The organism is Caulobacter endophyticus (assembly GCF_029543245.1).
In the GTDB taxonomy this organism is placed as follows: domain Bacteria; phylum Pseudomonadota; class Alphaproteobacteria; order Caulobacterales; family Caulobacteraceae; genus Caulobacter; species Caulobacter endophyticus_A.
In genome coordinates this window covers 57,672-173,014 of record NZ_JARQWV010000003.1, presented here as the reverse complement: position 1 = coordinate 173,014, position 115,343 = coordinate 57,672, and the positions used below count along the sequence as shown (strand labels likewise).

Annotated in this window: 82 protein-coding genes and 1 riboswitch (1 of these 83 only partly in view); of the genes, 38 read left to right on the top strand and 44 right to left on the bottom strand. The window is 69.3% G+C overall.

Annotated elements, in window-relative coordinates; all coding sequences use genetic code 11:
- The 5 genes in view from P7A99_RS04110 to P7A99_RS04090 are tightly spaced (at most 20 nt apart) and all read right to left on the bottom strand, a layout consistent with a single transcriptional unit that may run on beyond the window.
- Positions 1–645: the 5' portion of an ABC transporter ATP-binding protein gene (locus P7A99_RS04110; RefSeq protein ID WP_277792670.1), read on the bottom strand. It extends 126 nt beyond the left edge of the window; 645 of the gene's 771 nt are visible here — the first part of the coding sequence; its start codon is at positions 643–645; its stop codon lies beyond the left edge, outside the window.
- The gene (locus tag P7A99_RS04105) at positions 642–1,724 is read right to left on the bottom strand and encodes a FecCD family ABC transporter permease (protein WP_277792669.1); all 1,083 of its coding nucleotides are present in this window, start codon (positions 1,722–1,724) and stop codon (positions 642–644) included. The genes P7A99_RS04110 and P7A99_RS04105 overlap by 4 nt, the downstream gene beginning before the upstream one ends.
- Positions 1,721–2,842 carry an ABC transporter substrate-binding protein gene (locus tag P7A99_RS04100; protein WP_277792668.1) on the bottom strand — a complete coding sequence of 374 codons (1,122 nt, stop codon included), beginning with the start codon at positions 2,840–2,842 and terminating at the stop codon, positions 1,721–1,723. The genes P7A99_RS04105 and P7A99_RS04100 overlap by 4 nt, the downstream gene beginning before the upstream one ends.
- Entirely contained in the window at positions 2,829–3,566 is a 738-nt protein-coding gene (locus tag P7A99_RS04095; protein WP_277792667.1) for a CbtA family protein, read from the bottom strand. The genes P7A99_RS04100 and P7A99_RS04095 overlap by 14 nt, the downstream gene beginning before the upstream one ends.
- Positions 3,567–3,586: 20 nt before the next feature.
- On the bottom strand, positions 3,587–3,814 hold the full coding sequence (locus tag P7A99_RS04090; RefSeq protein ID WP_277792666.1) for a CbtB domain-containing protein: 228 nt from the start codon (positions 3,812–3,814) through the stop codon (positions 3,587–3,589).
- Positions 3,815–4,010: 196 nt separating this feature from the next.
- Here P7A99_RS04090 and P7A99_RS04085 point away from each other — a divergent pair, with 196 nt between their 5' ends.
- The 6 genes from P7A99_RS04085 to P7A99_RS04060 all read left to right on the top strand — a co-directional run bounded on the left by P7A99_RS04085 (position 4,011) and on the right by P7A99_RS04060 (position 11,625).
- Positions 4,011–4,583, top strand: a complete 573-nt coding sequence (locus P7A99_RS04085) for a histidine phosphatase family protein (protein ID WP_347276678.1) — start codon at positions 4,011–4,013, stop codon at positions 4,581–4,583.
- Between the two features lie 27 nt (positions 4,584–4,610).
- A riboswitch (cobalamin riboswitch) is annotated at positions 4,611–4,825 on the top strand.
- A 115-nt stretch (positions 4,826–4,940) separates the two neighbouring features.
- Positions 4,941–5,975 (top strand): cobalamin biosynthesis protein CobW, encoded by a 1,035-nt coding sequence (gene cobW / locus P7A99_RS04080; RefSeq protein WP_277792665.1) that lies wholly within the window; start codon positions 4,941–4,943, stop codon positions 5,973–5,975.
- Positions 5,975–9,688, top strand: coding sequence for a cobaltochelatase subunit CobN (gene cobN, locus P7A99_RS04075; protein WP_277792664.1), 3,714 nt, complete (start codon positions 5,975–5,977; stop codon positions 9,686–9,688). Before cobW ends, cobN begins: the two co-directional genes overlap by 1 nt.
- On the top strand, positions 9,685–10,320 hold the full coding sequence (gene cobO, locus P7A99_RS04070; RefSeq protein ID WP_277792663.1) for a cob(I)yrinic acid a,c-diamide adenosyltransferase: 636 nt from the start codon (positions 9,685–9,687) through the stop codon (positions 10,318–10,320). The genes cobN and cobO overlap by 4 nt, the downstream gene beginning before the upstream one ends.
- Positions 10,317–10,733 carry a DUF1636 domain-containing protein gene (locus P7A99_RS04065; protein WP_277792662.1) on the top strand — a complete coding sequence of 139 codons (417 nt, stop codon included), beginning with the start codon at positions 10,317–10,319 and terminating at the stop codon, positions 10,731–10,733. The genes cobO and P7A99_RS04065 overlap by 4 nt, the downstream gene beginning before the upstream one ends.
- A complete protein-coding gene (locus tag P7A99_RS04060; RefSeq protein WP_277792661.1) occupies positions 10,726–11,625 on the top strand; it encodes an ABC transporter substrate-binding protein in 900 nt (299 codons plus the stop codon). Before P7A99_RS04065 ends, P7A99_RS04060 begins: the two co-directional genes overlap by 8 nt.
- On the opposite strand, the gene P7A99_RS04055 is transcribed toward P7A99_RS04060, so the two are convergent.
- Together P7A99_RS04055 and P7A99_RS04050 are read right to left on the bottom strand one after the other, a co-directional pair.
- The gene (locus P7A99_RS04055; RefSeq protein ID WP_277792660.1) at positions 11,622–17,798 is read right to left on the bottom strand and encodes an MBG domain-containing protein; all 6,177 of its coding nucleotides are present in this window, start codon (positions 17,796–17,798) and stop codon (positions 11,622–11,624) included. The two genes, P7A99_RS04060 and P7A99_RS04055, sit on opposite strands and share 4 nt — an antisense overlap.
- Before the next feature lie 27 nt (positions 17,799–17,825).
- Positions 17,826–19,544, bottom strand: a complete 1,719-nt coding sequence (locus tag P7A99_RS04050; protein WP_277792659.1) for a ShlB/FhaC/HecB family hemolysin secretion/activation protein — start codon at positions 19,542–19,544, stop codon at positions 17,826–17,828.
- A gap of 240 nt (positions 19,545–19,784) precedes the next feature.
- Between P7A99_RS04050 and P7A99_RS04045 the strand changes: the two genes are divergently transcribed.
- Complete coding sequence (locus P7A99_RS04045; RefSeq protein WP_277792658.1) at positions 19,785–20,231, top strand: hypothetical protein; 447 nt, start codon at positions 19,785–19,787, stop codon at positions 20,229–20,231.
- A gap of 22 nt (positions 20,232–20,253) precedes the next feature.
- Here P7A99_RS04045 and P7A99_RS04040 read toward each other — a convergent pair whose 3' ends face one another.
- The 6 genes from P7A99_RS04040 to P7A99_RS04015 form a co-directional block, all read right to left on the bottom strand.
- Entirely contained in the window at positions 20,254–20,820 is a 567-nt protein-coding gene (locus P7A99_RS04040; RefSeq protein WP_277792657.1) for a helix-turn-helix domain-containing protein, read from the bottom strand.
- Between the two features lie 120 nt (positions 20,821–20,940).
- Complete coding sequence (locus tag P7A99_RS04035; protein ID WP_277792656.1) at positions 20,941–21,360, bottom strand: helix-turn-helix transcriptional regulator; 420 nt, start codon at positions 21,358–21,360, stop codon at positions 20,941–20,943.
- Between the two features lie 22 nt (positions 21,361–21,382).
- On the bottom strand, positions 21,383–21,853 hold the full coding sequence (locus tag P7A99_RS04030; RefSeq protein WP_277792655.1) for a nuclear transport factor 2 family protein: 471 nt from the start codon (positions 21,851–21,853) through the stop codon (positions 21,383–21,385).
- Positions 21,854–21,956: 103 nt separating this feature from the next.
- Positions 21,957–22,772, bottom strand: a complete 816-nt coding sequence (locus tag P7A99_RS04025) for an SDR family oxidoreductase (protein WP_277792654.1) — start codon at positions 22,770–22,772, stop codon at positions 21,957–21,959.
- Between the two features lie 37 nt (positions 22,773–22,809).
- Positions 22,810–23,259, bottom strand: coding sequence for a GlcG/HbpS family heme-binding protein (locus tag P7A99_RS04020; RefSeq protein WP_277792653.1), 450 nt, complete (start codon positions 23,257–23,259; stop codon positions 22,810–22,812).
- Positions 23,260–23,412: 153 nt separating this feature from the next.
- Complete coding sequence (locus P7A99_RS04015) at positions 23,413–23,838, bottom strand: nuclear transport factor 2 family protein (protein ID WP_277792652.1); 426 nt, start codon at positions 23,836–23,838, stop codon at positions 23,413–23,415.
- 305 nt (positions 23,839–24,143) lie between these two features.
- On the opposite strand from P7A99_RS04015, the gene P7A99_RS04010 reads away from it, so the two are divergent.
- The 8 genes from P7A99_RS04010 to P7A99_RS03975 all read left to right on the top strand — a co-directional run bounded on the left by P7A99_RS04010 (position 24,144) and on the right by P7A99_RS03975 (position 32,755).
- Positions 24,144–24,755, top strand: coding sequence for an RNA polymerase sigma factor (locus P7A99_RS04010; protein ID WP_277792651.1), 612 nt, complete (start codon positions 24,144–24,146; stop codon positions 24,753–24,755).
- Positions 24,755–25,795 carry a FecR family protein gene (locus tag P7A99_RS04005; RefSeq protein WP_277792650.1) on the top strand — a complete coding sequence of 347 codons (1,041 nt, stop codon included), beginning with the start codon at positions 24,755–24,757 and terminating at the stop codon, positions 25,793–25,795. Before P7A99_RS04010 ends, P7A99_RS04005 begins: the two co-directional genes overlap by 1 nt.
- A gap of 75 nt (positions 25,796–25,870) precedes the next feature.
- Positions 25,871–26,374, top strand: a complete 504-nt coding sequence (locus P7A99_RS04000; protein ID WP_277792649.1) for a winged helix-turn-helix domain-containing protein — start codon at positions 25,871–25,873, stop codon at positions 26,372–26,374.
- Positions 26,375–26,738: 364 nt separating this feature from the next.
- Complete coding sequence (locus P7A99_RS03995) at positions 26,739–28,559, top strand: ABC transporter ATP-binding protein (RefSeq protein WP_277792648.1); 1,821 nt, start codon at positions 26,739–26,741, stop codon at positions 28,557–28,559.
- A 55-nt stretch (positions 28,560–28,614) separates the two neighbouring features.
- Entirely contained in the window at positions 28,615–30,426 is a 1,812-nt protein-coding gene (locus P7A99_RS03990) for an ABC transporter ATP-binding protein (protein WP_277792647.1), read from the top strand.
- A gap of 36 nt (positions 30,427–30,462) precedes the next feature.
- Positions 30,463–31,146 carry a hypothetical protein gene (locus P7A99_RS03985; RefSeq protein WP_277792646.1) on the top strand — a complete coding sequence of 228 codons (684 nt, stop codon included), beginning with the start codon at positions 30,463–30,465 and terminating at the stop codon, positions 31,144–31,146.
- Positions 31,139–31,981: a glycosyltransferase family 2 protein gene (locus P7A99_RS03980; protein ID WP_277792645.1), complete on the top strand. Its 843-nt coding sequence runs from the start codon at positions 31,139–31,141 to the stop codon at positions 31,979–31,981. Before P7A99_RS03985 ends, P7A99_RS03980 begins: the two co-directional genes overlap by 8 nt.
- Positions 31,982–32,110: 129 nt before the next feature.
- On the top strand, positions 32,111–32,755 hold the full coding sequence (locus P7A99_RS03975; RefSeq protein WP_277792644.1) for a hypothetical protein: 645 nt from the start codon (positions 32,111–32,113) through the stop codon (positions 32,753–32,755).
- Between the two features lie 218 nt (positions 32,756–32,973).
- Here the strand turns inward: P7A99_RS03975 and P7A99_RS03970 are convergent, their stop codons facing one another.
- The 19 genes from P7A99_RS03970 to P7A99_RS03880 are packed head-to-tail and all read right to left on the bottom strand — an operon-like array spanning position 32,974 to position 64,061.
- Complete coding sequence (locus tag P7A99_RS03970) at positions 32,974–36,438, bottom strand: DUF6519 domain-containing protein (RefSeq protein ID WP_277792643.1); 3,465 nt, start codon at positions 36,436–36,438, stop codon at positions 32,974–32,976.
- Positions 36,439–36,448: 10 nt separating this feature from the next.
- Entirely contained in the window at positions 36,449–38,674 is a 2,226-nt protein-coding gene (locus P7A99_RS03965; protein WP_277792642.1) for a hypothetical protein, read from the bottom strand.
- Positions 38,671–41,370 (bottom strand): hypothetical protein, encoded by a 2,700-nt coding sequence (locus tag P7A99_RS03960; RefSeq protein ID WP_277792641.1) that lies wholly within the window; start codon positions 41,368–41,370, stop codon positions 38,671–38,673. The genes P7A99_RS03965 and P7A99_RS03960 overlap by 4 nt, the downstream gene beginning before the upstream one ends.
- Positions 41,367–43,781 carry a hypothetical protein gene (locus P7A99_RS03955; protein WP_277792640.1) on the bottom strand — a complete coding sequence of 805 codons (2,415 nt, stop codon included), beginning with the start codon at positions 43,779–43,781 and terminating at the stop codon, positions 41,367–41,369. Before P7A99_RS03955 ends, P7A99_RS03960 begins: the two co-directional genes overlap by 4 nt.
- The gene (locus P7A99_RS03950) at positions 43,778–44,140 is read right to left on the bottom strand and encodes a GPW/gp25 family protein (RefSeq protein ID WP_277792639.1); all 363 of its coding nucleotides are present in this window, start codon (positions 44,138–44,140) and stop codon (positions 43,778–43,780) included. The genes P7A99_RS03955 and P7A99_RS03950 overlap by 4 nt, the downstream gene beginning before the upstream one ends.
- Entirely contained in the window at positions 44,137–44,481 is a 345-nt protein-coding gene (locus P7A99_RS03945; protein WP_277792638.1) for a hypothetical protein, read from the bottom strand. Before P7A99_RS03945 ends, P7A99_RS03950 begins: the two co-directional genes overlap by 4 nt.
- Positions 44,482–44,503: 22 nt before the next feature.
- Positions 44,504–45,019 (bottom strand): phage baseplate assembly protein V, encoded by a 516-nt coding sequence (locus tag P7A99_RS03940; protein WP_277792637.1) that lies wholly within the window; start codon positions 45,017–45,019, stop codon positions 44,504–44,506.
- On the bottom strand, positions 45,019–46,191 hold the full coding sequence (locus P7A99_RS03935) for a hypothetical protein (RefSeq protein WP_277792636.1): 1,173 nt from the start codon (positions 46,189–46,191) through the stop codon (positions 45,019–45,021). The genes P7A99_RS03940 and P7A99_RS03935 overlap by 1 nt, the downstream gene beginning before the upstream one ends.
- Complete coding sequence (locus tag P7A99_RS03930; protein ID WP_277792635.1) at positions 46,184–46,549, bottom strand: hypothetical protein; 366 nt, start codon at positions 46,547–46,549, stop codon at positions 46,184–46,186. The genes P7A99_RS03935 and P7A99_RS03930 overlap by 8 nt, the downstream gene beginning before the upstream one ends.
- Positions 46,546–47,202, bottom strand: a complete 657-nt coding sequence (locus tag P7A99_RS03925) for a hypothetical protein (protein WP_277792634.1) — start codon at positions 47,200–47,202, stop codon at positions 46,546–46,548. Before P7A99_RS03925 ends, P7A99_RS03930 begins: the two co-directional genes overlap by 4 nt.
- 11 nt (positions 47,203–47,213) lie before the next feature.
- Positions 47,214–48,683 carry an eCIS core domain-containing protein gene (locus P7A99_RS03920; RefSeq protein WP_277792633.1) on the bottom strand — a complete coding sequence of 490 codons (1,470 nt, stop codon included), beginning with the start codon at positions 48,681–48,683 and terminating at the stop codon, positions 47,214–47,216.
- The gene (locus tag P7A99_RS03915; RefSeq protein ID WP_277792632.1) at positions 48,680–56,527 is read right to left on the bottom strand and encodes a DUF4157 domain-containing protein; all 7,848 of its coding nucleotides are present in this window, start codon (positions 56,525–56,527) and stop codon (positions 48,680–48,682) included. The genes P7A99_RS03920 and P7A99_RS03915 overlap by 4 nt, the downstream gene beginning before the upstream one ends.
- The gene (locus tag P7A99_RS03910) at positions 56,524–56,760 is read right to left on the bottom strand and encodes a hypothetical protein (RefSeq protein ID WP_277792631.1); all 237 of its coding nucleotides are present in this window, start codon (positions 56,758–56,760) and stop codon (positions 56,524–56,526) included. The genes P7A99_RS03915 and P7A99_RS03910 overlap by 4 nt, the downstream gene beginning before the upstream one ends.
- Entirely contained in the window at positions 56,757–58,691 is a 1,935-nt protein-coding gene (locus P7A99_RS03905) for an ATP-binding protein (protein ID WP_277792630.1), read from the bottom strand. Before P7A99_RS03905 ends, P7A99_RS03910 begins: the two co-directional genes overlap by 4 nt.
- Complete coding sequence (locus tag P7A99_RS03900; RefSeq protein WP_277792629.1) at positions 58,691–59,992, bottom strand: DUF4255 domain-containing protein; 1,302 nt, start codon at positions 59,990–59,992, stop codon at positions 58,691–58,693. The genes P7A99_RS03905 and P7A99_RS03900 overlap by 1 nt, the downstream gene beginning before the upstream one ends.
- Positions 59,989–60,834, bottom strand: a complete 846-nt coding sequence (locus P7A99_RS03895; RefSeq protein ID WP_277792628.1) for a hypothetical protein — start codon at positions 60,832–60,834, stop codon at positions 59,989–59,991. The genes P7A99_RS03900 and P7A99_RS03895 overlap by 4 nt, the downstream gene beginning before the upstream one ends.
- On the bottom strand, positions 60,831–61,526 hold the full coding sequence (locus tag P7A99_RS03890; RefSeq protein ID WP_277792627.1) for a hypothetical protein: 696 nt from the start codon (positions 61,524–61,526) through the stop codon (positions 60,831–60,833). The genes P7A99_RS03895 and P7A99_RS03890 overlap by 4 nt, the downstream gene beginning before the upstream one ends.
- A 5-nt stretch (positions 61,527–61,531) precedes the next feature.
- The gene (locus P7A99_RS03885) at positions 61,532–62,056 is read right to left on the bottom strand and encodes a phage tail protein (protein ID WP_277792626.1); all 525 of its coding nucleotides are present in this window, start codon (positions 62,054–62,056) and stop codon (positions 61,532–61,534) included.
- Between the two features lie 13 nt (positions 62,057–62,069).
- Positions 62,070–64,061, bottom strand: coding sequence for a phage tail sheath family protein (locus P7A99_RS03880; protein WP_277792625.1), 1,992 nt, complete (start codon positions 64,059–64,061; stop codon positions 62,070–62,072).
- A gap of 681 nt (positions 64,062–64,742) precedes the next feature.
- Between P7A99_RS03880 and P7A99_RS03875 the strand changes: the two genes are divergently transcribed.
- The gene (locus P7A99_RS03875; protein WP_277792624.1) at positions 64,743–66,692 is read left to right on the top strand and encodes a glycoside hydrolase family 97 protein; all 1,950 of its coding nucleotides are present in this window, start codon (positions 64,743–64,745) and stop codon (positions 66,690–66,692) included.
- Between the two features lie 170 nt (positions 66,693–66,862).
- Here the strand turns inward: P7A99_RS03875 and P7A99_RS03870 are convergent, their stop codons facing one another.
- Positions 66,863–68,566: a glycoside hydrolase family 43 protein gene (locus P7A99_RS03870; RefSeq protein WP_277792623.1), complete on the bottom strand. Its 1,704-nt coding sequence runs from the start codon at positions 68,564–68,566 to the stop codon at positions 66,863–66,865.
- Positions 68,567–68,668: 102 nt separating this feature from the next.
- Positions 68,669–69,691 carry a LacI family DNA-binding transcriptional regulator gene (locus tag P7A99_RS03865; RefSeq protein WP_277792622.1) on the bottom strand — a complete coding sequence of 341 codons (1,023 nt, stop codon included), beginning with the start codon at positions 69,689–69,691 and terminating at the stop codon, positions 68,669–68,671.
- A gap of 251 nt (positions 69,692–69,942) precedes the next feature.
- On the opposite strand from P7A99_RS03865, the gene P7A99_RS03860 reads away from it, so the two are divergent.
- Positions 69,943–70,980: a LacI family DNA-binding transcriptional regulator gene (locus P7A99_RS03860; RefSeq protein WP_277792621.1), complete on the top strand. Its 1,038-nt coding sequence runs from the start codon at positions 69,943–69,945 to the stop codon at positions 70,978–70,980.
- On the opposite strand, the gene P7A99_RS03855 is transcribed toward P7A99_RS03860, so the two are convergent.
- From P7A99_RS03855 to P7A99_RS03845, 3 genes are read right to left on the bottom strand one after another with little or no spacing between them, the layout of a single operon-like run.
- Positions 70,977–71,909 (bottom strand): ROK family protein, encoded by a 933-nt coding sequence (locus P7A99_RS03855; RefSeq protein ID WP_277792620.1) that lies wholly within the window; start codon positions 71,907–71,909, stop codon positions 70,977–70,979. The genes P7A99_RS03860 and P7A99_RS03855 overlap by 4 nt on opposite strands.
- Positions 71,906–73,093, bottom strand: coding sequence for a glycoside hydrolase family 88 protein (locus tag P7A99_RS03850; RefSeq protein ID WP_277792619.1), 1,188 nt, complete (start codon positions 73,091–73,093; stop codon positions 71,906–71,908). The genes P7A99_RS03855 and P7A99_RS03850 overlap by 4 nt, the downstream gene beginning before the upstream one ends.
- A gap of 2 nt (positions 73,094–73,095) precedes the next feature.
- Positions 73,096–74,373 carry an oligosaccharide MFS transporter gene (locus P7A99_RS03845; protein WP_277792618.1) on the bottom strand — a complete coding sequence of 426 codons (1,278 nt, stop codon included), beginning with the start codon at positions 74,371–74,373 and terminating at the stop codon, positions 73,096–73,098.
- Positions 74,374–74,666: 293 nt separating this feature from the next.
- Here P7A99_RS03845 and P7A99_RS03840 point away from each other — a divergent pair, with 293 nt between their 5' ends.
- From P7A99_RS03840 to P7A99_RS03810, 7 genes are all read left to right on the top strand, one after another.
- The gene (locus P7A99_RS03840; RefSeq protein WP_277792617.1) at positions 74,667–76,070 is read left to right on the top strand and encodes a glycosyl hydrolase family 28 protein; all 1,404 of its coding nucleotides are present in this window, start codon (positions 74,667–74,669) and stop codon (positions 76,068–76,070) included.
- An 18-nt stretch (positions 76,071–76,088) separates the two neighbouring features.
- Positions 76,089–76,379, top strand: coding sequence for a GntR family transcriptional regulator (locus P7A99_RS03835; protein WP_277792616.1), 291 nt, complete (start codon positions 76,089–76,091; stop codon positions 76,377–76,379).
- A gap of 341 nt (positions 76,380–76,720) precedes the next feature.
- Positions 76,721–79,579: a TonB-dependent receptor plug domain-containing protein gene (locus P7A99_RS03830; protein WP_277792615.1), complete on the top strand. Its 2,859-nt coding sequence runs from the start codon at positions 76,721–76,723 to the stop codon at positions 79,577–79,579.
- A gap of 91 nt (positions 79,580–79,670) precedes the next feature.
- The gene (locus P7A99_RS03825) at positions 79,671–82,016 is read left to right on the top strand and encodes a hypothetical protein (protein ID WP_277792614.1); all 2,346 of its coding nucleotides are present in this window, start codon (positions 79,671–79,673) and stop codon (positions 82,014–82,016) included.
- 13 nt (positions 82,017–82,029) lie between these two features.
- Positions 82,030–82,692 (top strand): putative 2OG-Fe(II) oxygenase, encoded by a 663-nt coding sequence (locus P7A99_RS03820; RefSeq protein ID WP_277792613.1) that lies wholly within the window; start codon positions 82,030–82,032, stop codon positions 82,690–82,692.
- Between the two features lie 84 nt (positions 82,693–82,776).
- Positions 82,777–85,089: a heparinase II/III domain-containing protein gene (locus tag P7A99_RS03815; protein ID WP_277792612.1), complete on the top strand. Its 2,313-nt coding sequence runs from the start codon at positions 82,777–82,779 to the stop codon at positions 85,087–85,089.
- A 225-nt stretch (positions 85,090–85,314) separates the two neighbouring features.
- Positions 85,315–88,224 carry a TonB-dependent receptor gene (locus P7A99_RS03810; RefSeq protein ID WP_277792611.1) on the top strand — a complete coding sequence of 970 codons (2,910 nt, stop codon included), beginning with the start codon at positions 85,315–85,317 and terminating at the stop codon, positions 88,222–88,224.
- Positions 88,225–88,286: 62 nt separating this feature from the next.
- Here P7A99_RS03810 and P7A99_RS03805 read toward each other — a convergent pair whose 3' ends face one another.
- On the bottom strand, positions 88,287–89,765 hold the full coding sequence (locus tag P7A99_RS03805; protein WP_277792610.1) for a glycosyl hydrolase family 28 protein: 1,479 nt from the start codon (positions 89,763–89,765) through the stop codon (positions 88,287–88,289).
- A gap of 194 nt (positions 89,766–89,959) precedes the next feature.
- On the opposite strand from P7A99_RS03805, the gene P7A99_RS03800 reads away from it, so the two are divergent.
- The 7 genes from P7A99_RS03800 (at position 89,960) to P7A99_RS03770 (ending at position 96,753) form a co-directional block, all read left to right on the top strand.
- Positions 89,960–92,887 (top strand): monovalent cation/H+ antiporter subunit A, encoded by a 2,928-nt coding sequence (locus tag P7A99_RS03800; RefSeq protein WP_277792609.1) that lies wholly within the window; start codon positions 89,960–89,962, stop codon positions 92,885–92,887.
- On the top strand, positions 92,884–93,228 hold the full coding sequence (locus P7A99_RS03795; RefSeq protein WP_277792608.1) for a Na+/H+ antiporter subunit C: 345 nt from the start codon (positions 92,884–92,886) through the stop codon (positions 93,226–93,228). Before P7A99_RS03800 ends, P7A99_RS03795 begins: the two co-directional genes overlap by 4 nt.
- A complete protein-coding gene (locus tag P7A99_RS03790; RefSeq protein WP_277792607.1) occupies positions 93,225–94,817 on the top strand; it encodes a monovalent cation/H+ antiporter subunit D in 1,593 nt (530 codons plus the stop codon). Before P7A99_RS03795 ends, P7A99_RS03790 begins: the two co-directional genes overlap by 4 nt.
- The gene (locus P7A99_RS03785) at positions 94,814–95,305 is read left to right on the top strand and encodes a Na+/H+ antiporter subunit E (RefSeq protein WP_277792606.1); all 492 of its coding nucleotides are present in this window, start codon (positions 94,814–94,816) and stop codon (positions 95,303–95,305) included. The genes P7A99_RS03790 and P7A99_RS03785 overlap by 4 nt, the downstream gene beginning before the upstream one ends.
- Positions 95,302–95,583: a K+/H+ antiporter subunit F gene (locus tag P7A99_RS03780; RefSeq protein ID WP_277792605.1), complete on the top strand. Its 282-nt coding sequence runs from the start codon at positions 95,302–95,304 to the stop codon at positions 95,581–95,583. Before P7A99_RS03785 ends, P7A99_RS03780 begins: the two co-directional genes overlap by 4 nt.
- Complete coding sequence (mnhG, locus tag P7A99_RS03775; RefSeq protein WP_277792604.1) at positions 95,580–95,924, top strand: monovalent cation/H(+) antiporter subunit G; 345 nt, start codon at positions 95,580–95,582, stop codon at positions 95,922–95,924. The genes P7A99_RS03780 and mnhG overlap by 4 nt, the downstream gene beginning before the upstream one ends.
- A gap of 71 nt (positions 95,925–95,995) precedes the next feature.
- Positions 95,996–96,753, top strand: a protein-coding gene (locus P7A99_RS03770) for an IS5 family transposase (RefSeq protein WP_408608603.1) whose coding sequence is annotated in 2 segments (ribosomal slippage) — positions 95,996–96,331 and positions 96,334–96,753 — 756 coding nt in all. Because the reading frame shifts where the segments join, the coding sequence is not laid out codon by codon here.
- Between the two features lie 68 nt (positions 96,754–96,821).
- Here the strand turns inward: P7A99_RS03770 and P7A99_RS03765 are convergent.
- Positions 96,822–97,622 carry a universal stress protein gene (locus tag P7A99_RS03765; RefSeq protein WP_277792603.1) on the bottom strand — a complete coding sequence of 267 codons (801 nt, stop codon included), beginning with the start codon at positions 97,620–97,622 and terminating at the stop codon, positions 96,822–96,824.
- A 239-nt stretch (positions 97,623–97,861) separates the two neighbouring features.
- Between P7A99_RS03765 and P7A99_RS03760 the strand changes: the two genes are divergently transcribed.
- From P7A99_RS03760 to P7A99_RS03745, 4 genes are all read left to right on the top strand, one after another.
- On the top strand, positions 97,862–98,335 hold the full coding sequence (locus tag P7A99_RS03760; RefSeq protein ID WP_277792602.1) for an RNA polymerase sigma factor: 474 nt from the start codon (positions 97,862–97,864) through the stop codon (positions 98,333–98,335).
- Positions 98,329–99,279, top strand: coding sequence for a FecR family protein (locus P7A99_RS03755; RefSeq protein WP_277792601.1), 951 nt, complete (start codon positions 98,329–98,331; stop codon positions 99,277–99,279). The genes P7A99_RS03760 and P7A99_RS03755 overlap by 7 nt, the downstream gene beginning before the upstream one ends.
- 105 nt (positions 99,280–99,384) lie before the next feature.
- Complete coding sequence (locus P7A99_RS03750; protein ID WP_277792600.1) at positions 99,385–102,498, top strand: TonB-dependent receptor; 3,114 nt, start codon at positions 99,385–99,387, stop codon at positions 102,496–102,498.
- A gap of 54 nt (positions 102,499–102,552) precedes the next feature.
- A complete protein-coding gene (locus P7A99_RS03745) occupies positions 102,553–104,574 on the top strand; it encodes a S9 family peptidase (protein WP_277792599.1) in 2,022 nt (673 codons plus the stop codon).
- Between the two features lie 15 nt (positions 104,575–104,589).
- On the opposite strand, the gene P7A99_RS03740 is transcribed toward P7A99_RS03745, so the two are convergent.
- From P7A99_RS03740 to rhaT, 4 genes are all read right to left on the bottom strand, one after another.
- A complete protein-coding gene (locus P7A99_RS03740) occupies positions 104,590–104,772 on the bottom strand; it encodes a hypothetical protein (protein WP_277792598.1) in 183 nt (60 codons plus the stop codon).
- A 45-nt stretch (positions 104,773–104,817) separates the two neighbouring features.
- Entirely contained in the window at positions 104,818–105,048 is a 231-nt protein-coding gene (locus P7A99_RS03735) for a DUF5961 family protein (RefSeq protein WP_277792597.1), read from the bottom strand.
- A 93-nt stretch (positions 105,049–105,141) separates the two neighbouring features.
- Positions 105,142–106,653, bottom strand: a complete 1,512-nt coding sequence (locus P7A99_RS03730) for a DHA2 family efflux MFS transporter permease subunit (protein WP_277792596.1) — start codon at positions 106,651–106,653, stop codon at positions 105,142–105,144.
- A gap of 167 nt (positions 106,654–106,820) precedes the next feature.
- On the bottom strand, positions 106,821–107,888 hold the full coding sequence (rhaT, locus tag P7A99_RS03725; RefSeq protein WP_277792595.1) for an L-rhamnose/proton symporter RhaT: 1,068 nt from the start codon (positions 107,886–107,888) through the stop codon (positions 106,821–106,823).
- Positions 107,889–108,157: 269 nt separating this feature from the next.
- Between rhaT and P7A99_RS03720 the strand changes: the two genes are divergently transcribed.
- Entirely contained in the window at positions 108,158–110,950 is a 2,793-nt protein-coding gene (locus P7A99_RS03720) for a TonB-dependent receptor (RefSeq protein WP_277792594.1), read from the top strand.
- A 12-nt stretch (positions 110,951–110,962) separates the two neighbouring features.
- On the opposite strand, the gene P7A99_RS03715 is transcribed toward P7A99_RS03720, so the two are convergent.
- A complete protein-coding gene (locus P7A99_RS03715) occupies positions 110,963–111,859 on the bottom strand; it encodes a LysR substrate-binding domain-containing protein (RefSeq protein WP_277792593.1) in 897 nt (298 codons plus the stop codon).
- Between the two features lie 96 nt (positions 111,860–111,955).
- Between P7A99_RS03715 and ilvD the strand changes: the two genes are divergently transcribed.
- Positions 111,956–113,812 carry a dihydroxy-acid dehydratase gene (gene ilvD, locus P7A99_RS03710; RefSeq protein ID WP_277792592.1) on the top strand — a complete coding sequence of 619 codons (1,857 nt, stop codon included), beginning with the start codon at positions 111,956–111,958 and terminating at the stop codon, positions 113,810–113,812.
- 146 nt (positions 113,813–113,958) lie between these two features.
- On the top strand, positions 113,959–115,275 hold the full coding sequence (locus tag P7A99_RS03705) for an O-acetylhomoserine aminocarboxypropyltransferase/cysteine synthase family protein (RefSeq protein ID WP_277792591.1): 1,317 nt from the start codon (positions 113,959–113,961) through the stop codon (positions 115,273–115,275).
- The last annotated feature ends 68 nt before the right edge of the window (positions 115,276–115,343 follow it).

Here is a 115,343-nt window from a genome sequence, read left to right as displayed (position 1 = left end):
CACGCGCCCCTGCGAAAGCATGATCACCTGGTCGGAGAAGCGGCTGGCCAGGGCCAGGTCGTGGATGGCGACCAGGATAGCCACCCGGTGCTCGTCGGCCAGCCGGCGCAGCGCGGTCATGATCTCCAGCTGGAAGCGCAGGTCCAGGTCGCTGGTGGGCTCGTCCAGCAGCATCACCTTGCCTTCCTGGGCCAGGGCGCGGGCGATCAGCACGCGATGGCGTTCACCGCCGCTGAGTTCGCCGTACTGGCGCATGGCGAGGGGCTCAAGCCGCAGGCGCTGTATCGCGTCCATGACGACGGCGCGGTCATGCGCGGCCGTGCCCAGGCCCCGGTGCGGCGCGCGTCCCAGGCCGACCATCTCGATCACCGGCAGCGACATGGCCTGTCCCGCCTGTTGGGGCACGTAGGCGACGGCCTGGGCCAGCGCGCGGCGGCCAAAGGCCGAGACCGGTCGTTCGTCCAGCAGCACCTCGCCCTTGCTCGGCGCGAGGATACGGTTGACGCATTTGAGCACGGTGCTCTTGCCCGCTCCGTTAGGGCCCACGAGGCAGGCGATCTCGCCCGGGGCGACATCGAAGTCGACGCCGCGAAGAACGTCGGCTTCGCCATAGCGGCGCCAGAGGTTCCGGACGCTCAGCTTCACAGCAGCATCTCGCGACGGCGCGCCAGGAGCAGGTGCAGGAACAGCGGCACGCCCAGATAGGCGACGACGATGCCCACGGGGATGATGACCGGCGCGAACGCCAGGCGGCCGATGAGGTCGGCGGTCACCACCAGCACCGCGCCGGTGACCGCCGCGAACGGCAGGAAGGCCCGGTGGTCGCCGCCGATCAGCAGTCGGGCGATGTGCGGGGCGACCAGGCCCACGAAGCCGATGACGCCGGCGAAGCTGACGATGCCGGCCGTCAGCAGCACCGCGCCCACCGTGACGACGGCCCGGGTACGGGTTACCGAGAACCCCAGAGAGGCCGCGACCTCGTCGCCGCCGGCGGCGAAGGCGTTCAGCGCCCAGGCGTGCGCCAGCAGGATCGGGGCGACGACCAGCAGGATGGTCCCGACGATGATCACCTCGATCCAGGCCGCGCCGTTCAGCGAGCCGAACGACCACTGGATGATGGCGGCCAGCTGCTGTTCGGTAGCCACGAACTGGACCGTGGTGGTGGCCGCGCTGAAGAGGTAGTTCAAGCCGACGCCGCCGAGGATCAGCATCATGGCGGTGACCCCCCGCATGGCGGAGAAGCCGAGCACCAGCGCCGCGCAGGCGAGGGCGCAGGAAAAGGCGGCCACGACGGTCCAATAGGGGCCGGAGCGGGCCAGCTCGCCCCAGCCGGCCAGGATCGCCAGCGATGCGCCGAACGCGGCCGCCGACGAGACGCCCAGCGTGAAGGGGCTGACCAGTGGGTTGCGGGTGACCCCTTGCAGCGCGCCGCCGGCTAGGGCCAGGCTGGCGCCGCCTATGGCCGCCAGCAGGGTGCGCGGCGCCCTCAGCTTCTGCACGACGTCGATCTGCAGCGTCGTAAGATCTCCCAGCCAGGCCGAAGGGAGGATCGGGGCGAGCAGGGCGCGGAGGCTCTGGCCGAAGGTCAGCGACTGCACGCCCAGGCCGGTCGACGCGGCGATCGCGATGGCTAGCACGCAAAGGCCGCCGGCCAGGACCAGCCAGCGCTTCAGTCGATGGCGCTTGAAGGCCTGTTCCAGCGCGGCGCGGGCTTCGACGCTCATGGTTTCGCGCCGTGCAGGATCGGCAGAGAGGTCCAGTACCGCCCCGTGCTGGGGTAGGGCACGCCCTGGAACTGCTCGAGCCACGTCTTCATCGCCGCCTCCGGTTCGACATCGGCGAAGCGATCCGGATAGAGCCACTTGGCGATCTGCAGGGCGCCGACGATCTTCGAGCTGGCGCTCGCGTGGTAATAGCTCAGGTGATAGACGCGCCCGTCGCGCACGGCGGGCAGCTGAGCGAAGCCGGGGCGGGCCACGAGCCGTTCCAGTATGTCCCGCGAGGCGGCTTCCGCGTGCGGTTCGTACTGGCCCTTCTGAAGCTTGATGATGACCTCCGGCCGCCGGGCCAGGATTTCCTCGGGATCGACCTGAAAGCCCTGTACCGTGCCCCGCGCGGCCGGCTGGCCGAGGATGCTGACGTCGCCGAACACGTTCAGGCCGCCGCCCTGTTCGATCATGTCGTGCCAGCCCGAGCCCTTGAGCAGGGTCTTGTAGTCGCCGACCTCCTCCAGATAGACCCGCTTGCGCGTCACGCCTTCGAGCCGTTCGGCGAGCAGGTTCCGATAGTTTCGATAGAAGGCGCCGAGCTTCTCGGCCCTGGCCGGCTGTTCGAAGATGCGGCCGATCAGGGCGGCGTTCTCTTCGTGCTTGAGCACGTCCCAGCAGGTCAGCACCACCACGGGAATGCCGAAGGGGGCGAGGGTGTCGGCCGCGCCCCGCCAGTCGCTGTTGCGGGGAAAGAACACCACGTCGGGCCTTAGCGCGACGATAGCCTCGAAATTGGGGTTGGTCTGGCCCTGTCCGGCGAACATCTGCGGCGTGATCGTGGGCCAGTAGGCAGAGCCCGCCTTGATGTCGACGCCGACCAGCACGTCCGTGCCCGCGACGGCGCGGACGAACTCGGTGGTGTAGCGGTTGAACACGACCGCCCGGCGGACGGGCAGCTTCAGCGTCACCTCGCGCCGGACGTCGTCGGTGAAGCTCAGGGTTCGCGCCGAGGTCTGGGAGGCTGTCCGTTCGCGTGGTGAGCAGCCGGCGAGCCCCGCGGCCGCGAGCGGCAGGAGGGCCAGTCCAGTCAGAAGCGAGCGGCGGCCCAGCCGGTCCGGATCAGGCCCGGCCATGAGACAGGGTCCGTTTGGCCAGGCTTCCGAACACCAGGCCGACCACCAGCCAAAGGACGGCCTGCATGCCGATCGAGGCGACGCGATAGTTCCACAGCACCACGGCCGGGAAGTCGGCGGGCGTCTCGTTAATCGCCGGCAGCAGGACCTGGGCGAGCGCGATCAGCACGAGATAGGCGGCCGCTCCGATCAGGGCGGCGTTGAGGGCGCCCAGGCGGGGCCTCAACCGGCGTCCCAGGCTGTGGGCGACAAGGGCGCCGATCACCGAGAGGGCGATCATCAGAAAGAAGGCGATGGTGCGCAGGACCACGGTCTCGTGCTGGCCGACCGCCGGTGGGGTAGGCGGATATTTCAGCGCCGGAACCAGCGCGATGACCACGAACGCCGCGCCAGCCAAGACCAGGGCCAGCGCCCTGGGGCTGAGCTTGGCCCAGCGTCCGTAGGCGTAGGCGAAAACCAGGGCGAAGATCCCGCCGGTCGCGGCGCCGTAGAGGGCGAGAGCGGTCAGCAAGCCCAGACCCTTCTGGGTGGCGCGGCTGACCAGCTCAGGCTCGGGTGCGTGGGCCATGCCCGGGTGAGCGGGCGCCCCGGCCCGGGCGTGCGCGGCCTCGTAGGCGATGGCCAGATCGATCTGGGGCTCGGCCAGGAAGCGGGCGAAGACGAAGGCGAGCAGGGCGGCGATGACGCCGGCCAGCATGCCGCGCCAGAGAAGACGGGGAGTCATGGGGCGAGCGGTCCTGCCGTCTAGTGGCAGGGAAAGCCCGTCAGGTGGCGGCCGTCGTGCACGAACTCGTGGACGTACATGCCCTTGAACAGCGACAGGGCGCCTTGTTCGGTGCTGACGAAATAGAGGCAGATCAGGGCCAGCAGCAGGCCGAACGCCGCCCAGGGCGCGATATCCTTGACCGGAATGACGGCTTCACCCTCGACCGGAATGAAGACGTCGTCGGAAACGCCGTAGGCGATAGCCATTGCTTGCTCCTCTCGGGATGTCCGCGTCCCGAAGTCCACTGTGTCGGCCTGGAAAGGGTCTGGCTCTCGACAGCGTAAAACCGCCCGTCGATAACAGTGGCGCGACCGCGCCGGGTTCTCACCGGCTTCCTTTCCAAGTCGCCCGGAGCTAGGGGCCGGCGTCCCGCCTCGTCAAGGCCTAGTTGGAGCTTTCGTCCTGGCCACGCGTCTTGTTTTACTGTGTCACGCCGCCACGCGAGCCATGCGCGAGGGGGCGTTTTCCCGCCTCTCGGAAGAGATCGACGAGGCCGGCCGGAGCAAGGCTGGGGCGGTTTCCCTGCGACCGGCGCCGCAGCGCGTCTACATCGGTCCGGGTCCGGCCGCGGGCCAGACGGCCCAAGCTCTCGGCTTGTCCGGAAGCATTGAGCCGTCGCTCGCCGACATGGACTGGGGCGGTTGGCGAGGTCGGGGGCTGATGGACATTCAGGAGGAGGATCCGGCGGCTCTGGCGGCGTGGATGAAGAACCCAGCGGCTGGCGTTCCGGGCGGGGAACCCTTCGAGGCCGTCCGACGGCGGGTTTCCGCGTGGATGGATGATCTGGCCGCCAGCGATGCGCGGATCCTGGCGGTGACCTATCCCAGCGTCCTGCGCGCGGCCCTGGCCCACGTCCTGGGCGGGCCGGACGCCACAGCGTTTCGAATTGACGTCGCGCCCCTGGCGAGGCTGACCTTGTCGTTCAACGGGGTCTGGCGGTTGCAGGGCCTGGAGGCCGGCGCGCCCGACGCCTGATCGCTTGACCCGGAACGGGGCGCGGCCTACGCCACGTCCTGTGAAGGCATGGAGGCGAAAGCCTCCGGGAATGTGGTGAAGCGGCCCTGGTCGCCCAATCCACGGCTGCCCCCGCAACTGTGATCGTCCGGCGATCATCGCGGCCTGACGCCACTGGGAGGTCCTCGACAAGGGGACGGCCTGGGAAGGCGCTGCGATGGGAGGGCGTAAGCCAGGAGACCGGCCTTCGCGAGACATTGATGCAGGCCGGGCGGGGTGCACCGGTGCGGCTGAGCACGATCTGGACGGCTCGCCGCCCCAGCTCTGCGCGCCGTCACGTTCCCCGCCCGGTCCTCGAACCGAGGCAGGGACGACAAGATGGCCAGAATTCCGACGACCGTGGTGACCGGCTTCCTTGGAGCGGGCAAGACCACCCTGATCCGCCACCTTCTGGAGAACGCCGGCGGACGGCGCCTCGCCGTGGTCGTCAATGAGTTCGGCGACGTCGGCATCGACGGCGAGATCCTGCGCGGCTGCGGCGTCGAGGGCTGCGCCGACGAGGACATCCTGGAGCTGGCCAACGGCTGCATCTGCTGCACCGTGGCCGACGACTTCCTGCCCACGCTGCAGAAGCTGATCGACCGCCCCAACCCGCCCGAGCACATCCTCATCGAGACCTCGGGCCTGGCCTTGCCCAAGCCGCTGGTGAAGGCCTTCACCTGGCCGGAGGTGCGCACCCGCGCCACGGTCGACGGGGTGATCGCCATGATCGACGCCGACGCGGTGGCCGCCGGCCGCTTCGCTCACGACGAGGCCGCCCTGGCCAAGGCCCGCGAGGCCGATCCGACGCTGGACCACGACACGCCGCTGGAAGAGCTGTTCGAAGACCAGCTGGGCTGCGCCGACCTGGTGATCCTCAACAAGACCGACCTCGTCGATGCGCCGGCCCTGGCGCGGGTCGAGAGCGAGCTGCGCGAGCACCTGCGCCCGGGCGTCAAGATCGTCCACGCGGCCCAGGGCGCGCTGGACCCGGCCATTCTGCTGGGCCTGGGCGTCGCCGCAGAGGATGATCTCGACAGCCGCGTCTCGCATCACGACGGCGAGGACGACCACGATCACGACGACTTCGACAGCTTCGTCGTGCGCGGCGGCCCGGTCGGCGACGTCGACGCCCTGGCGGCGGGCCTGACCACCGCCCTGGTCAGCCACGACATCCTGCGCCTGAAGGGCGTGGTCGCCGTCGAGGGCAAGCCGGCGCGCCTGATCGTCCAGGCGGTCGGCCCGCGCATCCAGACCTATTTCGACCGGCCCTGGCGCGAGGGCGAGGCTCGGGCCTCGTCGCTGGTGGTCATCGGCGAGAAGGGCATCGATCGCGACGCCATCACCCCGATGGTCGAGGCGGCGCTGGCCTGATGCATCTGCTTGCGGTCCAGCCGGGGCAGGTCCTCGACGGCGAGGAGGCGGTCGACCTGGGGCAGAGCCCCGGCGAGATCGTCGTCCTGTCGGCCGCCGACAGCGACCTGGCATGCCTGTCCCAGGCCCTGGCCGGACTGCCCGACGACTTCCCGACCGTCCGCCTGGCCAACCTGCTACGCCTCAAGCATCCGCTGTCGGTCGACCTCTATGTGGAGAGCGTGGTCGAAAAAGCGCGGATCGTGGTCGCGCGTCTGGTCGGCGGACGGGCCTACTGGCCCTACGGCCTGGATGAGATCGCCGCCGCGTGCCGCCGACGCGGAACGCTCTTCGTGGCCCTGCTCGACGAGGAAGCGCCCGGAGCGGCGGGCGGCGAGGGGCGGGCGGCCTCGGTCGCGCCGCCGGAGGTGTGCGAGCGGATCTTCGCCTATCTGCGCCAGGGCGGCGTGGTCAACGCCCGCAACCTGCTGCTCTACGCCGCCGATATGATCGGACGGCCGCACGGGGCCTGGAGCGAGCCCGCGCCGCTGCTGGACGCCGGCTTCTACTGGCCGGGCCGAAGAGTGACGGATCTGGCGGGCCTTCGCGCGGACTGGTCGCCGCAGCGGCCCAAGGCCGCTCTGGTCTTCTATCGAGCCCTGGTGGCGGCGGGCACGACCCAGACCGTCGACGCCCATATCGAGGCCCTGGTCGCCCGCGGCTTCGACGTGGCCCCGATCTTCGTCCAGAGCCTGAAGAACGCCTTCGCGGCGGGTCTGGTCGGCGAGACCTTCGCGGCGATCGCGCCTGACGTGGTGCTGAACGCCACGGCCTTCGCGGTGTCCAATCCCGGCGACGACCGCCGGGCCAGCCCGCTGGAGACCGGACAGGCGGTCGTTCTGCAACTGGTGTTCGCCGGCCTCGATCGCGCGGCCTGGGAGGACAGCCCGCGTGGCCTGGGCGCGCGGGACCTGGCCATGAATGTCGCGCTGCCGGAGCTGGACGGCCGAGTCCTGGCCGGCGCCACGGCCTTCAAGGCGGCCCTGCGCCACGACCCCCGCACCGAGTGCGACGTGGTCAGTCACGCGCCAGCGCACGATCGCATCGCTTTCGCCGCCGACCTGGCGCGAGGCTGGGCCGACCTGCGCCGGGCGCCGACCAGCGAGCGACGCGTCGCCCTGGTGATGGCCAACTATCCCAACCGGGACTCGCGCCTGGGCAACGGCGTGGGCCTGGACACGCCCGCCAGCGTCACGGCGATCCTGGAGGCCATGGCGGCGGCGGGCTATGGCCTGGAGGGGGCGCCAGAGACGAGCGCGGCGCTGATGGACCGGCTGCGGGCCGGGGTCACCAACGCCGCCGTCGCCGGTCGGACCGCCGGGCCGAAGCTGTCGCTGACCCAGTACGCCGCCTTCTTCTCGACCTTGCCGGAGACGGTCCGTGCGGCGGTCACGGCGCGTTGGGGCGGCCCCGAGCAGGACCCGGCCTTTGTCGACGGTGGTTTCGAGCTGCCGCTGCACGTGTTCGGCCAGGTCGTGGTCGGGGTGCAGCCGGCGCGCGGCTACAACATCGATCCGAAGTCGACCTATCACGACCCCGACCTTGTTCCGCCGCACAACTATCTGGCCTTCTACGCTTGGCTGCGGACCGTGTTCGCCGCCCACGCGGTGGTTCATGTCGGCAAGCACGGCAATCTCGAATGGCTGCCCGGCAAGGCTTTGGCTCTGTCTGAGGCCTGTTTCCCCCAGGCGATCGCCGGGCCGGTCCCTCAGCTCTATCCGTTCATCGTCAACGATCCGGGCGAGGGCACGCAGGCCAAGCGCCGGATCGGCGCGGTGATCGTCGACCACCTGACCCCGCCGCTGACCCGGGCCGAGAGCTATGGCCCGCTGAAGGCGCTCGAAGCGCTGGTCGACGAGTACTACGAGGCCGCGGGCCTGGATCCGCGCCGCCTCAAGCCCTTGCGGGAGGAGATCCTGGCGCTGGCGGCCAGCCAGGGGCTGGACGTCGACTGCGGCATGGATCTGGCCGACGCCGACCAGGCCCTGTCCGCGCTCGACAACTATCTGTGCGACCTGAAGGAGATGCAGATCCGCGACGGCCTGCACGTCTTCGGTATCTCTCCCGGCGGGCGTCTGCGCGATGATCTGATCGTGGCGCTGGCCCGTACGCCGCGCGGGCTGGGCAAGGGGCGCGAGGGCTCGCTGCTGCGGGCGCTGGCCGACGACCTGGGTCTGGCCTTCGATCCGCTGGACGCCCGGCTGGGCGAGGCCTGGACGGGAAGCAGGCCCCAGGCCCTGGCGAGCCTGTCGTCCGACGCCTGGCGAACGACAGGCGACACGGTGGAGCGCCTGGAGCTGCTGGCTTCGAGCCTGGTCGCCGGGGACGACGCCGATCCGGCATGGGTCCGCGCCGCCGCGGTGCTGGAAGAAGTTCGCGAGCGCCTGGGGCCGCGCGTCGACGCCTGCGGCGAAGCCGAGATGGCGGCGCTGCTGACGGGCCTTGCCGGCCGCTTCGTCGCACCGGGGCCGTCGGGCGCGCCCACGCGCGGCCGTCCCGACGTATTGCCGACCGGGCGCAACTTCTACTCGGTCGACACGCGCGCCGTGCCGACCCCCACGGCCTGGCGCCTGGGATGGGCCTCGGCCCAGCTGCTGGTCGAGGACCATCTGCAGCAGGTGGGCGACTATCCCAAGGCCGTCGCCTTGTCGGCCTGGGGCACGGCCAACATGAGAACGGGCGGCGACGACGTCGCCCAGGCCCTGGCCCTGATGGGCTGCCGCCCGACCTGGGAGGCGTCGACGGGACGGGTGACGGGCTTCGAAATCCTGCCGCTGGCGGTGCTGGGACGTCCTCGCGTCGACGTCACCCTGCGGATCTCGGGCTTCTTCCGCGACGCCTTCGGCCAGCAGATCGATCTGCTGGACAGCGCGGCCCGCGCGGTGATGGCGCTGGACGAAAGCGCCAAGGACAATCCCGCCGCCGCCCGCTTCCAGGCCGAGGGCGGCGACGCGGCGGCCGGGGCGCGGGTGTTCGGCTCGAAGCCCGGCGCCTATGGCGCGGGGTTGCAGGCGATGTTCGACGAAAAGCTCTGGAAGGACCGGGCCGACCTGGCCGAGGCCTTCCTGGTCTGGGGCGGCTACGCCTACGGCGCGGGCGGGGAAGGGCAGGCGGCCCGGCCGCTGTTGGAGCGGCGGCTGGCGGGAGTCGACGCGGTGATCCACAATCAGGACAACCGCGAGCACGACCTGCTGGACAGTGACGACTACTACCAGTTCGAAGGCGGGCTCGCCGCGACGGTCACGCACCTGAAGGGCGAGGGGCCGCGCATCTATCACAATGACCATTCCCGTCCCGAACGGCCCGTCGTGCGCACGCTGGAGGACGAGATCGCCCGCGTCGTGCGCGCGCGCCTCGTGAACCCCAAGTGGATCGCCGGGGTCATGCGGCATGGCTACAAGGGCGCGTTCGAGATCGCCGCCAGCCTCGACTACCTGTTCGCCTTCGCGGCCACGACGGGCGCCGTGCGCGACCACCATTTCGACCTCGCCTACGAGGCCCTGCTCGCCGACGAGCAGGTCGCCGACTTCATGCGCGACGCCAATCCCGACGCCTTGCGCGAAGCCGCCGAACGCCTGCTGGAGGCCGTCGAGCGCGGCCTCTGGCGTCCCAGGTCCAACAGCGCCGCCGTGCGCCTGGCCTACCTCGCAAAGATCCAGGAGACCGCCGCATGAGCGACGCGATTTCAGACGGCGCCACCGCCGAGCACGACGTCAACGCCCGCCACAACGCCAAGATGGCCAAGATCCAGACCGCCCGCGCCAAGATGATGGCCGAACGCCAGATCGAGAAGGGCCTGCTGATCGTCAACACCGGGACCGGCAAGGGCAAGACCACGGCCGCCTTGGGCATGGTCTGCCGCGCCGTCGGGCACGGCCAGAAGGTCGCGGTCATCCAGTTCGTCAAGGGCGCGCTGAAGACCGGTGAGAAGGTGGTCTTCGACGCCTTCCCCGACCAGGTCGAGTTCAGGCCGATGGGCGAGGGGTTCACTTGGGACACCCAGGACCGCGCCCGCGACATCATGGTGGCCCGCGAGGCCTGGGACGTGGTCAAGGCGCGGATCGCCGATCCCGAGGTCGACATGGTCGTGGCCGACGAGCTCAACATCGTCCTGCGCTACGAGTACCTGCCGGTCGAGGAGGTGGTCGAGGCGATCGTCAACCGGCCCGAGGGCAAGCACGTGATCGTCACCGGCCGCAATGCGCCCCAGGCGCTGATCGACGCCGCCGACCTCGTCACCGAGATGACGCTGGTCAAGCACCCATTCCGTTCCGGCGTGAAGGCCCAGGCGGGGATCGAATTTTGACCCTGCTGCGCGACGCCGCCGACGGACCCTGTCTCGTCGTCTGCAACACCTGCCGGTTCTCGGCCGAGGAGCGGGAGGACGCCGAGGGCGTGCGCGGCGGCGCGCGCCTGGCCCAGGCGCTGCTGGCGGAAAAGGCGGCGGACGCCCGGCTGGACGGTCTGTCCATCGAAGAGATGCCGTGCCTGTTCAACTGCGGCCAGCACTGCTCGATCCACCTGCGGGCTGCCGACAAGATCGGTTACGTGCTGGGCCGGTTCGAGCCGACGGGCGAGGCGGCGCGGGCCATTCTCGACTATGCGATCGCCTACATGGCCAGCGAGGAGGGCGTCGTGCCCTACCGTCAGTGGCCCGAGGGCGTGAAGGGCCATTTCATCGTCCGCGTGCCGCCGGCCGGCAAGGTCGTCCGTGACTGACGCGATCACCCGCCGCGCCGCGACCGCCGGTCTGCTGTCGCTGACCGCAGCCGCCTTGCCGGTGCGACCGTCGCTGGACGGAGCCGCGCAACGGGTGGTCTCGATCGGCTCATGCCTCGACCTGATCCTCATGGAGGTGGCCGATCGCCGCCAGGTCGCCGCGCTGAGCCACTTTTCCCGCGATCCCGACGTCTCGATCATGGCGGCGCGGGCCCGCACCTTCCCGTTCACCCGCGAGGGCGCCGAGGAGGTCGTGGCGCTGGATCCCGACCTGGTGCTGGCCAGCAAGCGCTCGGGGCTCTACACGCGCACCGCGCTGAAGGCCCGGGGCCTGCGGGTCGAGGAGTTCGACGTTCCCAACAAGGTCGAGGACAGCCTCGACCAGATCCATCAGATCGCCGCCCTGGTCGGCCGGCCTGATCGCGGAGAAGCCGTCGTCGCCCGGGTGCGGGCCGCCATCGCCGCCGCCGCGCCCAGGCCCGACCAGCCGCGCCTGAGCGCCCTGATCTACCAGCCGGGCGGGCTGGTGGCCGGACGCGGCACCCTGGTGGGCGACATGCTGGAGCGCTGCGGCTTCGACAATTACGCCAGCCACTACGGGCTCAAGAAGTGGGGCAACGTCTCGCTGGAGGCGCTGCTGGCCGATCCGCCGACCGTGCTGCTGGCCGGATCGCGGTGGGAGGGCGCGCCCAGCTGGGCCGATCGCGTGATCTCGCATCCGGCGCTGAAAAGCCTGGAGCCGAACACCTTCCGAGGCGTCTTCCATCAGCGCCTGCTCTATTGCGGCGGGCCGGTTCTGGTGCAGACCGCCGCGGCGCTGGCCAAGGCGCGTGAGGACGCCCTGGCCTGGAACGCCGGCCGGCCCCAGGTGCTCGCCGCGTCCAGGCGCTAGGGCAGGGCGGCGACGACCTTGCCGCTTGCGGTCGAGCCGCTCTGCGCCGGACATCCCTCGCCGATGCAGGGCTGGCCCTGGGTTTCCAGGTTGAACTCCGGATCCCAGTCGAGCGTGAAGTCCGGCGACTGCGTGACGTGCTTGAGCATGACCGAGCCTTCCTGCTCGATCGACGGCACGCCCTGGATCGTGAACACTGCGCCGGCGAAGGTCAGCTCGTAGTTCGCCGACAGCGCAAGGGTTCCCCGCGTGATCGCATAGCCACCGGGCGTTTCTCCGCTGGCGCGGGTGAGCGCTCCGGTGAACGCGTCGCCGGCGACCAGCGCGCCCGCCGTGATGCGATAGCCGAAGATGGGGTCAGGCTGACCGAACGGCTTGGAGCCAAGGTCGGCCGTGACGGTCACCTGCCGGGGATCGATGCGCAGCGAACCTGAGCTGTAGGCGAAGCGGTAGTTGAGGTCCGAGGTCAGGTTCCCGCTCGCGGACAGCGCGTAGGTCCCGGCGTTGGCGCTGGTGGCGCCCGAGGCCAGCGCCGAGCCCGACCAGGCGTCGGCGGCGGCGTCGCCGTTGATCAGGCCGGTGATCGCCGTCGAGATCGACGGAACGCCGCCGTTATAGGTCACGACCAGGCTGACCGGCGTCACCGACAGGGTCGGCTGATAGGCGTAGACGAAGCGGTTTCCGGCGTTGGGCGCCAGGGCGAAGGTTCCGGTCGAGAAGTCGTAGGCCGAACCGTAGTAGGACTTGCCTGCCAGGCCGTTGAAGCTGTTGCCGGCCGTCGAGGCCGTCGGGGAGCCCTGCGCCTGGGTGTAGATCAGCCAGCGGCCGGCGGTGTTGGTTGCGCTGACGGCGTCGGCACCGCGGGCGTTGGTGAACACCCCGTCCGAGGCCAGGATCACCGCGTCGCCCGCGCCGTCGGCCACGACCCTGCCATTGGCCGTGAAGCTCATGCCGCCGTGGGAGGCCAGGGAGACGGTTCCGGTGCTTCGGACCAGGCCGTCGATCGCCAGGGCGCGATTGTCGACCAGCTTGAACAGGCCGCCCGTGTTGGTGAAGTCGCCGAGCTGGGCCACCTGGTTCGCCGCGCCGAAGTCCGCGCCGCCGACCGACGAGCCGGTCAGTCGTCCAGCGGTGATGACCCCCGCCGAGGTCTGGGCGATGGCGCCGCCGGACCGCAGGTCTACCGTCTGGCCGGTGGCGGTGACGGGGCCGCGGATATCGAAGCCGCGGATGTCGTTGAACGCGAAGCCGCCGGCGGCGACGCTGACCGTGTCCAGATGGGCCACGTCGTTGGCGCCGAGCAGGACGACGCCCGCGCCCGAAACGACGCCCAGGGTGTTGCCGCGCAGCACGCCCTGCTGTGTGATCCCCGCGGCGGCGTTCAGGGACAGCGCGCCAGTGGCGCTGATCACCCGGCCGGGCGTGGCGTCGCCCAGGCGCAGGGCGCCGGACGTCGAACCGACCCACAGGTCGCCGCTGACATCGGCCGACACCAGTCGCGTTTCGCCGCCGCCCTTGACCGTGGACGGGGCGCCCGCCGTCAACTGGCCGATCGTCAGAGCGCCGCTGGCGACCGTCACCCTGGCCGCGTTCCGAGCCGTGACGGTCGTGAGGGCCGTATCGGTGCGGTCCAGGTTGACGTCGACGTCGCCGGTCGTGCTCCCGACCTCGACGATGGTGCTCGAGCCTGCCGAGGCGACGAGATTGGCCGAGGTGGCGGCGCCGGGTGTCGTCGCGCCGAGGCTGGCGTCGCCGCCCGTGGACCGCACAAGCAGGCTGTTGGCGCCGGTTCCGGTCAGGACTGCCGCACCCAGCCTTGCCGCGCCCGTCGTGGCCGTGACCTCGATCAGGTCGGCCGCCTTGGCCGAGGCGACGTTCATGCCGCCGGCGCTGGCGTTCGCCCGGACCTGGCCGGAAGCGGCGTTCAGGGCGCCCAACTGGCCGCTGGCGGCGGTGACGCGAATGTCGCCGCTGTCGCTGGTGATGTCGCCGCCGGTGACGTCGCCCACGGCCGTGATGGTGATGTCGCCGCCGTAGGCGAGGGGCGTGCCGGTGAAATCGAAGGCGCCGGCCTTGTCGTCGATCGTCCAGGCGCCGGCCTTGGCGCCCAGCGGCGTCAGAGCCGCGGCCGAGAAACCGCCGCCGCTGAGAACGTAGTCGCCGCCGACCGTGACGCTGGTGGCCACGTTCACCAGACCGGTTCCGCCGTCCAGGGTCACCGAGCCGTCGCCGACGACCGTGTCGAGGGCGATGGCCTGGCCGATCACGCTGATGTCGCCGTCGCCCAGGCCAGCGCCGGCGCTGAGTTGGGCCTGGCCGAGCACCGCGCCGTCCTGGGCGGCGATGGTCAGCTTGCGATCGGCGTGGATCGCTGCCACGCCCAGGTCGAGGTCGCCGAGCGTGTCGGTGATCGTCACATCGCGGATCACGCCGTTGAACAGGGTCGGGGTCAGGGCGTCGCCCAGGAAACCCTGGGCGGTGATCGTGTAGTCGCCGCCGCTGGTGACCGTGGAACCGGTTTCCAGTGTGCCGCCCATGGCTTCGATCGAGATGTTGTAGGCGGCGATCTCGCCGATCTTCAGGTCGCCGGTCTTCTGCACGACGGTGGCGCTGCCGTCGATCGCCGCGCCGACGAGTGCGACGCCATTGGTGGCCGAGTTGATGTTCACCACGGCGTCGCCGTCGTAGGAAATGACATTCAGCCCACCCAGGCCGCCGCTGGCGGCGTTGGTGTCGACATAGTTGGCGGTGGTGATCGAGGCCTTGTCGTCGGCCCCGAAGGTGGCGGTCCCTGCGCCGGCGGCGACAACGGCGACGCCGTCGGGGGCCTCGGCGCCGCGCAGGGCGGCGTCGCCGTAGAGCGAGATCACCTGCACGGTCGATCCAGCCTTGGCCAATCGCACCGTCGCGTCGCCGTTGAGCGCGCCAACGGTGAGGGCCTGGGCGGCTGTGAGCTCGCCTACATTCACCGCGTCGCCGATCAGGTCGAGATCACCGTCGCTTGAGATCAGGCTGGCCAGACTGCCGTCCAACAGGCCGTCGGTCTGGATGGTGACCCCGCTTGCGCCGTGCGCGGAGCCGGTGATCGTCAGGTCGCCGCCTTCGCCGTAGAGGTCCAGATAGCCGTTGGCGGCGGTGGCTGTTCCGATGGTCATCGCGCCGCCAAGCACCTCGATGGTCGCATCGCCCGTTCGGGCCGTGATCGTACCGAAGGTTGCCGGGCCGCTCATGATCCGCGCGGACGCGGACTCGCCTTCGAGAAGGTCGATCGCGGCGCTCGCATCGAGATGAGCCATGGCTTCGCCGTTGATCGACTTGATCTGGGCCGTCCCCGTGCCGCCGCCCGAGCGGGTGAATAGGTTGTCGCTGGTGATCGCAAGATAGTCGGGGTCACCCAGCACGGCGTCGCCGGCGGCGGTGATGCTGAGGTCGCGGCCCGAACCCACGCCGGTCAGGTCGGCCTTGCGCAGGATGGCCTGGCCGCCGGAGGATTGCATGGTGATGTCGTCGCCGGCCGCCGCCGAGGCGAGATCGATGTCGCCCGCCGCCATTACCGTGACGTCGCCGCCGGCGGTCAGGTCGTAGGCGCTGGTCAGGATGTCGTAGGACTCCAGCCGCAGATTGCCCGTGGCGGTGAGGGCGCTGCCCAGCACCAGGCCGCCGTCGGTGTCGATGATCGTCAGGTTGCGGATCGTTCCGCTGGGGTTCAGCGCCGCGCCCGCCCAGTCTCGCGCCTGAGCGGTGTAGTCGCCGCCGCCCAGGGTGACGTTGGTGGCGTTGATCGTGCCGTTCGTCGCGTCGAGGTAGGCGCTGAAGCCCTCGATGACGCCGACGTCGAAGCCGCCATCGACGCGGATCCAGGCCGTGCCGACCGTGTTGCTGGCGGTCACCGAGGTCAGGCCGCCGCCGGTCAGGCTATCCAGGAACACCACGGCGTCGCCGCCCGATGAGGCGACGTTGATTGTCCCGACGCCGCCCGTGCGGCTGACGCGATCGGAAGCGCCGATGCTCAACGGGGTGTCGGCGCCCAGGATCGCCGCTCCCGTGGCCGAGATCGTGAGGTCTCCGCCGCCCGTCATCGAGGCGCTGCGCAGGGTCGCTCTGCCGGACAGCGCCTGGACGAGGGCCGATCCGCCGGACGACAGGGAAATGGCCGCGACGTCGCCCGTGGTCGCCGTCAGGGTGGCGTCGCCGCCGGCGGAGAGGAGCCCGCCAGCGCCGGTGTTGGCGATCAGGCCGGTCTCGCCTGTCAGAACAAGGTTGCGCGTCGCGACGACTTGGGTCGAGGCGTTCACGGTCAAGTCGCCGGCCGTGGTGGTGACGGTGATGTCCCGCCCAGCGACATCGCCGGCGACGGTCAGGGCCTTGGCGTTGTTCAGCAACACGTCGCCGGTGAGCGTCTGAACGTTGCCGGCCTGGTCGATCATGTTGTCGCCGCCCAGGCTGACGCCCATGGCGGCGTTGGCGGTCAGCGAGCTGGCGGTGACCACGCCGGCGGTCTGGTTCACCTCGCCGGTGGCCGACGTCAGTGAAGCCGCGCCGGCAGCGCTGTAGTTCCCGGTCAGCGCCAGATCGCCGCCGCCCGTCCAGGTGAGGTTCCGGGTCGAGGAAGCCGAGCCCAGCGTCGCGCCGGTGCTTCCCTCGATCAGGATGTCGCCGGCCGTGCCGCCCCCGCCCTGGGTGACGGCCGAGCCGACAGTTACCGCGCCGGTCGTCGATCTGGCCGTGACATGGGCGTCATCTGCGGCGCCCACGCCGGTCGATTTCAAGGTGGCGGCCGAAGCCAGCACGTCGCCGCCGGTGGCGGTGACTTCCAGGTCGTCGCCTGCCGTGGCCGAGGTGGTGATCGTGGCCGAGCCGTTGGAGGCCGTCAGGGTGATGTCGCGGGCGGCGGTCGCGTTGTTCACGCCGATGCTCGCGCCGCTCATCGTCAGGTCGCGACTGGAGACGCCGGTGGTCAGGGTCGCCGAGGTCGCGCCGCTGACCGTGATGTCGCCGGCCTTGGAGCCGGTCCCCTGGGTCAGCAGCGTGCCGCCCGAAGCCGAGCCGTTGGTCGAGCGGATCAGGATGTGGCTGTCGTCGGCGCCCGTGCCGCTGGTCTTGATGTAGGCCCCGCCGGCCGTGACGTTGCCGTCGGCGGTGATCTCGACGTCGTCGCCGGCGAAGATCCGGTTGGTCACATAGGCCTGGGTCGTGCCGGTGACGTAGACGCTGCCGATCGCGTCGACGGTGCTCAGGAACACCTGCGGCGCGCTCAGCGTGAGGTCGCCCGCCGAATCGCCGAGCGTCAGCGAGGCCGATCCGTTGCTGGTGATCAGGATGTCGCCGGAGGTCGTGGTGGTGGCCGCGCCGACCGAACTGTTGTTTGCCGAAGAGACCGTGACGCCGGTCGCGCCGGTGATCTGGGTCACGGTCGCGCCGGGGCCGCCGGCGGTGACCGTAGCCGCGCCGCTGGTGGTGGTTACCTCAGAGGCGGTGATCGAGCCGGACGTCGTGCTCACCAGAGCCGTCGCGCCATACACCGTCTGCACGCTGAGGGCGCCGCTGCTTGCGCTGAGCAGGACGTTGCCGGCCGCATCGATCGAGGCGCTGGTCGCAGAACTCAGCGTGTTCATTCGGATCATGGCGTTCGACGCGGCGCGCAGGACGGCGGTCGGATCTGCGGCGTTGACGAAGTTGGCGTCGATCAGGCCTGTGCCGCCGGCGAATACGAACCCGCCGGCGCTCATGGTGGCGCCCGGCGAGACGATCACGCCCTGCGGTGAATAGAACCAGATGTTCCCGCCGGTCGCCGCGCCGACCTTGCCGGTCACCGTGCCGCCGTTGTCGATGGCGATCTGGCTGGTGGTCTTGTTCAGCACGATGTCGCTGGCGGCGTTGAACAGGAAGTCCATCGTGTCGCCGTTGCTGACGTGCAGGCTGGACCAGTTGATCACCGTCCGGGACGCATTCAGCTGAATCTGCAGGGTGATGGCGTCGGGATAGCTGATCACCGGCTGCGAGCCGCCCGAGGAGACCGTGATGTCACCGGCCCCGGGAATGGTCGGCAGGGTCTGGGCGAGAGCTGGCTCGACCAGCATGGCGGCGACGCCGCACAGGGCCGAGGCCGCCAGCAGTTTCGTCCGACGCTGGGGACGCGAGGCGGTGCGGGGAAGGGTCGGGGACTGGGTCATGGAGAACGCTCCGGAGACTTCAGCGAACTAGAAAAGGGCGGCGGACAGCGAGACGAGCACGCGCGAGGACGGCGCATCGCCGACGCCGAAGGGGCTGTCGAACGGCTTGGCCCAGGTGAGGTCGACCGCAACGCGCGAGGTCAGCTGGGCGCGGACCCCGACCCCGGCCGAGGTCAGGTCGAGCTTGCCGGCGCCGATCCCCAGATTGGTCAGCTCGGCGAGATCGTAGAAGGCGTAGGGACGCCAGGCCGCGCGGCCGCCCCGGATAGGCAGGGGGACCGTGCTGAGCTCCAGCGAGGCCGCCAGGGCCCGGTCGCCGGCCGCCGCCGACGGGTCGTAGCCGCGTCCGATCGTAAGGTTGCCGATACCGTATTCTTCGTAGGACAGCAGCGGGTCGTCCGTGTGTTGCCACAGGACGTTCAGCTTGCCGATCACAGGTCCGGCCAGGCGTCCGCCGATCTCGCCCTCGGTGCGCATCACGGTGGCTTTCGGCTTGCCCAGGAAGCGTGAGGCCGATAGGTCGCCATAGCGGCTGGCGCCCAGGCCGTTGCTGCCTTGGCGCAGTTCGAAAACGCCGGTCATGGCCACCGAATGAGCGGCCAGGCTGGCCGGCGCGTAGTGGCCGTCCAGGCGCAGGAAGAACACCCGCAGGTGGTCCTCGGTCAGGGTGGCCAGGCCGCCGCCGAACTCCACCTTCTGATCGATCCAGTCGAGGCCGACGCCGATGTTGAGGTTGCGGTTGCGGTGGCGAACCAGCGGATAGGTCAGGCGGACGTTGCCGGCGAAGGATTCGCCTTCCAGGTCCAGCGGCTTGAGGATGTCGCCCGGCTTGGTCCAGCCCCAGGCGCCCGACAGGTCGGCCGTCAGGCCGTCGCCGCCGATGAAGAACCGCTCGGCCACCTGGATGACCCGCTGCTCGTCGCTCGACAGCGTGCCGTAGCCGAGGATCGACGTGCGCTCGCCCAGCGGCGTGAAGCCGTTGAGGTCCAGACGGGCCAGGGTCAGGTCGCGTCCCACGGTCTTGGAGCCGTAGTTCTGGGAGGCCACCGACCCGTCGACGGCGTCGCGACTGATGGCGACCTCCAGGTCCATCGCGCCCTGGCCGTGCGGCGAGGGCTTGAGCGCCGACTGGATACGCACGCCCGGCACGTCCGACGCCAGCAGCAGGTAGCGCTGGGCGACGTCGAGGTCGAACGGCGCCATGCCGCGCAGATGGTCGAGGAACCGTACGACCTGCTTTTGGGCCGGGCCCGCGTCGCCGTGATAGTTGACCGAAACGATCCGCGCCTCGACCACGGCCAGGGTCAGGCGGCCGTCGGCTATCCGCTGTTCGGGAATGACCACGTTGGCCAGCACGCCGCGCCGCAGATACAGGGCCGCGACGCGGTCGCGGATGTCGCAGGCTACGCTGAGCGGGGCTTCGCGGCCGATGAACTCGGCGTAGGTCGAGGCCAGGGCCTGGTCCGACAGCGCCAGCGGCGTGGTGGTCCCACCCTGGAAATCCACGGCCTTGAGCGTGATCTTGATGGGGCTGTCGCGGAAGGCGCAGGGGCCGGCCTGTACGCCCTTGAACAGGTCGCCGCGCGGCGCGGCCGCGATCGGCGCCGCGTTGGCCGGGTCGAGCTGTTGACGGGAGGGCAGGGCGACCTGGGCGGCCGCAGGGGACGGCGCCAGCAGCGCCGCGCTCAGACATGCAGCCGCGCTCGCGCCCATGACGGCGCGCGGCATCGTAACCAGGATTTTCAAGCCCCACCCCTCCGGCCTGCGAGCGCGACACCGCTCACTCAACCCAACATTATTACGCTCTAAAAACGGGTAATGTAACGCTGGTCTGCGATAGGGTAGCTTTTTGTGTCGGCCGCCTCACCGATCGCAGATGCCCAGATTGAGCGCTTCGCAGCGGCAGGCTGGTCGATCACCGAACGCAGGCGACAGCGCACGGGGGCGTCCTGCCGCTAGGCTGGCGCCATGGACGAGAACCCATTCATGCTGTTGAGCCTGATAGGCGGCCCAGCGATCCTGACCAACGCCTGCGCGACCATGCAGAACAGCGCCACCATCCGCTACAGCCTGGCCATCGCCCAGTGGCGCGAGTTCCGCGCCTCGATCGTCGCCAGCGACGACCTGATCAGCCGGCATTTCGCCGACGGCCAGGCCGCCCAGCATCTGGCGGCTCGGCGCATCCGGCGACTGCTGCTCGGCCTGGACCTGCTCTATGCGGCCGCCGGCCTGTTCGGCGCATCGGCCCTAATGGGCTTGGCCGGCGCCATCCTCGCCGCTGCCCCCGCCGGCATGGACGTGCCGGTGGGACTCGTCGCGGGCGTCGGCGGCGTCGGGGTTCTGGCCCTGCTGGCCGCACTGACCATGTTCGTACTGGAAAGCCGCTGCGCCCGCCGGCTGATGGCGCTGCAGCTTCGGATGCAGGTGCACTGACGCGCGCCCGCCGTCCGGCGGATCAGGACAGGTGCGCACCGCGTCCGCTGCGTCGCCAGCGATGCGGCGGCAGGCCGACGAGGGCGCTGAACACCCGGGTGAAGTGGGCCTGATCGGAAAACCCGCAGGCGCCGGAGATCTGCGCCAGGCTGGTCGACGAGTCACGCAGCATCTGCTTGGCGTGCTCGATCCGGCGATTGCGGACATAGGCGCCGGCCGTGACGCCCTGGCTTTGGCGGAAGGCGCGCGAGAAATAGCTGGTCGACAGGTTCGCCTGCCGCGCCAGTTCCGGAATGGTTATGGCCCGATCGATGTGACGCTCCACGTGGGCGAGCACCCGGCGCAGCTGCCACGGCGCCAGGGGCGAGTCTCCGGAGGGAACGCAGTCCTGCTGGCCCAGCACGAACCGGGCGCGGTCGAGTACGGCCTTCACCGCAGGGCTGGGGCGGCCCAGCTCGTCGGCAAGAGCCATCACGGCGCGGGCCAGGCTGAACATTTCGGCGCGCACGGCTTCGGAGCCGGCCTCGGCCAGGTCGACGTCGACCATGAGGTGTTGCTGCTGCACGGCGGCCTCCGGGGCGTTCAGCATGGAGAATGCGAAAGCTTGGCCCGCGGACGGGCGGTTGTCGCATTAAGCGGTGGGAAGAAAGGTAAAACCGCGTGTTGACGGCCTTGCTTTGCGTCGATGGGCCACCACTGGGCGGCGATTTCAATCGCACAGGGTTTTCGGGTGGTCGCCGGCGTTCGTCGCGAGCCGAAACCGGCTGGGGGTCTCACGGAAGACCCGGCGGAAGGCATGGGTGAAGGCCGATGGAGTCTGATAGCCGACGGCCAGGGCGATTTCGGTGATGCGCAGGGGCGTGCTGCGGATCAGCTGGCGCGCACGCCTAAGACGCAGCGCGGTCAGCCATTCGCCCGGGGTGAAGCCCGTGGTCTGGCGAAAGGCGGTGCAGAAGTGGCAGCGGCTGAGCGCCACCTCGGCGGCCAGGGCCTCCAGGGCGAGGTCGCCGCCATAGTGCGCTTCCATGTGGCGCAGGGCCTTTTGCAGTCGCCAGCCTGGCAGGCCGCCGCGGCGCAAGGCGCGCGGGGAGACGCCGCGGCCGTCGGCGAGCGCGTCGATGGCCCGCATGGCGCCGCCGACGCCCGCGCACTCAGAAGCCCAGGTCGCTGAGGCCGGCATGGTCATCGGGACGGCGGCCCAGCGGCCAGTGAAAGCGGCGTTCGGACTCGGCGATCGGGGCGTCGTTGATGCAGGCCAGCCGCCAGCGCATCAGGCCGTCCGGGCCGAACTCCCAGTTCTCGTTGCCGTAGGAACGGAACCAGTTGCCGCTGTCGTCGCGCCATTCATAGGCGAAGCGGACGGCGATCCGGTTGTCGTTGAAGGCCCAGAGCTCCTTGATGAGGCGATAGTCGAGCTCGCGGGTCCATTTGCGCGTCAGGAAGGCGATGATCGCCTCGCGCCCCTGCAGGAATTCCGAGCGGTTACGCCAGACGCTGCCCGGCGTGTAGGCCAGGGCCACGCGGGCCGGGTCGCGGCTGTTCCAGCCGTCCTCGGCCAGACGGACCTTCTCGATGGCGGCGTCCAGGTTGAACGGGGGCAGGGGCGGGCGCGGGGCGTCCATGGCGATCTCCAGCAGAAAATTGGAAGGGGCCTGGACCGGCCGGGCTAGCGGGGAGGGGGCCGGTCCAGGCGAGGGACGGGCGAACCCGTCCCTGTCTCGCGGCCTAGATCTGGTTTTCCCAGGCGGCCAGCTGATGGTTCTTCAGCATGTCCTCGATGACCTTGGGCACCACGTTGCGGAACTTGCCGGTGTCGGCCGGGACGATCTCGATCATCCGGTCGATCATCTCCTCGGCGTCCATCTTGCCTTCCGGGGTGGCGAAGAAGTCGTCGAAGCCCTTTCGCAGATCGGCCCGTTTGGTGAAGTTCTTGTCGTCGTCCAGCCAGCGGAACGGGTTGTCGGCCATGGTCTCGTTGTAGCCGGTGTAGTAGGCGCCCGGATTGATGGTCTGGATCTTGACGCCGTAGGCCGCCAGCTCCTGCTGGAGCGCTTCGGCGATCGACTCCAGGGCGTGTTTGGTCGAGACGTAGGTGCCCCAGTTGGCCGGGGTGAAGAGGCCGCCCATCGACGAGGTGAACACCACCTTCTTGCCCTGGCTCTTGCCCTCGCGAACCCACTTCTGGACCACGCCCTGGGTCAGGGTCAGCGGAAGGAAGACGTTGACCTCGAAGTTCCTGCGGACCAGGTCGACCGGGATCTCCCAGACCGGTCCGGCCTCGCCCATGCCGGCGTTGTTCCACAGCACGTCGAAGTCCAGGCCGACGGCCTGCCGGATGTCGTAGGGGTCGCTCAGGTCGAGGCGATAGACCTTGATGCGATCGGCCAGCCCCAGCTTCTCGACCTCTTCGCGCAGGGGCGTCACCTGTGAGGCCACGTGCGCGGTGGCGATGACGTCGTGGCCGTTCCTGGCCATGCCGATGGCCGCGCCCTTGCCGAAGCCCGTGGCGGCGCCGGTGACGAGAATGGTCTTCTTGCTCATGAGTAACGTCCTTCTCGGTTCATGCTTGGAGGGAAGTTCAGAGGGCCTGGGCGGCGAAGGCCGCGAAGCCGGCCTGGGCGACGGCGACGTCCTGGTCGATCGAGCCGCCGGAAACGCCCAGGGCGCCGATCAGCACGCCGCCGACGTCGCGCAGCGGGATCCCGCCGCCGTAGGGCGCCAGGCCGCCGTTGGTCAGCTCCAGCCCCGGGGCGGGCGCGCCCGGCTTGCAGTAGTCCCACACCGCCTGGCTTTCGGCGCCGAACAGCACCGCGGTCCTGGCCTTGCGGGTGGCGATGTCGATCGAGCCGAGCACTGCGCCGTCCATGCGCTTGAAGGCCTTGAGGTGGCCGCCGTCGTCGAGCACGGCGACGATGACGGGCAGGCCCAGTTCACGGGCCTTGGCCTCGGCGCCGTCGATGACGGCCTGGGCGTTGCTGGAGTTGAGCGGCATGGCGGCGAGATCCTCGTTGGTGACCTGAGGGATCATTCGCCGCTGACCGGCCTGGCCGCACGTTCAGCGCCGCTAAACGGCGTAAAGGCTTGTAAGCGGGGCGGGGCGGGCTGTGCCCGAAACGCAGGACGCCGGCCGAGGCGAGCCGGCCGGCGTCTTCGGGTCGTGATTGTCGGCAAGAGGGCGTGGCTAGGGTTTCACCCGTCGCCACAGGTCGTTGAAGGCGATGGCGTCATAGAAGGCGTGCGCCCGAACCACCCGCCCGTCGCGCAGCTCCCAGAACCAGGCGTAGGTGTTCTGGTAGGGCTGGCCGTCCTTGGCCACGCCGGCGGCGTCGAAGAAGATGATCACCTTGTCGCCGTCGGTGGTGATCTGCCGGATCGTCGGCTTCAGCCCCTGGCTCATGCGGGCGTTGAACGGCCTGATCACCTCGGACATGAACGCCTCGCGGCTCGGATAGGCGCGCGAGGCGTCGGAGCGGCCGACGATCGTCCATGACACATCGTCGGCCAGCAGGTCGTAGGGGCCGCCGGCGCCGGCGCTCCATCTGGCGAAGGCTTCCTCGACGAGGGCGCGGTTGCGGGCTTCTAGCGCGGGGGGCGGTTGGGCGGTCATCGGGGCGTCTCCGGAGGCGTACGCCTGGCTGAGGGGAGCAAGGGCGAGCAGTCCCGCCAGCGCCAGGGGCGCAAGGCGTAGGGGGCTGGGAGGCATGGCTGGCGTCCTTATGTGCATGATCGCGTCACGCTAGACGCCCCCGTCGAAGACGGCCCGTTCTGGATCGTGAAAGCCCGTGAAGCGCGGTGAAGCCGGCGTGAACGCCCCCTCCAGACGCGCCGCGGACCTTGGGTTATATGTCGCGTGGGGAACACAAGCTCGCGGCGAGCGATCAAGCGGACGGGGAGCGGAAAAGTGATGCGGGTTTGGCGCGCCGCCGCGACCTCACGGTCATGGAGCTGGCGCCGACGGACGATTGGGAAGCGAGCGAACGCGGGGCGACCGACGTCCTGGGCGCGGTCGCGCCGCAACGCGTGAGCCAGGATCCGCTCGTCCAGCAGGCCGGGCCGTTGCGCCAGGCTCTCGCCCGCTATTTCCGCAACCGCGTGCCCGACCCGGCGGAAGTCGACGACCTGGTGCAGGAGGTGTTCACGCGCATCGCCGCGCGCGACAGCGCCGAGCCGGTGGGGCACCTGAGCGGTTTCGTATTCCAGATCGCCTCCAACGTCCTGGCCGACAGGGGGCGCCGGCGTTTCGCACGCAAGGCCGACGATCACGTCGCTTTCGATCCCGATCGCCACGCCGAGGAAGACTTCGATCCCCACAGGATACTCGCGGGCAAGGAGGCGCTGCGGGCGGCGACCCTGGCCCTGCTGGACCTGCCGTTCCGCACTCGCGAGATTTTCATTCTGCACAGGCTGGAAGGCCGCAAGTCGCGCGAGGTCGCCGCCCAGCTCGGGATTTCGGTCAGCGCCGTCGAAAAGCACATGGTTCGAGCGATTCAGCACCTGAGCAGCGTTCGAAAGAGGTCGGTCTGATGCGCGAGCTCCTGACCCTTGGTCGCCTTAAGGCGATGGATCCGTCGGAGGCGGCGGCCCTGCTGCTCTATCGGCGCGAGGACGGCGGCGGAGATATCGATGCGGCGGTGCTGGCCGACTGGCTGGCGCTTGATCCGGCTCACCAGACGGCGTGGATCCAGGCTCTGGCCGCGTGGTCCGATTTCGACGACGGCGTGGACGACGAGATCCTGGCGGCGCTGAGAGCGCAGGCCCGCAGCGCGCGCCCGCGACGCGCCAGCTGGGCGCCTCGGGCGGCGGTTGCGGCGGCGGTAGTCGTGCTGGCCGCTGGCGGCGGGCTCGGCTTGTGGCTCCAGGAGGGCGTGAAGCGTGGAAATCCCGGGACCCCGATCATCGCCCAGGCGCCGGACGCGCGTCGCGACGTTCGAGCCTACGCGGCGACGGGCGACGGACCGCAAGTCTTCCAGTTGAACGACGGCACACGCATGACCCTGGCGGCCGGCGCCGCCGCGGACGTAACCCTGGCCGAGGGCCGGCGCGATGTTCGCCTGGCGCGGGGGCGGGCGTTCTTCGACGTGGCCCATGACGCCAGGCGGCCCTTCGCTGTCCAGGCCCAGGGCCAGGAGATTTTGGCCCTGGGCACCCGCTTCGACGTGCTGCTGGCGTCGGGAGAATTGCGGGTCGTGCTGCTGGAAGGGAAGGTCTCCGTCCGCCCGGTCGGTGCGGCGGGCCAGGCGGCGTTGCTGGCGCAGGGCGAACAGTTGGTCGCCCGCGACGGCCGGCCCGCCCGCGTGTCGCCGGCCGATGTCGGGGAGGCCGTCGCCTGGCGGCAGACCTTCGTGGTGTTCGACGACGTGACGCTGGCCGAGGCCGCCCGTGAACTCAGCCTGCACGGCGCTGGCCGGCTTACCGTTCGCGATCCGGCCGTGGCCGCCCTGCGCATTCGGGGCCGGTTCAAGACCGGTGACCTGCCGCGCTTCGGCCGCTCGCTGGCGCTGCTGCACCCGGTGCGCCTGGTGCGGCGCGGGCCCGACGAATGGGAGATCGTCGCGGTGCGCTGAAGTTTTTTCGTCGGATCGGGTGCGGTTTTTTTCGCGCCGCGCGACCTCGTCATCGGACTGGACGAGGAGCTGGACATGGATGCTGCATCGACGAGGGCCGGGCTCGATCGAAGCGATTTTTCCGCCGACCGCGAGGGCGCGGGGACGATCGGCGTCGTGACGGCCTTCGGGAGCGAGCCTCTTTGTTTCCGCGACTTCAGCCTGTTGCCTGCGGCCCGCATCCTGCTGCGTGACGGCCAGGCGGTCGAGATCGGCAGCCGGGCTTTCGACCTGCTGCATGTCCTGCTTCGTTCGAGGGGCAAAGTCGTCGAGCGGGCCGAGATCATGCGCCGCGTCTGGCCGACTACCACGGTGGAAGAGAGCAATCTGCGTGTCCAGGTCTCGGCCCTGCGAAAGGCGCTCGGCGATGACCGTGAGCTGCTCAAGACCGTGCCGGGGCGCGGCTACCTGCTGGCCGTCGACGTCGCGTCGGCGGGCGAGCCCGCCCGCGGGAGCACGGCCGAGACGCTGCGCGTGCTGCTCGACGCGGCGCTCCGCGAACTTCGCGAACTGACCCGTGGGGGCGACGCCTGCCGCTGACGTTTTCGTCCGTGGAAACTTGACCGGAAACAGCCCTGAAGGGTTGCGTTGCTAGAGATTCTATTTAACGCTGTATCGCGTTATGAGTGTGGCGACGCATTGCGTTAGTCCACCGGATGTTGGGGGCGTAGATGGCGGTAGGGGCGGGTCCATCCGAGGTGTTCCGTCGGGATCGGCTATCCGCTCATCTGCCGCGCTTGGCGTCGCCGGCGTAGGCGGACGATCGCTCCAGGCGCCGAGCGCGATCCGCGCTTGGCAAGCGCCATAGCCCGCCAAGACCTCAATCCTCAGCAGCCTGGCTGCGCCGTATGGGCGTGTGGTCTCACACCGCCCGGGCGCGGCTCAATTGATACCGGTTTCCACAGTGTCAGTATCTTCTACCACCGACGATCCGACTGCGGCGCCTCGTGAGCGGGACCGCCGATCGTGGCGCATCTTCTCGCGTCTGTGGCGCGAGGAGCTCGGGCGCCACTGGGGCGCTCTGCTGGCCGCGCTGTCGTGCATGATCGCGGTGGCGATCGCCAGTTCGTCCCAGACCTATCTCATGGGGCCGCTGATCGACCGGGTGTTCGTCGCTCGCGATGGACGGATGCTGTGGGCCATCGCGGCCGGCATCCTGGTGATCTTCGCGGTCAGGAGCCTGGCGCGATACCTTCAGGAAGTCCTGCTGGTCGCCGTCGGCCAGAAGATCGTCGCCAACCTTCAGGCCCGCCTGTTCCGCAAGGTGATGGAACATGATCTGGACGACTTCCGCTCTCGTTCGACCGGCGCGCTGACCTCGGCCTTCATCTACGACGCCAACATGGTCCGGGCGGCGGTCTGTGACGTCTTCCTGACGGCCGGGAAGGACTCGCTGACGATCATCACCATGATCGGCCTGATGTTCTTCACCGATTGGCGCATGGCGCTGATGTGTCTGGCGCTGCCGGTGATGGCGATCGCGCCGATGCGTTATCTGGGGCGCAAGGTCCGCCAGATCTCGCTGCGCACCCAGGTCGAGACTGGCATGCTGACCGAGGCGCTGACCGGCGCCGTCCAGGGCGTGCGGACGGTGAAGGCCTACAATCTCGAAGGTCGCCTGCAGGCCGAGGCCGACGCGCGAATGACGTCGTTGGCCCGGCTGGTGACCAGGAACGCCTGGGTGGGAGGCGCCATCCTGCCGGTCGTCGACGGCCTGGGCGGTCTTGCGGTCGCCCTGGTGATCCTGTTCGGCGGCGGCCAGGTGATCGCCGGCGCCATGACGCCCGGAGAGCTGGTGGTGTTCATCGGCGCTATCGTCGGCGCCTATGCGCCGATCCCGTCGCTGTCGAAGGTGAACGTCACGCTCCAGACGGGGCTTGCGGCGGCCGAGCGGGTGTTCGCGCTGACGGACCGTCCGGTGCGGCAACTGTCGTCTGAAGCGGCGCCGGCCTTGCCGAGGATCTCGGGGGCCGTGCGGTTCGAAGGTGTCGGCTTCAGCTACGGCGAGGACGGAGCCAGGGTGCTGCGCGACGTCGATCTGGTCGCGCCGGCGGGCAAGGTCACCGCACTGGTGGGACGCACGGGCGCGGGCAAGAGCACGCTGCTGAACCTGATCCTGCGCTTCCACGACCCGGACGAGGGCAGGGTGCTGGTCAATGGCGCGGACGTACGCACGGTCAACCTGGCCTCGCTGCGCGATGCCGTGGCGGTGGTCAGCCAGGAGGCGACGCTGTTCGACGGCACGATCGCCGACAACATCCGGCTGGGACGCCTGGAGGCCAGTGCCGAGGAGGTGGCCGACGCGGCCCTGGCCGCCGGGGTGCTGGATTTCGCCGCCGCCTTGCCCGATGGGCTGGAGACGCGCGTGGGCGAGCAGGGAACGGGCCTGTCGGGCGGCCAGCGCCAGAGGGTGGCCATCGCCCGGGCGCTGCTGAAGGACGCACCGATCCTGCTGCTGGACGAGGCCACCAGCGCCCAGGACGCGCAGTCCGAGCGCGACATCCAGGCGGCGCTGCGTCGGCTGATGGCGGGACGGACGACGATCGTGGCGGCCCACAGGCTGTCGACCGTGCGCGAGGCCGATGTGATCCACGTGCTGGAGGAGGGCGAGCTGGTCGAAAGCGGTTCGCACGAGGCCCTGCTCGCCGAGGGCGGCCTCTATGCCCGCCTGAACGCCCTGCACGGACCCGCCGGCGCGCTCGCTCCCGCCATGCTCACCAACTGAACCTTCGCAAAGCCAAGCCAGGACGATGCTAGATATGGCCTTCGGCGAGACTTCAATGCCGCGCGCGCGCCGACGCTCTTCGTGGGCCCTGATCACGCGCCTCTATCGCGAAACGCTGCACCGCCAGTTGCTGCTGCTGGCGCTGTCGCTGGGCTGCATGGGCGTGATCGCCAGCATGGCCACGGCCTATACCTATCTCATGGGGCCGCTGGTCGACCGGGTGTTCATCGCCAAGGACGCCGCCCTGCTTTGGGTTTTGGGCGGTTCGGTGGTCGCCATCTTCGTGCTGCGCAGCCTGGCCAGCTACGTCCAGGGCGTGCTGCTGACCATGCTCGGACAGAACATCGTCCTGGATACGCAAAAGCGCCTGTTCGGAAAGTTGCTGCACCACGACATGGACCTGTTTGAAGCGCGCGCCTCCGGCACGCTCGTCGGGGCCTTCATCTACGACGTCAACCTGCTGCGTGTGACGATCTGCAACTTCTTCCAGCGCGTCGGCAAGGACTGCCTCACCGTGGGCGGCATGCTGACGCTGATGTTCGCCACGGACTGGCGCATGGCGATCTTCAGCATCGCCGCCGCGCCGCTGTCGCTGCTGCTGCTGGTCCGTCTGGGCCGCAAGCTACGGGGCGTGTCGCTGGTCTGCCAGGAGCAGATCGGCGACCTGACGGCCTTCGTCACCCAGGCGCTGCAGGGCGTACGCCTGATCCGCGCCTACAGGCTGGAAGCGGTCAATGCGGCGGGCGTCGAGACCCGCGCGCGATCGGTGGCCGGGCTGCTGACCGAGACCACGCGGATCGAGGCCTCAGTCCTGCCGATCTTCGACGGTCTAGGCGGCTTGGCCATGGCGGCGATGATCGTCTACGGCGGTGCGCAGGTCGTGGCCCAGTCCATGACGCCCGGCACGCTGCTGGTGTTCATCGGCGCGGTCTACGGCGCCTATCAGCCGCTGCGCTCGCTGGCGCGCGTCAACATCGACCTCCAGACGGGGCTTGCGGCGGCCGAGCGGGTGTTCGCGCTGATGGACCGTCCGGTGCGGCAACTGTCGTCTGAAGCGGCGCCGGCCTTGCCGAGGATCTCGGGGGCCGTGCGGTTCGAAGGTGTCGGCTTCAGCTACGGCGAGGACGGAGCCAGGGTGCTGCGCGACGTCGATCTGGTCGCGCCGGCGGGCAAGGTCACCGCATTGGTGGGACGCACGGGCACGGGCAAGAGCACGCTGCTGAACCTGATCCTGCGCTTCCACGACCCGGACGAGGGCAGGGTGCTGGTCAATGGCGCGGACGTGCGCACGGTCAACCTGGCCTCGCTGCGCGATGCGGTGGCGGTGGTCAGCCAGGAGGCGACGCTGTTCGACGGCACGATCGCCGACAACATCCGGCTGGGACGCCTGGAGGCCAGTCCCGAGGAGGTGGCCGACGCGGCCCTGGCCGCCGGGGTGCTGGATTTCGCCGCCGCCTTGCCCGATGGGCTGGAGACGCGCGTGGGCGAGCAGGGAACGGGCCTGTCGGGCGGCCAGCGCCAGAGGGTGGCCATCGCCCGGGCGCTGCTGAAGGACGCACCGATCCTGCTGCTGGACGAGGCCACCAGCGCCCAGGACGCGCAGTCCGAGCGCGACATCCAGGCGGCGCTGCGTCGGCTGATGGCGGGGCGGACGACGATCGTGGCGGCCCACAGGCTGTCGACCGTGCGCGAGGCCGATGTGATCCACGTGCTGGAGGAGGGCGAGCTGGTCGAAAGCGGTTCGCACGAGGCCCTGCTCGCCGAGGGCGGCCTCTATGCCCGCCTGAACGCCCTGCACGGACCCGTCGGCGCGCTCGCTCCCGCCATGCTCACCGAGGCCGCGCCCGTGCCGGTCGAGCCCAGGTAAGGCGCCTCGCCCAAGACTGCGTTCAGGAGTTCCGCGTTGAATATCAGTGAAGACCGTTTTGAGGTCGTGCTCGACTATTACGGCGTGCCCGAGGCCGTGATGCGCGAGATCGCGCGGCTGGGGCAGCCCGAGCGCAAGCCGCTCTGCAAGGATCACGGCGTCTGCCCCTACGTGGTGCGCACGATGCTCGACTACAGCCGCTACCCTCAGGCCGAGGACGTGGCCTACCTGCTGCGTCAGGCAGGGGAGGATATCTCGCGGCTGTCGATGCTCGATTTCGGGTGTCTGGTGGCCGACTACGCCGTGATGTTCGCGCGGCTGGGCGCGAAGGTGGCGATCTATGACGACGTCGAAGCCGTGAAGTTCCCCGCCTATCGCCTCGCCCGCGAGGGCTTCGATGTCGAGATCCACACCCTGCCGACCGAAGGCGACCTGCTGATGAAGGGCAAGGATCTGGTGGTGTTTGGCGAGGTGCTGGAGCACCTGGAGGATCCGCTGGTTCCAATCCGCGCCTGCATCGCGCAGGGCGTGAAGTACATCTTCACCTCCTGCTACCCGTTCGGGGACGACGAGTACTACACGCTCTCGGGTCACCTGAAGTCGGCCCAGGACCTGCAATCGGACTGCATCCGCCTGCTGATCGGCCACTACGACGCCCTGCCGTCGCGCGACAAGTCGGTGCTCTGGCGGCGGCGAGAGCCGGTCGCGGCCAATGGCTGACCTCGGTCACGTCACGCCGGAAGCCGGCCCCCAGCGTTCCGACGCCCGCTTCCACCTGTCGGTGATGGCGATCTTCCGCAACGAAGCCCACGTCATCGACGAATGGGTCGAGCACTATCGGGCCTTTGGAGTCGAGCATTTCTACCTGATCGACAACAACAGCACCGACGCCTACCGGCCGGCGCTGCAGCGGCATATCGACGACGGGGTGGTGGACCTGTTCATCTGCGGGCGGGACGCCTACCAGATCGGCGCCTATACCGAGATGCTGCCGAGGCTTCGGCGCGAAACCGAATGGGTGGGCGTGTTCGATCTGGACGAGTTCATCTATCCGCTGGACGGCGCTCCGATCCCCGCCGCCCTGGCGGCGCATAGGGACAGGGACGCGATCCTGGCGCCATGGCTGAGCTTCGGCTCCAGCGGCCATCTGGATCAGCCTGCCTCGGTGGTCGAGGGCTTCACCCGCCGGGGCGACGCCGCCGTCAGCCGGGCGTTCCTCAAGGCCTTTTCCAAGCCTGAAGAGATCGAGGTGTTCTCGCAGCACAACCCCGTCACCCGACGTGGGAACAAGGTGCTGTCGAACGGCCAGCCCTTCGGTGACGACCTTTACGTCATGCTGGAGGAGGCGCGGCTGGAAGAGTTCGCGATGGTCAACAACCATTATCGCCTGCAGAGCCTGGCCTACTTCCGAGACATCAAGACGGCGCGGCCGGAGGTGCATGAAGAGGCGCAGGACCGGCTGAAGACCATGCGTTTCTTTCACGAGTACGACGCGGCCTGGAGCCGCATCGAGGATCGGCGACTGGCAGCGTTCAGCGCCGCCCGGCGGTCGTGAACCGCAAGAGGGCGGGCCGTGCGGCCGGCTGACGAGACGAACATGCGAACGCAGGCGGAAGGATCCGGGATGATGTGGGGCAAGAGACGAAGCGGCCGCGCAGTCGCCGGAGCGGTTTCTCGAAAGGCCTTGCGGCTCGGCGCCCTGAGCGCGGCCTGCGCCTGGCCGGCGCTCTGCGGCCTGTCCTCCGCCGAGGGCGCCTGGCCGCTGCGCCTGCACCTCCAGGCCGGCTTCGAAGAGATCTGCGATCAGAACCAGTATGTGGAGTCCGAGGACGGTAGACTGGTGGCGGTGTTCCGCAGTGGAGAGATCGCCGAGCGTGGACCCTTCAAGGGGCGTGCGAACGAAGCCGCCTTCGCCTCGTCCGACTGTCTGACCAGCGATGAGGCGGCCTGCGGCGGCTGGGTGAGGGTCGTCGCCGACAGGCCGATCACGGGGCTCAGCCTTGACGGCGGCTCGATGGACGTTCGCGTCGAGGGCGAGGGAGTCTATCGCGTGTTCCCCGACGGCGCGGTCCAGCACGTGGCGGGCGTGGATGAAGAGCCGTGCCAGGGTGTCGAGTTCTACGTCGCCGGCTGTTTGGGACCGTCTCGTCTCGATCCGCCGCCGGCGGCCAGCGCGCCTGGCGGCCGGGACCTTCTCAGCTTCTCGTTCCGGATGGCCGGCCAGGACCTGACTTTGCTGGGTCTGGGCGGCGACGCTGCATCGCGGCGGGTCGTGGTGCGCAGCGGGTTGGGAACGATCGAGCGGGCCTGCCCGGCTTCACCGGTATAGGCCGCTCCGTCGATCTGGGCGCGGGCGGCGCCTGGGTTCTGGAGAGGATAGAGAAAAGGGGAGGTGAGACGAGCCGTGTCCGCCTCGTCTCTGCTCCAACGGGGACTCGAACCCCCAGCCACAACGAGAAGTCCTCGCCGACAGGCTGCTACCGTAAGTTATTGCCAAAGCATACATACACTGAATGCGAGCGTCGCGTTTGGCAAGAGCGATCCGGCTCACAACACCGCATTGTTACGATCCTGAACCTGGGGCGGGGCGTCGAGTACGACGCCGCCTGAATCGACCATGTTGTCGGTGGCCAGCCATTGCTGGGAGCCGCGCTGGGACAGCGGGCCGACATGGGTCACCTGCATGCCGGTGCGTCCCACCGAAACGTGGTTCTCGCGCAGGATCATGATTGGTCCCAGATGGCCCCAGATCCGGATGCCCTCGCCATAACCCTTGTCTGAAGCCCGCGGTTCGGCGAAGGCGAGGTTGTTGCCGCTGACCCGGATCCTCTCGGCGTTGCCCACCAGCATGCCCAGGCGCCCGACCTCGTACTCGAACGGTACGCGCAGGTGCAGGCTGTTGTCGGCGATGGTCACGCTCTTGAGGGTCGAAAAGCGGGCGCCCTTCTCGCCGCGATCGCTGACGGCCACGCGGATGCCTTCGTAGAAGCTCTGGATCGTGTTGCCGGTGATCTGCACCTCGCGGCTCAGCGAGCCGGCACAGACGATCGCCTGCTGGCCCACGGACGGATTGTTCAGCTTGAACCCCGCCAGCCAGGTGTTGATTCCCGTGAAGCGCCGGCGGAAATCGGGGTCGGCGACGGCCTTCTGGGCCAGGTCGCGGATGTAGCGGGCGGCGCTCCTATCGTCGGCCGGGGCTTTGGACGGCGGGGCGGCGCGCACCATGGCGTCCCATTCATGCTGTCCCACCGGCGAGTTGAAGGCCATGTTGACCTGGTCGAAGGACAGCACGGCCGTCGTTCCGGGGACGTCACGGGTGTCGGTGACGGTGACGTCGCCGAGGATCATGCCCGAGCGGGCCTCCTTGGCCAGGCTGTTGAAGGCGTTCTCGCCCATGGCTCGCCGCATCGCCGTCACGTAGCGCCCCATCGAACCTGTGGGCGCGGCGCTGTTCAGTCCCGTCTCGGCGACCCGGGTCATGTAGGTGCGCACGCCCTCTGGCGTGGTGGCTTCACGGCCCTTGGGTGGATTGGCCTTGGTCAGGGCGCGCCATTCGGCCTCAGCGACGGGTGAGTTCAGCTCGACCTTGTAGCGGCCCACCGAGATCACCCGCGCCCCCGCCGCGCGGCCGGCGCTGGTCACCCGTCCGATCAGTTGCTTGGCCAGAAGGGCCCGGCGCTTGGGTTCGGCGGCGAGGCGTTCGAAGGTCAGGGCCGCCGGCCGGGCCTGAGCATCGAACTGGTTGTCGCGGATTTGGCTGACCAGGCAGTCGGTGACCAGAACGCCTGTCTGGCCGTAGCCGACGATGAAGCGGTTGGCGACGATCCGCGCCGAGCGCACCGGGACGCGAGGCTTTTCCTCTTCGGGTGGCGAGATGCGAACGGTCAGGCAGGTGCGCTCGTTGCGGATCGAGGCTCCACAGCGCAGCACGCAGCCGCTGACCTCGACATTGGCGCAGTCGGTCAGGGTGAGGACGCCGTTCAGATGTTTGACCGGGCTCCATTCGCCGCCGGTCTCGTTGGCCTCGACATGGAGGTCGCGCACGGTGACGCTCTCGCAGCCGATGAATTCCAGGGCCGCCTCGGCCTTGGCCACGCCGATGCGGGTGGCCTCGCCGCCGCCGTGCAGGCTGACGTGGCCCAGGCCCTCCAGCTTGACCGTCTGGTCTGAGCGGTAATCGCCCTGACGGAAGCAGATCACCGCGTCCTCGCCCTTGGGCAGTTCGGTCAGGATCTTCACCCAGTCGCTCTCGGGGCTGAGCACGTAGGTCGCGCAGCCGCCGCCGTTGTTGCGGTTGTAGAGCGCCTCGATGGCGGCCTGCACCGTCTTGGCGCTGGAAATCTCGGGCGTATTGACCGGATCAAACGAGACCACGGCCGCCCGCGACAGGCTGGCGGCGAAGCGAATGGCCGCACCGACGGCGACATTGGCCGAGTTCAGCAGTTCGGCGGTCACCTGCTGGTTCTGGGTGACGCCGTCGAGCGACCATTGGGCCGCCGCCACGCCCTGGGCGTTGGTCGGCACGATCAGTTCGGTCACACCGCCGGTCAGCCGCCCCGAACCGGCGGCGATGCGGTAGCGCACCCGCGCGTTCTGGACCGGAACCTCGCCGCGGCGCACGCCGGTGAGCAGGCTTTCGCCCAAGGCGATGCGGATGGCGGGCGAGGTGGGGTCGGGCATGGCCGATTGCCCGTCGCCGCCGAGATAGACGAAGTCGACCAGTTCGGTGAGCGGTGGGAAGAGGTCGCGGCAGTCTCCGACGGGCGTCCAGTTCGCGCCGTCGAAATCCAGGATCGCCAGCTTGGCGTAGGCATGGGCGATACCGTGCGGCGCCTGGGCGACGGGGACGCCGCCGTTCTGGGGCCATTCGATCCCGACGCCGCTGCGGGCGGCCGCCAGCCAGTAGTCGCCGCTGCGATAGGTTCCTGCCGAAAAGCCGATCTCCAGCCCGCTCTCGATGGCCAGGAAGCCGTCATTGTCGCCGGGGACGACGATCGGCGCCGCGCCGGCGCCGTCCCAGCCGCGGATCTTGGGATTGGAGCCGAAGCCGGCGATGGCGATGGGGCCCTCGGCCGTCAGGGTGTCGACGGCGATGGTCGTTCCCCGCACGGTCTTGATCCGCACCAACACGCCCGGTTCGCCGCGCCGTTCGCGGTCGTCATCGGTCAGCTCGATCCACTGGCCGTTCTGGAAGCCGGAGTAGCGGTCGCGGCCCGTGTTCGAAACGGTCAGGTTTTCGCCGTCGCCGGCCAGCCAGCGCACCGCCAGCGTGGCGTTGTCGCGCGACCACTTGAAGGTCGCGCCGCCGCCCGCCGTCCCGGCGCGATGCACCTCGATTCGATAGAGATGGTTCTCCAGCCGCCGATAGCCGGCGTTCTCGGGCATGCTGCACGGATCGCTGGCCTGCGCGGCGGCCTTGGCCCGGGCGCTGAGCCGGCCGGTGGGGGCTGCGGTGTAGGTCTGCCAGGGCGGCAGGTCCGCATCGCAGGTGAAGGCCGCAGCGCCGACCGCGCCCAGGCGCAGGCAGCGCACCTGCCAGACGGTCTTGAGGCGGGTGGCGGTGTCGGCGGTCAGCGCCGTCTCGCGCAGCGACGGGTCCTCAAGCGCGGTGATGTGGCGGCGCCAGACGTCCAGGAAGGCCAGGTACCGGCCCGAGATCGGCGCTGCGGCGGGCGCCGCGGGCGGGTTCAGGAACACGGGCGAGCCGGCCGGCAGGTCCGGCTGGGCGTTGAGCGCGACGGCGGCCTCGTTCACCACCCGCAGGCCGTCGACATAATAGATCCCGGCCCCGATCTGCAGCGTGCCGCCGCCGGGCGTGATGGCGAAGCCCGCGCTATGCAGCGGACCGCCGGCCGGACCGATGATGTCCGCCCCCGTTCGCCGCAGTCTGTGGTCGCCGATCGCCCACTGCTCGTTGAGGTCGGCGTCCAGGGTCACGCGTCCCTGCTGGGTCAGCACCGCGTCGTAGTGCTTTCCGGGAACGAAGGTCAGCCGCGAGAAATCGCCGTTCATGATGCGCCCCTCAGTTTTCCCGGATCCCGCCTGCGGCGAGATCCAGGTGCAGATATTCGTCCAGCCCCGCCGAAAGGTTGGCCTGTCGGCGATGCTCGTTCAGGAACCTCCAGGCGCCCATGGCGCCGCCATTCTCGCCGCCTTCCCGCAGGGCGCGCGCGCAGCCCTGCGCCAGACGGCCATAGGCCGGCTCGCCGTGGCGCTCGCTGTCGAACAGCGGGACCAGCCGCGCCCGCAGCGCGTCCAGGTCCTCGCCGGCCGTTGCGGCCTCGACGGCCAGGTCGGGCTGGCAGCGGTAGCGCCGCGCGGTGGCCGAGCCGGCCGCCAGATAGGAGAACCGCACGCAGCCGGCCTGACGCCGCGCGGCGACGGCTGGGCCTGTGAACAGGCTGTCGGTGGCCGACAGCGACTTGGCGGTGGTCGAGCCCAGCACCGTCACGCCATCGAGGTCGAGGTCGGTTTCGGGGGCGTCGACGGCGACTTTGCCGCCGGCGTCGATGATCGACTCCGTCGCCTTCAGGGCGGGGCCGGGCTGGAGCATGAGGATCGGACCGGTGATCGCCCGGATCAGCGATATGGTCAGCGCCTCGTGCCGGCCCTCGACCAGCACGCCCCTGGCGTCGCCGGGCAGGGCGCCGGGGCTGACGGTCGCATGGCTGAGGGTTAGGCGGCCCAGATTGGCCGGTTCGGACCCAAGCACCCGCACCTGGCCGTCGACCAGCAGCCCGTCGATCGCCAGCTCGCCCGGGGCAAGGCTGCCCAGGGGCGCGGTGGCGTCGATCTCGATGTCGCCGCGAATGGTCGCGCGACGCTCCTGCGGCGTCAGCTTGCCGGTGACGCGCTCCTGTCCGCCGCCCTGGGCGAGGCTGAAGGGCCAGGCGGCGCTGGTCAGCACCAGCATGGAGCCTTCCGGGATCTGGATGCTGTTTGCGCCGATCAGGGCCTCGGCGAAGGTTTCGTTCTCGAGGATGGCGATCACACCGACGGTTCCGGCCGGCTGAGCGTTCCATTCGCCGACCGCCTCGGCCAGGCTCGCGAAGATCCGGCCCGGCGCGTCGGGTTCGCGGCGCGTGACGCCCGCCTGCCAGGTCACCCGCCGGGTCAGCAGGGCGTCGAGACTGTCGCGGCGATCGTAGGGGCCGCCCCCCAGGTCGCCGGGCGCGGCGTAGGCGAAGGAGACGCGTGCGCCGGCGGCTTCGACGCCGGCCGGCAGGGCCAGGCGCCCGCGCACCGGGTCGACGCCGGCGCGCAGGTCGACGGCCAGCGGGTTCCCGTCCGGATCGGGATAGGACTTCTGGGCCGGCGGTCGCCGCCACTCGGTTCCACCGCCCGTGTCGTGAACGTCGCAGATGGTGACGGCTTCCGGGTCCAGCCTGACGAAGGGATCGCCGTCGGCGGCCTGCAGCCAGACTTGCAGGGGCGGGGTGGCGTCGAACCAGCGGGCGGGCGGCGTGCGTCCCAGCGCCAGGGCGGCGCGCCGGGCCTCCAGTTCGCGATAGAGCGGTCGATAGGCGAGGGCGCCGGGAACGTTGACGTCCTCGGCCAGGTGATCGCCCGAGATCTCGGTCTTGGGTGGGTTGAAGAGCGGCTGGTCCCGACCGAGCGGATCGAAGTGGAACCGGCCGGGGCCTGCCGGGGCGGCGTCGGCCTCGGCCATCGGATAGGCCTGCAGCCGCCACAGGAAGACACCGATGTTCGGCACGTTGTAGCGGCCCTGGCCCAGGGCGATCGACCGGACGTCGGCGGTATGGGGCGCGGTGTCGAAGGCGCCGCCCTCAAGGGCCAGGGCGTCGGCGTTCCAGACGTCGGCCGTGCCGGGCTCGTGCATGCGAACATGGTTCATCTGCTGGCTGACGTTCAGCAGGTGCATCATCTCGACCGCGCGGGCGCTCCAGCCGGTGGCGTCGTGGGCCAGGGTCTCGAGCATGGCCAGCGTGCCCTTGCGCCGGCGGAAGCCCACCGTGTTGGCGATCCAGGCGCGCGGGCTGTAGCCGTCGGCGGCGCCGGAGTCGTAGCGCCCGCGCACGTCAAGCAGATCGCCCACATAGGGCAGGGCCCAGTCCGGGCAGGTCTCGATGAACCAGCTGTCCAGCAGGGCGAACATGTCGTCCTGGACGAGCTGGGCCTGGCCGGCCAGCACTTCGAAGAGGGCGCGCAAGGCGCCGCCGGCCTCGCCGTCGCGCAGCCGCATGTGGGCCGGCAGCAGCTCGAACATCTGGTCGGCGGTCAGTCTCATGTGCTCGCCTCCGTCAGGTCGACGCCCGCGGCGTCGATCAGCAGCAGCTCGGCCTTGCGGAACACCCCGGCCTCGAACCGCGCCGGCTTGGCGGCCAGGATCGAGCTGAAGGCGGTGGTCGGATCGTCGGTGCGCTGAAGCCGCTCGAGGAACACCGCCGTCACGCCGTCCACCCCGTGCAGCACGGCCAGCACCTCGCTGGCGCTGACAGGCTGGGCGAAGGCGCGGCGGTCGAAGGCGAAGGCGGCGATCAGGGCCGTCTTCGCCGCCGTCAGCACGTCGGCGGCGATGTGGGCCTTGTCGATCTTCAGCCGGGCGCGCAGCGAGAACCGGCGCTCCTGGTGGCCGTCGACGCGGATCGGCCGGTCCGCGTGTCGCACCAGGTCCATGGCGGCCAGGAGGTTGAGGTGCAGCGGGTCCAGCGGCGTCAGCACCGCGCCGTCGGCGCCGGCCACGGTCAACTGCACCACCCGCTCGAAACCGTTCCAGATGATGTCGACGTGCGCCTTGCCAAGCCCTGCGAAGCCGCGGGCGAAGTCCTCGATGTCGGCCAGGGAGACGATGCGCCCCAGGGTGCGGACGGTCAGGGGCGCGTTGACCTGGGCGTCGGCGAGGGTCTCCGGGTCCTTGGCGCCGGTGGTCGGCATCGGATTGGTGACCGCCTTTAGTCCCAGCGGGCGTGTCAGGGGCTGGCTCAACTGGCCCGCGGCCAGCAGGCCCGCGCGGCCCGAGCCGATGCGGTAGCGGGCGCGGACGTTGCCCCGGCCGGTGGGCAGGCGGGCGCCGGTGATCCCGTCGCCGAACTGCACCGACACCGATCCGTCGTCGGCCCGGCGGGTGACATAGACCCGGTCGTTGGCGCCGGCCCCCAGCAGATCGTCGAGCTCGCTCCACAGTACCCCGTTCACCCGGATCTCCAGGGTGGTGCGGCGTCCGGAAGGGGTGGCGGCCGAGACGTAGGTCAGGCCCTTCTGCGGCAGGCGGAAGGCCTGGAAGGCGGCTGCGCCGTCGCCGCTGCCGATGACGTGATCCTGGCTTTCGCCGTGCGTGGCGCGAACGACGTTGGCGTTCAGCCGCACGGTGCGGGCGACCAGGGGGCGATCGATCTCGGTGGTGAACCGCACCTGGGTCGTGACGACGGCGACGTCCTGCATCTGAGCCGAGCCGCCGGCCGTGACGGCGCTGACGGCGGCCACCTCCAGCACCCGGGCCACGGGTTCGCCGGTGACGGCGTCCTGGCCGGTGACGGCCACCAGCCGGCCGGGCGTCAGCTCCGGGCGGGCCGTCATCAACACCACGGTGTCGCCCTGGACGGAGGTGGTGATCGGGCGACGGCCCCAGGCCAGCGGTTCGCTGATGCCGAAGACGGTGGCGTTGCGCGGCGAGAACGGCGTCAGTTCGGGGCCGCTGATCGTCAGGCGGGTCACCCTCTGCGCCAAGGTGAAGTCGGTCACGCCGACCTCCACGGCCGAGGTGACGCCGTACAGGCGCGTCGTGGTGGCGTTGCGGACGGCGACCCAGCCGCCGCCCACGAAGCCGTCATGCACCTGATCCAGGTCGAGATAGTCGCGATCGCTGGGAAAGGTCGCCTCGGCCCAGCTCGACTTGCGATCGGCGTAGAGGCCCTTGATCAGCGGGCTTTCGGCGATCAGGTCCAGGCTGACCCCGAGGTTGAGATCGTTGAGGGCGATGCCCTGCATCGCCGCCGCGATGCCGGTGTTCGTGCCGGAGTTCATCATCAGCGGCTGGACGTCGACGGCGTACTGGGCCGACTGGCCGCTGTTGAACAGGGCGGCCGCCGACAGCTCGGGGCGCAGTTCGGCGGTGCGCATGAACTGGGGCAGGGTGTCCCAGTGCGGGGCGTTGAAGCCGAACAGGTTGGTGCGCTGGCGCAGGGCGAAGGCGCGCGGGCTCTGCTTGGGAATGGCCGCGTCGGCGCCCAGGGGCGCTTCCAGCTGGATCAGGGTGTGGGCGTCGACCCGGTTCTCGACGTCGGCCGAGACCAGGGTCATGGCCGCCACCTTGCGCAGCTGCCAGACGGTGCTGGTCGCCGAGTTGCGACGCTCGTTGCCGATCAGGACGATCGGGTCGCCTGGCTTCAGGCGCGTGGCCAGCCCGTCCAGCCAAAGCTTGGTGTCGCCGGCGGCCGGCGCATGGAAGCGGGCGGTTTCGACCCGCATGTCGCTGAACTGCGGCAAGGCGACCAGCGGGGCGGTGACTTCGAAGGTCTGGGGCAGCTCGTCGCCGGCCGGCACGCTCTGCACCTTGGTGCCGGCGGGGATCGCGACCGTGGCGGGCGAGCCTGGGACCTCGTCGCAGGCGATGGCCAGGAAGGTTCCCGCCGCCACGCCGGGCGCGAGTTCGTAGGCGATGGTCCGAGCCAGCTCCAGCAGCGAGCGGCGCTCGGTGGCGGTTCGCAGGAAGCCTTCGTTGGCGATGCGGTCCTGGTAGAAGGTCAGGACGTCCAGGCCCACGGCCCAGGCGTCCAGCAGGGCGATCGCCGGGTCGGAGGGCGCGCGGGTGGTCAGCCCGGCCAGGGCTGCCTGGCGCGGCAGGTCCTGGATCATGGTCCGGCGGGCGCGTCCGTGATCGAGCACGCGATAGGCAAGGGCCGCCTGGCGCGGGGCCGGCGACAGGGCGTCGCCGGGATGCGGAGCGCCGCCGCAGCAGTCGCAGGTTTGGTCCGATGCGCTCATAGGCCGCCCACCATCGCCACGTCGAACCGCCCGCGCTCGGGGTAGTTCGGGTCGTTGTCCAACTGGATGATCTCGTGAGCGGCCGGGACGATGACCCCGGCGGCGATCTCGCCCTGTGGTCCGGCGCCCCAGCGTTCGAACCCGGTCAGGGTGAGCGACGAGACGCCCCGCACGGCCATGGCCGCGGCGTGCACGCGGCTGGCGTACAGAGGATCGCCGAACGAGAAGTTGTCGGGATGGAAGAAGGCCGGCCGCCCGTCGGACCGCAGGTCGCGGCCGAAGGCTTCGAGCAGGGCCAGCTTGACGTCGGCCTGGAAGTAGCCGGGCGTGACGCAGATCCGAAGGCGCAGGTCCAGCGGCAGGTAGGCCGGGTCGCGCAGTTCCAGATCGTAGCCGGCCATCCGCACCCGATCCAGATGCCGGAAGATCCGCTCGCGGAAGGCCGGGTCCTGGGCCGCCGACAGGCGGCCCCGACGGTCCAGCGTGATGAAGACGGTGAACCAGCTGCCGGTCCAGCGGATGCGGGCCGCCGCGCGCTGCACCTCGGGGTGTTCCTGGGCCGCCGCCGCGTAGTCCGCCTCGGTTACCGCGCGGGCCTGGCGCTTGATCGAGGCAGGGGCGAAGGCGCGGATCTCCTGGGCGGTTTCGGGGGCGCGTGCGCCGACGGCGGGCAGGGGGTTGCCCACTCCGTCCAGGCCGGTCCAGCCGCCGTGCCCGGCGGTCAGCACATGGGCCAGGGCCCGTGCGCCGATCGCGCCGTCCTGGGCCGCGCCGACCCGGTAGGAGACGGAGAAGCGCGATCCGGCGGCAGGACGCCGGCCGTTGATCCCGTCGCCGAACCGCAGGGTGGTTGAGCCATCGTGGTCGCGCTCGGCGACGACGTCGGCGGCGAAGCGGTCGCTGGCCAGCACGTCCGGACGCACGCGCCAGGCCTCGTCCTCGTCACGCAGGCGGATGGCCGGCGCGCAGGCGCGCGGGTCGCGGTTGAGCAGGGCCTGGGCGGAAATGCCGAGCGGCTCCTGCGGCAGGTCGGGGACGCTGAGGATGTCGTTGCGGCCCAGCAGCGGGCGATAGGCGCCCTCGTCCGGAGCCTGGTCGGGGATCAGCACGCCGTCCTCGATCCAAAGCCCATGGTCGGCGGGCACGATGTTGCCGCGCGCCACTGCGGCGGGTTTGGCGGTGGTTTCCCCGCCGCCACGCACCACGGTCAGCGGAAGCGAGAAGGGCAGGGCGTCGCGGGCGTCCCACTCGATCTCGGCCAGCTTGGCGCCAGTCAGAGGGTCGGTCACGCGGGTGATGGCCGTCACTTGCACGACATGCCGGCGGGAGGGATCGGCGTCGGCGGCCTCGCCGGTCTCCGGACCTGCGACCTGCTCCAGCGAGAGGAAGAAGCCGGGCGCCAGGGTCAGGGGCGGCTCGTCGGTCAGAGTCGCCGAGGTGGCGCCTACCGGCAGGCAGCAGTCGGCGTCGGACCAGGTGTAGAAGGCGATCTCGTTGTGCGCCGAGTTCAAAGCAAGGTCGTACAGGGTGGCGAAGACCCTTGCGCCCTGGCGCACCGCCTCGCGGAAATCGACGGGGGACAGCACTGTCGGCAGGCCGGCGACGCGGGTGGTCACCGGCGCGCCGGCCGTCAGGACCCTCTGGTCGGCGTCGCCGCCCTTGGCTACCTGGAAGGCGGCGAAGGTCAGGGCGTTGCAGCCGTCGTGCACCGGATAGTCGATCAGGCGAGCGTGCCGGCGCAGCGACACCCGGCTGCGGGCCGTGCCGAGATAGGCCTCGGTGGCGACGGCGTCCTGCAGGTAGCTGAGACGATCGGCGGTCGCGGCCAGGGTCTCGACCACGGCCACATAGGGATCGGCCGGACTGCGCTCGGTCCAGTCGGGCATCAGGGCGCCTAGCCGGTCGAGCATCAGCCGGCGGAAGCCGTCATAGTCCTTCACCAGATAGTCGATTTCGGGCGCTGCTTCAGTCTGCGGCGCGCAGGTCTCGTCGGTGCGGCAGTCGAAGGGGCTGGGGCAGCCGGCCTTGAACGAGAACTCCACGGCCGCCAGCCGGGGGTCGAAGCCGGCGGGCGGGGCGGTCTCGCCGGCGGCCGCCACCAGCCGCAGGGTGTAGAGCGAGAAATCGCCGGCTTGGTCGACGGTCAGCCGAAGACGGTCGGCGCCCGAGGGGGCCAAGGCGATCACCTGGATGTCGCGGATGCGGTCGCCGCCCTCCAGCCGCCAGTTGGCGACGGTCAGCGTTCCGGCGGCGGGGATCCCGTCCGGCTGGCCGGGAAGGGCGTGGACGAAGACGACCTCGAGTTCGGTCTGGTCGGGGTTGGCCACCTCCAGATAGTCGATGCCGTTCAGCGTGGTCGATTCCAGCACGGCGGCGACGCGTCCGGGCGAGCGGCAGGCGTAGCGGGTCATCGCAGCGGCCTTTCGAAGCGCTCGATCACCGTGCCGCCGTCGCCCCGCAGGGCGTAGCGGACGAGGATCTGCAGGGTCTCCTCCCTGGCCGTGACGGCGACTTCGGCGGCCTCGACCAGGTCGCCCAGCCAGGTGTTGATGGCCGCCTGGACGCTCATCTGGACGGCGATGGCCAGGGGCTGGCCGTCCGGAGCGAAGACCAGCTGGCGCACGCCGCTGCCGAAGTCGGGGCGCATGACCCGCTCTCCGGGGCCGGTGAACAGCACCTGCTCGATCAGGTCGCGCACATGGGCGGGACCATCGGCCCGGGCGGTCACGCCGCCGCCGTCGAAGCGGAAGGGGAAGGCGACCTGGGTCATGAGGCGACCACCCGTGTCTGGAACACCGAGACGGTCGGCGGTCCGGCGGGGATCTGTTCGATGCTCTGGCTGATGCCGATGCTGGTCCCCAGCATCACCGGCTTGCCGTTGGCCAGCACCCGGGCAGCGGGGCCGGTGTACTGCACCTTGACGCAGGGCTGGGGCTTGGTGGACGGCCCGGCCGGCACCTGGAACGGGCAGCCGCCGATCGTATAGAGGTCGGCCATGGTCGCGGCCGGCTGCCCCGACAGCATGACCCGCGGCTCGCCCGGCGCCACAGACATGGGCGCGCCGTGGGGGCAGGTCGCCACCAGGCCGACGTGGAGTATGGGTCCGGGCATGGCGTTTCCTCCCTTCGTTCCGTCAGGTGACCACCAGGGCGGGGGCGTTGATCGAGACGCTGGGACCGTTCATCAGAATGGTGGCCCCCTGGCCGTTACTGATGGTGATGCCGGTCTCGTTGATGGCGATCATCGCGCCGGTCTTGGTCTTCAGCAGGATGCCGCCCGTGGGCCCGGGGGCGTCGCTGATCATCAGCGTCGTCTGCAGCGTCGTCTGCAGCATGAAGACGTCCGTCCCCGGGGGCGTGGCGGTCACCAGGGCTGGCACCTCGGCCATGGTGTTGAAGAAGCAGCCCGTCCAGATCGGATGGTCCAGGTCGCCCTGCTCGAACTCGATCCAGACGTTGGCCCCGATCTGGGGGACGGCGTACGAGCCCATCTGCTTGCCGCCGGCGGGGAAGCACGGCATGGCCCAGGTGCCGGGCACGAGCCCGGTGACGTCGGGCACCTGGGCCAGGATGCGGCCTTCCTTCATCAGGTCGATGTTGTTGATCACCGTCCCGCGATACTTGCCGAAATAGCGTCGTTCCTCGCTCATCAGGCTACTCTCTCCGACCATGATCCCAGGGCGTTGCGCGTCAGCGAGAAGGTCTGCTTGATCTCGCCGCGCTTGAGCTTGGTGGTGACGTTGCGCACGTAGTAGTGGCCGTCGTGATGGGGGCCGGCCCCGCGCACGGCCACCAGCCGTCGCGGCTTCAGCAGCCGGCCGTAGCGCGCCACGTCCAGCGCGCCGGAAGCGCCGACCACGTTCGCCGAATTGGCGGCCAGCCCCAGCCCGCGCGAGATCAGCACCGCCACGTCCTCGCGGGCCATGCCGGCCGGGGTGTCGTTGGACCGCGTGTAGCTGAGCGCCTTATTCTTGGCGTACATCAGGAATTCCGGGCCCAGCGGCGGATTGAGGGCGATGTCCGGAATGGGGATCGGCACGGCGACCCCGCTCTGACTGTTGCGGTAGATGGTGTAGTAGAGGGTCTTCGACAGGCCGTCGAAATTGAAGTTCAGCGACTCCACGTTGCTGGCCTGATCCATGTTGACGGTCAGGGCCGGCTGGATCTCCAGGCCGTCGATGGCCCCGCCGGGGGAAAAGCCGGCGACATCCGGACCCCAATAGGCCGTGCAGACGCCCTCCTGGGGCGTGGGCTCGACGTAGAAGGCGTAGCCGACATCGCGCGCCAGCATCATCACGTGGGCGTAGTCGGTGCCCTGCTGGGCGCGATACTTGCGCAAGGGATTGTCGACCGACCAGGTGATCGGCGGCAGGATCACCGGGATGACGCCCAGCGGGGTGTAGCGGGCCAGGATGAAGGCCACCTGGGCCATGTAGGGCATTGCCGGCATCGGCAGGCCGGTCAGGTCCAGCTGATCCATCATCTGGCTGGCGTCCGAGCCGGTGATCGACAGGGTCGATTTGCCCGGCTGGTTGCTCTGGCTGACGTCGACCCGCGAAACGAAGCCGTCCATCAGCACGTCCGAGACGCCGTCGATGGTCAGCGAGAAGATGAAGCGCGTGGCCGGCGAGAAGAAGCCGCCGGGCAGCAGTTCGCGCTCGATCTGGCCGCCCTTGCCGTAGGTCAGGTGCAGCTGGAAGCCGCCCCGCTGGCCCGACTGCTGGGTGACCTGCAGCTCGGTCACCGCGTCGATCACCGCCTTGGGCGCGGCCTCGAAGGTGAAGAAGCCCGACTTGATGGAAAGCTGTGCGCCCCTAAGCATTGGATCCGCCCCGCTCATTGGCGCCGGGCAGGGTGACGCGCAGGCGCCGCCCCGGGGCGGAGGTCAGGTCCAGCGGGTCGAAGGCGGCGTTGGCGTCGGCCAGGCGCCAGTGCAGTTCGGCCTGGCCGTAGACGCGGGCGGCGATCAGGTCCAGCCGGTCGCCCTCCGCTACGGTCACGGCTCCGATTTCCGAAAGACTGGCCGGGTCGGGGATGAAGCGGCGACGCAGATAGACCGCCGTGCGGCCGTCGGGCAGCGTCAGGCGCGCCGTCGCCGCGGCGGCGTAGCGGCTGGTGGCCGGCAGGTTGGCGCTGGTTTCCTCGCGGGCGAAGAAGCCGGGGGAGGGGATGACGGTCATGGCAGGGCGTCCAGGCCTAGGTCCTGCAGGGTTCCGGCCGCGCCCAGGCCGGCGAGTGTTTCCTTCTGCTGCTGGTAGGCGAGGTAGAGGCCGCCGCCGCGACCGGCGAAGCCCAGGTCGTCGACGCTGAGGATGCGCAGGGTCAGGCTGATCTTGGCGCGGATGGGGTTCAGCTTGGGGTCGAAAGCTTCCTCGGTCACCGACAGGTCGGTGATGCGCACCGGGGTGACGCGATGCCGGCTCCAGACGAAGACGGTCAGGGGCTGCGGCGCCGGCAGCACCTCGATCATGCCCAGCGAGGCCTGGGCGTTGGCTTCGCGCAGGGCCGTCAGGCTGGGATAGAGCATGGTCTCCAGCACGGCCAGTTGGGCGCCCAGTCCCGAGGCCAGCACCTCGTCGCGCGCGGTCGCCTCCTCCAGCGCGTCGGTGGCGTCGAGTTCGGCTTCGAGCGTGACGGTCTCGACCGGCGGGCCGGTCAGGCGCAGCGCCTCGACCCGGTCGCCGTCGCCCGCGGAACCGCGCGGCTGGAAGCTGCGGGTCACGGTGTCGGGATTGTACTGCAGGGGCACGACCTTCAGCACCGCCCCCGTCTCGGCGTCCACCCGCAGAAGGCCGGCCTTGAGCACCTTGATCGTGATCGGCGAGGTGGACATAAAAGCTCCCCTTAGCGAAAGAATTCGATGAGACGGCGCGTGTAGTCGGGCACCTTCAGCAGATCGATCTCGAGCGTGTGCGGCGCAGTTCCCCGGATTTCGTCCTCGCGCTGCATGTGATCCATGAAGTTCGGATGCTCTTCGGCCATGCGGTACTCGAAGGCCTTTTCGATCGAGCGCTGGGCCAGGTAGCCGGCCAGCCAGGGTGGAAAGCCCAGCCGCATCAGGCCGTCGGTCTGCTCCAGGAAGCGTTGGCGGGCCGACGCCCCCCAGCCGTCCATCAGCGTCACGCCGCGCGACGAGGCCGCCAGCGCCAGCGGACCCATGTCGAAGTCGTCGGCCCGCACGCCCTGGGGGCGCTGGGGAACGAACATCAAGGCCGGGTTCCAGGCGAAGACGGGTCCAGGGGCCGGCCCCATGGCGACCGCTCCGGCGCCTAGTGGCGGCGCGCCGCCTATGCCGGTTATGGCGAAGGGGCTGGGAACATGTGCGGGTCTGACGGCCGGGCCGCTGGGATCGAGGGTGTAGGGCCTGGGTTCCGGCTCGCTCAGGGTCGGCGGCAGCAGCAGGGTCGGGTCGAGGCGAAACCTGAGATCGCCGCCGAGCAGGCTGGGGCGGCGCCCCAGATGGCCCAGCAGGCCGATGGCGCCCATCTGCACTGTGGAAGGACGGACATTGATCCCGACGCGGCGGTTCTGGAGGGGTGGGCCGAACGATGAGGCCTGGCCGCGGGCGTGGACCGAGAACACCGTCGTCGGCGGCAGCAGGCTTTCTAGCGCCTGCTTGACCCGCATGGCGCGATGGGCCGACAGGTTCATATTGTATTCCGGGTCGCCCTCGGCGCTGGAATAGCCGTAGACGTCGATGATCACCGCGCCCGTCTGGCTGGCGGCGAGGTCGCGCAGGGTGTTCATGTCGGCCGCGTCGAGGCTTGCCCCGTCGTGCTCGAACAGCACGTGCTGCGTTTCCGGTCCCGCGCCTTCTTCCCGATAGAACTCGCCTTCGGGCGGGGCGCGGCCGATGCCTTGCTTGAGCGGACCGTCGCGCAGGGTCTCGCCGTTGGCCTGGCCGGTGCGATGCTGGGCCACGTGGGCCAGTTCGTGCAGCAGCAGTTCGCGGCCTTCGGCGCTGTCGGGACGGCCCTTGCCGGCGCCCAGCATGATGTCGTCGCCCACCGCCAGGGCGTCCGCCCCCGCGCCTTGGGCCGCCTCGGCGGCGGCCGCGCCGCGATGCAGCCGCACGCCGTCGAGATCGACGCCGAGCCGCCGCTCGTAGCTGCGCTGCAAGGCGGGCGGCAGCCCGGAAGCCGATCCCAGCGGGGCGAGATTGCTGCGCGGCAGGGCGCGCGGACCGGCCGGACGAGAGCCCAGCAGGCCGGGCGCGGCCGTCCCGCGGGCGGCGGTGTCGCGCGCACCGCGCTCCAGGGCGGCATGGCGGGCCGGCGGAGGCGTGTCGGACCTGGCGACCGGGGGAGCCTTCATCGCGCGCCCCTCGTGATCGGATTGCCCTCAAGGTCGAGCGGGGCGTACGGGACCGGCGCCCCGGGCGCCGCCGGCGGCCGGTGCGGCACCGTGATGTGGATGTCACGGGCCTCGGCCGACGCGATGTGACCCTTGATCAGGGTGGGGCTCCAGCCGATGAAGTCGATGGTGGTCTGGTCGACGCCGGTGATGGTGATCGCGCCGGTGTTGACCACCGCCGACCCGCCGCCATCCAGCGCGTGGGTGTGATGGAAGCTGCGCACCCCGAGGCTGCCCAGCCCGACCTGCAGTTGGCCGGGCCTGTCCGCGCGATGGAGGCCGAAGCCGTCGCTGGCGGGTTGCAGGGCGCCCGTCAGGTGGAACGCGCGCAGCCCGTCGCCGGCCAGAACCATCGAGGTGTTGGCGTCGATGCGGATCGGCAGGTCCGAGGTCGAGGTCGTGTTGAGGGACAGGTCGAGATTGTTGATCTGCAGTTCCCGGCCCAGCGACTCCACAGTCTGGTTGGGGCCGCTGGAGGGCTCGACCGGCGTCGGCGAATGGGCGCGGACCAGGCGGTGCAGTTGCATCACCTCGGCGGCGTTGGCCCGTTGCAGTTCGTTGCCGGGCAGATCCCATTCGACCAGCCAGTAGTAGAAGTCGTTGAAGTCGGGGACGTCCGGATCGGGATGGGGGTCCTCCGGGTCAGGGATGATGGGCGCGCGCACGCCCACGCCCAGGCGAAGGCGGGGGCTGAACGGATCCACGCGGAAGTCGGCGGCGCCGACGAAGGGGCGACCCAGGTCGTCCAGAAGCTGGTCTTCCAGGTCGGCGTAGCTGATCTCGCCGTTGGTGATCGGCAGATCGATGTCGAAGTCGCCGAAATCGAAGTCGGGGCTCCAGTCGATGTTCAGTTCCGGGATATTGCCTTCGACGTGCAGATTTCCGGTCAGGGCCTGGAACAGGTTGGTGTTCCGCGCGATCCAGTCCGCCGCATTCGCGCCGATGAAGGGCGTGGCGTCGCCGGCCGCCGGCGTGTCGGTCGCGGCCGTCCCCGTGACCGGCGGGGCCGTGGTCGGCGCCGGCGCGGCGGGGGTCGGCGTCGCTTCCGCCGAGGGCGGCGCGGCGCTTTCGCCGCGGATCGGGGCCGGCGCGCGCGGCGGCATGATCGGCGGCGGCGCGGCCATTGTCGGCGGGGCCATCCGCGGCGCCGGCGGCGGCGTATGGACGGCCCCGCTCAGGTTGTTCATCCGGAAGGTGGCGTCGTCGATCCGCACCCTCGGGATGACGATGTCCTGTCCGCCGCCGGCCGCGGCCATCTGGATCGCAATGGCCCGGCTGTCCTCGGCCGAAATCCGGCGGATGTCGATCTGGGTGCCGCCGAAGCTGTTGTCCTGGTAGCGCAGGCCGTTGAGGACCATACCCTCCAGGTCCAGCTGCTCGGTCGCGAGGTTGTAGGAGAAGCCCGGCAGCGACAGGCCGGGCAGCGCCGCGCCGTCCTCGTCGGTGTGGCCGCTCAGGGTGATGCGACGGGAACCCGCGCCCGGATTCACATATCGGGCCTCGTCGATCCGTGTGCCCGTACCGCGGATGATCCCGGTGACGCTGTCGTAGTGGATCGCCTCGCCGCCCAGGCCCATGATCCTGATGGCTTGGGTGGGATCGCCCGCCACGTACCCGGCGATCTGTGCGGCGGTCCAGTTGTCGAGGTCGACGTTGAGCGCCCCGGTCGACAGGAAGCCCAGCCTGATGCGCTGGGCTCCCAGGTCTGTGCAGACATTGAACGCCGAGGCCAGCTGCGCCTGGGCCCGGACGAGGGCCAGGTTGCGGATGTCCACCAGGCCGGTGAGTTGGTAGCGCACCCGTTCCGTGGCGGGGGTCGCGCCGGACGCCGGCACGGTCTCGCGCACGGGCGTGACGGTGAAGGGCTGGCCGGTGAGGCCTTCCTCTGTCGGGGAGAGCAGGGAGATGGGACCGACGCTCGACTCCCGCTCGGCCGGCAGCACCAGGTGGATGCCCCTGCTCTTGAGCGTGACGTGTAGATCGGTGGCGGTGACGCGCTGGATGTCGAACCGCCGCATGACCAGGCTGCGGAACGGCGTGCCGGCGGTCTGACGCTCGGTCTCGCTGCGGTGCAGGTTCAGGTCCAGGGCGACATTGATGCCGCGCAGGGCGAGACGGCCGCTGCCGCCGCTCGCGGCGGCCTCGACCTTGTAGTCGGTGTCCTCGAAGTGCAGGGCGCTGGTTTCGATGCTGGGGATGTGCAGGCCGTCGCTGCCGTCGGCCCCGATCGACAGCGTGCCGTCGCCGTAGCGGATGTCGCCCGTATCGAAGCTGCCGATGCTGACATGGCCGCCGCCGCTGGTCGCTCCCGAGCCATAGGTCGCGTCGGCCTCCAGCCGCAGGTCGCGCGAGCGGGCGGTGACCACGCCGCGCGGTCCCAGCCCCACATCGATGCGATTGGCGTTCAGCCGGCCGGTGACGTTGAGCGTGCGGGCGTAATCAGCGACGAAATCGAAGCGCGAGCTGGCGACGCCGATGGTCGCCTCGCGGTGACCGGCGGTCGGACCCACGGTGGTGCGGTCGCCGTCGCGGCTGATCAGCAGGTTGCTGACCACGATATCGCGGATCTCCATGGCGTTGGGATCGGCGGCGTCCTGGGGGCGAAGCGTTACCCGCACGGGCGGGTCGTCATAGACGAGGTTGGTCGCGGTGATCCGCCCGACGGTCAGTTCCCTGATCTGATACTCCGAGCGCGTTTCCGACAGGGTGTTGACCGAGCCGGAGAAGTCGACGTTCTCCAGCACCGTGGTTCCGTGGGCCGTGATGCTGGCCCCAGACTCCGTGCGCCAGTCGATGCGGCTCAGCTCCATGCGGCCGACGTGCAGGCCGGTTATGCCGATCGTGCCGTCGTCGATGCTCAGCCCGGCCGAAAGGTCTGTGCGGGTGATGGTCACGCCGCGGCCCGAGCGCCGGTCGGGCAGGTCGATGTCCGTCGCGCTGAACTCCAGCCGGTTCAGGTTGACGATCATCGAGCCGCTCTGGGCGAAGCCGACATGAACGGCCGGGGTCGGGCCGGCGGCGCGGTCCAGCGTGCCCGAGGCGTTCAGCGTCTGCTGATAGGCGGCGGCGAACCGGGTCTTGGTGAAGGACCCGATGTCCAGCGATCCGTCCATGCGCATCGGGGCGCCGTCCGGCATCGCGATGTTGAACTCGGTCAGCTGGATGTCGCCGATCCGGCCGCTTTCGACGGCGACCCGATACTTGGCAAGGCTGCCTGGACCCGAGCTCAGGGCTTCGTAGCCCATCTGGTTGGCGTCGATGGCCGTGATGTGCAGCGAATGGATGCGGAAGGTCGTGAAGTCGGCGTCCATCAGGCCGCGCGCCGTATCGGGCGCGGCGTCCGCGGCCAGGGGCGTGAAGGGAACCAGCACGTTGGCGGTCAGGCCGCTGAGCACTGTGGTTCCGATCGACCACAGGCGGCTGGTGGTGCTGGGCATGTCCAGCCCCGTCACCTCGATGCGCTCGATGCGCAGGCCGCTGAACAGGATGCCGTCCGACTGCACGGCGATGGCGCCGTTCAGGTCCAGCATGTGCAGCCGGTCCATGCGTCCGCCGGAACCGGTGCGCAGGCCGCTGACGGTCAGGCTGTCGGCGTGTCCGCTGGCGCGCACCAGGCTGCGCGTCGGTTCGCGGAGCGCATTGATGGCGGGCTGGTCGAAGCTGATCCCGCCACGCAGGCCGGTGGCCTCGACCCGGTCGATGCTCAGTCCCAGGCGGGTGATGCCCGTGGCGGTGATCACATCGGCGCCGAAGCCGAAATTGCCGCCGTCGGGCTCGCTGGCGTCGGGGCCGATGCGCAGGTGCGGGCCGTTGACGGTAACGTTGGTCACCCTCAGGCCGAACAGTTCCTGCAACTGGCTCGACAGCTCGTTCAGCCGCCGCCGCTCGGCCGGCGTGCGGTCGAAGTGGCCGTTCGCGTCGGGCGTCAGGCCGCCGCCGCGCAGGCGTTCGTACTCGCTGACCAGGGCCAGGGCGTCGGTCAGCTGGCGGCGCAGCGGACCGTAGTTCGGATCGCCGCCGATGGGCGGCTGGTTCAGCCCGTCCAGCCGCGCGGTCAGGTCGGCCGAGGACGGAATGGCCGAGGGCAGGACCAGATCGTCCAGCACGATGTCGCCCATGCCGATCCGGACGCCGGCGTCGGCGCGGGCGGTCGCCATGCGCGAGGTTCTGGGCGGCCCGTCGCGAACGAACGCCTCGATCGCCTGCCGGTCGGTGAGCTGGCGGAAGGCCAGGGCGGCGGTCTCGCCTTCGCCCCGGATGTCGCGGACCGCCGCGCGGCGCAGGCGGACGGGCCCGTCGACGCCCTCGACGCTCAGCGATCCGATATCGGCGACCAGCCCGCCGCGTCCGCCCACCCGGTCGGCGGCCTGCAGCTCCAGCAGGCGCTGTTCGTCCTGCGGTGGCAAGACCCCGCCGGCCTGGTTCATCCGCTGGATCAGGGCCAGGAGTTCCGTCTCGCGCGCCTCCAGTTCGGGCAGGGCGGCGTCGATGTCGGCCATGCGGCTGGTCAGGCTGGCGACCGTGGCCGCATCGCCCGCGGCCTGGGCGCGGGCCCGGCGCTGGGCCAGCGCCATGCGCAACTGGCGCTGATAGGCGGCGCGGTTGCCGCCAAGGGCGACGGCTGCGCCCTCCATCGAGACGGCGGCCACCGAAAGTCCGCCGCTCGTCTGCAAGCCCTCGATCCGCAGGTCGGAGAAGCTGATGACCAGCGAGCGCAGGCCCATGCCGCGGCTGGTGGTCTCGGCCCGTTCGTAGATCAGGTTCCAGGCCAGGCCGAACACCACGCCCAGGAACGGCGAGTCGGGCAGGGGCCTGACGTCGAACGCACCGTCGATATGCGGGTCCGACAGGCTGATCGACTGGGCGCCGTAGACGGCCTCGCCCATGGTGGCGACCACCTCGTCGGCGCGGGCTAGGCCCGCGTCCAGCCGGGCGCCATTGGGCTGGCGCAGGTCGGTGTCGGCGAACCGCACCTCCATGTCCAGGTTCTCGATCGTCACCGCACCGGTGCGTACGGTCCAGGACGGCGCGATGTGGGCCAGGCGCGACAGGTTGATGCGGCTGGCGCGGATGCGGGCCATGCCGCGATTGGCCGAAAGCTCGACGTCGACCACATTGGGCTGGGCCAGGGCCTGTTCGCGGTTGTCGCCGCCGATGCGGATGCGCTCGCCGCCGCTGCGCCGCAGTTCATAGGCGCTGATCAGCGGACCGCCGGCTGTATCTTCCAACTGCTCCAGGTCGACGGTGAGGCGCGCGCCCTCCAGTTCGCTCCAGGTCGTGCTCTCGCCGGTGAACGGATCGGCGCCGGGGACGGCGCGGCTCGAGAAGTCCAGCTCGTAGGCACGGGTGCCGAACAGGGCGCAGAACCAGCTGCCGCTGTCGCGGGCGGCGCTGGCGATGTGCGGATGCGGAAACAGCCGGCCGGCCCGTTCGTCATAGAGCTGGAACCGCTCGATCACGCCGGCCAGCTCCCGGTCACGCCAGGCGTTCTGCGCCCGCGACTGCCAGAACACCCAGTCGAAGTCTCCGGCCGAAACCTCCATGGCGATCAGCAGGTTCAGCTCGCGGACGGTCGCGGCCGTCCAGACCCGCGGATCGGACAGTCGTCGGCGCAAGGCGTTCTCGCCCGAGGCGTCGGTGCGGGTCCGGCCGTAGGCCATCCCCAGCTCCTGCAGCATCGCGCGCGAGAGGCCGCGGGTGAGCCGTCCCCACAGCGCGCCGTCTTCCGCCGCCGCCAGCTCGGCGCGCTCGCCCTCGGGAAGGGCGCGGAAGATCTGAAAGGCCAGCAGTGCCTCTTCGTGATGCACCGCGTCGAAGAACGAGCTGTGCAGCAGTTCGCGGATCCGGCGGGTGTTCATGGCCGGGTCGCGGGAAGCCAGCACGGCGTTCAGGTCGTTCCAGTAGCGGCGATCCTGCAGCACCCCGTCGCCCAGGCCGTCGAGCATCGGTTGCAGCAGGCCCCGGCCGTCGAGGTGGCGCACAACGGGGCGAAGACGCTCGTCGGCCGTCAGGTCCAGGCACGGCTCGTCGGGGCGCTCGGCGGCGGGCCGGCCTAGGGCCACGAGGCGATTGAACAGCCCAAGGGCGTTGTCGCGGGTCACGCCGCGCTCGAAATCGGCCACCAGATCGCGGACCGCCTGGCTGTACCTCGCCTGCAGGCGGAACATGCTGTTGTAGCGGGCCGCGGCGTCGATCAGGCGGCCGTTGGCGTCGCGGGCCACTTCCAGGCCGTGGAACAGCGGGCCGTTGCGGAAGTCTTCCGGCAGCTCGTTGTAGAGCCGTTCGAACAGTTCGCCGTCTTCCAGTCGGCGGAAGCGGTCCTGCTCGGCCAGGGGCAGCTGGACGAGGATGTCGTAGGCCAGCTTGGCTTCGTCGTCCCAGACCCAGTTGAAGAATCCCGTCGACAGCAGGTCGCGGGCCAGGTTCAGGTTCAGGTCGGGGCGGCGGTGCGCCAGCACCATCAGGAAGGTGTTGCGGTAGCGCGGCGCATAGCGATCGGCCTCCGGCAGGCCCCGAATCAGACGTTCGACCAGTCCCTCGCCGTCGAGCTGGGCGATGATCAGGTCGAGCGCCAGCGGCGGCAGGGGCGGCGGCTCGTGCGTTGATGAGGTCGCGGTCGGGGCGCTCACCGGCGCGGCGAAGCGCGGGTCGCGTTCGGGGCTGAAACGCTGCCCGGACAGCTCGTCGAGCGCCTGCCGAATGTTGTCGCTTCCGCCGGCCGCCAGCAGGGGGCGCAGCCGCTCCAACAGGCCGCGCACCTCCGCGTTCCCTCTGGCCCGATCGAGCGCCGCGGTGCGACTGTTCTCGATCGCGGCCTGCGCCAGGCGGGCGGCGTCGGCGTCGTAAGGGGCGAGCGCCGAAGTGCGCAGGGCGCGGATGTCGGGGCCGTTGCGGCTGCGGTCCAGCGCCTCAAGGGCCGGCACAGGCAGGCCGCGCAGCGCACGCACCGCGGCGTGGGCCTCCGGCAGGGTCAACGACCCCGGCGTCAGCGGCATTTCCTCGAACAGCTCCTGGTCGAAGCGCAGCAGCTCGCTGGGTTGGAGGGCGTCGTAGCTGGCCAGGACCTCGCGGCGATACAGCCGCTGGTGCGGAGCGTTGATGTTGCCGATGTAGTGGCCGCGCTCGACGCTGTTCAGCTGGCCGATCAGGGTGGTCGCGGTCTCGAAGGCCAGGGGCTGGAGGATCCGCAGGATCTGTTCGACACGGCCGTCGGTGATGATCCAGTGGTCCAGCAGCCGCCGGATCGCCGCCAGTTCGCGCTGGTAGTTGGCGTGGACGGCCTGGTTCAGGGTCGGCGGCGCGGGCTCGGCGCCGGCTTCGGAGCGTCGGGCGGCGGGATTGGCCAGGGCGGCGCCGACGTCGAAGGCGGCCCGGCCGGCAGGCAGGCCCTCACGTACGCGGGCCTGTCGCGCGCCGCCCAGGATGGACAGAGCGACGGCGTGCGCTTCGGCCTCGCTGGCGGCCAGCGTCGGCGCGGCGACCGGGCGCGCGTTCGCCGCCTGGGCCAGGTGGGTCAGCTCGTGGGCAAGGACGTAGCGGCCGGCGCCGCGCGGGTCGAAGCCGGCGGGATCAAGCCGGACGACCCCGTCCATCAGCGCGCCGCGCGCCATGTGGGGGCGCACCAGTCGGGCGGAGTCGGCGTCGACGCGCACGTCGATGCTGGCGCGATCCATTCCCAGTATGTCGGCCAGGCCCCGCAGGACCTCCGCCGTCGCCGCTGCGCGTTCGGGATCTGCGTCGGTGACGAGCACGTCGAAGGCCGCCTTGGCGGGCGGGGCTGGAGCCTTGGCCGCGGCGGCGCTCACCGCGGGATCCTTCCGTAGATCTCGGCGGCCAGGGCGCGGCCCAGGCCCTCGGGCTGCGCCCGCCAGGCCAGGGTGACCGGGCCTGGGCCGGCGATGGCGAGCGGCGGCGCGCCCGCCGTAATCAATCGCGCCAGCTCACCCTCGAAGGCGGCGGCGGCGCGCAGGGCGGCCGGACGCGACAGGCCCTGGAAAGTCATCTGACCGATTTCGAGGCGGACGGGCGGGGCGGTCACGACCAGCCTCCGATCTCGCTCGGGGTGGGCGACTTCTCGATCTTGGCGCATTCGGCCATGGCCGCCTGCCGCAGGTGCCCCATGCCGATCGCCGCGCCTTCGCCGGCGGCCAGGAAGGCGGCGTTGAGGGCGATGTTGCGGATGTTGCCTGGCGGCACGCCCAGCCGCGCCAGCTTGTCTAGGTCGATCCCGCTGGTCCGCGCCGCCGACGGGAACGACCGGCCCCAGACCTCGCGCCGCTGGGCCTCGTCGGGGAAGGGGAAGGCGACCACGAAGCGGATGCGGCGCAGGAAGGCCTCGTCCAGCGCGTCGCGCTTGTTCGTGGTCAGTATGGCCAGGCCGGAATAGGCCTCCATCCGCTGGAGCAGATAGCTGACCTCGATGTTGGCGTAGCGGTCGTGGGCGTCGGAGACGTCGCTGCGCTTTCCGAACAGGGCGTCGGCCTCGTCGAACAGCAGGATCGCGCCGCTGCCCTCGGCCGCGTCGAAGATGCGGCGCAGGTTCTTCTCGGTCTCGCCGATGTACTTGCTGACCGTGCCGGCCAGGTCGATGCGGAACAGGTCCAGGCCCAGCTCGCCGGCGATCACCTCGGCGGCCATGGTCTTGCCGGTGCCGCTGGGGCCGGCGAACAGGGCCGAGACGCCCAGGCCCCGGCTGGATCCCGCCGAGAAGCCCCAGTTCTGATAGACCACGTGGCGATGGCGCACTTGGGCGGCGAGGTCGCGCAGCACCTTGCCCTGCATGGCCGGCAGGATCAGGTCGTCCCAGCCGACCTTGGGTTCCAGCCTCTGGGCCAGATCGCCCAGCCGCCGGCGTGTGAGGTCGCGGCACTCGCGCCAGAGCAGGCCCTCGGTGTCTCGCCCCGGATCGGCCAGCACCCGGCCCGAGACCGCGCCGATGTCGGTGGCGCTGAGGTCGAACTGCTGGACCAGGCGGTCGAGGCCGCCGTTCAGCCGCCGTCCCGCCGCGCCCAGCCCGCCCTGCCACAGGCCGCCCTGTTCGGGACGCGTCGGGCGCGACAGCGGCAGCAGCAGGTGCGGGCGTTCCAGCTCGACCGCCTCCCGGGTGCTGACCAGCACTGGGCCGGCGATCCGTTCGACCAGGGCGCTCAGCCTCTGGTTCAGCTCGGGCGGGAGGTCATCGGGCGCCTCGATCAGCAGGGCCGCGCCGGTCAGGCGCGCCTCGCGTTCCCATAGCGCCAGCATCTGGTGGCGCTCGACCGGCGAGGCGGGGGCGTCGATGGCGTTCAGCCGCCACAGCGGCAGCCCGAGGCGTGCGCAGGCCTGGGCGGCGACGGCGCGGGCGTCGCCCATGTCGGCGCGCTGCAGGATGGCGACCGGAGGCGGGGCGGCGGCGCGCCAGGCCCGGGTCACGGTCTCGGCCGCGTCGGACAGGCTGGCGGGCAGGGCGGCCACCGGGCCCACCGGTTGCAGGCGCGGCGCAAGATCGGCGTCCAGGGTCGCAACCCCCAGCAGGGCGTGCAGCACCCGCTCGTCGATCGTCAGTTCCGAGGCGGTCGGATGGCTTGGCGTGGCCAGGGTGATCAGGCGCAGCCTACGCAGCGGCGCGTCGGGGGCGAAGGCGCTCCAGGCCGGCTCGGCCAGCGTTTCCAACGCCACGGCCAGGGTCGGGTAGGCGGCGCGGGGATCTCCCGCCGCCAGGGCGCACAGGCGGGGAATGGCCGCCGTCATCTGGGCGCCGGCCGCCAGCAGCACGACGTCGGTCTCGAACGACGTCAGGCCCAGGCGCCTGGCCAGGCCCGCGCCGCCGGCGTCGGCGCCCGGATCGGCGGCGAGGGCGGCCTTGGCCTCTTCCAGGCCGCGCAGGGCCTCTTCCACGGCTTCGGCCTTGTCGGAACGGCGGGCGACCGCGACGCCCAGCAGGGCCGCGATCCGCGCCAGTTCCAGCGACAGCCGCTCGCCACCGGTCATCAGACGGTCCTCCGCGGCGTGCTGAACCGGCCGTCGCCGTCGACGTCCAGCAGGCTGTCGGCGCCGTCCACCCGCAGGCGCACCAGATAGTCGCCGCGCGCCAGGCGAACATAGGGGGCCGCGACGGTGGCGATCTCCACGGCCGGATCGACCACGCCGTTGCCCGGCGGAACGGCCAGGACATAGCCGCGCGGCGGACGGGTCGGCGGATCGACGATCTCGTTGAGCAGGATCTCGACCTTCTGGTCGCGACCGATCGGCCGGCCGGCGGTGACACTGAACTGGCCGGTGGCGTAGTCGACCCCGTCGATCGTCTCGGTCGAGGCGTTGTTGCGGCTGGTGGCCGTCACCACCGGACGGATGATCGCCGCGACGGTGTTGGAGACATAGCCGTCGTGAGGAACGGCCGGCTGGCCCAGGTTCAGCGGATGGGTGACCGACACGCCGGTCACCCCAGCCAGGGGGCGAGGCGCGGTCTTCAGGTCGACGCCGATCGTCGTGGCGGTGACCTCGGCCGGGGTCAGGACCGTGCTTCCGAAACTGGCCTGCACGCCGTCGGGGCTTAGCAGGCGGCGGCCGCGGATGACGACAAGGCTTTCGGTGGTGATTGGCTCCTGGGCGCCGTCGGCGGCCTCGATCGCCAGGATCTCGGGGCTGGCCAGGGTGTCGCCATAGACCCCGCGCCGACGGATCGGCAGGGCGGGCCGGGCGCGGCCGCGTCCCTCGATCAGCACCACCGAGGCCTGGTAGGCAAGCGTCGGGCGATAGTGGGTCTGGAAGGCCGACCACAGGCGCGACATCTCCTCGGTGTTCACCGCCTCGGGCGTCACCTTGATCAGCTCGACCTGCTCGGCCAGGTTCGAGGCGAGCAGGGCGCTGAGCACCGGGTCGGGAGCGGCCGGCGTCAGGGCCTGGCGGATGGCCTCGCGCTCGAGGGTGGCGCTCTGGGCTAGGATCCGCACCGTGTGGCCCAGCAGGATCTCGGGCACGTAGGGCTGGGGGCCATAGGCCGTGACCAGGTAATGCAGGTTCACCGCCACGGGCGGGGCGCGCACGACCTCGCCGTCGCTGTTGCGCGAGGGCAGCTCGACGTTGCGCCAGCCGGCGTTGAGGGTCACCTGGTGCAGGAACAGGTTCACCTGGATGGGGTCGGCCTGGTTGGCCTTGACGATGCGGTCGGGCGGCAGGGCCGAGACGGTGATCGAGCCGACGATGTCGCCGACCTTGTCGGCCGAGAGCCCCTCGTCGATCCGCCGGCGCAGGACGGCGGTCACCGCGGCGATGGCGTAGCCGTTGCTCACCGGCGGCCTCCATCGGGGGCGGCCAGGAAATCCTCGAGGCGCGGCGCGCTGCGACGGGCCTCCGGCGAAGGCGCGGGGCGTTGCGGGGGCGCGGCGACCCGCACGTCGATGCGGTCGATGCGCACGACGACGGGGGCGGGCTCGGGCGGGGCGACGGCCGAGGGCGGCGCGCGCTCGGGGGGCGGTCGCGAAACCAGCGTCGGCGGGGAAAGCGGCGAGGCGGCGGGCACGACGGGCGCCGCCGGCGCCGCCGCTTCGGCGGCCTTGGATGGCGCGGCGAGGGCGGGCTCGGCGATTTCGATCGCCCCCGGCGCCGGGGGTGGAACCGGTTCGGCCTCGACGCGGACCACGCCCGGCGGCCGGTTCGGCGCCTCTTGCCGGATTATCGTCCGCTCACGGATCGTGTGCAGTTCCGCCGACGGCGACGCCTGGAGAGCTGATGTGCGAGGCTTTGCGGCGGCCGGCCCCTGCGCGGTCATCGGTGGCTGTCGAACCGTCGGCTGCGCGGGCGAGACGGTCTCCTCGACGATGATCCGGATTGGCGGCGCTTCGTCGCGTTCGCCGTGGACTTCGCGGGGTGTCTCAACGGCGGATGTTTCCAAAGTGCGAGCCGCCGGCGGCGCGATCGACGCGGGCTCTGGTGTCGAGGGCGTGGGAGCGAAGGGATGAGGCGCGACCTGGGCCGTCGGCTCCGGCGCGGCGGATCGGCGGGGCGCGGGCGGCGTCTCGAACAGCGGCGGTTCCACCGTGGCCGGCTCTTCGAACACGGCGGCTAGCCGGGGGCGGGCGGTCGCCTCGGTTCCGGCCACGCGCCGGGCCAGCCTGTCGAACAGCGCGCTCATGCGCCCACCATGTCGAGATAGGCGGCGCGGCGCGCGGGGCTCAGGGCGAGGATCGCCGTCTCGCTCCAGCCGTAGGCGGCGGCCAGGCGATGGACCTCGGCCAGAAGGCGGCGCACCGCCGCGACGAGTTCGGTCCAGAGATGCTCGGCCGGATCCAGCCCGACCTCGAAGTCCTGTCCGCAGCCGGCGCAGGCCAGGTCCAGGCTGAGGGCGGCGAGAGGGTCGGCCGCTTCGAGCAGGCGGGCCGCCGCCTCGATCGTGGCTTCGTCGGCGGGCTCGGCGTCCATAGCGCGGGCGACCAGGCCGGCGCGCATCTGGTCAGGCGGAAGTCCGGCCACGGCGATCAGATCGGCGGTGGTCAGCAGCCGCAGGGGCACGGGTCCGTCCGGGCCGGGCGCGGCCAGCGGCGCGTCGGGCTGATCACGATCGCCCATGGCGTCGAGGGCGCGTGCGTCCAGGGCGAACTCGTTGACCGAGCCGCAGGCCGGGCAGGGGGCGACGCAGGCCATCTCGCGTCCGAACAGCGTCTCGCGCAGGCCGATCAGGCGGCGGTCGCGCGCGCCGAGGCTGAGGCCCGCCAGATCGGCGGGCTCCTCGCCATGGGTCTGGGCCAGCAGGCGCAGGGGGCGCTCCACCGGCGCGCAGCCGCATCCGGCCTCCCACAGCCGCAGGAGTGTTTCCGCCCGGGACATGGTCGTCAGGCCGGGTCGACTAAGGCCGGTTCGGCGGGCTCGACCACGTTGACGTCGCGCTCCCAGCCCTCGTTCTCGAGCTTCAGGTGCTGGATGGCCACCGCGTTGGCGTTGGCGTCCAGGTCCGGCAGGGACTGGAACTCCGAGACCCAGCAGCGGAAGAGGTTGTAGGCGATGGCCAGCTGGCCGGCCTCGTTATAGACCTCGATGGTGATGTTCTTGCGGAACCCGGCCAGCGAGACCTCCGCGCCCAGGCCCGAGCCGTGGTTCCAGACACTGTTGGCCCACTGCTCGAAGTCCTTGTCGTGGGTGACCCCGCGCTCGAGGGTGATCGCCTCGAATTCGGTTCGTCCCGGCGACTTGCGGCTGCTGCTGGGGTCGCCGCCCTCGCGATGCTTGACGACCTCGGTGGTGCGCTTCAGGGCGCTGACCTTGCTGACGCCGGCGACGAACTTGCCGTCCCATTTCACACGGAACTTGAAGTTCTTGTAGGGGTCGAAGCGTTGGGAATTGACCGTGAACTGCGCCATCTCGCGCCCCTCCTCACGTCGCCGACTGGTTGGCGAGCTGCTGGATCTTGATGATCACGAATTCGGCGGGCTTCAGCGGCGCGAACCCGACCACGATGTTGACCACGCCCCGGTCGATGTCGGCCTGGGTGGTCGTTTCCTTGTCGCACTTGACTAGATAGGCCTCGCGCGGGGTCGCGCCCTGGAAGGCGCCCTGACGGAAGAGCCCGTGCATGAAGGTGGTAAGGTTCAGCCGGATCTGGGACCACAGGGGCTCGTCATTGGGCTCGAACACCACCCACTGGGTGCCCCGGAACAGGCTTTCCTCGATCATCAGGGCCAGGCGTCGCACCGGCACGTATTTCCATTGGCTGGCCTGGGCGTCGGCGCCGACCAGGGTACGCGCGCCCCAGGACAGCGTGCCGTAGATCGGCAGGGCGCGAATGCAGTTCAGCCCCAGCGGATTGAGCAGCCCGTTCTCGCCGTCGCTGAGCTTGTAGGTCAGGCCGCGAACCCCGCGCAGCTGGGCGTCGGTACCGGCGGGCGCCTTCCACACGCCGCGTTCGGCGTCGGTGCGGGCGAAGAGCCCGGCCACGGCGCCCGACGGCGGAAAGGTGCGCAGGTTGAAGTTGTCGAGCGGGTCGGGCAGGCGCACCCGGGGGAAGTAGCTGGCCGCGTTGGCGCCCTTCACGGCCAGGCCGCCCGAGATCCACTCGACCGCCTTTTCCGCGTCGCGCACGCTGGGCGGCGGATCCACCAGCAGAAGGGCCCGTCGCCGTTCGCAATAGGCCAGTGCGGCCGCGTAGATGGCGTTGGGGTCCAGGCCCGTGTCCAGGGCTGTCGGATCGCCCGGTTGGGCGCGGGTGGCGTCGGGGATGCACAGCAGGTTGAAGATGTCGGTCTTCTCGAGGGCGTAGAGGCCTTCGAAGGCCGCCTCGCTGCCGATCAGTTCGGCGCTCTGGGGCAGTTGCACGCCGTCGAGGCCCAGTACGGCCGCCTTCTGGCCGGCCTGGGTCGCGCCCTTGCCCAGGCGATAGCGCCCGACATTGTTGGAGACCGGCGAGCCCAGTTTCAGCATGGCCAGGGTGCCGGCCACCTGGTCGGCGACGGTCAGCTGGGTGTCCAGGCCGTCGGGGGCCAGCTCGTAGGAGAAGTCCGGGGTGATCGCCAGGCCCGCGCCCGATGGGGACAGTCCCACCCTGACCGCTGCGCCGGGCAGGGCCTTGCCCAGGTCTTCGTTCAGTCGCCGCTCGACCAGGCGCGACAGCGCGACGATGGAGGTCGGCAGGGCCTCGCCGCTCTTGATGATCGTCACCACCCGGTCGGCGATCTTGCCGGCGGGGCGGCTGGCGCTGAGCTTGAGCGAATAGTCCTTGTCGTTGAGCAGGCCCTGGATGGCCCCGGCGTTGAAGGTGAAGTCCGCGCCCACGAGGCCGGTCGCCACCGGTCGCCCGCCGGCGTTGGCGGCGGGAACCTTGGCCTTGACCATGGCCGAGCCGTTGGCCTCGTCGTTGATCACGGTCTCGACGAAGCGGGGTGAGGCCTTGTCGATGCTGAGATTGGCGAACCGCTCGCTGTCGCCCGTCGCCAGGTCGGTGAGGGTCAGGTTGAAGCTGCTGGCGTCGTTGGCGCCGGCATGGTCGACATCGGCCACCACGGCGTTGGCCCAGGCGCCGCGGCTGAGCGCCGTCAGGGTGACGGAGTCCTTGGCCGGCCCGTTGACGCCGTCGCGCAGGGTGATGGCCGCGGCCACGGCGTCCTTCTTGGGCGTCCGCACGATGACAGCCTGGCCGCCGCCGTTCTGGAAGAACTGGTGCACCGCGTAGCCCAGCAGGCTGTCGGCGGCCAGGCCGCCGAACTTCCGCTCGAAATCGCCGAAATTGAAGATCGTCGTGGCCCGCTGGTCGCGGCCGCGCGCCGTATAGCCCACAAAGGCGGTGACCGCGGTGGGAACGCCGGCCACGGTGCGCACCGCGCTGGGCAGTTCCTCGATGTAGACGCCGGGATAGGTGGGGGATACGGGCATGGGCAAGCCTCCTGGCCACGACAACGGGCTCGCTCTCGCGCGTGGCGCGGAAGCGTCGATCCATGAGCTTCGGAAATCGAAAATGCGCGCAGGCCAGATGTCTGCGCGTACGCGATGACTCGGCACAAGTATTCAGGTGACGTCCAGGCGCGCCTCGCCGCTGCCGGACGAATCCAGCCCTGGTCCGAGACCGCTTAAATAATCTGGAATGCTACTGTGGGTAGAAGTCTTACCCGATGCGACTGGCGTGGCAAGCCAAAATGAAAAGTCACCTTGAGTGAAGCTAAGGCTAAGCTTGATCTGTCTCGCTGTTCCTTTCGGCGCGACGCGCATGTCCACGGCGGCTGGGAGGGCGTCGCGATCAGCGCGGCTCGGGGGTAAGAAGGGTCTCTGCCTAGGCGCCTACCGGCGCACGACGGCGCAACATTGGGCCGCCGGCAGCAGGAAGAAACCGTCCAGCAGCGGGACCCGGGTGGTCCTGCTGGCCGACGATCCGGCCTATCGCAAGTGCCGGCTGGGCGCCCAACGGCTGCTGCCGAGCAGCCTGTTCTTCGCCATTCCCTGGCGCCTTCGGCCTGGCTCTGATCTCGGCGCCCGCCATCGCATACATGTATTGATATCGATATCATTATGTGTAGCCTGCCCCCAAATCGATAAGGCAGTCCAAGGGGAGGCGACGCCATGAAGCCCACACGTCGAGACATGGTCGCGCTGGCGATGGCGTCGAGCGCCACGGCGGGCGCTGGAAGGAACGCCGCCGCGGCTCAGGCCGCGCAAAGCTACGTCGTCGCCTCGCCGGATGGCCGCCTGAAGGCGAGCCTGGATGCGTCGGGCATGGCGCCGAAGTGGAGCGCGACCTATGACGGCAAGCCGCTGCTGCTGCCGTCGGAGCTGGGTCTGTGGCTGGCCGACGGGCGGCTGCTGAGCGAGCGGGCCAAGGTGGTCGGCGCGACGCCTGAAGTCTTCGAAGGCGAATGGACGCCTGTCTTCGGGCAGTCCTCCCGCCATGACCAGTCCGGACGACAGATCACCTTGCACATGGTCGACGCCAAGGGCGGCGTTCGCTTCGACATCGTCCTGCGGGTGCTGAACGGCGCAGCCGCGGTGCGCTACGTTCTGACGGGCCTGTCCCAGGGCGACAGGCTGGCCTTGACGGGCGAGCGGACCCGCTATCGCTTTCCCGACACCGCGCGGCTCTACGCCAGCCGTGACGAGGGCGACATCCATGCGTCGACCCAGGCGGCCCTGGCGCCGCTGGAGCATCCGGACCTGACGGGCTCGTCCGACAAGGGCCCCTTCGCCGACCTGCCGGTCACCGTCGACCTGGGCAACGGCGTCTTCGGCTTCATGGCCGAGTCCGACCGGCTGCATTATCCGCGCTGCATGGTCCGCGCCCACGAGCAGGGCGGGCTCGTCACCTACCTCATGCGCTATCCCGGGCGAGCCACCGGTTGGGGCGGCGAGGACGATACGCCGGAGGAGCCGATCTTCCAGATCGAGGTCGGCCAGAAGACGCCCTGGCGCATCCTGCTGGCGGCGGACAGCGCCAAGGGCCTGATCGAGCTGCACCATGTGGTTCCGACCCTGGCGACCCCGAACCAGCTGGGCGACGTCTCGTGGGTCAGGCCCGGCCACGCCTTTCGGATCATGAAGCCCTATTCGACGCAGGCTTCGCTGAGGGCGGTGGACTTCGCCCAGAAGCGCAACATCGCCTATGTGCTGTTCGACGCCCACTGGTACGGGGACGGGACCGACGCCTCGGACCCCACCGCGCCGATCGCCGCCTTGGACCTGCAACGGGTGATCGACTACGCCAAGGCCCGCAATATCGGCGTGCTGGTCTATATCGACCGGGTGGCGGTGACCAAGGCGCTGGCCGAGATGTGCCGCCTCTACCAGCGCTGGGGCCTGGCCGGCGTAAAGCTTGGCTTCATGTGGGAAGGCCGCCAGTCCGACGTCGATTTCATCACCAAGGTGGTGAGGGTCTTCGGCGAGCACGGCATGGTCGTGAACCTGCACGACAACCTGCGGCCCGCCGGCCTGGAGCGGACCCTGCCCAACTACCTGACGCTGGAGGGCGTGAAGGGCAACGAGCAGTTCCCAGCCGCGCGCCATCACGTGAACCTGGCCTTCACGCGGCCGATCGCCGGGCCGATCGACTACACCGTCTGCTACGCCCAGGAGCGCAACCAGACCACCAACGCCCACCAGCTGGCGCTGGCGGTGACGTGCTACAGCCCGCTGACGCTGCTCTACTGGTACGACAAGCCCGAGAAGTACGAGGACAAGGCCTGGCCCGAGCTGGAATGGTTCGACGCCTGCCCGACGACCTGGGACGAGACACGGGCCATTGCCGGCGAGCTTGGCGAATACGTGATCATCGCCCGTCGCAAGGGGCGCGCCTGGTACCTGGGCGCGCTGACCAACGAGATGGAGCGGCGGCTGGACCTCGACCTGGACTTCCTGGGGCAGGGGCGCTGGACGGCCGTTCGCTACAAGGATGGCGACCTGGCGCGGCCCGCCAACCGCACCCGCGTGGTGATCGAGCGCCAGACCGTCGACGCCAAGACCCGCCTGCGCCTCCAGCTCAACGCCGCCGGCGGCCAGGCCATCCGGTTCGAGCCGGCCTGAGGCGCTACACCCACGAAAAAAAAAGGGCGCCTGCAGAGGGCGCCCGCCTTGGGAGTTCTGGAGGAAGTAGATCCAGGCGTCGCAGGACGCCGCCGAAGGTTTGATATCGATATCAAGATTGGGCGCGAAGTCAAGCGATCGGCGTTCGTCGAGCGTGCTCGCGACGGCTTCTAGGGGGTCACCCAGAAGCCGTCGAAGTCGGTCCAGCCGATGCGGGTAGAACTGTTGGACGGCGTGCCTGCCGGCGCCTGGGCGAAGATGCCGACCTGGCTGCCCACCCATCGGCCCGGGCGGCTGACGAAGGGCGCGCCGACGCTGGTGAAGGTCTTGCCGTCGGTGCTGTAGCTCAGCGTCACCTTGGCGTGCATCGAGCGCAGCATCGAGGACCAGTAGGGCGAGAAGTCCGGCGCCGGATCGGCCACGACCACTGGTTCGGCGGTCATCCTTAGCCAGAGGGCGGCAGGCGCCTTGGCCTCGATCACCTCGACGCGCTCGGGCTGGAACTTGTCGGCGCCGGTGCGATCGACGCGCACCAGGGCCGGCCCGTTCGCCGTGTTCTGCAGGCCGATCCAGGCATAGTCCGAGCCGAACATCACCAGGCCCCCGCGCTCGCCCACGGACTTGGGAGCGAACTCAAGGCGAGTGGTCGCCGTGAACCGCTCGGCCGGAAGCTTCTGGGTCAGCAGGGCGCCGGTCTCCCAGAGGTTCTCCGGCGAGGAGATCGACTTCAGGCGCAGCTTGCCCGGCGCGGCCTTCAGGTCGCCCCAGTCGTCGGCCGGGTTGGCGTTCCACTGCCAGGCCAGGGACAGCGCGCCATCGAAGTCGTCGCTGTCCTGCGGCGCAAGGCGCGGGGATGGGGTCTTGGACGCCGGCTTGCGATGGACCAGCACCGGTTGGCCGACGCCGTCGCCGTCCTTGTCCTCGCCGATGACCGGCCAGCCGTCCTTCCAGGCCATGGGTTCCAGCCACACGCGGCGACCGTAGGAGTCGGCGTCCTGGAAGTGCAGGAACCAGTCCTCGCCCGTCGGGGTGGTCACCCAGGCGCCCTGGTGGGGGCCGTTGATCTCAGTCTTGCCCTGGTCGAGGACGTTGCGGCCCTCGTAGGGGCCTTCCAGCTTGCGCGAGCGGAACACGCCCTGCCAGCCGCCCTTCACGCTACCGCTGGGCACGAACAGGTAATACCAGCCGTCTCGCTTGTAGAGCTTGGGTCCCTCGGTGGTCATCCATGGGAACGGGCCGCGCGAGGTGGCGACCTTGGGCTGCTTGTCGCCTTCGACCAGGGTGATCGCCTCGCCGACAGTCTGATCGCCGGCCTTGTTCAGGCGGCGGGCGGTGATGATGTTGGCGATGCCGGCGCGGCTGCGGGCGAAGGCGGTGACCAGCCAGCCCTGACCGTCGTCGTCCCAGAAGGGCGCGGGGTCGATGACGCCGCGGCGATCGTCGACTAGCACGGGCTTGGACCAAGGCCCTGTCGGATCCTTGGCCTTGACCAGGAACACGCCGAAGTCGGGGTCGGGATAGTAGATCAGGAACTCGCCGTTGCGATGCCGGATGGCCGGCGCCCAGACGCCGCCGCCGCGACGGGGCGTGGCGTGGTGGGCCTGCGGCGTGTTGGCGGTCAGGGCGTGGCCGATGATCGTCCAGTTGACCAGATCGGTCGACTTCAGGATCGGCAGGCCCGGAACGTTGGTGAACGAGGACGAGACCAGGTAGTAGGCGTCGCCCACCCGGATGGCGTCTGGGTCGGAATAGTCGCCGGCCAGCACCGGGTTTCTGTAGGTCCCGTCGCCTTGGTCGGGCAGCCAGGCCCGCTCGGTCTTGGGGGCGTCAGCCGCCGAGGCGGTGGTCGCCAGCAAGGCCGCGGCCGCGACCAATCCAAGCCCTAGATACCCACGACTAAAGCCAGCCATCCGTGTTTCCATCCCTTGTTATGATATCGTTACCAGTAACATGGGGCGGGGTTTTGGCAAGGTCGGTCAGGCCGGCGGCGGGGCGGTCGAGGCGCGCTCGATCAGCTGCAGTTCGGCGCGTACGTGCCCGCCGGGCTCGGCGCTGGGGCGGGCCAGATCCATGGCCAGCAACACGGCCGAGGCGGCCATGTCGGCGATCGGCTGGCGGATGGTGGTCAGCTCGGGCCAGACCGTGGTCGCCACCGATGTGTCGTCGAAGCCGGCGATGCTGAGATCGGCCGGGATCGACAGGCCAAGGCCGTGGGCGACCGCGCTGATGGCGGCGGCCATGTCGTCATTGGCCGCGAAGATCGCCGACGGGCGACGGCGCAGGCCCAGTAGGTGGCGGGCCGCGTCGAGGCCGCCGCGATAGCTGAAGCCACCGTCGGCGACATAGGTCTCGTCCACGGTCAGGCCTGCGGCCGCCATGGTTTCGCGGAAGCCCTTCTCGCGCAGCTGGGCCGTGGAGTGGGCCGGATCGCCGCGCACGAAGGCGATGTCCACGTGGCCGAGATCCAGAAGGTGCTGGGTCATCATCCGGGCGCCTTCGAAGTCGTCGATGAACACGGCGGGCGCGCCTTCACGGGGGCGGGCCGTGGCGAAGCTGACGGCCCCGACCCCGGCCTTTTCCAGCGACTCCAGGATCGCGGCGTCGTCGCACAGCGGCGGCGGCAGGATCACCGCGCCCACACCGGCGTCGACCAGCTTCTGCACCGCCTGGGCGGGCGTCGGATGGGCCTGGCTGGGCTCGATCAGAAGCTGGCAGCCGCTGAGGCTCGCTTGCCGGAAAGCGCCCATCAGGTAGTTCGACAGGTTCGACGAGCTGGCGTTCGAATAGAGCATGCCGATCTGCGAGACGCCGGTGCGGGTGGCCCGGGCCAGCGAGTTGGGCCGATAGCCCAAGGCCTTGATGGCTTCCTCGACCTTCTCGCGCACAGCAGGGCGCACGTGCGGATAGCCATTGACCACACGAGAGGCGGTCATGGACGACACGCCGGCGTGCTGCGCCACGTCATGGATGGTCGGCGCCTGTCGCCTCTGCGTGCTCAAGGAGTCCTCGCCTCAATACGACTCTCTACGGGTCGGCGCGCAGTCTAGCGAAGACCGGCCTGATAAGTCCAAGCGAGAGCACGCCGCCGCTCGATATGCGGTTGCAGGCCAAACATCCGTTTTTGCGCTGGCGTGGACCGCGCGCGCCGCTAGGATGCGTTGGTATCGTGAACAATGGTGGTGCGTCGTTGAAGAGTCCCCGCAAAGCCAAGGCGGCCGAGCCGTCTTCCGCGCGTGGCCCGGCGCCTGCCGTGAGGCCTGGCCCCAAGACGATCACCATCCACGACGTGGCCCGCCACGCCGGCGTCGGCTCGATGACCGTGTCGCGGGTGATCCGCGGGGCGGGCAATGTCAGCGTCGGCATGCGCGAGAAGGTCGAGGCCTCCGTTCGCGCCCTGAACTACCAGGTCAATGTCGCCGCCCGCGCCACGCGCTCGCGCTCGGCCGCCGCGCGGGTGGGGATCCTCTACAGCAATCCCAGCGCCTCCTATCTCAGCGAGATCATGGTCGGCGGCTTGGAGCAGAGCTCGCGGCTGGCCAGCCATCTGATCCTGGAGCGCTGCGAGGGCCTCGCTGGGCAGAAGCAGGCGGTCAAACGCCTGCTGGCTGCCGGCGTCGACGGGGTGATCCTGCCGCCGCCGCTGTGCGACTCCCGCCAGACCATCAACATGCTGCGGGCCGAGGGCGTCACCGTGCTGGCCCTGGCCACCGCGCGGCCGATGATCGACGTCTCCAGCGTGCGCATCGACGACTTCGAGGGCGCGCTGGCCATGACCCGCCACCTGATCGCCCTGGGGCACCGCGACATCGCCTTCATCAAGGGCGATCCCCAGCACACCCCGACCGAGCTGCGCTACGAGGGCTTCCTGGCCGGCATGTCCGAGGCGGGACTGACCGTGCGGCCGGAGTGGGTGGCGCAGGGTCTCTTCACCTATCGCTCGGGGCTGTCGGCGGCGGAGAAGCTGTTCGAGGCGCGGCTGCGTCCCAGCGCGATCTTCGCCAGCAACGACGACATGGCGGCCGCTGCTCTGGCCGTGGCCCACGGCCGCCAGATCGCGGTGCCGCGCGACCTGACGATCTGCGGCTTCGACGACACCGCTGTCGCCTCCACGGTCTGGCCCGAGGTGACGACGATCCACCAGCCCATCGCCGAGATGGGCCGCGCCGCCGTGCGGCTGATCGTCGAGGAGATCCGCGCCAGGAAGGGCGGAGGCGATCCGGCCCCGGTCCATCACCTGCTGCCGTTCACGCTGATGGACCGGGACTCGTCGGGGCCAGCGCCGCCTTAGGCGGCCGGTTCGGCCAGGATCTGACGGGCCTCGTCCAGGCTCCACAGCCGCGCCGCGCCGCGCACGCCCGAGGCGTCGCCCCAGACGGCCGGCTTGATGCGCGTGCTCCAGCGGTCGGCGAAGACATGTCGCGAAACAAGGTCGGGCAGGCGCTCGCATACCTCGGGCACGTTCGACAGCCCGCCGCCGACGACGATGGCGTCGGGGTCCAGGATGTTGCACAGCACCGCCACCGAGCGGCCCAGGCGGTCCATCAGCTGGTCGAAGGCGGTGGTCGCCGCCGGATCTCCGGCCCGCCAGGCGGCGATGATCTCTTCGCCGCTCAGGGCCTTGCCCGTCGTCGCCTCGAAGTCGCGCCGCAGGCCCGTGCCCGAAACCCACATCTCCAGGCAGCCGTTCTGGCCGCACCAGCAGCGCGGGCCTTCGCGCTCCTCGACGGTAGGCCAGGGCAGGGGCATGTGGCCCCATTCGCCGGCGATGCCGTTCTCGCCCTCGATCAGCCTGCCGTCGATGACAAGGCCCCCGCCGCAGCCGGTGCCCAGGATGATGGCGAACACCACCCTGGCCCCCGCGCCCGCGCCGTCGACGGCTTCCGACAAGGCCAGGCAGTTGGCGTCGTTGGCCAGGCGGACCGGGCGCTGCAGGGCCTCGGACAGGTCCTCGCGGAAGCGGCGGCCGTTTAGGTACAGCGAGTTGGCGTTACGCATCACGCCAGTGGCCGGCGAGATCGAACCCGGTGCGCCGACGCCCAGGGTGCCGCGCGCGCCCAGCTTGTGTTCCAGGCCTGTCACCAGGTCGCGGACGGCGACCAGCGCCTTGTCATAGTCGCCCGGGTTGGGAACGCGGGCCTTGGCCAGCAGCTTGCCGCTGGCGTCCAGGGCGGCGGCCTCCACCTTGGTGCCGCCGAAATCCACGCCGATCTGAATCACCAGTAGGGCTCCCAAACCCGGGTGAGGCGCACCAGCGCCTCGAGGAAGAAGTAGTCGCCCCAGATGCAGGCCTCATCGACGCCGACGCGGTTGGGCATGTGATAGACGCCGTGGGCGAGGATCCCGGTCCCTGGCTGGCCCAGCGGCAGCAGGTAGCGCTCGCCCAAAGTCTCGACCATGGCCAGGGCGGCGGCCTCGTAGGCTTCGCGGTCGGGGTCGGCCAGCGGCAGGGCGCGGGCCAGTTCCAGCAGGCCGCAGGCGGCGATGGCCGCGGCCGAGCTGTCGCGCTCGGCGTCGGTAAACACCAGGTCCCAGCAGCAGACCAGGTCGTCGGGCAGGCGATTGAGGAAGTAGTTGGCCAGCCGCGCCGCCAGGTCGATCAGGCCGGGATCGGCCTTGTAGCGGTGCACCAGCGGGAAGCCCGACACGCCCCAGGCCTGGCCGCGCGCCCAGCAGGAGGTGTCGCTGAAGCCCTGGTGGGTCTTGCCGCCGACCGGCTCGCCGGTCCTGGGGTTCATGTAGAAGGTATGGAAGGTCGAAGCGTCGGGCCGCACGATGTGCCTGGCGGCCTGGGCGATATGGCTGTCGGCCGCGATCCTGAAGGTCGGATCGCCTGTCTCCTCGCTCGCCCAATAGAGCAGGGGGAGGTTGAGGTTGCAGTCGATGATCATCCGACCGGCCTGCTCGGGATCGGAAAGATCGCCCCAGGCCTGGATGATGCCGGCGGCCGGGAGGTAGCGGGTCATCAGCCGGCGGGCGGCGGCCAGGGCCGCCTCGCGGCCGCTCAGGCTGCCCGTCAGTTTCCAGGCCGCCACGCACGACAGCGAATAGAGGAAGCCCAGGTCGTGGTGGTCGACATTGATCTCGCGCTCGATCCGGTCGCGGAAGCTTTCGACCTGGCGCTCGGCGGCGTGCCGATAGCGGGCTTCGCCGCTGGCCTCGAAGGCCAGCCACAGCATCCCGGTCCAGAAGCCGTTGGTCCACTCGGTGTTGTCCATCGGCGCATAGACACCGCCCTCGCTGGAGGGCTTAGGGAAGGCGTCGGTGAACAGGTCGAGGCTGGCGTCGATGCGGGCCAGGACGGCCGCAAGGATGGCGTCGAGCTTGACCCGGTCAGGGCGTGGACGGCCGAGGATCTCGGCTGCGCGGATCAGCGGTTCGCGCGGGGAAGCGAATTGGGACATCGTCAGTTGACCTTGGCCACGTCGGCGCCGCCTAGGTCGGCTTGCGCCAGCGCCGGATCGGGCTCGGCGTCCTTGGCAGGCGGGATTTCACGCGGGGTGGGGGAGAGGGCGAACACCGAAGCCACCCAGAAGGCGGCGGCGAACAGAGCGATCAGCAGGTAGGTGCTGGGGAAGCCGATCAGGTCGTAGCTCTTGCCGACGATCGGCGACAGGACCGCAAGGCCCAGCGAATGGCCGAAGCTGACGCCGACCAGATAGAGGGTCGAGGCCAGGCGGCTTTCGAAGTGGAAGGCGATGTAGCGGAAGATCGACACCACCAGGATCGGCAGTTCCAGCGAGTGCAGCATCTTCATCGCCGAGATCGGCACAGGGCCGTGCACCAGGCCCGAACCCGCGATGCGCACGATCATGATCGCCGCGGCCAGCAAGAGGCCGTTCTTGGCTCCGATCCTGTTCACGACGAACGGCGCCACGAACAGCATGCCGGCTTCCAGGAAGATCTGGGCCGAGTTCAGGTAGCCGAACATGGCGGCGCCCTGCTTCGGGTCGGCGAAGTGCGAGGCGTAGAAGGCCGGGAACTGCTGGTCGTAGACGAGATAGAGGTTCGTCACGCCCAGGATCAGCACCATGAAGCCCCAGAACTTCGGCAGCTTGAAGATCGCCATGGCGTCGGCGGGCTTGAGGGCGCTGGAGCTCTCACGCTCGTCGGCGCTGGGCTCGATCTTGGCGAAGGCCAGCAGCGGCAGCAGGATGAGGCCCGCGCACGAGGCCAGGGCGAAGTTGTAGAGCGGGTCGAGATTGAACAGCCGGCCCGAGAAGAAGGCGGCCGCCGCGAAACCCAGCGACCCCCACAGGCGGGCGCGGCTGTACTCGAAGCCGTACTTGCGGCCCACGCGGTCGACGAACGACTCCAGGGCGTAGCTGCCGGCGATGAAGGTGACGCCCAGATAGGCCCCGCCGGCGATCGCGCCCAGCAGCAGGTTGGTCTTCAGTAGCGGGCCGTAGACAAAGGCGAAGAAGGCCCCCGACAGCACGACCAGGCCGCTGATCAGCCACAGGATATGCTTGCGCAGGCCCACCTTGTCGGAAACGAAGCCGTACAGGGGCTGGGAGATCATCGCGAAGATGAAGTTGGCGGCGAACACCACGCCGGTCTCGGCGCCGGAAAGGCCCAGGGTCCGCTTCAGCCACAGAGCCAGCAGCGAGATGCTCATGGCCTGGGCGAAGAAATAGAAGAAGAGGAAGGCGCTCAGCAGCGCGTAGTTCTTCCTGATGGCCATGCGACACCCTCCCGCGCCGGCCGCGCTGCGTGGCGCGACTGGTCCGACCCTTCGGTCATAGACTGATCTGATAACGATACCAAGTTCTTTCGGCGTCGTTCTCGCTCGCTGGGCCGGGGCTTGCATGAGCGATATGATATCGATATCAATATTCGTGTTCGAGCGATCCGCAAGGCTTTTCGACGCCCCGGCGTCGATCCGGCGCTCGATGCCGAAAACAACGACGCCGCCGAGCGGGCAGAGCGTCGCCCGGGGAGGAGTTCACGATGGGATTCACAACGCGAAAAGCGTCCTTGGCAGGACTTGCCGGCGCCGCGGCGTTCGTCGGGCTGGCCGGATCGGCTCACGCGGCCGACCAGGCCGACGTCTCGGGCCTGCACATCCATCCGCTGCCGCCGGGCGGCCTGTTCTACAGCATGCACAACGACACCTTCACCGTGCGGGTGCGCAAGCCGGGCGGGCCTTGGCGCGACCTCTACGAATACAACGCCAAGGTCGATTCCGACGGGCCCAGCGATGTCTCGGTCGTGCAGTTCGACTTCGAGGGGATGGTCGAGATCGGCGTGCGCAAGAACAACGGCGACTTCAAGCGCGTCGAGGTGCGGCCCGCCAGCAAGGCGATCAGGCACAAGGTCGAGAACGGCGTCGTACTGTTCACCCTCGACCGCCCGCAGAACCTGTCGGTCGAGTTCGACGGCGATCGCCTGCACAACCTGCACATCTTCGCCGGCGCGCCGATCGCCAGGCCCGCGCCGGGGCCGGACGTGGTGTTCTACGAGCCGGGGCTGCACGCCCCGCCCGGCGGGGTGTTCCCGGTCAAGTCGGGCCAGACGATCTACGTCGCCGGCGGGGCGATCCTGCAGGGCGTGTTCAAGCCCGAGAAGGTCGAGAACGTCCGCATCATCGGCCGGGGGGTCGTCGACCGGCCCGCCGACCAGCTGGTCGTGCAGGATTCCAGGAACGTCACGGTCGAGGGGCTGACTTTCCTGACGCCCAAGCACGGCACCATCGCCTGCGCCTCGTCCAGCAACGTGACCTTCAAGGATATCAAGACCTTGAGCAATGGTTCGTGGTCGGATGGGGTCAACGTTTTTGCTTGCAGCGATGTGACCGTCGAGCGCGCCTTTATCCGCACTTCCGACGACAGCGTTGCGGTCTACGCCACGCGCAAGTCGGGCGTCGGCGACACCCGGCGGGTGAGGGTGCGTGACTCGATCTTCTGGCCGGACGTGGCGCACGCGGTGTTCATCGGCCTGCACGGCGACACCAAGGCGCGCAACGTGCTGGAGGACCTGCGCTTCGAGAACATCGACATCCTGGGTCTCGACGAGGATGACCCCGAATATCAGGGCGCGCTGGCGATCAGCGCCGGCGACGACAACTCCGTCCGCGACGTGCTGTTCGACGACATCCGCGTCGAGCAGATCGAGGAGGGCAAGCTCGTCAACGTGCGCACGGTGTTCAACGCCAAGTACGGCACGAGCCCGGGCCTGCTGGTCGATGGCGTGCGGTTCAGGAACATCCGCTTCTCCGGCGCCGGCTGGCCGAGCCCGTCGACGATCTCGGGCTTCGGCCCCGATCGGCCGGTCCGCAATATCAGCTTCGAGAACGTGACGGTCGGGGGCAAGCGCCTGAAGGCGGCCGATCCCGCGGTGATCGAAATCGGGCCAAACGTCGAAGGCGTGAGCTTCAAATAGAGGGGAGGGCGTAGCGGCATGGTTCAACCATCCGCCTCGGGTGTCTGCTGGGCGCCGCTGAAGCGCACCGGCCGCATGGCGCTCTATCGCCAGCTCGCCGATCGATTGCGCGCGGCGATCCTCGACGGCGAGCGCCGCCTGCCGACCGAGCGCGAGTTGGCCAGCGGCTTCACGGTGGCGCGGATCACCGTCCGGGCGGCGCTGGACCTGCTGGCGGCCGAAGGGCTGATCTCTCGCCGTCGGCGACATGGGACGGTCGTGCGAGATCGTTTGGTCGAGGTTGCCGTGAAATCTGGCCCGCTCATGTAATCGGTCACCGGCGCCTGGCTGCGGCGGCGCGTTGAAAATGCATCCTTGGGTGGTTGCATCCGAGGCTTGTGCTTTGGCGTGATCCCAAGTCGCTGTTGTTCAGGCGCGGGTGCTTTGTGCGCCGACATGAGGTGGCGCGTCGCCAGTAAAGGCCGAGCCCAATGCTTCGGAAATCAACGTTGCGAATCCCGTTGACAGACTTTGAAATGCGCTGGTATCGATAACAACAGGCCGGTCGGAGCGCTGCGCAGCGCGCTCGAGAACGACAAAGCGATCGGCCAGCCGGGACGAGGTTCCGGCGCAGAACGAGATCGGACCAAAGTCCGAAAGGGGAGGATAGGATGGGTGGTCTCAACCCTCAGCGCGGCCGTTGTCGCGCCCTGCAGGTTTCTCACATGGTGCTGGCTCTGGCCGCGGGCGCCGGCGCGATGTCGGCGACCGCCGCTTACGCCCAGGCGACCGCGACGCCGGCGGCCGACAAGCCGGTCACGGTCGAGAGCACGGCCGTCGACGAGGTGATCGTCACCGGCGTGATGGTCGGCACCGCCGCCAAGAAGGCCAACGTCTCGTTCTCGGTGCTGAACGAGGACGACATGAGCAAGTTCACGCCGATCAGCGCCGACGACATGCTGCGCGACATGCCCGGCGTGGTGGTCGAGTCCAATGACGGCGTGGCCCGCAACGAGGTCTTCACCCGCGGCATGACCATCGGCACCGGGGCCAACACCTCGGGCTATTTCTGGACCACGATCCTGGAGGACGGCCTGCCGGTCGTGCCGTTCAAGTTCAGCGGCTTCCAGGACGGCTACTTCTATCGCGCCGACATCTCGACCAGCCGGGTGGAGTCGGTGCGCGGCGGCTCGTCGGCCACCGGCGTCACCACCTCGGTGGGCGCGACCTTCAACTACATCACCGGCAAGGTGAAGCCGGGCGCCATGATCCAGACCCGCATCGGCTTCGAGGGCGAGGACCTGCACCTGTCGTGGAAGCAGGTCGACGGCGCCTATGGCTGGGTCAACGAGGCGGGCGACATGGGCGTCGGCGTCAGCGGCTTCTATCGCCGGTCCAGCGGCCAGGTGGATCCGGGCTTCGACCTGAACCGCGGCGGCCAGTTCCGGGTGAACCTCTACAAGGACTACAACACCGACAACGGCGGCGGCTCGTTCAATCTGGTCTACAAGCACCTGGACGACACCAACGCCGAACTGACCACGTTCCAGCAGCCGACCTACGGCTATCAGAACCCCGAGGAGATCCCGGGCTTCGGTCGCGACGTGAACCTGTTCATGAACGGCGGCAAGCAGACCGTTCCGAACTACTTCAAGCCGGGCAGTCACACGCTCGATCCGTCGGACGGCTACCGCTACAAGCAGGACGCCCTGTCGCTGCGCTGGAACCACGACATCGGCGAGCGCCTGACCTTCACCGGCGCGGCGCGGATCCAGAAGTCGACCTATCGCGGCCAGTCCTACAAGCCTCAGCAGCTGGCCTCTCTGGCCTCGGCGGCGGCGACGCGCGAGCGCTTCGGTCTCAACATCAACAACCTGGACCGCACGCCGGGCTACTACGTCTTCACCAACGCCGCCGGCCAGGAAGTGGCCCGCGTCGCCAACAATGTCGCCGGCTCGCAGCTGGGGGCCAACTACCGCACCGGCGCGGCCTGTCCGCGGGTCACGGCGGCCACCTGGCAGAGCAACAGCCTCTGCATCGTCGGCAACACCTTGCCCAATCGCAACATCGACATGCGGGGCGGCGTGGTCAACGGCGTCACCCTGCCGGCGGAAAGCGCCACGCAGGACCTCGTGCTGCTGACCCGCGCCGAGGACAACTACCGTGAATCCGTCGACTACATGGGCAACTTCACCGCCACCTATCGCGGCGAGACCTGGAGCGTGAACGGCGGCCTCTACCTGTCGCGCTCCGAGCAGGTGAACGACAACTGGGCCAACGGCCTGGGCGTATCGGCCTGGGCCGACGACCAGGTGCAGAACCTGAACGTCAAGTACGTCACCCAGAACGGCACGAACTACCAGCTGACCGACGCCGGCGGCTGGGGCTCATACGGCAGCGGCCTGTTCACCACCGTCTCGCAGCGGGCGCGGATCATGGAGCTGTCGCCCTATGCGGGCTTTGCCTGGTCGCCGACCAAGCATTGGGACTTCAACGCCAGTATCAAGTACCAGTACTTCCACGCCCGAACCTATTCGGAGACGTGGGACACCCGTAATCCCGGCGCGGCCTCTCTGACCAACGGCGGCCTGGATGGAGACCCGCTGACCGTCTACGACAACGTCTACATGACCAGGACCGCGTCGAAGATGATCGGCGCCGACAAGGATCTCAGCCTCGTCGATTACAGCGTGGCCTTGGGCTACAACTTCAACGACAAGCACAAGATCTATTACCGCTATACCGACGCCAAGCAGCCGTCGTCGGGCGTGATCAACCGCTACTCGACCGCGGCCACCCTGGTGCGTCCGCTAGGTCCGACGGCCTACATCAAGGGCCACGAGTTCGCCTACACCTTCGGCGATCGCCGCTTCAACGGCCAGATCACCTACTTCTACCAGAACTTCGCGGTGAACGATTACCCGACCGCGATCGACAAGGACAACGTCTCGACCTACCTGCTGCCCGACAACTTCAACAAGTACTTCACGCGCGGCGTCGAGTCCTGGGCCAAGTGGCGGGTCACCAAGAACCTCGAATGGAGCCCGTCGGTGACCTTCCTGAACGGCAAGACCACCGAGGCCTATATCTGGCTGAACACCGGCGCGAACGGCAACGGCGCGGACGACGACGTGTTGCGCATCGACGCCGGCCTCCTGGCGCGCTCGCCGAAGTGGACGCTGAGCAACACCGTGTCCTATCGCTACGGCGACTTCCGTTTCAACATCCGCCACCGCTGGATGGACGAGCGCAAGTTGAACACCAACTCGCTCGACCGTCGCTTCCTGCCGGCCCAGGACAATCTCGACGTCTCGGTCCAGTACAGCGGCCTGAAGAACACCCAGGTCACGCTTGACGTCCGCAATGCGCTCGATAAGGCCTACATCTCGGCCTACGACCCGATGATCAGCAGCAATCTGCCGTCCGGCGTGCAGGTCTATGACGTCGTCGAGCAGCTGCCGGAGTCCGGCTTCCTGATCAAGCGCAATGCGCCGCGGTCGGTGTGGCTGACCGTCCGCAAGGAGTTCTAGGCGGCTGCCGGAACCAAAGAATGCCCGGCGGGCGAGGGTGTCGCGTCCTCGCTCGTCGGCCCTATCCCAAAGCATCACGAACGAGGGGCGCATGACCCGCCATCGGCTGATCCTCGGCGCCAGCGCTCTGCTCGGCCTTATGGCGACGCAGGCCGGCGCGGCCACGCCGCTCATCGACAAGGTTGTGTTCGGCGACGCGGCTTCCGAGGTCGCGCATGCGGTGGACGCCTCCGCGTCCGAGCGCGTCGAAGGCGGCTTGGGGCTGGCGGCGCGACGCCTGGCGCCGAGCGAACCCGGCGCGCGGTTCAGCGGCGACTTGAAGTTTCGGCTGGCCGTCGATCCGGCGATCCAGAACTACGCCTCGATCCGCCTGTGGGGCGGCGACGTCAATGATGGCAAGCTGACCCTGTTCTGCGAGGGCAGGCAGGTCGGCTATCGCCACCTGGGCGACGTCGAGATTCTCGACATCGGAACCCAGGCGCCGCCGTTCGCGGGGCGCTTCACCTATCGCACCTTCCCGCTGCCGATCACCCTGACCAGGGGAAAGAAGGCGCTGGATTGCGTGATCCGCGCCAGCGGGCCCTACGCCGTCTACACCCAGCAGTTCGAGAGCTTCCAGAAGCCGATGAGCCAGGCCTCGCGGCCGGTCTATGGGCTCTATGTCCACGCCGATCCGTTTCTGGACAGCGGCGACCCGGCCGGCGTCGCGCCGCCGCTGGCGGCCGCGCCCTCGGCCGGTCCCGAGGTGCTCGACGACCTCAAGGCCCGGGTGAACCGCGAGATCGATCGCAAGCTGGCCCAACCCGGTCCGCTGAACGTGCTGGAGGTTCAGTTCCTGGCCCGAGCCGCCGGCCTCGAATGGACCAAGGCTCACGCCAATCCGGCCGTGGCCCGCAAGGTGATCGAGAGCGGCGACGCCTTCTACGCCCGCTTCCTGGCCGATCCGAAGAGCGTCTATGTCGACGCCAGCCGCACCAACGCCGACTGGGACGCCATGGGGCCGCTGGGCAAGGCGCTGCGCCTGCTGCAGGCCAATGTCGCGCCCTATCTCGACGCGCCGGTCGCGGGCGTGGAGGGAGCTCCGGCGCGTCGCGAAGCCTATGCCCGCATGCTCGACGCGGGGCTCGGCTACATCCAGACCCATCGCCGGCTCTATACCAACCAGTCGATGATCGTGGATCTAGGCATCTACTGGAGCAACGAGGGCCTGCGGTCGCTGGGCAGCCCCCTGGCTCGGCCCGAGCCGGCGATGCGGCGGTTCTTCTACGAGTCCATGGGTCTTGCGCCCTGGACCGGCAGCCTCGACGAGGCCGGCAAGCCGACCTATTCCAGCGCCGCCGCCGACACCGGCAGCTTCCGCTCGGCCGACGACTACAGGCTCTTCACCAAGGCTGGCCTCTCCAAGGAGCTGGGCTTCGTCGGCAGCTACGGCGAGATCCTCGACTGGGCGACCAGCATCTACCAGGCCACGGCCGCCACGCCGGGCGGGCAGGGCGATCCTGTCCTGCGTGACCAACTGCTGAAGATGGCCAGGGCTCGGATGGCGTTCCGCTATCCGGGGATCGACGCCGAGGGCGCCCGCACCATGCTGCTGGAGGCGCCGATCGGCTGGCGCGACCCGGTCTATCCGGGCGCGACGACCTATGTGCAGAAGTCCGGCTGGGACAACACGCCCTTCAACGTCGCCGTCGCCACGCGCGACCCGCAACTGATGGCGATCGCCCGCCAGGCCCTCGACGACGGCCAGTACTACGCCGTGCTGCGCGACCGGCTGAAGGACAAGAACCAGCGCACGACGATTGGTCTGCTCGACGCCTATGACGAATGGCTGGCCGTGAAGGCCTGGCCGAAATCCGACGTGAAGCTGCCGATGACGCTGGGCCAGCCCGACTTCGTCTTCGCCGATCCCGAGGACGGGGTGGTGGCGATCAAGAACGGCGACGAGGTGCTCTACGCCTCGCTCTACTGGCGGGCCAATTGCGGGGTGAACCGGCTGGCGCGGTTCCACTACCAGACGCCGACGGTGGACCGCATCGCCACCGTCGCTGCCCGGGTCGACTTCGAGCCCAGCGGCAAGACCTGCGTGCGCCGGGCGACGCCGCACATCTCGGCCGGCTCGATCCCGATCGTCGCCTATCCGGGCGAGGCGCCGGCCGCACTTGAGGGCGAGGTTTTGCCGGTGGCCAAGGGACCGCCCGAGGCGCGCTACAAGGACCAGGACAACCCCTATGCCGGCCGCGGCTACTATTACGAGGCGACCTACGGGCCGTATCTGATCGCCATGAACGCCAGCGCCGACAAGGCGATGAGCGTCACATTGCCCAAGGCGGCCGGCGAGCGGGTCGACCTTGTCACCAAGCGCAAGCTGGCGGCGGGCGCGGCCAGCCTGAGCCTGGCGCCGGGACAGACGGCGGTGATCTACGCGCCGTCGCGCTAGTCAGGGGGCGGCGGTGAGCCACGATCACGACCTGCGGCTGGTTGCGCCATTCAGCCCGACGATCATCAAGGCTGCCATGCCGCAGGGCTTGGTCCAGCGCCTCAACGCCCGGATTGACGAGATAGTCGCCCGCCGGGACGAGGTCGCCGCCCGCGACTGGTCGGCCCATCTGGCGGGCGCGGTCAGCACGGAAATCCGCTTCACCGACGTGATCCGCGAGACGTCGGAGCTCACCGACTTCTTGTTCGACGTGGCCCGCACCTACACCTACCGGTGCGAGAACGCGCTGATGCATTTCTCCGACTACGAGCGCACCGAGGAGCTCGAGGCGAAAAAGCTGCGGATCGAGATCAAGGAGGGCTGGATCAACGACATGGTCGCCGGCGACTACAACCCAGCCCATTTCCACCAGGGCTGCCTCTATTCCAGCGTCGGCTTCCTGCGCGTGCCGCCGGGGTACGACGCCGAGTTCGCGTCCGACAAGGCAAGGCAGAACACCGCCGGCTGCCTGCAGTTCATCGACAGCCGCAGCGCCGTGGGCGTGAAGAACCTGTTCACGGTCAAACCCGTGGTCGGCGACTTCTACCTGTGGCCCTCGTGGATGCTGCACTGCGTCTACCCGTTCCGCAGTCAGGGCGTGCGGCGGTCGATGGCGATCAATCTCGCCCTGTCCTGAGCCGGGCGGCTTGGAGCCGCTTGCGCCAATAAATGATATCGATATCATAATCTGAAGTCAGAAGAAGCGTACGGGGAGAAGCGCGTGAAGAGCCAAGCAAAGCGGATGGTTTCGGGCCTGGCCCTGGCGACCTGCCTCGTGGCCGGGGCGGCTGGCGCCCAGACCCTGAAGTCGGGCCATCCGTACCTGACCTTCAGCGACGCCCACGTCTCGCAGTTCAAGGCCCGCGTGGCCGAGGATCCCGACGCCAAGGCCGCCTGGACCAAGGCTCGCGCCGACGCCGACGCGGCCCTGACCCGCAAGCCGGCCAATGACCGCGAGCTGAACGCGGCGCTGATGGGCCTTTCGCTGACCTACCGCATGACCGGCGAGCGCAAGTACGCCGACCGCGCCAAGGCCCTGCTCGATATCTATGCCGGCCGCGCCAACTGGGTGACCGACAAGCCGCTGCTGGCCCGCAGCCCGGTCTGGAACTCCGACCTCGGCATGGGGACCAGCGCATACACCTTCGGCCTGACCTTCGACGCCATCCACGACGCCCTGACCCCTGCCGAGCGCGACCGCCTGGCCAAGGCCCTGGTCAAGGGCGCGATCCGCCCGACCCTGAACGACTGGATCGACGGCAAGGAGCGCATCCACAGCCTCGACACCATGGGCCACAACTGGTTCAGCCACATCGTCTTCGGCGCCGGTGTGGCGGCGATTGCCATCAAGACCGAGGAGCCCCAGGCCGACGCTTGGATCCGCCGCATCGACGAGGCCGCCGAGGAGTGGGCCAACTACGACGGCAGCGCCATCGAGACCAAGCCGGCGCACTTCGCGTCCAACGGGGCTTTCGTCGAGAGCATCAACTACGCCGACTTCGCCGCCGAGGGCTATCTGCGCTTCAAGCGCGCCTGGCTGGACGCCTTCAAGGAAAAGCCGGCCGCGACGCCGCGCCTGGCGGGGCTGGGCGACTACTTCATCCAGAACCTCTACCCGACCACCGGCGGCTTCCTGTCGACCAACTTTGGCGACGGCAATCCGACCTCCAGCGGGGGCAGCGCCATCGCCAACCTGTGGGCCAGCGGCGACCAGCAGTCGCGCTATCTCTGGTACCTCAACACGGTGCGCCCCGACCCCAAGCAGGACGTGTTCGCCGAGCCGGAGAACATGGTCCAGTGGCCCTCGGCCAAGGCCCGCGCTTCGGTGGGCAAGGAGCCTGGCCTGCCGACCAGCTGGATCGACAGTGACCTGGGCGCGGCGACGCTGCGCTCGTCCTGGACGCCGGACGCCACCTTCCTGGCGCTGCGCTCGGGTTTCACCTGGAACCACAACCACGCCGACGCCGGCAGCTTCATCCTCTGGCACAAGGGCAAGCAACTGCTGATCGACTCCGGCAACAGCAGCTACGCCCGGCCCGAATACGACGGCTATTACCGCCAGAGCGTGGCCCACAACGTCGTCACCCTGGACGGCAAGGCCGAGCCGGAAAGCAACACCTACAACGGCTCGCATTTCGTGGGCCGGGTGGACCATCTGGTCGACGCCGGCGATCTGCGCTTCGTCTGGGCCGACGCCACGGGCCCCAACGCCCGGACCTTCGAGCGCAAGTACCGCAGCTTCATGTGGATCGGCGACGTGATCCTGGTCATCGACGACCTCAAGGGCTGGGCGCCGGGCCAGTTCGAGTGGCTGATGCACTACGAGGGCGAGGCCAAGCGCCAGGGGCAGGTGATCACCGTCAAGAACGGCGAGGCCGAAGTGGCGGTGCGGCCGCTGTTCCCCGAGACCCTGCCGGACGCAGGCCTGTTCACCGACTATCCCGAGCTGATGCGGATGGCCGAGGGCAAGGGCCTGAAGGATCACGCGCCCGACGAGGCTCAGCCCTATCTGCGCCTGCAGGCGCCGGGCGTGACCGACCGGACCAAGTTCGTGGTCGCCCTGACGCCGAACGGCGCCAATCCCGCGCCCAGGATCGAGAAGGTCGAGACCAAGGACTGGCTGATGGTGCGCGTGCACCAGAAGGGCGAGGTCACCGAGGTCTATTTCAACCTGTTGGCCGACGGCCGCATCCGCCACCGCAACGCCAACGCCGAGCTCGGCGGCTGGCAGACCGACGCCTACATCCTGGCGCTGACCTATCCGGAGGGCGGCAGCGCCGCCAGGCCGCGACGCTGGTTCGTCGCCGATGGCAGCTATCTTCGCCGCGACGGCCGCGTCGAGCTCGACAGCCTGTCCAAGGCCTTCGTGGTCAGGGACAAGGCGGGGCGGGGCGTCGAGGCCAGCATCCAGGGGCAGCCGACCTACGCCATTCGCCTGGCCTGCGACGGCGCGCGCGCGATCAAGGTCGATGGCGTCTCCAAGGCCTGCTCCGGCGACGTGGCGCTGGCCCGTCGATCGTCCTCTTCCAACTGAAGCGCAATCATCGCATTTGTCTGACAAAAGCTCTTGCCAGCGATTTATGATATCGATAACAAGATTATGTGGTTGGAGAAGATCGCCGCCCAGGCGACGCCCCGACCCGGGAGTGAAACAGAGCGGGCGCGCCAAGCGCCCGAGCCAACAGGGAAAGCCCGCCTCGCGCGGGATCTGACGGGCCGCGCCGGCTTATCGGGCGTAGGCTCCGCAGGAGGGGAAGCCATGAAGTCCGAAGTTCAATCGCGTCTGTTTCTGACCGCCTCGACGCTGGCCGTCGCGCTGGGCGCGTTCGGCGCCGCCCACGCCCAGACCGCGCCGGCGCCGGCCGCCGACGAAGCGGTGGAGGAGGTGGTCGTCACCGGCATCCGCCAGAGCCTGCAGTCGGCCGTGCAGGTCAAGAAGAACACCATGGAGGTCGTCGACTCCATCCGCGCCGAGGACATCGGCAAGCTGCCCGACCCCAACGTCGCCGAGACCCTGACCCGCATTCCGGGCGTGCAGGGCTATCGCTACGGCGGGGAGGGCGCCTCGCCGGTCGGCGCCGGTTCGGGGCTGACGATCCGCGGCCTGTCGGGCCAGACCGCCTCGCAGGTCGACGGCCGCTCGTACTTCACCGCCGGCGGCAGCGAGTTCAACATCGAGGCCGCTATCCCCGGCATGATCGCGGGCCTGGACGTCTACAAGAACCCCTCGGCCGAGCACATCGAGGGCGGCATCGGCGGCCTGGTGGACATCAAGACCCGCCGCCCGCTCGATCTGCCGAAGATGTCGGGCAGTGTGGCGATCTCCGGCCGCTACAACGACATGGTCAAGCAGATGCAGCCGGAATACTTCGGCCTCGTCTCGCACAAGTGGGACGTCGGCGACGGCGAGATGGGCCTGCTGCTGGGCGCCAACTACCAGAAGAGCTGGAACCGGTCCGACAACGCGCCCGGTCCCGGCGGGACCAATCTGCGCCGCGTGGTGCGCGCGAACAGCGCCGAGTACATCGGCAACAGCGCCTACAACCAGGCCTATGCCGGCCGCAGCGACGTCGCCTTCCTGGCCGACGTGACCAATCCGCTGGCCCTCAGCGCCGCCGACCGCGCCAACCTGGTCAACATGGCCGGCGTGCAGATCAACGTGAACGAGGAGGACATCCAGCGCACCCGCGAGGGCTTCGCCGGCGCCTTCCAGTGGAAGGTCCGCCCGGGCCTCGAGTTCTATGTCGACGGCAATTACAACTCCTATCTCTACCATCAGGGCTATCGCTTCCTGAACGGCGCTGACAGCCGCTACGTCCAGGGGCTGACGACCACCCCGTTTAGCACCACCGAGGGCCTGGCCAACCGCAACGCCAACGGCGGCGAGGACGAGGTGCTGGCCGGTCAGCGCTTCGACAGCGGCACGTTCCTGGGTTCGGGCTTCTCGTCGATCGGCGGCGACGAGCACCGCATCTACAAGACCTGGATCCTGGCCGGCGGCGCCAAGTGGTCGCCGACCGACAACCTCGACCTCAAGGCCGACCTCTCCTACGTCAAGGCCGACCAGCACCAGGACAACCGCTCGGTGACCATGACCCCGCGCGCGGGCCTGGCCTGGGATGTGACCCGCACGGTCGGAACGCCCCAACGCCTGTCGATCAGCGGGCCTGACCTGTCGAACCCCGCCAACTGGGTGCTGCTGAACTACGCCAACGGCACCAACAACGTCTATGACGACGCCGGCCTGGCCGCCCAGTTCGACGGCAAGCTGCGTATCAACGACAGCTTCATCAAGGCCGTGAAGTTCGGTGCGCGCTACTACCGAAAGAAGTCGAGGTTCTACAACTACTCCTTCAGCGGCAAGAACCTGACGACAGACGGCCTGGCCCTGACGGCCAGCCAGTCGAACGGGATCCTCGCGTCGACCGTGCAGGATCTGGTCGCCGGCTCGCACACCAACTGGTTCGACGGCGAGGCGGGCTATTCGGGCGGCTTCCTGACCTTCTCGCCCGACGTCCTGCTGGGCGACAACGTCCGCAACCGCTTCGCCCTGGCCGGCATCCCCGCCGAGGACTCGCTGCCTGAAGTGCTGCTGTCGCGCCGCAAGGCGGTGGAAGAGACCCTGGCCGGCTACGGCGTCGTCGACTTCGCCTTCCTGAACGACCGCATTCGCGGCAACGCCGGCGTGCGGGTGGTGCGCACCAATCTGGACGCCGAGGCGCGGGTCACCGACACCACGGGCGGAACGCCGGTGATCGTCGCCCGCAGCCAGGGCAACAGCTACACCGACGTGCTACCGACCCTGAACCTGACGGGTTACATCCAGGACGACCTGCTGCTGCGCTTCGGCTTCGGCAAGGGCATGACGCGGCCCAGCGTTGGCGACATCAACCCGACCGTGACGGTCAACCTGACCAGCGGAACCGGCAGCCAGGGCAACGCCAACCTGCAGCCGCTGCGGGCCTACAGCTACGACCTGTCGCTGGAGAAGTATTTCGGCCCGACCAGCTATGTCTCCGCCGCGGCCTTCTACAAGAAGGTCGACGGTTTCCCGATCGGGGTAGAGAGCTGCCAGACGGTGGCGACCTCGCAGCCCTACAGCGGGGTTACGCCCAACAACTGCCCGACCGGCCAGTTCCGCATCACCCAGACCCAGAACGCCGACCCGGGCTTCGCCAAGGGCGTCGAGCTCGCCGCCCAGACCTTCTTCGACTACGACTTCCTGCCCGAGGTCCTGCACGATTTCGGGGTCCAGGGCTCGTACACCTGGGTCAAGACCGAGCTTCCGATCGTGATCGGCGGCCAGGTCGTCAAGGTGCGCCAGCCGTTCCAGTCCGACCAGAACTGGAGCCTGGCCGGTCTCTACGAGAACAAGAAGGTCTCGGCGCGCCTCGTCTACACCTATCGTTCTGACTACGTGCTGTTCGGCATCTCGCCCAATCCGATCGATGGCCGCTACCTGAAGGGCTACGGCCTGCTCGACGCCTCGGTGAACCTCAATCTGCGCGACGACCTGACCCTGTCGCTGACGGCCTCGAACCTGACCAACAAGGCGCCGATCCGCTACGTCGGCGAGCCGGACGGCGGCTACGACACCGACATCCTGCGCCAGTACTTCATGAACGGCCGGGTCTACGGGATCAGCCTGCGTTACAAGTTCGGCGGCTGACCGCCGTCGCATCAAGTCCCGCCTTGGGGCGCCGTCGACGACGGCGCCCTTCTTTTTTGCGTTCAGCGGAAGGAGAGGGCGGAAACCTCTCCGCTGACCGCGACGTCGCCGTCCTTGGCCGACTTCACCGGCTTGCCGCCGATGGTCAGGTTCTCGATCGTCACGTTCTTGACCGCCGTCTGCGGCGACAGGCCCCGGATGATCGACAGGCCGGGCATGCCCTGGCCGGTGTAGGCGACGTTCTGGATCCTCAGGCCGTCGATCCCGCGCCCGGGCGCCTTGTTGTAGCGCGGGTTGTTCCCGGCCACGATGTTGATCAGCTTGCCCTCCTCGATACGGTCGACCCGCACGTTGCTGAAGGTGATGTCGCGGATCAGCGTGCTGTCGCCGGAGTAGGCGGCGATCACGCCCTCCCAGTCGGGATCGTCCTCGTCCAGGTTGGCGACGTCGATGTTGTCGAAGGTCACGTCGCGGATCGTGCGCGGATCGGCGTTGTCGCCGAAGTGGCCGATATAGAGGGCGTGGGCGACGTCGACCCACAGGCGCATGTTCGAGACCTGGATGTCGAAGGTGTCGCCCGGCGGGTTGGTGTCGGGGATCCCGGTCTGGGCGGCTTTCTGGCGGCAGATCGGGCAGTCGGCCACGGCGTAGACCACCACGGCGTCGTCCGAGACCCGCAGGTAGCCGTCGCGCACCTTCACGTGGCGCGAGGTCGAGATGTTGATCCCGTCCGACCACTTGCCGGAGGTGAAGCCGGTCAGCTGGCTGACTGTGACGTTTTCCGAATTGCGGATGTTCATCACCCGGGCCGCGTCCTTGCGGTCGCTGTTGACGATGATCAGGTCCGAGACCTCGACGTTCCGGGCCTTTTCCATGTCGATCGCCCGGCCGGGGTCCCACAGCAGGCCGCGGCCGCTGATCTTCACGTCGCTGACGCCGTTCAGGTCGAAGGCGCCCTTCAGCACCGCGCCGCCGTCCATGTAGACGCGCTGACCCGACTTGACCGGGAAGTGGTCGAGGCCCGCCGGCGGGACGTGGAGCCCGGGTCCGAAATAGACGACGTCGGTCCCGGTCGGCCGGGCAGGGGGCGGGGGGGCGGCCACGATGTGCAGGTTGCGCAGGCGGTCGTCGTCGAACTGCAGCGAGAAGCGCTCGGGCTTGTCCAGAGTCATGCGCAGGATCGAGCCCTGGCGCTGAGGCTTCACTGCGCTGGACAGCGGCGCGACCGAGACCTCGGAGAAGCGGCCGTTGTTCTTCATCACCTCCAGCTCGACCGTCCCGTCGAAGTCGAAATAGACCAGCGAGGCGTTCTGCTTGGTGTCGGTGTCGACCTGCACCCGGTACTCGTAGAGATCGCGCCACTCGCCGCCGGGGTTGCGCACCCGCACGGTGAAGTCGTCGTTGTGCGCCGCGTACATCAGCTGCGGCGGGACCGGATAGGTCAGCAGCGTGTCGGCCAGCGCAGGAGCGGCCACGCCCCCCAGCAACATGGCGGCAAGCGCCGTGGCGGCGCGGCGGGCCGGGTTCTTCTGTCGGCTCATGTTTCCTCCCTAGGATCGCGACAGCATCAATCATTATGATATCGATATCAATAACACCGGCATATGTGACGAAGCGTGACTTTGGAAACCGTCGCTTTGACGCATGGAAACGGTCTTCCTATGCTGACCCCCGAGGCCTGTAAGGCGTCGGACCCCGGCTAGACCCGTTCCGTGGCAGGAGGCCCCCCACCGTTTTGTCCTACAACCTGCTCCTTCTCCTGATCCTGGCGGCGCCGTTCCTGGGCGCGGCCGTCGCCGCCGGCCTTCCGCGTCACGCCCGCACGGCGGCGGCGATTCTTTCCTGGCTGGTGTCGCTGGTCTGCCTGGTGAGCCTGGCCGCGCTCTGGCCGATGTTCGCCGATGGAGAAGTGTTGCGGTTGGCGATCCCTTGGCTGCCGTCGCTGGGCGTCACCCTGGTTCTGAGGCTCGACGGGCTGTCGTGGATTTTCGCCGCCCTGATCCTGGGGATCGGGGCGCTGGTTGTGCTCTACGCCCGCTACTACATGTCGCCGAAGGACCCGGTGCCCCGGTTCTTCTCGTTCCTGCTGGCCTTCATGGGCGCGATGCAGGGCGTGGTGCTGTCGGGAAACCTGATCCAGCTGGCGGTCTTCTGGGAGCTGACCAGTCTCTTTTCCTTCCTGCTGATCGGCTACTGGCACCAGAACCCCTCGGCCCGCGAGGGCGCGCGCATGGCGCTGACGGTCACGGCGCTGGGCGGGCTGTGCCTGCTGGTCGGCATGATCCTGATTGGGTCGATAGCCGGCAGCTACGACCTCGACGACGTCCTGGCCGCCAAGAGCGTCATTCTCGCCGATCCCCGGTCCGTGGTGGCCCTGGCGCTGGTGCTGATGGGCGCCCTGACCAAGAGCGCCCAGTTCCCGTTCCACTTCTGGCTGCCGCGCGCCATGGCCGCGCCGACGCCGGTCAGCGCCTATCTGCACTCGGCGACGATGGTGAAGGCCGGGATCTTCCTGCTGCTGCGCATGTGGCCGATCTTCGGCCAGACCGAGCTCTGGTACTTCGTGGTGGCCGGGGCGGGGGTGGCCACGCTGCTGATCGGCGCCTGGTGCGCCATCTTCCAGCACGATCTCAAGGGCCTCCTGGCCTATTCGACCATCAGCCATCTGGGCCTGATCGTGCTGCTGCTGGGCCTGGGCTCGCCGCTCGGCGCGATCGCGGCGATCTTCCACACGGTCAACCACGCCACCTTCAAGGCGTCGCTGTTCATGGCCGCCGGCATCATCGACCACGAGGCCGGCACGCGCGACATGCGCAAGCTGAGCGGCCTCTACAGGTTCATGCCCATCACCGGCACGCTGGCCATCGTCGCGGCCGCGGCCATGGCCGGGGTGCCGCTGCTGAACGGCTTTCTCTCCAAGGAGATGTTCCTGGCCGAGGTGGTGGCCGGCAGCGACGGCCACGCCCTGAACAAGGCCCTGCCGGTGCTGGCGACCTTGGCCAGCGCGTTCGGCGTGCTCTATTCGCTGCGTTTCATCCTGGCGACCTTCTTCGGCCCGCCGCCCACGGCGCTCGACAAGGTCCCGCACGAGCCGCCGGCCTGGATGCGCCGCCCGGTCGAGATCCTGGTCGCGCTCTGCCTGCTGGTCGGGGTGCTGCCGGCGATCACGGTTGGTCCGTTCCTGCGCAGCGCCGCCGTCGCGGTGCTGGGCTTCGATGACCTGCCTTATTACAGCCTGGCCCTTTGGCATGGCTTCAACCTGCCGCTGCTGCTCAGCGTGCTGGCCCTCGCCGGCGGGGTGCTGGCCTATGGGCTCTTCGGCCAGAAGCTGAACACCAATCCGCGCGGCGGCCCGTGGGGCCTGAAGCGCCTGAACGGCGGCTACCTGTTCGAGAAGGCCATGACGGGCGTCGTCAAGGGCGCGCGCTGGGCCGAGAGCCGCTTGGGAACCGAGCGGATGCAGCCGCAGCTGCGCCTCGTCGTTCTGGCCGCCCTGGCGGCCGGTGCGGCCGCGGCCTTCGCGGGGGGCGTGGCGATCCGGCCCTCCTGGTCCGCGCCCGGCGCGTCGGAGTTCGTCTTCGCGGCGCTCTGGCTGACCGGCGGCGGCTGCGCCGTCGCGGCCGCCTGGCAGGCCAAGTATCACCGCCTTGCCGCGGTGGTGCTGATGGGCGGGGCGGGCCTCGTCAGCTGCATCACCTTCGTCTGGCTGTCGGCGCCGGACCTGGCCCTGACCCAGCTGCTGGTCGAGGTGGTCACCACCGTCCTGCTGCTGCTGGGCCTGCGCTGGCTGCCCAAGCGGCTGGAGGACATCAAGGTGGCGCCGGCCGAGCTCTCGCGCTCGCGCCGCCGCCGTCGTGTGGATCTCGTCGTCGCGGCGGTCGTCGGCCTGGCCCTGGCCTTCGTCTCCTACGCCGTGATGAGCCGGCCGATGGTCGAGGGCGTATCGCGCTTCTTCGTCGAGCGCGCCTATAGCGAAGGCGGCGGGCGCAACGTCGTCAACGTGATCCTGGTCGACTTCCGGGCCTTCGACACCTTCGGCGAGATCACCGTCCTTGGCATTGTCGGCCTGACCGTCCTGGCCCTGCTGCGCCGCTTCCGTCCCGCCAGCGACAGCTTGCCGGCCCCCGACCAGAAGCAGGCGAGGGAACGTGCGGGGCCGGTCGCCGAAGGTCGCAAGGCGGGCGACGCGCTGCGAGACACCATGCTGATCCCGCGTGTTGTCATGCGCTGGATGTTCCCGTTCGTCATCGTGCTGGCGGTCCATCTGTTCCTGCGCGGCCACGACCTGCCGGGCGGCGGCTTCGCCGCCGGGGTGGCGCTGTCGATCGCCGTGCTGCTGCAGTACATGGCCAACGGCGCGCGCTGGGTGGAGGAGCGGCTGCTGCTGCGCCCGATTCTCTGGATCGGCTGGGGCCTGACCATCGCCGCCGGCTGCGGCTTGGTGGCCATCGGCTTCAACCGGCCGTTCCTGACCTCGGCCTTCCAGTACGTGCATCTGCCGCTTCTGGGGCGCGTGCCCCTGGCTAGCGCAGTGGTGTTCGATTTGGGAGTCGTGCTGCTGGTGGTGGGCGCCACCGTGCTCATGCTCGTGGCCCTGGCGCACCAGTCGCTGCGTCGCGCCAAGGACGACGGCGAACATTCGCAAGCGGAGGAGGGCGCATGACCGAGTTCGTGCTCGCGGCCGCCATCGGCGTGCTGTCCGCCGCCGGAACCTGGCTGCTGCTGAGGCCCCGCACCTTCCAGGTCATCATGGGGTTGTCGCTGCTGTCCTATGCGGTGAACCTGTTCATCTTCTCCATGGGGCGCCTGCGTTCGGGCATGGCGCCGGTGACGGCCAAGGGCGCCGAGCGGCCGGAGCTGTACGCCGACCCCACGCCCCAGGCTCTGGTGCTGACGGCCATCGTCATCAGCTTTGCCCTGACCGCCCTGTTCCTGGTGGTGCTGCTGGCCTCGCGCGGCGCGACGGGCAGCGACCACGTCGATGGACGGGAGCCGGCCGAATGAGCCTCTGGGACCATCATCTCGTCCTGCTGCCGATCCTGCTGCCGATGGTCATGGCTTCGGCCATGCTGCTGTTCGACGAGCGTCGCCGGCGGCTGAAGAGCGTCATCAGCTTGACGGCGATGGCGGCCATCCTGCTGGTCGCCCTGACCCTGCTGCACGAAAGCGTCACCGGCGCGGCCGACGGCGGCGACACCGCGCGGATCTACCGCCTAGGTGACTGGGACGCGCCGTTCGGCATCGTGCTCGTCGCCGACCGCCTGTCGGCGATGATGGTGGCGCTGACCAGCGTGCTGGGCGCGGGCGTGCTGGCCTTCGCCCTGGCCCGCTGGGACCGGGCAGGGCCGCGTTTCCACGCCCTGTTCCTGTTCCTGATCATGGGCGTCAACGGCGCCTTCCTGACCGGCGACCTGTTCAACCTGTTCGTCTTCTTCGAGATCATGCTGGCGGCCTCCTACGGCCTGGCCCTGCACGGCTCGGGCGAGGCTCGGATCCGGGCGGGCCTGACCTATATCGCCATCAACCTGACGGCCTCGCTGCTGTTCCTGATCGGGGTGTCGGTGCTCTATGGCGTGACCGGCACGCTGAACATGGCCGAGTTCGCCCTCAAGGTGCGCACGATCGCGCCGGAGAACCTGGGCCTGCTGCACGTCGGCGCGGCCATCCTCGGTACGGCGTTCCTGATCAAGTGCGCGGCCTGGCCGCTGGGCTTCTGGCTGGCGCCGACATACACGGCGGCCAGCGCGCCGGCCGCCGCCGCCTTCGCGATCCTGTCCAAGGTCGGGGTCTATGTGGTGCTGCGTCTCAGTCTGCTGGCGTTCGGCGACCAAGCCGGCGCCTCGGCCCACTTCGGACAGCACTGGCTGCTGGTCGCCGGCCTGGCGACCCTGGCGTTCGGCACGCTCGGCCTGGTGGCCGCCCGGGACCTGTCGCGCGCGTCCGCCTACGCGGTGATGATCTCGTCTGGCACCATCCTGGCCGTGATCGGAACCGGCGACAGGGCGGTGCTGGGCGGGGCGCTCTTCTACCTGATCGGCTCGACCCTGGCCTGCGGGGCGCTGTTCCTGCTGGCCGAGGTGCTGCAGCGCGGCGTGGATTCCGGCGCCCAGCGCGAGCGGGCCGTGTTTGACGACGAGTACCGCGACCCCTTCGACGACGACGAGCGCAACAAGCCCGGTCTGATCATTCCCGCCGCCGTCGCCGCCCTGGGCGGGGCGTTCCTGATCTGCACCCTGATGGTCGCCGGCCTGCCGCCGCTATCGGGCTTCATCGGCAAGCTGGCCATGCTGGACGGTCTGGCGCGCACGCTCGGTCCGGCCAGCATCGCGGTGATGGCGGGCCTGTCGCTGTCCAGCCTCGGGGGCTTGATCGGCTTGACGCGGCTGGGCGTCGGCGCGCTGTGGGCGCGCGACGAGGACGCTCCCGAACTGGTGGTGGGCGCCGCCGAGCTGGCGGGTATGGGCGGCCTCCTGGCGGCCTGCGTGCTGCTGGCGATCTTCGGCGGGGTGGGGCTGAGCTTCGCCGACCACACCGCTGACTGGCTGGGGCGTCCCGACGCCTATATCCGCGCCGTGCTGGGGACCTCGCCATGATCCGCGCGCTGTTTCCTCATCCCGTCCTGGCGCTGGGCCTGTTCGCGACCTCGCTGCTGATGAGCGGCTCGGTCGAGCCGCCGTCCATCGCCCTGGCCGCCGTACTGGCCCTGGCCACGCCCCAGGTGATGCGGGCGCTGGACGCCCAGACCATCCGCATACGTTCGCCCAAGGCGGTCCTCAGCCTGGCGGGCCTGGTTCTGGTCGACGTGCTGCGTTCCAACTGGGCAGTGTCGGCGATCATCCTGGGGCGGCGCAAGCAGCAGCGTCGGTCGGGCTTCATCCACGTGCCGCTCGATCTGAAGGATCGCTACGCACTGGCGGTGCTGGCCGTGATCCTGACGGCGACCCCGGGCACGCTCTGGGTCGAGTACGACAGCGCCACCGGTCGGCTGCTGCTTCATGTGCTGGACCTGATCGAGGAGGACGAGTGGGTCCACCTGATCAAGACCCGGTACGAGCGTCGCCTGATGGAGATCTTCGAATGAGCCAGGCCATCCTGCTCTGGTGCCTGACCGGCGCCCAGGCGCTGCTGGCGGCGGCGATGGCGCTGGCCGCCTGGCGCGTCGTTCGCGGGCCGCGGGCCCAGGACCGCGTGCTGGGTCTCGACACTGTCTACCTCAACGGCATGCTGTTCCTGCTGGTGTTCGGCGTGCGCACCGGCAGCTCGATCTATTTCTATGCGGCCTTGATCATCGGCATGCTCGGCTTCGCCGCCACCGTAGCCCTGGCCAAGTTTCTGATGCGCGGGGAGGTGATCGAATGACGTCCGTTGATCTGCCCGCCTGGGCCGCGGTGGCCGTGGGCCTGCTGGCGCTAGCTGGGGCGGGCCTGTCCTTCCTCGGCGCCGTGGGCCTGTGCAGCTTCCGGACCTTTTACGAGCGTGTCCACGCCCCGACCTTGGGCGCGACCCTGGGCATGGCCCTGATCGTCGTCGCCTCGGTCCTGTTCTTCACCTTCGTAGAGGGCCGCTTCATGCCGCGTGAGCTGCTGATCGGCGTGTTCCTGACCGTGACCACGCCGGTGACCCTGATCCTGCTGGCGCGCGCGGCGCTGTTCCGCGACCGCACCGAGCGAGGGCGAGACGAGACGGCGGGTGACGCCTAGGGTCCGTACTCAATAAGCGCTGGCGGTAGTCCGAGGTTGCTGATTCAAGGCTTCTGAAAAGGAGCCTTGAGATGGCCAGGCAGGTTCAGTGGCTTAGCGACGAGGAGTGGGCTCGGATCGAGCCGCTGCTGCCGCGCGGACGCAAGGGCGCGCATCGCGTGGACGATCGCCGCGTGGTCTCGGGCATCGTCCACATGCTCAAGAGCGGGGCGCGCTGGCGCGACTGCCCGCCGGAGTTCGGCCCCTACACGACGGTCTACAACCGCTTCAACCGCTGGAGCCGCCAGGGCCTGTGGCTGCAGATGTTCGAGGCCCTGACAGGGCACACGGGCATCTACGGGGCGGCGATCGACGCCACCCACATCAAGGCTCACCGCTCGGCGGCCGGCGCAAAAGGGGGGCCTTCCTCCAAGCCATAGGCCGTTCACGCGGCGGTCGCACCACCAAGGTTCACGGCCTGGTCGATGAGCGCGGTAAGCCGCGGGTGCTGCTGCTCAGCGCGGGGAACATCAACGATATCAGCATGGCGGCTGCCCTGATCCAGGCCGCTGGGCCATTCCGTCGTCTGCTCGCCGACCGCGCCTACGACGCCAACCACTTCCGCCAGAGACTGGCCGAGCGCGGCGCCGAGGCGGTCATCCCCTCGACCACCTCGCGCAAGGTCCCCATCCCCTACGACGCCCAGGCCTACAAGGATCGAAACCGCGTCGAGCGCATGTGGTGCAGGCTCAAGGACTTCCGACGCGTGGCCACTCGCTACGACAAGCTGGCCAGGAACTACCTCTCCGGCGTCCTCATCGCCGCCCTCTGCGCCTACTGGCTCAATTGAGTCCAGACCCTAGGGCGGACCAGCATTCGACACATGAGCCGAAAACCTCGCCCGAACCTTGATCCGGTCTAGCCGTCCTTGACGACCAGTGTGTCGGCATGGACGCGTTCCAGCAGCGACGAGGCGACGCTGCCGAGGGCCGCCTGCATAAGGCCGCTGATCCCGCGTGCGCCGATCACCACCAGGTCGGGCCAGACCTTGCCGGCGACCTGCTCCAGCACTCCGCCCGGCTCGCCGACGGCCAGGTGAGGCTTGACGCGGCTGCGGACCTCTTCGGGTAAATCCGCCAGCAGGGCGTTCAACTTGTCCTGCGCTTCGGCGCGGGCGATGTCACGAATGTCCTCCGACTTCACCCGGTTCTCGAACGGCACGTGATAGGCATGGACCAGATGAAGCGGGGCTTCGGGGAACAGCGCCGCCGCCGCGAGAAGCGCGGCCTTGGCTCCTCGCGAGAAGTCGCTGGCGATCAGCGGGCGCCGGTATGGACCGTGCGGCCTCTGCTTGACCACCAGGACGGGGCAGGGGGCGTTTCGCACCACATGGTCGACGGCGGTTCCCAGCAGGTAGTCGCCAAGATGGTTGTAGCGCGCGACACCGGTGACCAGCAGGTCTGCCGCCATCTCGCGCGCCGTGTCGGTAATGGCCTTGGGGGCCGGTCCGTAAGGCAGGCTGACGCTGGCCTTGGCGCCCGGATCGGGCAGGGCGCGACGGACGTCCAGCGCGGTGGTCGGAGCGTCGCGGTCGATGGCGTGCACCACATGGACGTCGGCGTTCCATTCGCGTCCCAGTTCGAGCGCCCGGTCGACGGCCCTGTCGCTGCGTGGCGCAAGGTCGGTGGCCACCAGGATCGAGCGTACGGGATGAGGCATCGGCGCACTCCTTACTGAACGAGGTCGAGGTTGGCCCGGGCTCGCGCGTGTTGCAATGCGATGCGGCCTTCATCTGGAGTTGCGCCGGCCTCTGCGCCTTGTTGTGGCGAGGCTATTTCGGCGCCTGCGCGACGGGCAGTTGACGCGCGGAGCGTCCGCTTGCAGAGCTAGGCCGTTGACGGCACGGCGCGACGGACCAGAAGAAGCGCGCCTCCGAGGGCGGGCAGAGGCGAGCGGCTTTGAAGGACGAGGGGTGGCGCGGGCTTGTGCGCCGGATCACGCGGATCACCCGTGATCCCGCGGGCGCCGAGGATGTCGTGCAGTCGGCGATGGTGCGCATGCTGGAGTATCGGCGGGGCAACACGCTTGCCAATCCGGAAGGCTTCGTGGCGCGCGCCGCGGTCAACCTGGCCATCGACGAACGACGCCAGCGCGCACGCCGCCCTGAGGACGCACTGGATTTCGTCGAGGACGTTCTTGCCGACACCGGGCCGCTGCAGGACGAGGTATTGCGGGCGCGGGAGCGCCTGGCGCGCCTCAAGCTCGGCTTGGCGCGTCTCAGCCCGCGCACCCGCGAAGTCTTTTTGCTTCACCGGCTGGAAGGGCTGAAGTATCGGGAGATCGCCGAACGCCTGGGCATCACGGTCAGTGCGGTGGAGAAGCACGTGGCCAAGGCGGCCCTCTTCCTGACGAAATGGACCGAGACGTGGTGAAGCCGGAGCGCGATCTAGAAGCCGTTCGCCGGCAAGCGGCCGACTGGCTGGCGCGCCTGCGCAGCGATTCTCGCACGCAGGGCGACGAAGCCGGCTTCAAGGCCTGGCTGGATCGCTCCGAGCACCATCGCACGACCTTCGACGCCCTGACCTCGACCTGGGAATTGGCCGGAGCCCTACGCCACGATTCGCAGATCGCGATCGCCGCGAAACCCAAGCCGCCGGCGCCCCTGGCTCGCCGCGCTGTGCTGGCCGGTGTCGGCGTCTCGGCGATCGGCCTGGGCTGGCTGGCCTTCGCGCCGGAGGTCTACGCCACCGGCGTGGGCGAGACGCGGACCCTGCATCTGGACGACGGCTCGTCGGTGCTGCTCGACGCCGACAGCCGGCTCAGCGTGCGCATCGACGGCCGCCAGCGCCGGGCCGGGCTCGACAAGGGCAGGGCCTTCTTCCGCGCCGCGCGCGACCCGGCCCGTCCGTTCGTGGTGGCCGCCGACGGCCGCGAGATCATCGGCGAGGGCGGCGACGCGTTCGGCGTTTCGGTGCTGTCGCAGACGGTGTCGGTGGTCGCCGTCGAGGGGCAGGTGCTGGTGATGACGCCGGGCCAGCCTTCGGGGCGCATCACCGCCTCGGCCGGACAGCGGGTGCTCGCAACGGGGCAGGGGCCCGCCCGCCGCGAGACCGCCGACGTGCAGTCGGCCACGGCCTGGCGGTTCGGCCAGGCGGTCTTCGACGACCAGACGCTGGTCGAGGCCCTGGCCGAGATGAACCGCTATAGCCGCCGGCGCATCGAATTGTCGGACCCGGCGCTCGAAAGCCTGCGGATCAGCGGCGTGTACAAGGCCGGCGATAACGAGGCTTTCGCCCGCTCGGTGGCGACCCTGCTCGACCTTGATGTCCGCGCCAGCGGCGGCGGCCTGCTGATAGAGCCCCGCGGCGGGGCATGAACCGGTCGCCAAGACCGCTCGAAAAAAGTTGCTGAGGAAAAATCGACCTCCGTCGTCAGGCCTCTGAAGCCCGAGAGCGTCGGGCCGAGAGGGGACTGGAATTTCATGACGATGGGGAAAGACGGCCGCCTGCGCCGCATGCTGGCCGGATCGGCCGCCGTGGGCGTGCTGCTGACGGCCGGGGCGGCTTTCGGTCAGGCCGTGACCGTGGACGTGCAGGCGCAGTCGCTGGACAAGGCGCTGCGGGAACTGGGCAAGGAGACGGGCGCCAACATCCTGTTCTCGCCCAAGACCGTCTCGGGCCGCCGTTCGGCCGCCGTGGTCGGCAAGTACACCCCGCTGGAAGCGGCTCGCCGCATGGCCGGTTCGGCCGGCCTGGAAGTGGTCGAGGACGGCGCCGGCGCCCTGATCGTCCGCGCGCCGGGCGCAGCCCCCGCCGCCACCCTGCAGCCGGCCTCGTTCCAGGCTGTAGATCAAAGCCCTTCTGTCGAGGTTGAAGAGGTCGTGGTGACCGGCTCGCGCCTGCGTCGCACCACCTTCGACAGCCCGTCGCCCGTCGTCGAGATCGAGCGCGAGGACCTGCTGGAAAGCGGCTACGTCGACATCGCCGAAGCGCTGACCGACATGCCGGGCGTCGACATCGGCGTGAACCTGTCGACCAGCCAATCGGCCGTCCAGGACAACGGCCTGTCGACCGTCAGCCTGCGGGGCCTGGGCCAGAACCGCACCCTGACTCTGATCGACGGCCACCGCACGGTGTCCAACGCAGGCAACATGAATGCGGTGAGCCTCAGCTCCATCCCGCAGTTCTTCGTCGACCGCGTCGAGATCAGCACTGGCGGCGCCTCGGCGGTCTACGGCTCGGACGCGATCTCGGGCGTCGTCAACATCATCACGACCTCCAAGATGGACGGCGTGAAGGCCCGCGTCGTGGCCGGCGCCACCGACGACGGCGGCGGCAGCAGCACCGAGTATTCGATCGCGGCCGGCAAGCGGTTCCTGGACGACAAGCTGTTCGTCATGGCCGGCGGCACCTTCGAGAAGCAGGACGCTCTCAACGCGACCGACCGCAAGTGGGCGCTTCAGTCGGTGGTCTATGATCCCGACACCAACACGGTCTCGGGTCCGGACCTGTCGACCTACACGCCCGGCGGTCGCTTCCGCACCAACGCCTTCTACTATGACGAAGGCGGCCTGAAGCAGAACTTCGTCACCGCGGTGAACGGCTACGAGACCCGCACCAACGGCACCCTGATCACCCCGGCCAAGCGTTCGTCCGGCGCGCTGAAGATCGCCTATGACGTGACGCCCGACCTGAAGATCTGGGCCCAGTTCCAGGCCTCGCGCGTGACCACCAATTCGGTGCGCGAGCCCTACGGCCTCTACAATTCGACGACCTACGGCGTGAATGACGAGTTCACGATCGGCAACATCTCGCGGTCCAACCCGTTCGTGCCCGCCGCGATCTATTCGGCGGCGACCACCACGATCAACTTCCGTCGCCGGATGACCGAGGTCGGCGAGCTCGAGATCTACAACCGCCGCACCACTCTGCGCGGCTGGGCCGGCGCCGAGGGCAAGGCGTTCGGTGACTGGGACTGGGGCCTGACCTACGGCTACGGCGAGTACGATGGCTATCAGGTCCGCCGCAACGGCCTGAACATGGCCAACGTCAAGAACGCGCTGAACGCCGAACGCACCTCGGCCGGCGTGGTCCAGTGCAAGGACGCCGCGGCCCGCGCCGACGGCTGCGTAGCCCTGAACCTGTTCGGGGTCGGGTCGATCACGCCGGAGATGGCGAACTACATCCGGGCCAACGTCTGGTATCGGCCGCAGAACCGCCAGGACACCGTCGAGGGTCACATGACCGGCGAGCTGTTCCAGCTGCCGGCCGGTCCGGTCCAGACCGCGTTCGGCTTCGAGCTGCGTCGTGACAAGACCCGCACCACCACCGACGAGCTGACCCAGAACGGCCTTACCAACTTCGCCTACATCCCCGAATACAGCGGTGTGGTGAAGACCAAGGAAGCCTTCGTCGAGGCCTCGGCGCCGCTGGTGAAGGACCTGCCGTTCGTTCACCGCCTGGAAATCGACGGCGCCGTGCGCGTCGCCGACTACAACCTGCAGAACGTCGGCACGACGCTGAGCTATCGCGCCGGCGTGCAGTGGGCGCCGGTCAAGAGCCTGCGCTTCCGCACGGCCTGGAGCCGGGCCCAGCGCGCGCCCGACACCACCGAGCTCTATTCGCCGCCGCGCGACGACTTCGACTCGATCGTCGACATCTGCTCGGGCGTTCGGGCCAACAGCTCGGGCACGGTGGCGCAAAACTGCCGCGCCAATCCGGGCATAGCGGCGGCCATCGCGGCCAACGGCGTGTTCACCTCGGAGGTCACCAGCGTCAACGCGCCTAACGGCGGCAATGTCGACCTGAAGGAAGAGACCGCCGACACCCTGACGGTGGGCTTCGTGCTGCAGCCGACGTTCCTGCGCGGCTTCGACCTCAGCCTCGACTACTACGACATCAAGATCTCGGACGCGATCTCGTCGCTGTCGAACGCTCAACTGATGGCCGAGTGCTACGGCTCGACCGGCGGCACGGACAACCGCTTCTGCAACGTCATCACCCGTGACGCCGAGGGGCAGATCACCCGCATCCTGAACCTCGAGGAGAACCTGGACGACCTGCGCGCCAGCGGCGTCGACGTGGCCGCGCGCTATCGCTTCGACCTCGACCGCTGGAACGTGCCCGGCGACTTCACCTTCCGGGCCAACTACAGCCGCCGCCTGAAGCTGGAAACGCGCTACCAGGGCATCGACGGCACGATCCTCAACGATGACCTGGGCGAAGTCGGCTCTTCCGAGCACGAGGGCAAGGCCAGCCTCGCCTGGCGCAACAGCCACTGGAACCTCCAGTGGACGGCGACCTACATCGGTAAGGCCGTGGACGACAACGACCTGGCCGCCGCCTATGCCGAAGCGGGCCTGGGCACGCCACTGTTCTCCAACGTCGCCGCCTTCTGGCGCCACGACCTGTCGGTGCGGTTCTCGCCCGATCCGAAGAACAAGGACCTGCGCGTGTTCGGCACCGTGCGGAACGTGTTCGACAATGAAGGTCCGTTCCTGCCCAGCGGCACGGAATCGGGCAACGACTACAACTACAGCGCCGTCTACGGCGTCACCGGCCGGTCCTTCACCCTGGGCCTGCAACTGGCGTTCTGACGCCCATCGCCGGCGCCCTTCGGGCGCCGGCGATCTCTTCTTCCGGAGCTTCCCATGACCCTTTCCCGCCTGGCGGCCCTCGCCGTCGGTGGCCTGCTCGCGCTCGCCGCGTCGCCGGCCTGGTCCGCGCCGCGCGTCATGACCGCCGTTGATCTGGTGGGTCTGGAGAAGCTCTCCGATCCCCTGGTCTCGCCCGACGGCCGGTTCGTGCTCTATTCGGTCGGGCGCGTCGACTGGAAAGCCAATGTGGTCCAGAGCGATCTGTGGCGCGTCGGTCTCGACGGCTCTGATCCCCGCCGCATGGTCGAGGGGCCCGCCGCGGGCGCCGCCTGGGCCCCCGACGGCAAGCGTTTCGCCTTTGTCGCCAAGCGCGACGGCGACGCCTCGCGCCAGATCTACGTCTCGCCGATCGACGGCGGCGAGCCCAGGCGCCTGGGCAAGGTCCGCACCAGCCCGTCCTCTCTGCGCTGGTCGCCGGACGGCTCGGCGATCTACTTCCTGGCCGCCGCGCCCGACGGCAAGCCGCTGGCCAAGCGCAAGCGCGAGAAGGACGACATGCTGTCGTTCGAGACCCCGCAGGGGCGCGGCCGGCTGTGGCGGATCAGCCTGGCCGACGGCAAGGCCGAGCCGGTGATCGAAGGCGAGTTCGAGGTCGAGGCCTTCGACCTGTCGGCCGACGGCAAGACCATCCTCTATCGCCGCGCGCCGTCCGACCTGCTGGACGACAATCCCAAGTCAGAGCTTTGGCTCAAGGAAGGGAAGGGGCCTGATCGCCGCCTGACCGACAATGACTTCCAGGAAAGCACGCCGCGCCTGTCGCCGGACGGCCGCTCGCTGCTGTTCCTGGCCACTGCGGAGAACGGTCGCTACGGCACGGTCAACCCCAACCTCTTCGTGGCGCCGGTCGCCGGCGGCGCGCCGCGCGAGCTGGCCCACGGCCTGCCTTACGAGATCGAGGATGCGATCTGGTCGGCCGACGGCCGCGAGATCTACATCACGGCCACCACCGGCGTGCGCCGCGAACTCTTCGCCGTCGACGTCAAAAGCGAGGTCGTGCGCCCCTTGGCCCGGGGAGACCACGCCGCCGGCGACGTCACCCTGACCCGGGACGGCAAGGCCATGGTGTTCTTCAAGGCCTCGGCGACCTCGCCGGGCGAGGTGTTCAAGCTCGATCCGGCCCGCCCGGCGCCGGTGCAGGTGACCCACCTGAACGACGACATCGCGCAGCGCTTCCGCCTGCCGCGCCAGGAGGCGATCCAGTGGACCGCGCCCGACGGCCAGGCGCTGGAAGGCCTCGTCACCTATCCGCTCGATTACCAGCCGGGGCGTCGCTACCCGCTGATCGTGCAAAGCCACGGCGGGCCGCGCTCGTCCGACGTCTTCAACATCTTCGCCTATGGCCGCTTCAATCCGCTGCTGGCGGCCAAGGGCGTGATGACGCTAAGCGTCAACTATCGGGGCGGCACCGGCTATGGCGACGCGTTCCTGCAGGGCATGAACGCCGGCTATTTCCGCCACGCCGACAAGGACGTGCTGTCGGGCGTCGACACCCTGATCGCCAAGGGCATGGCGGATCCCGACCGGCTGGGCGTGATGGGCTGGAGCGCCGGCGGCCATATGACCAACCGCCTGATCACCGTCACCGACCGCTTCAAGGCTGCGTCCTCGGGCGCTGGCGCGGTCGACTGGCCGTCGATGTACCTGACGTCGGACACCCGCTGGCAGCGCAGCGAGTGGTTCGTGACCCCGCCCTACGGCTCCGAGGCCCGCCGCGATCTCTATGTCGACAACTCCCCGCTCAGCCAGCTCGACAAGGTCAGGACACCGACCCTGATCCTGGCCGGCGCCGAGGACGAGCGCGTGCCCTGGACCCAGTCGGTGATGCTGCATCGGGCGCTGAAGGCGCTGGGCGTCGAGACCGAGCTCTACCTGGCCCCGCGCGAGCCGCATAACTTCCGCGAGCTGCGTCACCGCCTGTTCCAGGTGAACGTCCAGATGGACTGGTTCAGCAAGCGTGTGCTCGGCCAGGACTACGACTGGAGCCAAGCTCCCGACTCCAAGGACGAGACCGACTGACGGGCTACTGACAGGCTACTGGCGCAGCGGCGTATCGTAGGGGCGTGGGTCGCCCGGATCGAGCGGCGGCGGCTCGGGCGGATCTTCGAAGGGGACGACGGGATCGTCGATCTCCGGCGGCGGACCGTCAGGCGGAATCTCGAGCGGAGGCCTGCCCGGCGTGGGATCGGGGTGTGGCGGTGCGATCGGGTCGGTCATGAACATTTCCATGACCGTCTAACGCGCCAACTCGCGGCGCAGGTTCTATTGGCAGGCCGAGGTTTCGCCGCTTTCGAAGTCGACGCGGAAGCAGTGCTCGACGCCGGTCTCGACGTCGCGGACCACGATCGAGGCCTGGCCGTAGGAATCCACCTCCGGGCGCCAGGTCTCCATGAAGGCGAGGGCGGCGGCTTCGAACGTCTCGGCGTCGACGCCGTGGGCATGGTCGCAGCTGTCGTGCAGCGCATGGACGCGGAAGGTACGGGTCTCGAACATGGCGTTTCCTCCGAACATCCAACGCATGGCGAGCGCGGAGGATTCAACGCTCTTCCGCGCGCCGCGTCCAGACGCCGCCTGCCAGGCCTGCGATTAGTCGTCGTCCCGGCGTCGGCCGCTCAGGTCGGCGCCGGCGTCAGGCGCGAACCGCCGGTTCCAGATCGTCGCTGAGGCCGAGATCGCAGTGACGATCAGGAAGGCCAGGGTGAAGTCGGCCAGCCTGGGCGTGGCGTGGTCGCCCGCCAGCATGCCGACATGCAGCGCCAGGGCCCCGGCGCACACGCCCAGCGACAGCATCAGCTGCTGAAAGGTGGCGTAGAAGCTGGTCGCCGCGCTCATCCGCTCGGGCGGGATCTCGTCATAGGCGATGGTGTTGTAGGCGGTGAACTGGAACGACATGCAGAACCCGCTGATCATCAGGGTCAGGAAGATCAGCCAGGTCGGCCAGCCGGGCCTGAACAGGCCGCAGACGGCGTAACCGGCGCTGGCCGCCAGGCCGCCGACGATCATGCTGTTGCGGAAGCCGAACCGGCGCAGGATGCGCGGCGCAAGGCTCTTCATCGCCAGCGAGCCGATGGCCCCGGCGATGGTGATCGTGCCGCTGGCCGCTGCGGTCATGCCAAAGCCCAGCTGCAGCATCAGCGGCAGCAGAAAGGGCTGGGCGCCCTGGGTGATGCGGGTCAGAGAACCGCCGATCACCGACAATCTGAACGACGGCACGGCCATCAGCGACAGGTCAAGGATCGGGTCGGCGCGGCGCCGGGCGTGGCGCAGGTAGAGGCCGCCCGCGACCAGGCCCACGGCGATCAGCGCCAGGGCCATGGGCAGCTCGCCGTCGCGGCTGGTCATCTCGAAGCCGAACAGCAGGCAGCCCAGCGACACGCCCGACAGCAGGAAGCCGACCGGATCGGCGCGCACCGGCGCCTCGCCGCGCACCTCGTCGATGAACAGGGTGACCAGCACGATCCCCAGCACCCCGATCGGGATGTTCAGGTAGAAGATCCAGCGCCAGTCCAGGTAGGTGACGATGAAGCCGCCGATCGGCGGTCCCAGGATCGGGCCGATCAGCGCCGGGATGATCAGCCACGACATCGCCGAAACCATGTCCTGCTTAGCTACCGAGCGCAGCAGCACCAGTCGTCCGATCGGGATCATCATCGCTCCGCCCACGCCTTGCAGGAAGCGGGCGAAGATCAGGAAGGGCAGGTTGGTCGCCTGGCCGCACAGCACCGAACCGCCGACGAAGACGGCGATGGCCAGGCGGAACACGGTCTTGGAGCCGAAGCGGTCGGCCAGGCGTCCGCTGGCGGGAATGAAGATCGCAAGGGCCAGCAGATAGGCGGTCAGGGCGGAGCTCAGACTGGTGGCCGGCACGCCGAAGTCGCGGGCCATGGTCGGCAGGGCCGTGGCCAGCACCGTGGCGTCCATCTGCTCCATAAACAGGGCGCAGGCGATGATCACGGCGACCAGGCGGTAGGGCGGCCGCTTGACCAGCTCCTGCTCGGGCGGGCCGGGCATCCGGGTTACGCCGTCGGCGGCGGGCAGGATGCCGTCGCGGACCTCGGAATTGATCGAGGCCAGGCCGCGGCGCCTCAACCTCGTCACGCGCCCGGCTCCTGACGTGAAGTCGTGGGCGTTGCGGAGGGGAGGGACAAGCTTACGGGCACGGGCGGTCCTGAGCGGTCGATCGGGCGCGCGCAAATTCGTGCGTAACGGCAAGCCCGGTCAAGGCGTCAGACGGCGCCGGGCGACGTCGGGCGAGGCGAGGGGGCTTACGCCCCCAGCATGTTGCCATAGCCGATCACCACGGTGGCGCCGACCAGCAGGGCCACGCCGGCCCAGACCATGTTGCGCACGGCGGGGCGGGCGTCCTTCCACTCCTTGAAGGCGAAGCCCCACAGGGTGCCGAAGATGATGATGCTGGCCATGTGCAGGGTCCAGCTGGAGAAGCCGAACTTGCCCATCTGGCTCTCGCCCATGGTGTAGAAGAAGAACTGGAAGTACCAGGCCACGCCCGCCAGGGCGCTGAGCAGGTAGTTGGCCAGCAGGGGCGGCTTGTCGGCGGCTTCCTTGCCGCTCGACGCGCGGCCGATCCACTGGCCGGCGCTGCGGTTCTTGACGATCAGGAAGGCGCACCAGACGCCGTTGGTGATCAGGCCGCCGAACATCACCAGGCACAGCACCGGCAGGCCGGTCCACAGCGGGCCGGTGCCGGCGGCTGCCGAGATGTCCTTGATCGGCTCGCCCGCGGCCAGGCCGAAGGCGAAGCAGGCGCTCATGACGCCTGAGAAGATCGCCACGGCCAGGCCCTTCTTGAAGTCGAACTCGGCGACGGCCGCGCGCTTTTCCTCGGGCGACAGGTCGCCGTCCTTCTTGGCGCCGGCCCAGGCCACCACGACGATGCCGGCCACGGTCATCAGGAGGCCCAGCAGGATGATCCGGCCTGAAGTCGAGCTCAGCAGGGCGTCGGCGAAGGTTCCGCGCGCCAGCGGCGGGATCAGAGTGCCGAACACGGTGCACAGGCCCAGCACCACGGCCATGCCCAAGGACAAACCCAGATAGCGCATGGTCAGGCCATAGGTCAGGCCGCCGAAACCCCACAGCACGCCGAACAGGATGCACAGGCCGGCGATGTGCGGGGGAACCTGGCCCATCACACCCAGCAGGTCGCGAGTCTGGAGAGAGGCGAAGAACCACGGCGCGAAGAGCCAGGAGAACACGCCCCCGGTCAGCCAATAGATCTCCCACGACCAGCGCCGCACGCCGCGGAAGGGCACATAGAAGCTGGCCGAGGCCAGGCCGCCCAGCCAATGGAAGAAAACGCCCAAAAGCGGATTCATCGGCGTCAACTCCCATATATCAGAACGATTTTCTAATTATTGGGATCATCGCGATCGGTCGCGGCTTTGTCAACGAACCGGGGCGAGCGTCGCCGCAAGGACACGGTGGCGGGCATTTCTTGCATGAAACACTGTGTGGCGCTCGACATGCGCACATTTTCGCGGTTATCGTCCCGATTATAGGGAATTAATCCCATAATATGAAAATTGTCGACCTTGGCGTCATCCGATGGCCCTGAGCAACGACAAGTCGCAACTGGAGAGGAAACATGAAGACCACCATCAGCGCCCACCTGCGCTCCAGCGCCTCGCGCCTCGCTGTCGCGGCCGTCCTGCTTTCGGCCCCCGCCATCGCCCATGCCCAGGCCGCGCCCGCCGCCGGCCAGACCGTCGAGCCCGACGCCGTCGAGGAGATCGTCGTCACGGGCATCCGCGCCTCGCTGCGCAGCGCCATGGACGTCAAGCGCAACTCCTTGCAGGTGGTCGACAGCATTTCCGCCGAAGACATCGGCGACTTCCCCGACAAGAACCTCTCCGAAGCCCTGCAACGGGTGACCGGCGTGCAGATCAGCCGCCAGGACGGCGAAGGCCGCGGCGTCAGCATCCGCGGCGCCGATCCCAGCCTCAACCGCGTCGAGATCAACGGCTCTTCGGCCCTGTCCCTGACCGTCGGCGGCGGCGACCGCGCGGTCGACTTCCGCGACATCCCCGTCGAATTCGTCTCGCGCCTGGACGTGGTCAAGTCGCCGACGGCCGACATGGCCGAAGGCGGCATCGGCGGCACCGTGCGGGTCATCACCCGCCGTCCGTTCGACAGCAAGAAGCCCTTCGTCGCCGGCTCGGTGCAGGGCGTCTATTCGAACCTCGCCAAGGAGTACGACCCCAAGTTCGCCCTGATCGGCAGCCGCACCTTCTTCAACGACACCCTGGGCGTCCTGCTGTCGGGCACCTGGGAGAACCGCCACCTCAACAGTAACAACGCCCGCACCACCGGCTGGATTCGTCGGGCCGCCACGGCCACCGGCGCCGGCGCGACCCCGGGGCGCAGCACCGACGTCAATGGCGACGGCACGCTGGACTGGATCCCCGAGATCCCGCGCTTGATCATCGACCGCCGCGAGACCGAGCGCAAAGCGCTGAGCAGCGTGGTCGAATGGCGTCCGAACGACGACTTCAAGGCCTATTTCGACGCCACCTACGCCACCGCCAAGGAAGAGGTGAACAGCTCCTTCCTGCAACTGGGGGCCTCGGGCGGCCTGATCGACTACAGCAAGACCACGCTGGGCGCCGACAACACGGTCAACCACATCGAGCTGACCAGCAGCGCGGCCTTCCCGATGGACCTGGCCTATCGCAACATCCTGGGCGATCTTGAGCGCACCCAGTACACCACGGCCCTGGGCGGTGAGTGGAAGGTCGGGCAGTGGGTCTTCGACGCCCGTCTCGACTACTCGAACGCCGAGGTCCAGAACAACGAGATCAACTCGACCGCCACGGTGTTCGGCGTGCCGCGCGCCGTCGTCGACTACACCGGCGGCCAGCGCGCCCCGAACTTCTCGTTCCCGGGCCTGGACGTCACCACCGGCCAGGGCGTCAACCGCATCGACGCGCTGTTCAATCCGCGGAACAACACCTCGGAAGAGACGGCCCAGCAGTTCAACATCACCTACAAGCCGAACATCGCCTGGCTGACCTCGATCAAGGCCGGCATCCAGGGCCGTCAGTTCGAGACCGACCAGATCCTCTACCAGCGCACCACGCGTCTGACCTGCCGCGGCGACACCAGCAGCGGCGCGATCATCGCCGTGGCCGCCCCGTGCTCGACCCTCGAGACGATCGTCAACACCAACTCGGTGGTCAACAGCATCCCGTTCTTTAAGACCGGCGACCTGGGCTATTCGGGCGGCATCCGCCAGTGGAACGACAACACCATGGCCACCTATGCCGCCACCCTGGCGACGGCGGGCCTGGTCAACGACGTCTACGCGGTCAATCCGAACGCCAACACCGCCCAGACCGCGGGCGGTCCTGGCAGCTTCCAGGCCTTCCTCGACACCTGGTCGGTGGAGGAGAAGACCAAGAGCGGCTACGTCCAGGCCAATTTCGACTTCCAGGACCTTCCGGTCCGCGTCAGTGGCTCGCTCGGCGTGCGCGTCGTCGACACCCAGACCACCTCGACCGGTTACAACCGGGTGCAGAGCGGCAGCGCGGTGAACTTCGTGCAGGCCTCGCAGGACGGCGGCTACACCAAGACCCTGCCGTCGCTGAACCTGCGGTTCGAGTTCATTCCCGGCAAGCTGATCGGCCGCGCCACCGCCAGCAAGGTGATGGCCCGCGCCGCCCCGGCCCAGCTGGCCCTGCGCCGCAGCATCGACGTCGTCGGCCTGACCGGCTCGCGCGGCAACCCCGACCTGCAACCGTTCGAGGCCACCGCCTACGACGCTGGTCTGGAATGGTACTTCGCCCGCGAGAGCTTCATTTCGGCGACCTACTTCCGCAAGGAGATCTCGTCGTTCATCATCAACCAGGCCTCGGCCGAGGTGATCGACGGCACGACCTACAACATCACTCGTCCGGTCAACGGCACGGACGCCGTGACGATCAACGGCCTGGAAATCGGCGGCCAGTACGCCTTCGACTTCCTGCCCAAGCCGTTCGACGGCTTCGGGGTCCTGGCCAACTACACCTATCAGAAGGACGAGGGCTTCAAGGGCACGAACCTGCTGACCGGCGAGATCCTGCCGTTCCCGGGCCTGTCGCGTAAGAGCTACAACGTCTCGCTCTACTACGAGAACGACAAGTTCAGCGCCCGCGCCTCGTACAACTGGCGCGACCAGTGGCTGATCACGGCCGCTGGCCGCGGCAGCCTGCCGGAGTTCAACGAGGCCTACGGTTCGCTGGACGCCTCGGCCAGCTACAACATCAACGACAACTTCACGGTCTTCCTCGAGGGCGTGAACCTGACCGACGAAGTGCGGATCGAGAACAACAACGCCGTCCGCCGCATCGGCAACGAGACCTTCGGCTCGCGCGTCTTCTTCGGCGTCCGCGCGAAGTTCTAAGAGACTAAGGGGTCAGCCCGGCTCGGTCAGCTTCAGGAAGTTGGCCAGGGTCGGGCTGATCTCGCCCTTGCGCCAGGCCAGGCCCGTCTCCAGCTCGGGGGCGGTTCCGGCCAGCGGCACATAGGTGACGCCCGTGCGCGCCAGGTTGCGCAGCGAGGCGGGGACGAGCGCCACGCCCAGGCCGCTCGACACCAGGCTGATGATCGTCTGCATCTGGATGGCTTCCTGGGCGATGCGCGCTTCGCCGCCCAGCGCGCGATAGTGGCCGGTGACCAGGTCGTGGAAGTTGGGCGCCACATGCTTTGGAAACAGGATCAGCGGCGAGGCCAGCAGTTCCTGCGCCGACAGCACCGCGTCGCTGGCGATGCGCCCCTCGTCGATCCAGGCGCTGGGCACGGCCGCCACCAGCGGTTCGCGCAGCAGCCGACGATAGGCGAGGGCGGCGGGCAGGGGCTGGTCGGTCGGGGGAATGACGATGCCCGCATGCCGCTCGCCCTCGACCAGGGCCGGCAACTGCACGTCGCTGGTGGCCTCGAACAGCCGGATCTCCACCTCGGGATAGGCCTGCGAGTAGCGCCGCACCAGCGACGGCAGCACGCTGTAGTCGGCGGTGCTGACGAACGACAGGGCCAGATAGCCGCTCTGGCCGTCGCGCATCCGTTGCGCCGTGGCGGGCAGGGCGTCCAGCGCCGCCAGGGCTTCTAGAACCTGCGGCAGCCACTGCTCGCCCAGCGCCGTCAGCCGCACGTTGCGCTTGGTGCGCACGAACAGCGCCGCCCCCAGTTCCTTCTCCAGCGCCATGATCGACTGGCTGAGCGGCGGCTGGGTCATGCGCAGCCGCTCGGCGGCCCGACCGAAGTGCAGGGTCTCGGCCACGGCGGCGAAATGGCGGAACTGCCGGACGTCCATTTGATATCTCGTGCGACCTAATGATCGTCTTTTAATATATTTTGCTCGCGTGGTCAGCGGCGGTAATAACCCCACAGCCGACACTGAGATTTTCCCATGCCTCCCTATCGCTCACGCACCTCCACCCATGGCCGCAACATGGCCGGCGCCCGCGGCCTGTGGCGCGCCACCGGCATGAAGGACAGCGACTTCGGCAAGCCGATCATCGCTGTCGCGAATAGTTTCACCCAGTTCGTCCCGGGTCACGTGCACCTGAAGGACCTGGGCCAACTGGTCGCCCGCGAGATCGAGGCCGCCGGCGGCGTGGCCAAGGAATTCAACACCATCGCCGTCGATGACGGCATCGCCATGGGCCATGGCGGCATGCTGTATTCGCTGCCCAGCCGCGAACTGATCGCCGACGCGGTCGAGTACATGGTCAACGCCCACTGCGCCGACGCGATCGTCTGCATCTCCAACTGCGACAAGATCACGCCCGGCATGCTGATGGCCGCCATGCGTCTCAACATCCCGGTGGTGTTCGTCTCGGGCGGTCCGATGGAGGCCGGCAAGGTGCAGATCAAGGGCGCGATCCGCTCGCTCGATCTGGTCGACGCCATGGTCGTCGCCGCCGACGACAAGTACACCGACGAAGAGGTCGAGGCGATCGAGAAGGCCGCGTGCCCGACCTGCGGCTCGTGCTCGGGGATGTTCACCGCCAACTCGATGAACTGCCTGACCGAAGCGCTCGGCCTGTCGCTGCCCGGCAACGGCTCGGTCCTGGCCACCCACGCCGACCGCGAGGCCCTGTTCAAGGAAGCCGGCCGCCTGATCGTCGACCTGTGCCAGCGCTGGTACGAGCAGGAGGACGCCACGGCCCTGCCGCGCGGCATCGCCACCCGCGAGGCGTTCGAGAACGCCATGAGCCTCGATATCGCCATGGGCGGCTCGACCAACACCGTGCTGCACCTCCTGGCCGCCGCCAGCGAGGGCGGCGTCGAGTTCTCGATGGCCGACATCGACCGCCTGTCGCGCCGCGTGCCCTGCCTGTCGAAGGTCGCGCCCGCCAAGGCCGACGTGCACATGGAAGACGTCCACCGCGCCGGCGGCGTGCCCGCCATCCTGGGCGAGCTGGAGAAGGGCGGCCTGATCGACGCCAGCCAGCCCACCGTCCACGCCGCCACCATGGCCGAGTCCCTGGCCCGCTGGGACATCGGCCGCACCAACAGCGGCACGGCCCAGGAGTTCTTCCGCGCCGCCCCGGGCGGCAAGCCGACCCAGGTCGCCTTCAGCCAGGCCGCCCGTTGGGAGGAACTGGACCTGGATCGCGAGAAGGGCGTCATCCGCTCGGTCGAGCACCCGTTCTCCAAGGACGGCGGCCTGGCGGTGCTGTTCGGCAACCTCGCGCCGGAAGGCTGCATCGTGAAGACGGCCGGGGTCGACGAGTCGATCCTGACCTTCCGTGGCACGGCCCGCGTGTTCGAAAGCCAGGAAGACGCCGTCAGCGGCATCCTGGGCGGCAAGGTCACGGCCGGCGAGGTCGTGGTCATCCGCTACGAAGGTCCCAAGGGCGGCCCGGGCATGCAGGAGATGCTGTACCCGACCACCTATCTGAAATCGAAGGGCCTGGGCGCGGCCTGCGCCCTGATCACCGACGGCCGTTTCTCGGGCGGCACGTCCGGCCTGTCGATCGGCCACGTCTCGCCCGAAGCCGGCGAGGGCGGCCTGATCGCCCTGGTCGAGACCGGCGACAGCATCCTGATCGATATCCCGGGCCGCGGCATCAACCTGGAAGTCTCCGACGCGGTGCTGGCCCAGCGCCACGCCGCCCAGCTGGCGCGCGGCAAGGACGCCTGGAAGCCCAAGGATCGCAAGCGCGAGGTTTCGCCCGCCCTGCGCGCCTATGCGGCCATGACCACCAACGCCGCTCGCGGCGCGGTGCGCGACGTCTCCCAGGTCGAGCGCCAGAACTAGGAACTGAAAGCGGCCGGGCTCCAGGGTCCGGCCGCGCAATCCTGGGGTGAGTTTTTCTGCCCGCGCGGCGAGAATATCGGTCGTGCGGAGGAGGGCGGGACGGGTCAGGTTTTCGACATCGACGTAAAAAGCTTCAGGAGAAGCCGATGTCCGACCGCAAGCTGCATCCCGAGACCCTGGCCCTGCACGCCGGCTGGCGGGCTGATCCGACCACGGGGGCCGTGGCGCCGCCCATCTACCAGACCACGTCCTACCAGTTCCAAAGCGCCGAGCACGCGGCCGACCTCTTCGCCCTGCGCCAGCTGGGCAACATCTACACCCGCATCGGCAACCTCACGATCGACATCCTGGAGCAGCGCCTGGCTGCGCTGGAGGGCGGGGCCGCGGCCCTGGCCGTGGCCTCGGGGCAGGCGGCCTCGGCCTTCGCCATCCAGAACCTGGCTCGGGCCGGCGACAACATCGTCAGCTCCACCGACCTCTACGGCGGCACCTGGAACCTGTTCGCCAACACCCTGCGCGACCAGGGGATCGAGGTCCGCTTCGTCGATCCGGAAGACCCACAGGCCTTCGCCCGCGCCACCGACGAGCGTACGCGCGCCTATTACGCCGAGACCCTGCCCAATCCGAAGCTGACCGTCTTCCCGATCGCCGAGGTGGCCGCCATCGGCCGCGCCCATGGGATCCCGCTGATCGTCGACAACACCGCCGCGCCCCTGCTGGCCCGGCCGCTGGAGCATGGTGCGGCGATCGTCGTCTATTCGACCACCAAGTACATCGGAGGCCACGGCACCTCGATCGGCGGCGTCATCATCGACGGCGGCAATTTCAACTGGGAGGCCCATCCCGACCGCCAGCCGTCGCTCAACACGCCCGACCCCAGCTATCACGGCGCGGTCTGGGCGCAGGCGGCCAAGCCGCTCGGCCCCATCGCCTACATCCTGCGGGCCCGCACGGTGCTGCTGCGCGACCTGGGCGCGGCCCTGTCGCCGTTCAACGCCTTCCAGATCCTGCAGGGGCTGGAGACCCTGCCGCTGCGCATCGCCCGCCATTCGCAGAACGCGCAAGCCGTGGTCGACTTTCTGGCGGGGCGCCCGGAGGTGATCCAGGTGATCTATCCCACCGCCCAGGACGGCCTGCGCCGCGAGCGGGCCGATCGCTATCTCTCGGGCGGCTACGGCGGTCTCGTGGGCTTCGAGCTGGCTGGCGGACGCAAGACCGGCAAGCGGTTCATCGACGCGCTCAAGCTGTTCTACCACGTGGCCAATATCGGCGACGCCCGCAGCCTGGCCATCCATCCGGCCTCGACCACACACTCCCAGCTCAGCGCCGAGGACCAGGCCGCCACCGGTGTCTCCGAGGGCTATGTGCGCCTGTCGATCGGCCTGGAGCATATCGACGACATCCTTGCCGACCTAGACCAGGCCCTGGTCGCTTCGGCAGGTCTGCGCGTCGCAGCCGAATGATCAAAAAGCCCGCTAAGCCAGTGGCTTGGCGGGATTTTCTCAACCGGAATTCCGCCCGGCCGCCCGCA

Excerpts from the sequence above, each read along its gene's own strand:
- P7A99_RS03920 (WP_277792633.1), bottom strand. The coding sequence starts at position 48,683 with ATGAAGGCTCCCCCGGTCGCCAGGTCCGACACGCCTCCGCCGGCCCGC.
- P7A99_RS04025 (WP_277792654.1), bottom strand. The coding sequence starts at position 22,772 with ATGAGCAAGAAGACCATTCTCGTCACCGGCGCCGCCACGGGCTTCGGC.
- P7A99_RS04090 (WP_277792666.1), bottom strand. The coding sequence starts at position 3,814 with ATGGCTATCGCCTACGGCGTTTCCGACGACGTCTTCATTCCGGTCGAG.
- P7A99_RS03930 (WP_277792635.1), bottom strand. The coding sequence starts at position 46,549 with ATGACCGTCATCCCCTCCCCCGGCTTCTTCGCCCGCGAGGAAACCAGC.
- P7A99_RS04005 (WP_277792650.1), top strand. The coding sequence starts at position 24,755 with ATGCGCGAGCTCCTGACCCTTGGTCGCCTTAAGGCGATGGATCCGTCG.
- P7A99_RS04055 (WP_277792660.1), bottom strand. The coding sequence starts at position 17,798 with ATGACCCAGTCCCCGACCCTTCCCCGCACCGCCTCGCGTCCCCAGCGT.
- P7A99_RS03810 (WP_277792611.1), top strand. The coding sequence starts at position 85,315 with ATGAAGTCCGAAGTTCAATCGCGTCTGTTTCTGACCGCCTCGACGCTG.
- P7A99_RS03765 (WP_277792603.1), bottom strand. The coding sequence starts at position 97,622 with ATGCCTCATCCCGTACGCTCGATCCTGGTGGCCACCGACCTTGCGCCA.
- P7A99_RS04100 (WP_277792668.1), bottom strand. The coding sequence starts at position 2,842 with ATGGCCGGGCCTGATCCGGACCGGCTGGGCCGCCGCTCGCTTCTGACT.
- P7A99_RS03905 (WP_277792630.1), bottom strand. The coding sequence starts at position 58,691 with ATGACCGGTGGCGAGCGGCTGTCGCTGGAACTGGCGCGGATCGCGGCC.
- cobN (WP_277792664.1), top strand. The coding sequence starts at position 5,975 with ATGCATCTGCTTGCGGTCCAGCCGGGGCAGGTCCTCGACGGCGAGGAG.
- P7A99_RS04040 (WP_277792657.1), bottom strand. The coding sequence starts at position 20,820 with ATGCTGAACGCCCCGGAGGCCGCCGTGCAGCAGCAACACCTCATGGTC.
- P7A99_RS03830 (WP_277792615.1), top strand. The coding sequence starts at position 76,721 with ATGGGTGGTCTCAACCCTCAGCGCGGCCGTTGTCGCGCCCTGCAGGTT.
- P7A99_RS03780 (WP_277792605.1), top strand. The coding sequence starts at position 95,302 with ATGAGCCAGGCCATCCTGCTCTGGTGCCTGACCGGCGCCCAGGCGCTG.
- P7A99_RS03705 (WP_277792591.1), top strand. The coding sequence starts at position 113,959 with ATGTCCGACCGCAAGCTGCATCCCGAGACCCTGGCCCTGCACGCCGGC.
- P7A99_RS03735 (WP_277792597.1), bottom strand. The coding sequence starts at position 105,048 with ATGTTCGAGACCCGTACCTTCCGCGTCCATGCGCTGCACGACAGCTGC.
- P7A99_RS04020 (WP_277792653.1), bottom strand. The coding sequence starts at position 23,259 with ATGATCCCTCAGGTCACCAACGAGGATCTCGCCGCCATGCCGCTCAAC.
- P7A99_RS03745 (WP_277792599.1), top strand. The coding sequence starts at position 102,553 with ATGACCCTTTCCCGCCTGGCGGCCCTCGCCGTCGGTGGCCTGCTCGCG.
- P7A99_RS03955 (WP_277792640.1), bottom strand. The coding sequence starts at position 43,781 with ATGACCCGCTACGCCTGCCGCTCGCCCGGACGCGTCGCCGCCGTGCTG.
- P7A99_RS03790 (WP_277792607.1), top strand. The coding sequence starts at position 93,225 with ATGAGCCTCTGGGACCATCATCTCGTCCTGCTGCCGATCCTGCTGCCG.
- P7A99_RS03805 (WP_277792610.1), bottom strand. The coding sequence starts at position 89,765 with ATGAGCCGACAGAAGAACCCGGCCCGCCGCGCCGCCACGGCGCTTGCC.
- P7A99_RS03795 (WP_277792608.1), top strand. The coding sequence starts at position 92,884 with ATGACCGAGTTCGTGCTCGCGGCCGCCATCGGCGTGCTGTCCGCCGCC.
- cobO (WP_277792663.1), top strand. The coding sequence starts at position 9,685 with ATGAGCGACGCGATTTCAGACGGCGCCACCGCCGAGCACGACGTCAAC.
- P7A99_RS03945 (WP_277792638.1), bottom strand. The coding sequence starts at position 44,481 with ATGCCCGGACCCATACTCCACGTCGGCCTGGTGGCGACCTGCCCCCAC.
- P7A99_RS04035 (WP_277792656.1), bottom strand. The coding sequence starts at position 21,360 with ATGCGGGCCATCGACGCGCTCGCCGACGGCCGCGGCGTCTCCCCGCGC.
- P7A99_RS03885 (WP_277792626.1), bottom strand. The coding sequence starts at position 62,056 with ATGGCGCAGTTCACGGTCAATTCCCAACGCTTCGACCCCTACAAGAAC.
- P7A99_RS03965 (WP_277792642.1), bottom strand. The coding sequence starts at position 38,674 with ATGAGACTGACCGCCGACCAGATGTTCGAGCTGCTGCCGGCCCACATG.
- P7A99_RS03835 (WP_277792616.1), top strand. The coding sequence starts at position 76,089 with ATGGTTCAACCATCCGCCTCGGGTGTCTGCTGGGCGCCGCTGAAGCGC.
- mnhG (WP_277792604.1), top strand. The coding sequence starts at position 95,580 with ATGACGTCCGTTGATCTGCCCGCCTGGGCCGCGGTGGCCGTGGGCCTG.
- P7A99_RS03890 (WP_277792627.1), bottom strand. The coding sequence starts at position 61,526 with ATGTCCCGGGCGGAAACACTCCTGCGGCTGTGGGAGGCCGGATGCGGC.
- P7A99_RS04095 (WP_277792667.1), bottom strand. The coding sequence starts at position 3,566 with ATGACTCCCCGTCTTCTCTGGCGCGGCATGCTGGCCGGCGTCATCGCC.
- P7A99_RS03895 (WP_277792628.1), bottom strand. The coding sequence starts at position 60,834 with ATGAGCGCGCTGTTCGACAGGCTGGCCCGGCGCGTGGCCGGAACCGAG.
- P7A99_RS03875 (WP_277792624.1), top strand. The coding sequence starts at position 64,743 with ATGAAGCCCACACGTCGAGACATGGTCGCGCTGGCGATGGCGTCGAGC.
- P7A99_RS03990 (WP_277792647.1), top strand. The coding sequence starts at position 28,615 with ATGCCGCGCGCGCGCCGACGCTCTTCGTGGGCCCTGATCACGCGCCTC.
- P7A99_RS03880 (WP_277792625.1), bottom strand. The coding sequence starts at position 64,061 with ATGCCCGTATCCCCCACCTATCCCGGCGTCTACATCGAGGAACTGCCC.
- rhaT (WP_277792595.1), bottom strand. The coding sequence starts at position 107,888 with ATGAATCCGCTTTTGGGCGTTTTCTTCCATTGGCTGGGCGGCCTGGCC.
- P7A99_RS03850 (WP_277792619.1), bottom strand. The coding sequence starts at position 73,093 with ATGTCCCAATTCGCTTCCCCGCGCGAACCGCTGATCCGCGCAGCCGAG.
- P7A99_RS03845 (WP_277792618.1), bottom strand. The coding sequence starts at position 74,373 with ATGGCCATCAGGAAGAACTACGCGCTGCTGAGCGCCTTCCTCTTCTTC.
- P7A99_RS03980 (WP_277792645.1), top strand. The coding sequence starts at position 31,139 with ATGGCTGACCTCGGTCACGTCACGCCGGAAGCCGGCCCCCAGCGTTCC.
- P7A99_RS04000 (WP_277792649.1), top strand. The coding sequence starts at position 25,871 with ATGGATGCTGCATCGACGAGGGCCGGGCTCGATCGAAGCGATTTTTCC.
- P7A99_RS03750 (WP_277792600.1), top strand. The coding sequence starts at position 99,385 with ATGACGATGGGGAAAGACGGCCGCCTGCGCCGCATGCTGGCCGGATCG.
- P7A99_RS03935 (WP_277792636.1), bottom strand. The coding sequence starts at position 46,191 with ATGCTTAGGGGCGCACAGCTTTCCATCAAGTCGGGCTTCTTCACCTTC.
- P7A99_RS04105 (WP_277792669.1), bottom strand. The coding sequence starts at position 1,724 with ATGAGCGTCGAAGCCCGCGCCGCGCTGGAACAGGCCTTCAAGCGCCAT.
- P7A99_RS03720 (WP_277792594.1), top strand. The coding sequence starts at position 108,158 with ATGAAGACCACCATCAGCGCCCACCTGCGCTCCAGCGCCTCGCGCCTC.
- cobW (WP_277792665.1), top strand. The coding sequence starts at position 4,941 with ATGGCCAGAATTCCGACGACCGTGGTGACCGGCTTCCTTGGAGCGGGC.
- P7A99_RS03715 (WP_277792593.1), bottom strand. The coding sequence starts at position 111,859 with ATGGACGTCCGGCAGTTCCGCCATTTCGCCGCCGTGGCCGAGACCCTG.
- P7A99_RS03940 (WP_277792637.1), bottom strand. The coding sequence starts at position 45,019 with ATGAGCGAGGAACGACGCTATTTCGGCAAGTATCGCGGGACGGTGATC.
- ilvD (WP_277792592.1), top strand. The coding sequence starts at position 111,956 with ATGCCTCCCTATCGCTCACGCACCTCCACCCATGGCCGCAACATGGCC.
- P7A99_RS03925 (WP_277792634.1), bottom strand. The coding sequence starts at position 47,202 with ATGTCCACCTCGCCGATCACGATCAAGGTGCTCAAGGCCGGCCTTCTG.
- P7A99_RS03970 (WP_277792643.1), bottom strand. The coding sequence starts at position 36,438 with ATGAACGGCGATTTCTCGCGGCTGACCTTCGTTCCCGGAAAGCACTAC.
- P7A99_RS03740 (WP_277792598.1), bottom strand. The coding sequence starts at position 104,772 with ATGACCGACCCGATCGCACCGCCACACCCCGATCCCACGCCGGGCAGG.
- P7A99_RS03950 (WP_277792639.1), bottom strand. The coding sequence starts at position 44,140 with ATGACCCAGGTCGCCTTCCCCTTCCGCTTCGACGGCGGCGGCGTGACC.
- P7A99_RS04030 (WP_277792655.1), bottom strand. The coding sequence starts at position 21,853 with ATGGACGCCCCGCGCCCGCCCCTGCCCCCGTTCAACCTGGACGCCGCC.
- P7A99_RS04045 (WP_277792658.1), top strand. The coding sequence starts at position 19,785 with ATGCTGTTGAGCCTGATAGGCGGCCCAGCGATCCTGACCAACGCCTGC.
- P7A99_RS04015 (WP_277792652.1), bottom strand. The coding sequence starts at position 23,838 with ATGACCGCCCAACCGCCCCCCGCGCTAGAAGCCCGCAACCGCGCCCTC.
- P7A99_RS03960 (WP_277792641.1), bottom strand. The coding sequence starts at position 41,370 with ATGAGCGCATCGGACCAAACCTGCGACTGCTGCGGCGGCGCTCCGCAT.
- P7A99_RS03785 (WP_277792606.1), top strand. The coding sequence starts at position 94,814 with ATGATCCGCGCGCTGTTTCCTCATCCCGTCCTGGCGCTGGGCCTGTTC.
- P7A99_RS03825 (WP_277792614.1), top strand. The coding sequence starts at position 79,671 with ATGACCCGCCATCGGCTGATCCTCGGCGCCAGCGCTCTGCTCGGCCTT.